The organism is Massilia sp. UYP34 (assembly GCF_056279385.1).
The window spans coordinates 1-111,387 of record NZ_JBWBRF010000004.1 but is presented as its reverse complement, the minus strand read 5'-3'; the positions used below and the strand labels follow the sequence as shown (position 1 = coordinate 111,387).

Here is a 111,387-nt window from a genome sequence, read left to right as displayed (position 1 = left end):
GGCGCACCCAGTCGGCGTCTTCGACCTTGCGGGTGGTGAAGGCCGGCACCACGTCCAGCCTGACCGCCTGCGCGGCCTCGGTGACGATCGCCAGCTGGTCGGCGTCGGACTCCAGCAGGGCCACGACGCGGCTGTGGTCCCATGCGGCCTGGGTCGGTTCCATGCCCGGCTCCCCGAACAGGGGTTTTTCGTCTTCGGTGCCTTCGTCGGCGTCCTCGACGGACACCGACAGCGCGCCCGCCTCCATCAGGGCGTCGGACAGCGCTTCCGCGTGGTCGCGGGCGATCTCGATGACGACTTCAGTCCAGCTCATTCTTTGACCTTGGCTTCCGATTTGGCGCCGAGCGCCGTTTCCTTCGGCAGATCGGGCTTGGCGGCCAGTTTCTGCTCCAGGTAGTGGATATTGGTGCCGCCTTCGATGAAACGGGCGTCGACCATCAGTTCGCGATGCAGCGGAATATTGGTGAGGATACCTTCGACCACCATTTCGGAGAGCGCGATTTGCATGCGGCGGATCGCTTGCTCCCGGGTCGCACCGTATGAAATTACCTTGCCGATCATCGAGTCGTAGTGAGGTGGCACATAGTATCCGGCATATGAGTGCGAATCGACACGGATGCCAGGACCGCCCGGCGGGTGCCAGCCGGTGATGCGGCCTGGCGACGGGGTGAACTTGAACGGATCCTCGGCATTGATGCGGCACTCGATCGAGTGACCCGACAGCATGATGTCGCGCTGGCGGAAGCGCAGCTTCTCGCCGCAGGCGATGCGGATCTGCTCCTGCACGATGTCGATCCCGGTGATCATCTCGGTGACCGGGTGCTCGACCTGGACGCGGGTGTTCATCTCGATGAAGTAGAACTCGCCGTTCTCGTACAGGAATTCGAAGGTGCCGGCGCCGCGGTAGCCGATCTTGCGGCAGGCTTCGGCGCAGCGGTCGCCGATCTTCTCGATGAGTTTACGCGGGATGCCCGGCGCCGGTGCTTCCTCGATCACCTTCTGGTGGCGGCGCTGCATCGAGCAGTCGCGTTCGCCCAGCCAGACGGCGTTCCGGTGTTCGTCGGCCAGGATCTGGATCTCCACGTGACGCGGATTCTCCAGAAACTTCTCCATATAGACTTCCGGATTGCCGAAGGCAGTGCCGGCTTCGGTCTTGGTCATCTGCACCGCATTGAGCAGCGCCGCTTCGGTATGCACCACGCGCATGCCGCGGCCGCCGCCGCCGCCGGCGGCCTTGATGATGACCGGGTAGCCGACGCGGCGCGCGGTCTGGACGATCTCTTTCGGATCGTCCGGCAGGGCGCCGTCCGATCCCGGCACGCACGGCACGCCGGCCTTGATCATCGCCTGCTTGGCCGACACCTTGTCGCCCATCAGGCGGATCGAGTCGGAACGCGGGCCGATGAAGACGAAGCCGGACTTTTCGACGCGCTCGGCGAAATCGGCGTTCTCGGACAGGAAGCCGTAGCCCGGGTGGATCGCCTCGGCGTCAGTCACTTCGGCGGCGCTGATGATCGCGGGCATGTTCAGATAGCTGAGGGTCGATTGCGCCGGTCCGATGCAGACCGATTCGTCCGCCAGTTTCACGTACTTGGCGTCCTTGTCGGCCTCGGAGTGGACGACGACCGTCTTGATGCCCAGCTCGCGGCAGGCGCGCTGGATACGCAGCGCGATTTCACCACGGTTGGCGATGAGGATTTTTTCAAACATGGTAGGTCCGGTATTCAGTGAAAACCGGCGCGGCTGAAAGGACAGGCGGCGCCGGACACGTCATGGGTGAGCCGGCGGCGCGCGTCGTACGCGCTGGCCGGCTTGGAGAAGCAGATCAGCCGATCACGAACAGCGGCTGGCCGAATTCGACCGGCTGGCCGTTTTCGACGAGAATCTTGGTGACGGTGCCGGAGACGTCGGCATCGATTTCGTTCAGGAGCTTCATCGCTTCGATGATGCACAGGGTGTCGCCTTCCTTGATGCTCTGGCCGACTTCGACGAAGGCGGCGGCGCCAGGCGCGGACGAGCGGTAGAAGGTGCCGACCATCGGCGACTTGACCACGTGGCCGGTCGGTTCGGCGGCGACCGCAGGCGCGGCCGCCGGCGCCGCAGGGGCAGCGGCAGGCGCCGAGTATTGCTGCACGCCCTGATGCGGCAGCATGACCATCTGGTTCTGCGGGATTGCGGACGACTTGACGATGCGAACCTTGCTTTCGCCTTCGGTCACTTCCAGCTCGGCGATGTCCGATTCAGCGACCAGGTCGATCAAGGTCTTGAGTTTTCGTAGATCCATGTGAAACCCCTTGGAATTATTCGTTTTAGAGAGCAGGCCGCTGCGTAGGAATAGGTCGCGCGGCCGCTGTTACATGAAGTTGACGTAGATTAACGCTATTTAAGTGCGAAGTCGATGGCAAACCGATATCCGTCCGCCCCCAGTCCGCAGATCACGCCGCGCGCGATTCCAGACAGATAGGAGTGGTGCCGGAAGGATTCGCGTTGGTGGATATTTGAAATATGCACCTCCACGAAGGGAATGGCCACCGAGGCGAACGCATCGCGCAGGGCTACGCTGGTATGGGTCAGGCCGCCAGGGTTGATGACGATCCAATCCACGCCCTCGGCACGCGCGGCATGGATGCGGTCGATCAACGCTCCTTCATGGTTGCTCTGGAAATATTCCAGCGCCGCGCCGGCCTGGCTGGCCTGGGCGACTGCAGCTTGTTCGATGTCGGCAAGGGTGGTCGTGCCGTACACCGCCGGTTCCCGCGTCCCCAATAAATTGAGGTTGGGGCCGTTCAGCAGCAGTAGCTTTTTCGCCATAGTGAGAGTCTGGTTGCCCGAAAGTCAGGCATTGTGCCGCCTAGCTCAGCTATTGGCAAGCAGTAAAATTGCCGGGCGATAGGCGGAGTTAGCAGCAGTGTCAATCGTACGGTCGTTCGTAATTTGTCGGCTCAGGATTCCAGTTTGGCGAGGTCGGCGCGCAATTCATCGAACTTCAGTTCGCCCAGATAGGTCTTGATCACCTGTCCATCGGCGCCGATCAGCACGGTATATGGCAAGCCGCCATTCGTATTGCCGAACCCGCGCGACAGCTCGGTGCCGCCCATGCCGCCCACGTACAGCGGATAGGTGACATTCATCTTGGCGGCGAATTCACTCATATTGGTAGGCGAATCGATGCCGATGCCGATCACGTTGAAGCGCTTGCCGCCATCCTCGCTGGCCAGGTGCGACAGCTCGGGCATTTCGCGCACGCAGGGGCCGCACCAGGTGGCCCAGAAATTGACGAGCAAGGGCTTGCCCTTCCACTGGGCCAGCGGTTGCGACTTGCCTTCGAGGTCGTTCAGCGACTGTGCATACAGGTTGGTGACCGGGTTGGTGACCTGGCCGTCGCGGGCGACGGTGGCCGGGGCAGGCAGCACGCTTTGCGCCGGCTTCTTGTACACCGCCACCAGGGCGCCCATCACGCCGAACAGCGCGGCGACTGCCGCATACGCGGTCAGATGTTTCTTGTTCATTCGTCAGTTTCCACTCAGTTGGCATTCCTGTCGTCCGCCGCGATCAGCGCGCGCAGGCCGCTCATGTCGATGCGCTGCGCACGGCCGTCGGCGCGCGGCTTGAGGGCGCCGCGCAGGTCCTGGTATTCATACAGTTCGGCATGCACCGTCTCCTTCATCCACGGGAAGGTCACGGTCTCGACCGGCGCATGGCGGCCCCCCTTGAAATGCGGGGTTTCCGAAATATCGATATTAACATTACGGTTGAGCAGGTAGATCTGCACCTCCTTGGCGCTGTCGGCGAACAATTGAAGGTGGATGTCGTCGTGCTCGCCGGCGGTGCCGTTGAGGACCGCGCCGGTGAGATAGGGGTGGAAGTCGGCCAGGGCTTCCATCACCTGCAGCGCGGTCGCGCGCAGGTGCGCCAGGCGCTCGGCATGAAAGGCGCCGCCGAACAGGGCCAGGTACTTGCGCACCTCGTCCTCGACTTGCGCGTCGTCGGGCAGCATGTTCGGTCTCAAAGGGGTGACGCCCAGCACCTGGCGGACGGCCTTGCGGCGAGCGGTATCGAGATCGGCGCCGTCTTGCGCGATCATGCGCGCAGCGGCCAGCGCGATCTCGTTACGCAACTGGAGGAGATCGGTGTTCAGATTCGGCATCATGCCTGGGATCATACTCTTGAACGGAAAATGATAGCGGCTCGGGTAGAATCGCGTATTCGTCCATTCATTCCTGGTTAGACATTCTCTCCATGCACATTCATATCCTCGGCATCTGCGGCACTTTCATGGGCGGCCTGGCCGTCCTGGCCAAGGAAGCGGGCCACCGCGTGACCGGTTGCGACGCCAACGTCTATCCTCCCATGAGCACCCAGCTGGAAGCCCAGGGGATCGAGCTGATCCAGGGCTATGGTCCGGAACAGGTGGCGCTGCAGCCCGACCTGTATGTGATCGGTAATGTCATGACGCGCGGCAATCCGCTGATCGAAGAGATCCTGAACCGCAGCCTGCCCTACGTCTCGGGCCCGCAGTGGATCGGCGAACACATCTTGCGCGAAAAATGGGTGCTGGCCGTGGCCGGCACGCACGGCAAGACCACGACCACCTCGATGCTGGCCTGGATCCTGGAAGACGCGGGCTATGCGCCGGGCTTCCTGATCGGCGGCGTGCCGATGAATTTCGGCGTCTCGGCGCGCCTGCATGGCGACCAGCCGAGCGACTTCTTCGTGATCGAAGCCGACGAATACGACACCGCCTTCTTCGACAAGCGCAGCAAGTTCGTGCACTACCACGCCAAGACCGCGGTGCTCAACAACCTGGAATACGACCACGCCGACATCTTCCCCGATATCGGCGCCATCGAGACCCAGTTCCACCACCTGGTGCGCACCGTGCCGGGCGTGGGCCGGCTGGTCGTGAATGGCGATGAAGCGTCGATCGGCCGCGTGCTCAAGCGCGGCTGCTGGAGCGACAAGGAAAGCTTCGGGTCGGCCGACGGCGTCGACTGGACCATGGTCGAGCATCCGGGCGGCGCCAGTTTCGACGTCCTGTTCAAGGGCGACCTTCAGGGCACCGTGCACTGGGACCTGACGGGCAAGCATAACCGCTCGAACGCGCTGGCCGCGATCGCCGCCGCCCGCCATGTCGGCGTGCCCGTGGCCCAGGCGATCGACTCGCTGGCGCGTTTCCAGAACGTCAAGCGGCGCATGGAAGTGCGCGGCGTGGTCAATAACATCACCGTGGTCGACGACTTCGCCCACCATCCGACGGCGATCGCTGCCACGGTCGGCGGCCTGCGTCAAAGGATTGGACCAAGCGTTGGCACGGGCGGGCGCATCCTGGCCGTGCTCGAGCCGCGTTCGAACACGATGAAGCTGGGCGCCATGAAGGATGCGCTGCCGGGCAGCCTGAAGGATGCCGACCTGGTGTTCGGCTTCGGCAGCCAGCAGGCGCTGGGCTGGTCGCTGGCCGACGCCTTGACACCGCTGGGCAAGATCGCGCACAGCTTCGACCAGATCGACTATATGGTGCAGGCCATCGTGCAGCAAGCGCAGCCGGGCGACTACATCCTCGTGATGAGTAATGGCGGCTTTGGCGGCGTGCACCAGAAACTGCTGGACGCGCTGGCGCCATGAGCCAGGCGCCTTACCTGCTGTACCTGCATGGCTTTCGCTCCTCGCCGCGCTCGTTCAAGGCGCGCGTGGTGCAGGAGCGGCTCGCGCAGGCCGGCATGGGAGAACGCCTGATCTGCCCGCAGCTGCCGGCGTCGCCGAAGGCGGCGATGGAGCTCGCGCTGGCGCTGGCCGAACGCCATGCGCCCAATCAGTTAGCCATCGTCGGCTCGTCGCTGGGCGGCTTTTATGCATGCTGGCTGGCCGAGCGCCTGGGCGTGCGCGCGGTCGTCGTCAATCCCGCGGTCGACCCGACCCGCAACCTGGAACAACATGTCGGCTTGACCACCGCCTGGCATTCCGACGAACCGTTCGAGTTCCGCCAGGAGTACGTCGGCGAGCTGCAGGCGCTGCGCGTGGCGCGGATCACCCGCCCGGAGCGGTACTTCCTGCTGGCCGCGACCGGCGACGAAGTGCTGGACTACCGCGACATGGTGGCCCACTATGCGGGAGCGCGCCAGCACGTGATCGAGGGCAGCGACCATGCGATCCCGGAATTCGCGCAGTATGTGGACGAGGTGCTGGCGTTTTGCGGTCTGAAACCGGTGGACGCGGCGCAGTGAAGGGCCGCAGTGAAGGGCGCGCAGTGAAGGACGCGCGGTGAAGCGTAAATCGTTGCGCCTGGCTGCGTGGCAGCCGCATGCGCGCGCGCTGCGCGCGCCGCAGCGCATGCGCGACTGGCTGGTCACGCCCGGTTCGCTGACGGCGCGCCTGGTGTCCAGCAGCGCCGCGTTCCGGGTGCGCCGCCTGCACCAGCGCAGCGCGCCATGCCTGATGGATGAAGCCGCGGCGATCGGCCTTGCGCGCGCGCAGCGGGTCTGGGAACGCGAAGTGCTGCTCGAGTGCGACGGCGCGCCGGTGGTATTCGCCCACACGGTGGTGCCGATGGAGTGCGATGCCGCCGATTGGCCGCTGTTCTCGGCGCTGGGTGAGCGCTCGCTGGGCAGCACGCTGTTCTACGATCCGCTGGTGCGGCGTGGGCCACTGGAATTTGCGCGTCTGTCTGCCGACCATCCGCTGGTGCGCCGTGCGCACGCCGCGCTCGGCAAGCAAGGCGACGCTGACAAGCACATTTATTACGCGCGGCGCTGCGTCTATCGCCGCCGTCAAGGCCTGCTCCTGGTCACCGAGGTATTCTTGCCCGCGGTGCTGGAACTGGGAGCGGCTGCAACCATGAAGAACACTACTTAACTATGAACGTATTTTTCGAGGAATCGGGCGACTTCAAGGTCGGCGCCATCCTGTCGCAAGCGGGCGAGGCCTACCAGGTGGAGATGCCGAGCGGCAAACGCACCAAGGTCAAGACGCGCGACGTGCTGCTGCAGTTCGACAAGCCCGAGCCGCAAGCGTTGCTGGACGCGGCCAAGGCAATCGTTCAGGAGGTTGATCTTGATTTCCTGTGGGAAGTCGCTGGCGAAGAAGAATTCGGTTTCGCCGAGCTGGGCCTCGAGTATTTCGGCCACGCGCCGCTGCCGCACGAAGCCGCCGGCCTGGTGCTGGCCCTGCATGGCGCCCCCATCTATTTTCACAAGAAAGGCCGTGGCCGCTACAAGGCGGCGCCTGAACAGTCGCTGAAGGCGGCGCTGGCCGGCATCGAAAAGAAGAAGCAGCAGGCCATCGTGCAGGCCGGCTATGTGGATGAACTGAAGGCGGGCAAGCTGCCGCAGCCGATGCAGCAGATCGTGCACCAGCTGCTGTTCAAGCCCGACAAGAACACCATCGAATACAAGGCCTTCGAGACGGCGGCCAGCGAACTGCAGACCAGCCCGCCGCGCCTGATGCTCGACGTCGGCGGCCTGGAGTCGCCGAAAGAGCTGCACATGGGCCGCTTCCTGTTCGAGCACTTCCCGCGCGGCGCCGGTTTCGCGCCCGTGGAGGTCCCGAAGGCACCGGGCGGCCTGCCGCTGGCCGCCGTCGCCGCCTTCTCGATCGACGACGTCACCACCACCGAGATCGACGACGCGTTTTCGGTCGTGCGCCTGGATGACGGCAGCGTGCAGGTCGGCATCCACATCGCCGCGCCGGGCCTGGGCATCCGCCCGGACGACGCGATCGACAAGATCGCGCGCGCGCGCATGTCCACCGTGTATATGCCGGGCGACAAGATCACCATGCTGCCGGACGAGGTAGTCAATGCGTTTACGCTCGCCGAAGGCAGCGATTGCCCGGCCTTGTCGCTGTACGCCGTGCTCGACCCTGCCGACTGGAGCGTCAAGTCGACCACGACCCGCGCCGAGCGCGTGCCGATCAAGAACAATCTGCGCCACAACGACCTCGATCACGTGGTCAACGAAGAGACGTTGGAGAGCGGCGAGGGCGACTATCCGCACAAGGACGAACTGGGCCTGCTGTGGAAGTGGGCGCTGCAGCTGGAAGCGGGCCGCATGAAGAAGCGCGAAGCCTTCGGCCTCAAGCCCGAACAGGCGAACCGGGTCGACTTCAATTTCTACGTCGAGGACGACGTGGTCTCGATCGTGCGCCGCAAGCGCGGCGCGCCGCTGGACAAGATCGTGGCCGAGCTGATGATCTTCGCCAACAGCACCTGGGGCAAGCTGCTGCACGATTCGGGCGTGCCGGGCATCTATCGCTCGCAGACGCCGGGCGCCGGCGGCTGGGCCGCCAAGATGCAGGTGCGCATGGTCACGCACGCGGCGCCGCACCAGGGCCTGGGCGTGGACCAGTACGCCTGGAGCACCTCGCCGCTGCGCCGGTATACCGACCTGGTCAACCAGTGGCAGATCCTGGCCGCCGCCGAGCACGGCGTGACGGCGCCGCTGGTGGCCCCGTTCAAGCACCGCGACGCGACCCTGTTCTCCATCGTCTCGGGATTCGATGCCGCCTATGCGGCGTACAACGACTTCCAGCAGAACATGGAGCGCTACTGGTGCCTGCGCTGGCTGGGGCAAGAGAAGGTGAAGCAGGCCGACGCCGTCGTGCTCAAGGATGAGCTGGTGCGCCTGGTCGACGTGCCGCTGGTGGTGCGCCTGACCGGCATGCCGCAAGTGGCGCGCGGCGCGCAAGTCAAGCTCGACATCGTGCGCTGGGACGAGGTCGACCTGCAGCTCGAAGCGCGCCTGCTCGAAGTGGCGGCCGCCGAGCCGGACGCTGCGCTCGACGACGAGGAAGAAGCGGACACCGGCGAAGCGGCCGTGGCCGAGGTGGTCGAGGCCGAAGGCGCGGTGGCGGCGGTTGATACCGGGGACGCGCCGGCGCCGGCGCCGGCGTCGGCGTCGTAGGGGCGGCCTCGGCGGCCCGCGGTTCGCCGCCGACGCGGTGATGGTGATCGGCACCGATTTCGAATCGGATGATCTCGCCGCTAACCGTCACTAGACAGCAACGACATCCAGCTCGCGTCCGAGCGCGGCCATCGCGTTCGCGACGGTATCGATCTTCGTATTATGGCCCAGGTCGATAATGCGATTCACTTCCTGAGGCTTAATTCCCATGAGACGGGCCAACTGGGAAGGACCGACCTGGCGCTCGATCATCGCGTTCAGAAGCAGCACCTTGGCCGACACGCTTAATGGTAACGCGACCAGGCGTTCGCCTCTGCGTGCTTTCGAAGGCGCGGGCACGGGCCGGCTATCCTCAAAGTAGAAGTCCATCGCGCTAACGAGCGCATCTTGCGCCTCCCTGAGCGATTCCTCCTCATCGTCGCCTTGGGTAATCGCCTCAGGGATATCTCGAAACGTGATAACGAATCCGCCTTCTTCGGCCGGGCTAAAGGTTGCAGGATATTTCATACACACTCCATGGCTTGCATTTAATTTACTGAGTTACGGTGCTCCGTGACAAAGACTTGAGCGGGCAATTTAATCGGGCTATTACTTCAGCTTTAACTGCTTCTTTACGCCCTCGACAAGGCCTGTCTTGAGCTCCTTGCTCGGGTGCCTCGGCAGGATGGTCTGCTGTCCGTTGAGGTAGACCTTCAAGTGGTTGGTGCCATCCTTGAACGTCGCGCCCTGAAGCTTCAGCCACCTGACGAACTCGCTCTGTTTCACCGCGTGTCCCCAGTGTGCTTCGACATGCCAAAATTAGACGGATTTGCTTAAGAGTGCAAGCAAAAATTTAAACATATTTGTTTAAAATACCGGTCCCAAAAGTGTCGGTCAGCGGCTATGCTTGCCTGACTTGCAGCGTTGATGTGTCTGGAGTTTGAACAGAACGCGCATCAATTTCGCCAATAAGCGTTGTCGAACCAACCACGTTCCGCATCCCCCAGATTGTTCGCCCCCCTCATCCGTTCGCGTCGAGGTAGAATGGATCAATTCTCTGATTCAATTGCCCCACCAGGCCACCCGTAGCGCGTGAAGTCCTTTCTCCAACATCGTCCCCTGATGATCGCCCTGGCCGTATCGGTGGCAGCCCACGCAGGGCTGCTGGCGCTGCGCTTCGCCGCGCCGGAGGCGTTCCGCCACCAGCCGGCCGATCCCGGACTGGAAGTGGTGCTGGTCAATGCCAAGCATGACAAGGCGCCAGCCAAGGCCGACGCGCTGGCCCAGGCCAACCTGGACGGCGGCGGCACGGCCGAGCTTGGTCGCGCCAAGTCGCCGCTGCCCGACCTGCGCAAGGTCGAGGACGGCGACAGCATCAAGGCCCTGCAGCGCCGCATCGCCGAACTCGAGCGCTTGCAACAGAACGTGCTGACGCGCGCGCGCAGCGGCGGCAATTTCACCGCGCCGCCGGTCACCGAGCGCGAACAGCCCGATCCGACCCGCACGGGCAACGACAACCTCGACACCGCACGCGCCATTTCGCGCACCAGCGCCGAGATCTTCGAGCGCATCGAGGAAGAAAACCGCCGCCCCAAGCGCACGCAGATCACGCCCAGTACGCGCCAGGTCGGCTACGCGCTGTACTACAAGGCGATGCAAAAGCGCATCGAGGAAGTCGGCACGCTGAATTTCCCGCAGCAGGCGGGGCGCAAGCTGTATGGCGACCTGGTGGTCTACATCCCCGTGTTCCAGGACGGCACCCTGTACCTGGGCGATGGCGGCCCACGCGTCGAACGCAGCTCGGGCAACCCGGCCCTCGACAAGGCCGCGCTCGAGATCGTGCGCCGCTCGGCCCCGTTCGGCGCCTTCCCGGCCAATATGCGCACCCAGGGCAAGGACGACCTGTGGGAAGTGTTCACCCGTTTCCGTTTCACCCGTGAGGACAAGATGCAGGCAACCCTTGGCGAGGCCAGGCAATGAGCGGCCCTGTGACCGATAGATATTGCGTCATCGGCAATCCGATCGCCCACAGCAAATCCCCGCAGATCCACGCCGCCTTTGCGCTGCAGACCGGCCAGGACCTGACCTATGAGCGCTGCCTGGCGCCGCTGGACGGCTTCGAGGCCACCGTGCGGCGCCTGATCGCCGAAGGCTGGCGCGGCGCCAACGTCACGCTGCCGTTCAAGCTCGAGGCGGCGCGGCTGGCGACCCGGCTGGCGCCGCGCGCCCGCGCCGCCGGCGCCGTGAACACCCTGGTTTTCGACCAGGGCGAGATCGTCGGCGACAACACCGACGGTCCCGGCCTGGTGGCCGACATCGTGCGCAATGCCGGCGTGCCGCTGGCCGACAAACGCATCCTGTTGCTGGGCGCCGGCGGCGCCGCGCGCGGCGCGCTGCTGCCGCTCCTGGCGGAAAACCCGCGCCAGATCGTCATCGCCAACCGCACGCTGGCGACCGCGCAGCATCTGGCGGCCGATTTCGCGGCGCACGCGGACCGGCTGGCGGTGAGCGGCTTCGCCGACGTGCAGGGCCACTTCGACGTGGTCATCAACGCCACCTCCGCCAGCCTGGCGGCCGACGTGCCGCCCGTGCCGCCGGCGGTATTCGGCCCCGGCGTGCTGGCGCTGGACATGATGTACGGGAAGGAGCCGACCGTGTTCATGGCATTCGCCGCGCGCCAGGGCGCCGATGTGCGCGACGGCCTGGGCATGCTGGTCGAGCAGGCGGCCGAAGCCTTCCTGCTGTGGCGCGGCGTGCGGCCGGAGACGAATGCCGTGCTGGCCGCGATGCGCCAGGCAGGCTGACCATGGCCAGGTCACGCAAGGCCGCGCCGACGCGGCGCCGCTGGATCAAGTGGATTTTTTTGGCCCCGCTACTGCTGGTGCTGCTGGTCCAGTTGTATTTCTTTGCGATGGTGTGCTGGTATTCGCAGTTCAATCCCGGCTCGACCAGCTTCATGCGCGAGCAGCTGTCCCAGCTGCGCGAAAAGAATCCGAACGCGACCCTCAAGCACCAGTGGGTGCCTTATGACCGCATCTCGCGCAACCTGAAGCGCGCGGTGGTGGCCTCGGAAGACGCCAACTTCAGCGTCCACGGCGGCGTGGACTGGGAAGCGATCGAGCGCGCCTATGAGCGCAACAACCGGCGCAGCAAGGTGGTCGGCGGCGGCTCGACCATCACCCAGCAGCTGGCCAAGAACCTGTTCCTGTCCGGCTCGCGCAGCTATGTGCGCAAGGGCCAGGAAATGGTGATCGCCTTCATGCTCGAGACGGTGATGAGCAAGGAGCGCATCCTCGAGCTCTACCTGAACGTGGTCGAATTCGGCCGCGGCGTATTCGGCGCCGAGGCGGCGGCGCGTTACTACTACAAGACGTCGGCGGCCAACCTGAGCCAGGCCCAGGCCGCCCGGCTGGCGGTGATGCTGCCCAATCCGCGCTATTACGACAAGCACCGCTCAACCAATTACCTGCAGCGGCGCACCAACGCGATCCTGCGCCAGATGCGGTTCGCCGAGGTGCCTTGATCCGGGCTGCCGGGCGAACGACCGTCCGCTAATTTGTGTTTCAGGCGAAATTGTCGGTACGGGGTTGGCCCCATGCGGGACGAACGGTTACACTTGCGCTACTTTCCGACCCGGAAAGAAATAGCAAGCGAGATCCGAGCGCATGATCAACGTATTTGTCCTACAGAATGGCCGCCTGAATCAGGCAACGATCGCTTCCCGGGAAGACCTGGAGAACGTCGCGCCGGTGTGGGTCGACCTGACCGACCCGAGCGAGGAAGAGCGCACCTGGGTCAAGGCCAGATACGGCGTGATCCTGCCGGGCGAGGACGAAGTGCAGGACATCGAAGCCTCGGCGCGCTACTACGAGGCCGAAAACGGCGACCTGCACCTGCGCACCGACTTCCTGCTCGAAGAAGAGGACGGCCCGTCGCGGGTGATCACGGTGGCCTTCATCCTGTCCGGCAAAATCCTGTTCTCGGTCCATAACGACGACTTGCCCGTGTTCCGTCTGGTGCGCATGCGCGCTCGCTCGCGGCCCGGCTCGATCGAAGACTATATGGACGTGCTGCTCGACCTGTACGCGACCGACGCCGAATATTCGGCCGACGCGCTGGAAGGCATCTATGAGAGCCTCGAAGAAGTGTCGACCCGCGTGCTGCAGAAGGAATTCACCGACAATGACGCGGCCGCAGCGCTGAACGCCATCGCGCACGAGGAAGACTTGAACGGCCGCATCCGCCGCAACATGATGGACACCCGGCGCGCGGTCAGCTTCCTGATGCGCGGCCGGCTGCTCAACTCGGACCAGTTCGAGGAAGCGCGCCAGATCCTGCGCGACATCGAGTCGCTCGACGGCCACACGTCGTTCCTGTTCGACAAGGTGAACTTCCTGATGGACGCCACCGTCGGCTTCATCAACATCAACCAGAACAAGATCATCAAGATCTTCTCGGTGGCCTCGGTCGCCTTCCTGCCGCCGACCCTGATCGCCAGCCTGTACGGCATGAACTTCGCTCTGATGCCGGAACTGAACTGGCGCTTCGGCTATCCGTTCGCGATCGCCCTGATGGCGGCCAGCGCGGTGGCGCCGCTGCTGTATTTCCGCCGGCGCGGCTGGCTGAAGTGAAGCGGCAATGACACGGCGCACCTCGGTGCGCCGTGTCGTTTCGCCTTGAAGCGTGCTTACCCGATGCGCTTGAACACGCGGCGCGCCGCTTCGATCGTGGCGTCGATGACGGCGTCGTCGTGCTGGATCGACACGAAGCCGGCTTCGAACATGGCCGGCGCGAAGTACACGCCTTCGTCCAGCATGCCGTGGAAGAAGCGGTTGAAGCGCTCCTTGTCGCCGGCCATCATTTCGCTATAGCTGCCCGGCACGTTCTTCGAGAAGTAGAAGCCGAACATGCCGCCCACCGAATCGCCGCAGAAATCGATGCCGGCTTCCCTGGCCGCCGCCGTCAGGCCCGTCACCAGGCGCTCGGCCGTCGCCGTCAGCTTGTCATAGAAGCCGTCTTCCTGGATCAGCTTCAGCGTGGTCATGCCGGCCGCCACCGCCACCGGGTTGCCCGACAGCGTGCCGGCCTGGTACACAGGGCCGATCGGGGCCATCTTCTGCATCAGGTCCGCGCGCCCGCCGAAGGCCGCCACCGGCATGCCGCCGCCGATCACCTTGCCCAGCGCGGTCAGGTCGGGCGTGATGCCGTACATGCCCTGGGCGCCGTCGAGGCCCACGCGGAAGCCGCACATCACCTCATCGAAGATCAGCACCGCGCCATGTTCGGTGCACAGTTCGCGCATGCGCTCCAGGAACTCCGGGGTGGCGCGGATCAGGTTCATGTTGCCGGCCACCGGCTCCACGATCACGCAGGCGATGGTGTCGCCCATCGAGGCGAAGGCGTCTTCCAGCTGGGCGACGTTGTTGTAGTCGAGCACCAGGGTGTGTTTGACGAAGTCTTCCGGCACGCCGGCCGACGTCGGGTTGCCGAAGGTGAGCAGGCCGCTGCCGGCCTTCACCAGCAGCGAATCGGCGTGGCCGTGGTAGCAGCCTTCGAACTTGACGATCTTGTCGCGGCCGGTGGCGCCGCGCGCCAGGCGCAGCGCGCTCATCGTCGCCTCGGTGCCGGACGAGACCAGGCGCACCTGTTCGATCGACGGCAGCAGGCGGCAGATTTCCTCGGCGATCTCGATCTCGCCTTCGGTCGGGGCGCCGAACGACAGGCCATTGGCAGCGGCGGCCTGCACCGCCTTGACCACTTCGGGCCGGGCGTGGCCGAGGATGGCTGGGCCCCAGGAACCGATGTAGTCGATGTAGCGCTTGCCGTCGGCGTCCCAGAAATACGGGCCCTGGGCGCGCTCGATGAAGCGCGGGGTGCCGCCCACCGAGCGGAAGGCGCGCACCGGCGAGTTGACGCCGCCGGGCGTCGATTGCTGGGCGCGGGCGAACAGGGTGTCGTTGCGCGAGGTGGTGTGTTCAGTGGTCATGATCGGTGCTTCGTGATTGAAAGAACCCGTCCGGCGTGCGACTAGGGACGGAAGAATTTACTGGGAATGAACTTGCCCATGCCGTAGCGCTGCGCATGCTCGAGCGCGCCGGTGGTGTACTCCTGGGCCAGCGCCAGCGCCTGCGGCGCGTCCATGCCGCGCGCCAGGCAGGCGGTGAAGGCCGCCGAATAGGTGTTGCCGGCGCCCAGGAAGGGGCCGGGCAGGTGCTGCCATTCGACCCGCGCGACTTCGCCGCTGGCGTCGTACAGGCGGTTCGAGCAGGCGCCGTGGTCGTCGCGGCTGCCGGTCACCAGCACGTACTGCAGGCCGCTCGACGTGAGCTCGACCAGGTCTTCTTCCAGGTCGCCTTCCTTGCGCTCGGCGCCATCGCGCCACAGTTCGGCCATGCGGCCCAGTTCGGACTCGGACAGGATCAGGGCGGTGGCCTGCGGGGCCAGGATCGAGCGCAGCGCGGACAGCATTTCCTCGTCGCCCAGGCCGGCGTCGGGCAGGGCCGACAGGAACGGGTCGAGGACTAGCGGCGCGTCCGGGTAGTCGGACACGATCTCGGCGATCGCGGCCAGGTGCAGGGCCGAGCCGACGGCGCCGACCTTGAAGGCGGCGATCGGCATGTCTTCCAGCAAGGTACGCGCCTGCTCGGCCATCCAGTCGCTGTCGAGCTCGTACATATTTTCGATGCGTGCGCTGTCCGAGACCAGCAGGCCGGCGATGGCCGACAGTCCATGGCACCCGAGGGCGGAGAACGCGGCGCAGTCCGCCTGCACGCCGACGGCGCCGACGGGATCGCAGACGCCGAAGCTCAGGATGAGGGGGAACGTTTGGTTTTGCACGTCGGGTAGATTAAGATGCCGGATTCCGATTCCACATTTTACTAGATACAAGGATCAATACTGTGAGTACCGAATCCACCGCGACTTTCCAGACCTGGATGTGCCTGATTTGTGGCTGGGTCTATGACGAGGCCGTCGGTGCGCCCGACGATGGCATCGCTCCTGGCACGCGCTGGGCCGACGTTCCGATGAACTGGACGTGTCCGGAATGCGGCGCACGCAAGGACGACTTCGAAATGACGGCAATCTGACGGCAGTCGTGCAATAAAGATCACAACGTGATCAGCTTGATAATGGCATCTCGTCCACGCGCGAGGTGCCACGTTACTCAGTAGTTGACTCTCTGCAACAGTTTGCGCACAAGAAAGATGTGCTGTGCTATCGTGACACTTCAAGCCGAAGTGAAACGAAAATGACGACATCGCCGCAATCCACGGCCCTGACCATCATGGTGATCGACGACAGCAGCACGATCCGCCGCTCTGCCGAGATTTTCCTGAACCAGGCCGGTTACCAGGTGGTGTTGGCCGACGACGGCTTTGACGCCCTGGCCAAGATCAACGACCATCATCCGGCCCTGGTGTTTTGCGACATCCTGATGCCGCGTCTGGACGGTTACCAGACCTGCGCCCTGATCAAGAAGAGCGCGCGCTTTCGCGCGACGCCGGTCCTGATGCTGTCGTCCAAGGATGGGCTGTTCGACCGCGCGCGCGGCGCGATGGTCGGCGCCAGCGCCTACCTGACCAAGCCGTTTACCAAAGACAGCCTGCTGGCGGCCGTGCGCGAGCACGCCATGCCCCAGGACTGACCTACCTCGGAGCCGTAAGTGGCCATCAACAAGATCCTCATCGTCGACGATTCCCCGACCGAACGACTGTACCTGACCGACATCCTGGTGAAGCACGGCTTCGCCGTCAGCACCGCCGTGAGCGGCGACGAAGCGATCGAGCGCATCCGCGCCGAACGCCCCGAACTGATCCTCATGGACGTGGTCATGCCGGGCGCCAACGGCTTCCAGGTGACGCGCGCCCTCGCGCGCGACCCGGAGCTGGCGGCGCTGCCGGTCATCATCTGCAGCAGCAAGAACCAGGAAACCGACCGCATCTGGGGCCTGCGCCAGGGCGCGAAGGACTACCTGGTCAAGCCGGTCGATCCCGAGCGCCTGCTGGCCAGCATCGCGGCCGTGGCGACCGCCGGCGGCGTGAGCGCATGACCACCGTGGCGCAGGCGCACGACGCGGACCGGGAGAGTGACGGGGGCGGCCGGCGCGATCCGGCGGCGCGCCGCACCCGCCTGCGCCTTTACCAGGAGCAGTTGCTGGAAAAGATGCAGGCGGCCAGGACCGGCGCCGGCGCCCGCGCCGGCCAGCTGGGCCTGGCGATCGGCGCCACCCGCTACCTGGTCGACCTGGTCGAGGTCGGCGAGATCGTCGCGCCCGCGCCCCTTACCGCCGTCCCGCTGACCCAGCCCTGGTATCTGGGCCTGGCCAATGTGCGCGGCAGCCTGCTGGGCGTGATCGACCTGGCGCGCTACCTGGGCGAGGAAGCAGCGCCCGATGGCTCCGCGACGCCGCGCCTGGTGGTGTTCGCACCGCACCTCGGCTTCAACTGCGCCTTGCTGGCCTCGAACGTCCACGGACTGCGCCAGGCCAGCGCGATGGAACGCGTGGGCGAAGCCCTGCGCGACGCCGACGGCGGCACATGGACGCCGCTGTCGCTCGCGGCGCTGGTGCGGGAAGAGCGTTTCCTGCGGGTCGCAGGCTAACTTGCACGCTAACAACAACCACACTCACAGCAGGAAACAGGGAGCAGCAATGGGATTCGCTTCGAAACTGACCACGAACTTGTTCGCGAAGAGCGATGCCGCCCTGGAGCCGGCGCCGGCCGGCGAGTCCCCTTCGGCGCCGCACCGGGATGCGGGAGGTTCGGCCACCGCCGCCGCGCGCCGGCTCGGGGGCTTTCGCAGCCGCAGCGCGACCGAGGCGCTGGCCGCGGAAAGCGGCGGCGATCTGCGCGCCGTCGCGATCGGCGGGCAGTTCCAGCCCAGCCGCCTGAACCTGCTGCTCGGCGCTTTTGTGGGCGGAGTGCTGCTGACCATGCTGGCGGCCTGGCAGAGTTCGGCGTTGGACGCCCGCCTGGCCGGCCAGAGCCAGGTGACCGGCGACGCCGTGATGCACTCCCAGCGTTTCGCCAAGGCGGCGCCGATCGCGCTGCGGGGCGACGCCGCCGCCTTCGACCAGCTCGAAGACAGCCGCACCCAGCTGGGCCGCGAACTGGACCTGCTGGCGCGCGGCGGCCAGTCGCCGAGCGGGCGCATCCCGGCCGCCAGCGGCGCGCGCGCGACAGAACTGCAACAGGCGATCGTGCTGTGGAACGCCTCGTCCAAGGCGGCCGCCAGCATCATCGCCAACAAGCGCAACCTGCTGGCCTTCGGCGTCAGCCTGCGCCAGTATGAAGAGGTGGGGCCAGAGTTGACCGCGATCGCCGAGCGCCTGCAAAAGGACGGCTCGAGCGACGCCCGGCGCCAGGTGGCGGCGCTGAGCATGCAGTCGCTGGCCCAGCGCCTGTCGGCCGGCACCCAGACCTTCACCACCCCGGGCTCGGCCCAGAACGCGGTGACCTACATCATGGGCGACATCGCCTCGCTGAGCGCGATCATCGACGGACTGCTCGATGGCGGCGGCAAGCTGGGCCTGGCGCCGCTGACCGACCTCGAACAGCGCATGCGCCTGGCGCGCACCCGCGACAGCTTCGATGAATACGTCAAGACCATCACCCCGCTGCTGGGCAATCTCACCAACTACGCCAGCGCACGCGCCGCCGAGCGCGTGATCTCGCGCGACAGCGAACAGCTGCGCGTCATGCTGGCCAGGCTCCACGCGGACTACCAGCGCGACCAGGCCGGCGCCAGCGGCTGGTTCTGGCTGACGGTCGGCGCCGCCCTGTTCACCCTGGTCGCGGCATTGGGCATCTCGCGCACCATGCTGCAGGACGCCGCCGCCCGTGCGCGCGCCGCCGAGGAACGCCGCCGCGAAGCCGAAGCGATGCGCCAGCTGGCCCAGGCCAAGGAAGAAGAAGCCAAGGCCACCAACGACCAGAACCAGGCCGCGATCCTGCGCCTGATGAACGAGCTGCAAGAAGTGGCGGACGGCGACCTGACGGTGCAGGCCACGGTGTCGGAAGACATCACCGGCGCGATCGCCGACTCGGTCAACTACACGGTCGAGGAATTGCGCGAGCTGGTGGTGCGCGTCATCAGGACCTCGGAACAGGTGGCGCGCGCCTCGAACGGCGCGCAGCAGGTCTCGACCGAGCTGCTGGGCGCGGCCGAGCGGCAGTCGCGCGAGATCCAGGATGCGTCCAGCACCACCATGCGCCTGGCCGGCCTGATCACCGACGTGTCGCGCTCGGCCCTGGAATCGGCCGACGTGGCGCGCCAGTCGGTGGCGGCGGCGGAGCAGGGCGCGACCGCGGTGCAGAATGCGATTCGCGGCATGCAGGAGATCCGCGAGCAGATCCAGGAAACCTCGAAGCGCATCAAGCGCCTGGGCGAATCCTCGCAGGAGATCGGCGAGATCACCGAGCTGATCTCGGACATCACCGAGCAGACCAACGTGCTGGCGCTGAACGCCGCGATCCAGGCCGCATCGGCGGGCGAAGCCGGGCGCGGCTTCTCGGTGGTGGCGGAAGAGGTGCAGCGCCTGGCGGAACGCTCGGGCGAGGCGGCCAAGCAGATCGGCGCGCTGGTGCGCACCATCCAGACCGACACCCACGACGCGGTGGCGGCCATGGAAAAATCGACCCAGGGCGTGGTCGAGGGCGCGCGCCTGTCGGATGCCGCGGGCGCCGCGCTGTCGGACATCTCGCGCGTGTCGAACCGCCTCGGTGACCTGATCGGGGACATGTCGAACGCCACCGACCGCCAGGCCAGCCAGGCCACCGGCGTGGCCGACAAGATGCAGCAGATCCTGTCGGTGACCGAACATACCCAGCAAGGCACGCGCCAGACCGCACAGTCGATTCATGAACTGGCTACCCTGGCCCAGGAGCTCAAGGATTCGGTGTCGCGCTTCCGCGTGGTATCCTGAGCGGCCCATGGTTACCCCGACCCCGACCTTGCCCCTGAGCCGCACCAGCTTCGACACCGGCCCCCTGTCCTGGGTCATCGGCGAAATCCGCGACGCCCTGGCGCGCGCGTCCACCGCCTTGCGCGAGGCCGCCGGGCGTTCGCCCGAGGCCCAGCCGACCCTGCTGCTGCACGCCAAGACCCACCTGCACCAGGCGCACGGCGCGCTGCAACTGGTCGACGTCGAAGGCGTCGGCACGTACACCGGCGCCGCCGAGGCGGTGCTGGAAGGGTTCAAGGATGGACGCTTGCTATGCACGCCGGATAGCGTGCAGGTGGTGCTGGACGCCTTCGGGGCGCTCGGCGAATACCTCGACGAACTGCTGGCCGGCATGCCGCAGCAGCCGGCGCGCCTGTTCCCGTATTACCGCGACATGGTCGAGCGCCAGGGCGAGCGCAAGGTGCACCCATCCGACCTGATGCCGCTCGACCTGTCGACCCTGCCGCAGTTGCCACCCTTGGCCGCGCCGGAGGGCGAAGGCGGGCTGGACGTCGCGGCCTGCCGCAGCCGTTTCGAGAAGGCGCTGCTGCCCTACCTGAAGGCCGCGGACGACGCCGGGCGAAAGAATCACGCCGCCGACCTGGTGGCCGCCATCGCGCCGATCGCAGCCACCCAGGACCCGCCGCGCGCGCGCCTGTTCTGGCAGGCGATGCATGCCTTCGCCACCGTGGTGGCCGACGGCCAGGTCGAGAGCGATCTCTACATCAAGCAGCTGTTTGGCCAGATCAACCTGCAATTGCGGCGCCTGGCCAAAGGCGAGACGGGCGCGCCCGAGGCGATGCTGCGCGACGCGCTGTTCTTCATCGCCGCCGCGCGCGAACCGGGACCCGCGGCGCGCGCGCTGCGCCAGGCCCTGGGCCTGGATGGCGCCGTGCCGCCCGACTATGCCGAGCGCCGCTACGGCAAGCTCGACCCGCAAGCCCTGCAGGAGGCGCGCGAAGCGCTGGCGCGCACCAAGTCGGACTGGGACCGCATCGCCGGCGAGGGCGCGCCGGACGCCGAGGTCGAGAGCGACTTCAACGATGCGCTGGCGCGCCTGGCCGGCGCCAGCGAAAAGCTGGGCGCCCCGGCGCTGGCCCAGCTGCTGCGCGAACTGGGCCGCGCCGCCAGCGACTCGGTGCAGTCGGGCCGCGACGACCAGTTCGGGCTCGAGATGGCGGCCGCCATGCTGTTCGTCGAGCATGGCCTGGACCAGCTGCGCCAGCTGCCCGAAGATTTCTCGGAGAATGCCGAAGCCGTCGGCGCGCGCCTGCTGGCGCTGGCCGCCGGCGAAACGCCGCCCGACGCCCCGCACTGGCAGGGCGAGCTGGCGCGCCAGATCCAGCAGGGCCAGACCGTGGCCGTGCTGGCCGCCGAAGTCAAGACGGGGCTGCGCCAGATCGAGAAGCTGCTCGACGACTACTACGACGACCAGGCCAGGCACCAGGTGCTCGAGCAGGCGGCGCCGGTCCTGCACCAGCTGCAGGGGGCGTTTGCCATCCTCGACCAGGACCAGGCGGTGCTGGCCGTGCGCCATGTCCAGGAGGCGGTGCAGCGGCTTTCCGCCAGCGCTGCGGACCTGACCGACCAGCACGCGTCGCTGCACAACATCGCCCAGAACATCGGCGCGCTCGGCTTCTTCGCCGACCTGCTGGCCCAGGACAGCGAGGCCGCGCGCGGCCGCTTCACGTTCGACCTCGATAAGCTTCTGTTGCGCGAGCTGCCGTTCGAGTTCGTCGCGGCGCCGCTTGAACCCGCGCCGGTGGATACGCCGGCGGACGGGCCGGCGCCGGCGCCCGAGGCCGCGGACGGCGTCGACGCCGAACTGCTCGGCATCTTCATCGCCGAAGCGCAGGAAGTGCTGGCCTTCGTGGTCGAGACCCTGCCGCGCGCGGCCGACGAGCCGTCCAGCCAGGAAATCCTGACCCAGCTGCGCCGCGGGTTCCATACGCTCAAGGGCAGCAGCCGCATGGTGGACCTGGAGGCCTTCGCCGCCACCGCCGCCGCCATCGAACGCGTGATGAACGTGTGGCTGGCCGACGGCCGTTCGGCCACCGCCGACCTGCTGGCCCTGCTGGCCCATGCCTATGCCGAACTCGATGCCTGGGTGGCCGAGCTGGCCGCCGGCCTCCTGCCGGCCCGCGATGGGGCGGTGCTGATCGTGGCGGCGGCGCGGGTGCAGGAGGGCGGACCGTTCGAGCCGCTGGCCGATGAAGTACAGGCCGACCAGGTGCAGGCTGACCAGGTGCAGGCCAATGCGCCGCTGGTGCTGGACGACATCATCGAAGCGTCGGCGCTCGACGACATTCCGCTGCTCGACGAGCCGCTGGCCATGCATGGCGACGATGGCGTCAGGCGCGTCGGCGACCTGGCCATCCCGCAGACCCTGCACGACGTCTACCTGGACGAAACCGAGGCGCTGTGCGGCGCCCTCGAACAAAGCCTCGGCGCGCTGCGCCGCGCACTGGACAAGGACGTGGTGCAGGACGCGGTGACGGCGGCGCATACCTTGTCGGGCACCTCGGCCACGGTCGGCTACGGCGCCCTGCGCGACCTCGCGCACGAGCTCGAGACGACGCTCGAGAAGCTGGCGGCGCCCGGCGTGAAGCTCGAGGACGGCCAGTTCGAGCTGTTCGATGCGACCCTGTCGCGCATGCGCACCATGCTGCAGGTATTCACCCTGGGCGAGCTGGCCCCGAGCCAGCCCGACCTGGTGGAACAGCTGGCGGCGCTGCGCGAGCGCCTGTCCAGCCAGCAGGCGGCGGCCCTGTATGGCGAGGCCGACCCGGCGCTGGCCAGCCAGCTCGACGCGCTGTTCGCGGCCGCCTACGAGCAGTTGCTGGGCGCGCCGCAGGCGCTCGACACGCCGCAGGCCCCGCCGGCACCGGCCGTGAGCGACGACGTCGAGGACCTGTCCGATTCCTTCCTCGATGACGCCTTCGCCGCGCCGCAGCTCGATCAGGCCGGCCCGCCGGGGCAGGAAGCCGGCTTCGTGGCCGTGACCCCGGACGAAGCGGTGCTGGCCGACGCGCCGGCGCAACCGCTGCCGGAAGCCGAGCCCGAACTCGAGCCCGAACCCGAGCCCGACCTGATCGGCGCCAGCCATGCCGACGAGATCGACCCGGACCTGCTGCCGGTGTTCCTGGAAGAGGCGGCGGACCTGTTGCCGCGCATCGGCCACGACTTGCGCCAGTGGCAGCAAGAGCCGGGCAATACCGCGATCGCGCAAGGCATGCAGCGCGACCTGCACACGGTCAAGGGCAGCGCGCGCATGGCCGGCGCGATGCGCCTGGGCCAGCACGCCCACGAGCTGGAAACCCAGATCGAGAACATGGTCCACGCCGGCACGTCCGCCTTGCCGGCCAGCGCCTTCGACGAACTGCTGGCCAACTACGACGCGGCGATGCTGCTGTTCGAGCTCTTGCAGCAACCGGCCCGCACCGATGCGGCGCAGGCCCAGGAGCAGGCGCAGGTGCCGCCGGCTCCGGAACCGGCCCGTGCGCCGCTGGTGCGGGTGCGCGCCGACATCCTCGACCGCGTGGTGAACCAGGCCGGCGAGGTGTCGATCACGCGCTCGCGCCTGGAAAACCAGATGGGCGCGCTCAAGGGTTCGCTGGGCGACTTCTCGGACAACGTGGCGCGCCTGCGGCGCCAGCTGCGCGAGATCGAGATGCAAGCCGAATCGCAGATCGCCTCGAAGCTGTCGATCTCGGGCGAACGCGAATTCGATCCGCTCGAATTCGACCGCTTCACGCGCCTGCAGGAACTCACGCGCATGCTGGCCGAGAGCGTCGACGACGTCGCCTCGTTCCAGGAGAGCCTGGCGCGCACGGTCGACGGCGCCAACGAGGAACTGGCCAGCCAGGCGCGCATGACGCGCGACCTGCAGCGCGACCTGATGCGGGTGCGGATGGTGCCGTTCGCCAGCCTGTCGGAACGCCTGTTCCGCGTCGCGCGCCAGACGGCCAAGGAAACCGACAAGCGCGTCAATCTCGACATCCGCGGCGGCGCCGTGGAAATCGACCGCGGCGTGCTGGAACAGATGGCCGCGCCCTTCGAGCACCTGCTGAGGAATGCGATCGTGCACGGCATCGAGCCGCGCGCGGCGCGCCGGGAGGCGGGCAAGACGGAGACGGGCGAATTGCTGGTGCAGGTCAGCCAGCACGGCAACGAAGTCATGATCGTGTTCGGCGACGACGGCGCAGGCCTGGACCTGGAGCGCATCCGCGCCAAGGCGCTGGCAAGCGGCCTGCTGGCCGCGCAGGACGCCGCTTCCGACCAGGACGTGATGGAACTGATCTTCGAGCCGGGCTTCTCGACGGCGGACACGCTGACCGAGCTGGCCGGCCGCGGCGTCGGCATGGACGTGGTGCGCTCCGAAGCCCAGGCGCTGGGGGGACGGGTGGCGGTGGTGTCCGAACCGGGGCGGGGCGCGCGCTTCACCATCACCCTGCCGCTCACCCTGGCCGTGGCGCAAGTGGTGCTGGTGACCGCCGGCGGGCGCACGCATGCGGTGCCGTCGACGCTGGTCGAGCGGGTGGAGCAGGTGCGCGAGCAGGACCTGGCGGCGGCGCGCGAGGCCGGCCATATTGCGCTGGCCGGCGCGACGCTGGCGCTATATGCGCTGCCGGCTCTGCTGGCTGAAGACGAAGATGAGGACGAGGACGAGCGGACGGCGGGCCGGCGTTCGACGCCGGTGCTGGTGCTCAACGGCGGCGCCAGCCGCATCGCGCTGCGCGTGGACGAGGTGCTGGGCAACCGTGAAGTGGTGGTCAAGAACATTGGGCCGCAGCTGTCGCGGGTGCCGGGCATCGCCGGCGCGACGGTGCTGGGCTCGGGCGAGGTGGTGCTGATCCTCGATCCGCTGGCATTGGCGCAGCAGCCGCAGGCCGCCGCCCAGGTGAAGCAGGAAGCCGCGCGCCAGGTGCGGCGTCCCACCGTGATGGTGGTCGACGATTCGCTCACGGTGCGCCGCGTGACCCAGCGCCTGCTGGAGCGCGAAGGCTATCGCGTGCAGCTGGCCAAGGACGGCGTCGAGGCGCTCGAACTCATTGGGCAGGGCGCGCCCGACCTGATGCTGGTCGACATCGAGATGCCGCGCATGGACGGCTTCGACCTGACGCGCAACGTGCGCGGCAATGATGCCACCAAGGACATCCCGATCATCATGATCACCTCGCGCACCGCGGACAAGCACCGCAACGTGGCGCTGGGGCTGGGCGTGAACGCCTATTACGGCAAGCCCTACCAGGAGCCGGTGCTGCTGGCGGCGATCGCCGGCTTGCTCGCGCGCGACGGTGGCGATCGCCGCGTGGACGGCGCGGCCGTCCTCCCTACGCGTTGACGGCTTTTTTCACCACCGCAAACCGTTCCAGCGTGCGCCTGCGCGCCGCGTCGTGGTCCACGACCGGCGCCGGATAATCCTGGCCCAGCACCACGCCGCGCTCGGCCAGCACGTCGGGTTTGACCTGCCATGGCGCGTGGATCTGCTTCGCATCGAGCTTGCCCAATTGCGGCAGGTGGCGCCGGATGAATTCGCCGTGCGGATCGAACCGCGTCGACTGCGTCACCGGATTGAAGATCCGGAACCAGGGCTGGGCATCGCAGCCGGTCGACGCCGCCCACTGCCAGCCGCCGTTGTTCGAGGCCAGCTCGTAGTCGTTCAGCATCAGGGCGAAATAGCGCTCGCCGCGGCGCCAGTCGATGCCGAGGTCCTTGGTGAGAAAACTGGCCGTGACCATGCGCAGCCGGTTGTGCATGAAGCCCGTCGTGTTCAGCTGCACCATGGCGGCGTCGACCAGCGGATAGCCGGTGCGGCCCTCGCACCAGGCCGCGAACAGGGCGTCGGCGTCCGGACCGGTATCCCACTGCAGCGCGTCGAAGCCCGGCTTGAACGCGCGTTCGACCACGTGCGGGTTCTGGGCCAGCACCATCGCATAGAAGTCGCGCCAGATGAGTTCGGACAACCAGACCGAGGCGCCGTCGCCGCCCGCGCCCGACAGTATCAATTGCTGCGCCGTGCGCACCAGGTGGCGGATCGAGGTGGTGCCGAAACGCAGGTGCGCCGACAGGCGCGAGGTGCCGTCCTCGGCCGGGAAATCGCGCGCGCGGCCGTAGTCCGCGATGTCTTCCACGAACGCCTCGAACAGCGCTTCGGCGCCCGCCATGCCGGCCTCCAGCGGCGGTTCGCCGGAAGTGAAACCGATGTCTTCGAGCGCAGGCAGGGCCGGGGCCGGCGCAGGGTCCAGGGTGGGCGGCGCGAACGCATGCGCGTAGGCATCCACCGGATACGCCGCCAGCGTCTCGGGGTGCGCCGCCAGCCGCTTGAGCCAGGCATTCTTGTAGGGCGTAAACACCGAGAACGGCTGTCCCGCCAGGGTCAGCACTTCGCCCTTCTCGAAGATGACCTGGTCCTTGTACGCGTGAAAGGTGCGGCCCTGCGCCGCCAGTCGCTGCGCCACGTCGCTGTCGCGCGCGATCGCGAGAGGTTCATAGTCGGTGCAGGCATGCACTGCGTCAACATCGAGTGCGTTCGCCAGCGCAATAACCTCATCCCGGGCGCTGCCGTGGCGCACGATGAGGTAGCCTCCAAGACGACGCAATTCCTCATCCAGGCTGGCCAGACTGGCGTGAATGAAGCGCAAGCGGCGATCGTCGCGCGGCAAGCCGTCGAGAATCTCGGTGTCGTACACGAAAACGCAGAATACCTGTTGCGAACCGCGCAAGGCGTGGTGCAGGGCGGCGTGGTCGAATGCGCGCAGGTCGCGCCGAAACCAGACTAAAGACTTGCTCAAATTCATTGCTGTGTGCGGGGTCAAGGTGGGAGCAGATTTTACTGTCTAGGATCGGACCGTGGTGTGCGCGTCGTGATGCTTCCGAGGGTGCTCCGGCCAAATGGGTGTAAACTAGGGAAAAGCGTAACGTTGTGCTGCAGTACCTTGGCAGTCGATCATGTTTTAACGTAAGAGTGCGCCTTTTGAGAGTATCCGTATGAAAAAAACCAAAGTTGGCAAAACTCTACCGATGCCGGGCATGCCCCGGGAGCAGGACGATCCACTCGCCAAGGCGGGCCCGCCAACATCCGGGCTCAATCTGGCGAACCACTTCCTGATCGCCATGCCATCGATCCAGGACCCGATCTTCGGTGGCACCGTCGTCTATGTCTGCGAGCACAACGACAAGGGTGTGCTGGGCGTGGTCATCAACAAGCCGACCGACATGACGATGGAAACCCTGTTCGACCGCGTCGAGCTGAAACTGGCCGAAGGCCTGCGCGCGACCGTGGTGGACGAGCCGATCATGTTCGGCGGACCGGTCCAGGACGACCGCGGTTTCGTGCTGCATTCGCCGGGCGGGCGCTATTCCTCGTCCCTCAACGTCACCGACGACGTCGCTTTCACGACCTCGATCGACGTGCTCGAAGCCGTCGCCAGCGGCGGCGGCCCGGCGCGCATGCTGGTCTCGATCGGCTACGCCGGCTGGAGCCCGGGCCAGCTCGAAGAAGAAATCTCGCGCAACGGCTGGCTGACGGTGGGCGCCGATGCGCGCGTGCTGTTCGACCTGCCGATCGAGGAACGCTACAACGCCGCCATCAAACTGCTGGGGATCGATCCCTTCATGCTCGCCACCGAAGCCGGTCATGCCTGACCAGATGTACCCGTATGGTTGCGCATGATGGTTGATATCGTTCTCGGCTTCGACTTCGGCGTCAAGCGGATCGGCATCGCCATGGGCAATACCCTGACCGGGCAGGCGCAGCCGCTGCGCGTGATTGCCGCCATCGACAACGCCACCCGCTTCAGGATCATCGGCGAGCTGATCGAGCAGTGGCGCCCCGCGCGCCTGGTGGTGGGCGAGCCGCGCCATCCCGACGGCGCCGAACACGACATGACCCTGCGCAGCCGCCGCTTCGCCAACCAGCTGCATGGCCGCTTCAACCTGCCGGTCGAGCTGGTCGACGAGCGCTATTCGTCGGCCGTGATCGCGGCCAGGCGCGGCGACGTCATCGACGACAAGGCGGCCGCCATCATTTTGCAGCAATACTTCGACGCCTCTCCTTAGCCGCATCTTTTCAACCTTATGCCAACAACCAACCTCAACTTCGACGCCGAGGCGCTCTACCGCGAGCTGCTGGCCCAGGTCCGCGCGGGCCTGGGCGGCGTGCCGGACGTCGCCATCGTCGGCATCCATTCGGGCGGCGCCTGGCTGGCCGAACGCCTGGCGCGCGACCTCGACCTCACCGCCCGCCTGGGCTCGATCGACGTGTCGTTCTACCGCGACGACTATGCGCGCAAGGGCCTGCACCCGGACGTGAAGCCGACCCACATCCGCTTCCCGGTCGACGGCGCCACGGTCGTGCTGGTCGACGACGTGCTGCAGACCGGCCGCACCACGCGCGCCGCGATCAACGTGCTGTTCGACTACGGTCGGCCAAGCTGCATCAAACTGGCCGCGCTGGCCGACCGCGGCGGGCGCGAGCTGCCGGTGGCGGCCGATTTCGTCGGCACCCACGTGTCGCTCGCGGCCAACCAGTCGCTGTGCCTGCAGCGCGACGACACAGGCCAACTCTCGCTGACCATCGAACAAGACAATGCCGACCCTGCACAATAATCCGCAACTGAACAAGAACGGCGAGCTGCAACACCTGCTCACCATCGAAGGACTCAAGAAGTCGCACATCGACCACATCCTCGACACCGCATCGAGCTTCGTCGGCATCTCCGACCGCGAAGTCAAGAAAGTCCCGCTCATGCGCGGCAAGAGCGTGTTCAACCTGTTCTTCGAAAACTCGACGCGCACCCGCACCACCTTCGAGATCGCCTCGAAGCGCCTGTCGGCCGACGTCATCAACCTGAACATCCAGGCCTCGTCGACCACCAAGGGCGAGTCGCTGCTCGACACCATCGACAACCTGGCCGCGATGCACGCCGACATGTTCGTGGTGCGCCACGCGCAGTCGGGCGCGCCCTACATGATCGCCCAGCACCTGAACCGCACCCGTTCCGACGTGCACGTGGTGAACGCCGGCGACGGCCGCCACGCCCACCCGACCCAGGGTCTGCTGGACATGTACACGATCCGGCACTACAAGAAGGATTTCACCAACCTGCGCGTGGCCATCGTCGGCGACATCCTGCACAGCCGCGTGGCGCGCTCGGACATCCATGCCCTGACCACGCTGGGCGTGCCCGAAGTGCGCGCCATCGGCCCGCACACCCTGCTGCCGGGCGGCCTGGAGCAGATGGGCGTGCGCACCTTCACGAACATGGAAGAAGGCCTGAAGGACGTCGACGTCATCATCATGCTGCGCCTGCAGAACGAGCGCATGAGCGGCGCGCTGCTGCCCTCGGCCCAGGAATACTTCAAGAGCTATGGCCTGACGCCGGAGCGCCTGGCGTTGGCGAAACCGGACGCGATCGTGATGCACCCGGGCCCGATGAACCGCGGCGTCGAGATCGACTCGGCGGTGGCGGACGGCGCCCAGGCGGTGATCCTGCCGCAGGTGACTTTCGGGATCGCGGTACGGATGGCGGTGATGAGCATTTTGGCAGGAACCCACGCATGAAACTTCATATCAAGAACGGGCGAGTGATCGACCCGGCGAACGGCATCGACGCCACGCAAGACCTGTTCATCGCCGACGGCAGGATCGCCGCGCTCGGCGCCGCGCCCGCGGGCTTCACCGCCGACCAGACCATTGACGCCGCCGGCCTGGTGGTCGCCCCCGGCCTGGTCGACCTGTCGGCGCGCCTGCGCGAGCCGGGCTACGAATACAAGGCCACGCTCGAGTCCGAACTGCAGGCCGCGATGCAGGGCGGCGTGACCACGCTGGTGTGCCCGCCCGACACCGATCCGGTGCTCGACGAGCCGGGCCTGGTCGAGATGCTCAAGCACCGCGCGCGCATGCTCGACCAGGCCAATGTGCACCCGCTGGGCGCGCTGACCGTGGGCCTGAAGGGCCAGGCGCTGACCGAGATGGCCGAACTCACCGAAGCCGGCTGCATCGGCTTCGCCCAGGCCGAGGAACCGATCCTGGACACCACCGTGCTGCTGCGCGCCATGCAGTATGCGAAGACCTTCGGCTATACCGTGTGGCTGCGTCCGCAAGACGCCCACGTCGGCCGCGGCGGCGTGGCCCACAGCGGCCCGCTGGCCTCGCGCCTGGGCCTGTCGGGCGTGCCGGTGATGTCCGAAACCATCGCGCTGCACACGATCTTCGAGCTGATGCGCGCCACCGGCGCGCGCGTGCACCTGTGCCGCATCTCGTCCGCCGCCGGCCTGGACCTGATTCGCGCCGCCAAGCGCGAAGGCCTGGACCTGAGCGCCGACGTCGGCGTGCACCACCTGCACATGACCGACGCCGACATCGGCTTCTTCGATTCCAACGCGCGCCTGACCCCGCCGCTGCGCTCGCAGCGCGACCGCGACGCGATCCGTGCGGCCGTGCTGGACGGCACCGTGGACGCGGTCTGCTCCGACCATACCCCGGTCGACGACGACGAGAAGCTGCTGCCGTTCGGCGAAGCCTCGCCCGGCGCCACGGGCCTGGAGCTGCTGCTCAGCCTCATGCTCAAGTGGGCCGAGGACCAGCAACATGGTGCGGATGGCGACAAGGCCCTGGCCCTGGCGCTCAGCCGCGTCACGCGTGAACCGGCCCGCATCGCCGGCCTGCCGGGCGGCACCCTGGGCGTCGGCGCGGCGGCCGATGTCGTGCTGTTCGACCCGACCGCGCGCTGGAAGGTGGAGGGCAAGACCCTGGCCAGCCAGGGCAAGCACACGCCTTTCCTCGGCTACGAGCTGGCCGGACAGGTCAAGGCCACCATCGTGCGCGGCCGCGTGGCGTACCAGCGCTGATCCACCCGGGACGGCGCGCTCGTCATGATGCCGCCGTCCTCACCGTTCTCACTATTTTGAAGATCCGCCTTGCCTGGCGCCTCGCGCGCGTCGTCGTCCACTTGTGCGAGGGTCTGGCGACCTGTGCGCTGGTGTTTCCCTTCTCTTCGTCCAGTCGCCGTGCGCGCCTGACGCGCGGCTGGTCGCGCCGGCTGCTGCGCCTGTGCCGGGTCGAGGTCGAGCACGCGGGCGGCGTGCCGGCCCTCGAACACGCGCTGGTGGTGGCCAACCACGTGTCCTGGCTCGACATCTTCGTCATCAATGCCCTCGATCCCTGCCGCTTCGTGGCCAAGGCCGAGATCCGTTCCTGGCCGGTGATGGGCTGGCTGGCGGCCGGCGCCGGCACCGTGTTCATCGCGCGCGGCAACCGGCGCGAGCTGCGCCACGTGTTCAAGGGATTGGTCGAGGTGCTGCAACAAGGGGAACGAGTCGCCTTGTTCCCGGAAGGGACGACCGGCCTGCAGGGCGGGGTGCTGCCCTTCCACGCCAACCTGTTCGAGGCCGCGATCGACGCCGGCGTGCCGGTGCAGCCGTATGCGCTGGCCTATGTGGATGCCGATGGCGGCCTGCACCCGTCGATCGAGTACGTGGGCGACACGACCTTCGTCGACAGCCTGCTGCGCATCCTGCAGGGCCCGCCCGTGAAGGCGCGCCTGGCCTGCCTGGCGCCGCTGGACAGCCATGGCGCGCACCGGCGCGAACTGGCGCAGGCGGCGCAGGAAGCGGTGGCGGCGGCGGTCATGCGGCCGGGATAGGCTCCAGGCAAGCTATCGCCGCGTGGACGGCAAGCCGGTTACCTACCGCTTCTTGCCGCCGTGTTCGCGGTACTCGGGACAATCCACCTGCAACAGCGTGCGGTCGTCCAGGCAGACCGCCGTCAGCTTGCCGCCCCACACGCAGCCGCTATCGAGGCCGATCAGGTTCGGCCGCTGCACCAGGCCCAGCGCCGACCAGTGGCCGAACACCACCGTCACGTCCTGGGTGCCGCGCTGCGGCAGGTCGAACCAGGGCAACAGGCCGCTGCCGGCCGGGCCGGCGTCGCTTTCCTTGTGCTTGAAGTCCATCGTGCCGTCCGGCGCGCACAGGCGCATGCGGGTGAGGGCGTTGACGATGCAGCGCAGGCGCTCGATGCCCACCAGACCATCGTCCCAGCGGTCCGGCAGGTTGCCGTACATCGCGCCCAGGAAATCGATCCAGCCGTCGCCGCGCAGTGCGGCCTCCACCTCGCCGGCCAGCGCCATGGTCTGGCGCGCGTCCCATTGCGGCGCCACGCCGGCGTGCACCAGCAGGTGGGCGTCGACGAACATCGCCAGCGGCCGCTGGCGCAGCCAGGCGATCAATGCGTCGCGGTCGGGCGCGGCCAGGATCTCGTCGAGGGTGTCGGAGCGGCTCAGGCGCCGCACGCCGGCCGCCACCGCGATCAGGTGCAGGTCGTGGTTGCCGAGCAGGGCTTCCACGCGCCCGCCGCTCGATTCCGATAACGCCTTCATGCGCCGCAGCGCGGTGAGCGAATCGGGACCGCGATTGATCAGGTCTCCCACGAACAGGATGCGCGCATCCGGGCCTGCCGTCGCGAAGATCTGGTCGAGGAGCAGTTGCGCTTCGTGCGCGCAACCCTGGAGGTCGCCAATGGCGTAGGTTTTCATATTTGAGATTTGGCCTGTGAAGCTGCTGTTGCCTTTGCGGATACTAAATGATTTTACCCGCCGGCGCTGTCGCCGGCCCCGCGCGCGTGGATCCACGCGCCTGACTCGTGTCCGAAATGCGTGCGCATCGACACTTTTTGACTCGCTTCCAACACGACGGGCGTGTTAAATCCGTGCGCCCGGAAATGGCGTTCCATTCCGGTACAATGAATACAGCTTCCTTCGCGGCTTCCTTCGCGGCTTTTCCTCCCGTGAATAGCGTGCACTGGCCGTTCCATTTGCCAACCGCCGCTGCCGTAGCTCCACATACAGGCATCGAAAGAAAACAATAATGTTCTCGTTTTTCGTGAGCTTCCTTTCCTGCGCATTGTTGACGCTGCTGGTTATCAAGACCGCGCGAAAACATGGGATGGGGCTGGATGGCGATTTCGGCGGCGTGCAGAAAGTGCACTCGCACGCGGTCGCGCGTATCGGCGGCATTCCGATTTTTCTCGCGGTGGTGGTGGCGTCCGGGATATCGATCCTGCGCGAGCCGCAAATGATGGCATGGCTCGCCACCCTGATCGCCTGCGCCACGATCGCGCTCGCCGGCGGCATCGCCGAAGATTGCACCGGCCGCGTTTCTCCGCTGCGCCGGCTGGTGCTGACGATGATCGCGGCGGCGCTCGGCTACTGGCTGCTCGATGCGCGCGTCGGCCGGGTCGACCTGCCGTGGGCCGTGCTGCCGGTCGAGATGCTGTGGATCGCGCTGCCGCTGACGATGCTGGCGGTGGCGGGCATCGCCAATGCCATCAACATCATCGATGGCTTCAATGGCCTGGCCGGCGTGATCAGCATCTTCATGCTGCTGTCGCTGTCCTATGTGGCGCTGCAGGTGGGCGATATGTTCGTGCTGGTGGCGGCCCTGATCGTGGCCGGCGCCACCGCCGGCTTCCTGATCTGGAACTATCCGGTGGGGCTGATCTTCCTGGGCGACGGCGGCGCCTATTTCATCGGCTTCCTGCTGGGCGAGCTGGCGCTGCTGCTGGTGATGCGCAATCCCGGCGTGTCGACCTGGTATGCGGCGCTGTTACTGATATATCCGGCTTTCGAAACGATATTCTCCGCTTATCGCCGCATGTTTGTGCGCGGTAAGTCGCCGGCGATGCCGGATGGTATTCACCTGCACAGTTTGATATTCCGCCGTATCGTGCAATGGACGGTGGGGCCGCGTGAAGCACGCGCATTGATGAAGCGCAATGCGCGCACCTCTCCTTATTTATGGCTGTTTTCATTGCTGGCGGTGATACCGGCAACGGTGTTCTGGAAAAACACGACGGCCCTGATGTTCTTCTGTTTGTTGTTTATAATCAGTTACCTCTGGTTGTATGGTCGTATTGTTCGATTCAGGTCCCCACGCTGGCTTTTTTTAAGCAAGAAAGACTAGCCCTGGTTTATTGATGTATTATATTGCGAGAATTGGTGAGAATTCACTAGATTCGCTAATTGCTGAATCTGCATTTAATCTTTAACGAATGAGGAACGATGATGGATCTGTCGAATATGTCGCTGGGCGATTTGCGCAACCTGCAGGAACAAATCAAGCAGGAGATGAAGAAGCGCGAAGTCCAGGAAGTGCAAAAAGCACGCGAGCAAATCCTGGCCATTGCCCAAAGCGTCGGCATGCCGCTGAAAGACCTGATGGCCGCCACCGGCCGCGGTTCGAAAGGCGCCACCGTCGCCGTGCGCTATCGCCATCCGGACGATTCCAGCCTGCAGTGGACCGGCCGCGGCCGCCAGCCGAAGTGGGTCAAGGAATGGGTCGAAGGCGGCAAGTCGATCGACGACCTGCGCGTCTGATCGCATTTCCCCTGCGCTGCGGAACGTCGCTTTCCGCCGCGCGGGCGGTGGCGGCAGTCCGCCAGGCGCCGGGCGCTTTCCAGGCCGCCCGTTTTCCGCCACTCCTCCGCGCGCCGGTCCCACGGCGCCAGCGCTTGCCGGTACAATAGCAAGCGATTTTTTATCATTCCTCCAACATCCGGCGATGACCACGGTCGATCAAGCGACCGGTGCATGCCTCTCAAGAATTCCAAGGAAGAACATGGTTGCTCTCTCGAAAACGATTTTCAAGGCCTATGACATTCGCGGCATCATCGGCAAGACCCTGGATGCGGGCATCGCGCGTCACATCGGCCATGCCTTCGGCGCCGCCGCGCTGGCCAAGGGAGAGCGCAAGGTCGTGATCGGCCGCGACGGCCGCCTGTCGGGCCCGGAACTGTGCGCCGCCCTCTCCGAGGGCTTGCGCGACGCCGGCGTCGACGTGATCGACCTGGGCATGGTCGCCACCCCGATGGTGTATTTCGGAACGAACGTCCTGGAAACCCGCTCGGGCATCATGGTCACCGGCAGCCACAACCCGCCCGACTACAACGGCTTCAAGATGGTGATGGCGGGCGAGGCGATCTATGGCGAGGCGATCACCGGCCTGCACGACAGCATCGCGGCGCGGATCGGTAGCGATGATGGCAAGATCGCCGCGCAGCGCGGCGGCTACAGCACCCACGACATCCGCGCCGCCTACATCGAGCGCATCGTCGGCGACGTCAAGCTGGCGCGGCCGATCAAGATCGTGGTCGACTGCGGCAACGGCGTCGCCGGCGCCTTCGCGCCCGAGCTGTTTACCCGCATGGGCGCCGAGGTGGTCGAGCTGTTCTGCGACGTCGACGGCACCTTCCCGAACCATCACCCGGACCCGGCCCACCCGGAAAACCTGCAGGACGTGATTCGCGCGCTGCAAGAGACCGACGCCGAGATCGGTCTGGCCTTCGACGGCGACGGCGACCGCCTGGGCCTGGTCACCAAGGATGGGCAGATCATCTTCCCGGACCGCCAGATGATGCTGTTCGCGGCCGACGTCCTGTCGCGCAACCCGGGCGCCGAGATCCTGTACGACGTCAAGTGCACGCGCCACCTCGCGCCCTACATCGAGAAGAATGGCGGCAAGCCGCTGATGTGGAAGACCGGCCACTCGCTGGTCAAGGCCAAGCTGAAGGAAACCGGCGCCCCGCTGGGCGGCGAGATGAGCGGCCACATCTTCTTCAAGGACCGCTGGTACGGCTTCGACGACGGCCTGTATGCCGGCGCGCGCATGCTCGAGATCCTGACCAAGGGCCAGAACCCGTCGGCACTGCTCAACGGCCTGCCGCTCGCCAGCAGCACCCCGGAGCTGCACCTGCAGCTGCAGGAAGGCGAGAACTTCGCCCTGATCGACCAGCTGCGCCGCGACGCCGTCTTCCCGACCTCGCAGATGATCAACGACATCGACGGCCTGCGCGTCGAGTACGCGGACGGCTTTGGCCTGGCGCGCTCGTCGAACACGACCCCGGTCGTGGTGCTGCGCTTCGAGGGCGAGAATCCGGAGGCGCTCGCGCGCATCCAGTCCGAGTTCAAGAGCGTGATCCTGGCTGCCAGGCCGGACGCCGAACTGCCGTTCTAAGCGCCGTTGCAAGGATAATCGCTTGAAGATCCTACTGGTGCGGGTGTCGTCGCTGGGCGACGTGCTGCACAACCTGCCGATGGTGGCCGACCTGCAGCGCCGCCATCCGGGCGCCACGGTCGACTGGGTGGTCGAAGAAGGCTACGTCAGCCTGGTGCGCCTGAATCCGCACGTGCGCAAGGTGATCCCCTGGGCCCTGCGGCGCTGGCGCAAGAGCCTGGGCAAGAGGCAGACGCGGGCCGAGATCCGCGCTTTCTTTCGCACCCTGCGCGAGGAAGAGTACGACTATGTGTTCGACACCCAGGGCCTGCTCAAGACCGGCATCGTCATGGGCGCGGCGCGCGTGCGCAAGGGCGGCAAGAAGGTCGGCCTGGCCAACGGCAGCGAAGGCTCGGGCTATGAAGGCGTCTCGCGCATCTTTCACACCGACAGCATTCCCCTGAGTCCGCGCACCCACGCGGTGGCGCGCGGACGGCTGGTGGCGGCAGCGGCGCTCGACTATCCGGTCGATACGGCGCCCGACTTCGGCCTGCCGGCGCCGGATGCGGCGACGCGTCCGGCCTTTTTGCCGCGGGAAGACTACGCCGTGTTCTTCCACGGCACGGCGCGCGCGGCCAAGAAGTGGGCGCACGCCAACTGGGTCGCGCTCGGCAAGGCGCTGGCGCCGATGCCGGTGCTGCTGCCCTGGGGTTCGGAAGCCGAGCGCCTCGACGCCGAGGCGCTGGCCGCCGCCATCCCGAACGCGCGCGTGCTGCCCAGGCTGTCGATGATGGACGCGGTGGCCCTGGCCCAGCACGCGCGGCTCGCGGTCGGCGTCGACACCGGCCTGACCCACATCGCGGCCGCTTTCGTGCGGCCGACGATCGAGATCTACTGCGATTCGCCGAAGTGGAAGACCGAAGGCAACTGGTCCGAGCGCATCGTCAACCTGGGCGACCTGGGCGCGCCGCCATCCGTCGACGAGGTGGCGGCGGCCGCGCGCCGCCTGCTGGCAGCGGCATGAACCGCAGGCTGTATTCAGGCCTGTGGTGGCTGGCGCTGCCGGTGGTGCTGGGCCGCCTGTGGTGGCGCGGGCGCAAGGAGCCGGGCTACCGCGCGCACTGGGGCGAGCGCCTTGCCCTTGGCGGCCCGGCGCCGGGAGAGCGGCCCACGATCATGGTGCACGCCGTGTCGGTCGGCGAGACGCGCGCGGCCGAGCCGCTGGTCGATGCGCTCCTGGCCGCCTATCCCGACTATCGCATCCTGTTGACCCATATGACGCCGACCGGACGCGCCACCGGCCAATCCCTGTTCGCCCACCACGGCGAGCGCGTGGTCCAGAGCTACCTGCCGTACGACACGGCCGGCATGACGCGGCGCTTCCTGCGCCGCCACCGCCCGCGCGCCTGCATCCTGATGGAAACCGAGGTCTGGCCCAACCTGATCCGCGCCTGCCGGCTGCAGGGCGTGCCGACCGTGCTGGCCAATGCCCGCCTGTCCGAAAAGTCCCTCGCGCGCGGCCGCAAGGCGGGCGCCGTGATGCTGGAAGCGGCGCGCGGCTTCACGCTGGTCGCGGCCCAGACCGAGGTTGACGCCGAACGTATCCGCTCGCTCGGCGCGCCGAACGTGGTGGTCACCGGCAGCGTCAAGTTCGACGTGACGCCGCCGCCGGCGGCGCTGGAAAAGGGCGACTGGTTGCGCAGCCGTATCCGTTCCGGTGGCCCGGAACGGCCCGTATTCCTGTGCGCCAGCACGCGCGAGGGCGAGGAAGCGCTGATTCTCGACGCCTGGCGGCGCATGCCCGGCAAGCCGGCCGGCGCGCTCCTGGCGATCGTGCCGCGCCATCCGCAGCGCTTCGACGAGGTCGCTTCCCTGGTCGCGGCGCGCGGATTCACGCTGGCGCGGCGCTCGCAGCTCGACCAGGACCACGGCGTGGACGGCGCCGAGGTGCTGCTGGGCGACTCGATGGGCGAGATGTTCGCCTATTACGCGGCCTGCGATTGCGCCTATATCGGCGGCAGCCTGCTGCCGCTTGGCGGCCAGAACCTGATCGAGGCCTGCGCGCTGGGTAAACCGGTGCTGGTGGGCGAGCATACGTTCAACTTCCTCGACGCCACGGCCGAAGCGGTGGACGATGGCGCCGCGCTGCGGGCGCCCAACGCCGACGCCCTGGTGGCGCAGGCCGTGCGCCTGCTGGGCGACGGCGCGGCGCGGATGGCGATGGGGGAGAGGGCGCTGGCCTTCGCGCGCCGCCACCGCGGGGCGACCCTGCGCACTGTTGAACTCGTGCAACGGTATATCCGGTAGGTTTTGTTACCATTCCAAACTGCACGGTACAAAACAAAAGGGGACGCGCCATGTTGTCGTTCAATCACCCGAGGCCGGCCGAACGTGCCAGGCCCGCGGTTTTCCCAACGTCGGTTTTGGTCCAGGAACAGGCGACAGAGGCGCTGGAGACGATCATGACCGCAGTACCGACCGAAGTCTCGACATCGCCACACGGCGGCAGCACGCTCCCGCTGGACGCGCTGCATTTTTTCGTGCGCTATTCGCTGGGCGAATACACCAGTTTCATGTGGCAGCATGGCGGCTTCCTGATCCGCCGCCGGCGCGTGCGCTGGCCGGCCAGTCTGCTCCTGCGCCTGAGAAGCACCTTCAGCGCGGCCCTGAACTTCGTCCTGCTCGGACGCGGGCGGCGCACCTATGAATTCACCATCGACGAACACGGCATCGTGCGCGCCAGCGGCGGCGTGACCCTGATCGACTGGGAAGACGTGGCCGCCGTGCGCACCTACTCGCGCGGCTTCATGCTGGTGCTCAAGCGCGGCACCTTGCCGATTCCATTCCGTTGCCTGTCCGAGGGGCAGCTGGCCGCCATGCGCGAGCTGGCGGCGGCGCGGCACAAGCTGGCCTTGCGCTGAAATCTACCTGTCCCGCCGATGTGGTTTGAACGCGTCGGCAGGAGACCTGCCGACCCTACGCATGATCTGGTCCGCCGGACCCAATCACTCCTCGAACAACACCGGCATCTCGTGCGAGCGCTTGCGCAATGCCAGGCGCGCGCCGTCGTAATCCGGATACACCTCGCCCACCGTGGCCCAGAACGCCGGGCTGTGGTTCATCTCGCGCAGGTGGGCCAGTTCGTGCGCCACCACGTAGTCGATCAATGACAATGGATAGTGGATCAGGCGCCAGTTCAGGCGAATGCTGCCGCCCACCGTGCACGAACCCCAGCGCGAGCCGGCCGACGACAGCGTGAGGCTGCTGTAGGACACGCCCAGCCGCGGCGCATAGTGGTCCAGGCGCTCGCGGAACAGGCGCTTGGCCTCGGCCTGGAACCAGAGTTTCACCCTTTCCTTGAGCTGCCATTCGGACAGTCCCGGCACCACCCCGATCCACAATTCATTGCTGGCGGCGTCGAACCGGCAGTGGCTGCGCGCCGCTTGTTCGAGCCGCAGCACGATGTCGCCGCCCAGATAGGGCAGGCGCGCGCCATCCTTCCATTCGACCGGCGAGCGCCCCTGGCGCTGGTCGCGCCGTTCGCCCCGTTCGAGCAGCTTGGCGACGATCCAGCGCTGCTTGGCGCGCAGGGCGTTGTCGATTTCCTCGAGCGTCACGCGGCGCGGCGCCGTCACGCGCAGGCCATCGTCGTCGATGGTGAAGCCGATCGAACGCCGCGTTGATCGGCGCAGCGCGTATTCGATCGTGTGGTGGCCGAGAATAATGCGTTTCAGGGGAGGGTCTTGCGGGCCAACGGGCGGCGAGGGAAGCTTGGTGCGGGGCGGCGCCGGCGGCGCCTTGAACAGCGGCTGCGCGGGCGGCGCAGGCCTGTCGGAGGGCTTGAGCGCCGCGAAGAACTCTTGCGCGAACAACTCCAGCTGATGCCCGTCGACCTTCGTCGAGGCCATGGTCTGGGGCCTCGACTCACGAATCTGGGCGCTAACGTCGCTCAACCACCTTTGTAGGCGTGGGGCGAAATGACGCGCATTTCGGATTCTATCCAATTTTCTACCTCTTGCATCAGACTGTCGGGGGTATGGCCTTCGGGCGAGATCGGCTTGCCGATCGAAACCGTGATCAATCCGGGCCGTTTGATGAACGAATTCTTGGGCCAGCACTCGCCCGAATTATGCGCGATCGGCACCACGACCGCTTGGGTTTCCACAGCCAGGCGTGTGCCGCCGCTCTTGTACTTGCCTTTCTGGCCGACCGGGATGCGGGTGCCTTCGGGGAACATGATGATCCACTGGCCGTCGGCCAGGCGGCGCTTCCCGTGACGCACGACGGCGCCGAACGCATTCTTGCCCTGCTTGCGGTCGATCGGGATCATGCGCAGCAAGCCCATGGCCCAGCCGAAGAAGGGGATGTACAGGATTTCCTTCTTGAAGACGTAGACCAGCGGCCGCGTGAGATTGGGCAGCAGGAAGATCGTTTCCCATGCCGACTGGTGTTTCGAGAGCACGATGGCCGGCGCGTCGGGCAGGTTGTCGTAGCCCTTGAATTCGTAGCGGATGCCGCAGATGACGCGCGCGCACCAGATGATGAAGACGTTCCAGCGCGAGGTGAACCAGAAGCGCTTGTTGTACGACAGCGGCGCCGCCAGGAAGCAGAGGCAGGCCCAGATGACGGTGGCGACGATCATGACGATCGTGAACAGCAGGGAACGCAGGAACAAACTGAAGTTACGCAAAGGGGCTCCGGACAAATCGATCTGGTTCTGGACTGGACTGCGGATTTTTTTATTGATTATGCAGGCTGCGCGCCGGTTGTGCCAGAGGGGGCGCTCGATGGCAATCCCGGCTTGAGGAAGGCCGTCACCATCGCCGCCAGGTCAGGGAACACCTGGGTGCCGGGCGGCAGGCCGCCGGTGGCCTGGGTCTTCTCGCCTTTGCCGGTCAGCACCAGGTAGGGCGCGCAGCCGCGGTTGAAGCCCGCCTGCAGGTCGCGCAGCGAGTCGCCCACGGTGGGCACGCCCTTGAGATTGACCTTGAAGCGCTTGCCGATCTCTTCGAACATGCCCGACTTGGGCTTGCGGCAATCGCAGCCGTCGATCGCCGCGTGCGGGCAGAAGAAGATGGCGTCGATGTCGGCGCCCACCAGCTGGGCCGCGGCATGCATCTTGGCGTGGATGGCGTTCAGGGTCGTGATGTCGAACAGGCCGCGCGCGATGCCCGACTGGTTGGTCGCGACCACGACCCGGTAGCCCGCCTGGTTCAGGCGGGCGATCGCTTCGAGCGAGCCGGGGATCGGGATCCATTCGGCCGGCGACTTGATGAAGTCCGGCGAATCCTGGTTGATCACCCCGTCGCGGTCGAGGATGATGAGCTTCATCACCCGCTCTTCCTTGGCGCGCTCGCTGCCCATCTTACGCCGCCAGCTTCGAGATGTCGGCCACGCGGTTCATCATGCCATGCAGCGATGCCAGCAGGGCCAGGCGGTTGTTGCGCAGCGTGACGTCGTCGGCCATCACCATCACGTCGTTGAAGAAGGCGTCGACCTGGTCGCGCAGCTGGGCCAGGGTCTTGAGCGTGCCGCTGAAGTCGCCCGCGGCGAAGGCCGCGTCGACTTCCGGCTGCACGCGGGTGACGGCGGCCGCCAGATCCTTCTCGGCCTGGTCCTGCAGCAGGGCAGGGTCGACCACGGCGTCCTTCGGCATCGCTTCCTCGTTCTTCTTGAGGATGTTGGTGATGCGCTTGTTGGCGGCGGCCAGCGAGGCCGCCTCGGGCAGCGCCGCGAAGGCCTGCACCGCTTCCAGGCGCTGCACCACGTCGTCGACGCGGTCCGGGTTCTGGGCCAGCACCGCCTCGACCTCGTTCGGCGAGAAGCCGCGCTCGCGCAGCATGCCGCGCAGGCGGTCGAGCATGAAGGCCGTCACCTCAGGGCGCGGATCCTTGAACGCAGGCTGGTCGGCGAAGGTGGTCACCGCGTCGGCCAGCATGTCGGCGATCGACAGCGGCAGGCGCTTCTCGACCAGCATGCGCATGATGCCCAGCGCGTGGCGGCGCAGCGCGAACGGATCCTTCTCGCCGGTCGGCTGCAGGCCGATGGCCCAGATGCCGACCAGGGTTTCCAGCTTGTCGGCCAGGGCGACCGCGAGACCCGTATTGGTGGCGGGAAGGGCGTCGCCGGCGAAGCGCGGCTGGTAGTGCTCGGACGCCGCGCGCGCGACTTCATCATGCTCGCCATCGTGGCGCGCGTAATACGTGCCCATGATGCCTTGCAGCTCGGGGAACTCGCCGACCATGTCGGTCAGGAGGTCGGCCTTGGACAGGCGCGCGCCGCGCTCGGCCAGCGCCGCGTCGAAGCCCAGGCGGGTGGCGATATAGGTCGCCAGCTTGGTGATGCGCTCGCTGCGCTCGGCCTGCGAGCCCAGCTTGTTGTGGTAGACCACGTTCGCGAGCTGCGGCAGGCGCGACTCGAGGGTTTTCTTCTTGTCCTGCTCGAAGAAGAACTTGGCGTCGGACAGGCGCGGGCGCACCACGCGTTCGTTGCCGCCGACGATGGCGGTCGGGTCGTCGGTCGCGATATTGGACACGATCAGGAAGCGCGAACGCAGCTTGCCTTCGGCGTCGGTCAGCGCGAAGTATTTCTGGTTGGTCTGCATGGTGAGGATCAGGCATTCCTGCGGCACGGCCAGGAATTCTTCCTCGAAGCGGCATTCATAGACCACCGGCCACTCGACCAGGGCCGCCACTTCGTCCAGCAGCGATTCGGGCATCAGGACCTGGTCGCTGCCCGCTTTGTCGAGCAACTGGGCGCGGATGCCTTCCTTGCGCGCGTCAAGCGAGGACAACACCTTGCCTTCGGCTTCCAGCACTTGCGCGTAGTGGTCGGCATGGTCGATCGTGATCGGACCGCCGTGCGACAGGAAACGGTGGCCCATGGTGGTGCGGCCGGCGGTCAAGCCAAGCAGGGACAGCGGCAGCACCTGTTCGCCATGCAGCGCGGTCAAGAGGTGCACCGGACGCACGAACTGCACGGTGTCGCCGCTCGGGCGCTGGTAGCTCATGACCTTCGGGATCGGCAGCTTGGCCACCGTCTCGGCCAGCACGTCCTGCAGGGCGTCGGCAAGGGGGCTGCCGGCGGCGGTATGGGTGTAGAAGAAGCTTTCGGCCTTGCCGTCCTGGGCGCGCTCGAGCTGGTCGACGGTGAGGTCGGGAAAGCCCAGCGCGGCCAGCTTCTTGGCCAGCGGCGCGCTCGGATTGCCTTCCTTGTCGAGGGCCACGGAGACAGGCAGCACCTTCTCGCGGATCGATTTATCGGGCGAAGTGCCGCGCACATCGGTGATCGTGACCGCCAGGCGGCGCGGGGTGGCGTGGGTGGTGACGCTGCTGCCGGCTTCCAGGAAATCGCGGGCCTTCAGGCCGTTCGCGATGCCGGCGGCGAAGGCCGCGCCCAGCTTGACGAGCGCCTTCGGCGGCAGTTCTTCGGTCTGCAGTTCGACGAGGAGTGTTTGGTTCATGGTCTGTTCTGTTCTTTTCAGGCTGCTTTTTCTTGATCAGTTAGGGCCTCGCCGGCCGCCACCATGGGGAAGCCCAGCTTCTCGCGCGAATCGTAATAGGCTTGCGCCACCAGGCGCGACAAGGTGCGCACGCGGCCGATGTAGGCGGCGCGCTCGGTCACCGAGATCGCGCCGCGCGCGTCCAGCAGGTTGAAGCTGTGCGAGGCCTTCATGATCTGCTCGTAGGCCGGCAGGGTCAGCTGCAGCTCGATCAGGCGCTTGGCTTCGGATTCGTGGTTGTTGAACGCCTGGAACAGGATCTCGGTGTTCGAATGCTCGAAGTTGTAGGTCGACTGCTCGACCTCGTTCTGGTGGAAGACGTCGCCGTAGGAGAGCTTTTTCTTCACTCCGTTCTCTTCCCACTCGGTCCATACCAGGTCGTAGACGTTCTCGACGCCCTGCAGGTACATGGCCAGGCGCTCGATGCCATACGTGATCTCGCCCAGCACCGGCTTGCAATCGAGGCCGCCGACCTGCTGGAAATAGGTGAACTGGGTCACTTCCATGCCGTTCAGCCAGACTTCCCAACCCAGGCCCCAGGCGCCCAGGGTCGGGCTTTCCCAGTCGTCTTCGACGAAGCGCACGTCATTCTTCTTGAGGTCCAGTCCAAGGGCTTCGAGCGAGCCGAGATACAGATCGAGGATGTTCTCGGGCGCCGGCTTCAGCGCCACCTGGTACTGGTAGTAGTGCTGCAGGCGGTTCGGATTCTCGCCATAGCGGCCATCCTTCGGGCGGCGTGACGGCTGCACATAGGCGGCGCGCCACGGCTCCGGGCCGATCGCACGCAGGAAGGTGCCGGTGTGGAAGGTGCCCGCGCCGACTTCCATGTCGTAGGGCTGGAGCAGTGCGCAGCCCTGCTTGTCCCAGTAGGACTGCAGGGTAAGGATGATTTGTTGGAATGTGAGCATCTCGAAGGGGCCGGGGCTGGTGGGCCGCGAACACGGTATGTTTGCCAAATGACTAATTCTACTGAATTTTTGCGCCCCTCTGGGGGGTGATTTCAACTCAGCTATTCGATTTAAGACGGTAGCGGCGGCCTGCAAACCACGCGCCGAGCAGCATCACGCCGCCCAGCATCAGGAACGCCGCATTGCCGAGGCGGATGAACGGCGTCATGCCGGTCGCGCCGCGCACGGTCGCGCTCAGGACGCCGTCGGTATAGAACGGCAGCACCTGCGTGATGTTGCCGCGGTGGTCGATCACGGCGGTGGCGCCGTCATTGGTCGAGCGCAGCATCGGGCGGCCCGTTTCCAGCGTGCGCATGCGCGAGATCTGCAGGTGCTGCGGGATGGCCACCGACTGGCCGTACCACGACAGGTTCGACACGTTCAGCAGCAGGGTCGCCGGGTGCTGCGCATTGCGCAGCTGGTAGGCGATTTCTTCGCCGAACACGTCTTCGTAGCAGATATTCGGCAGCACCCACTGGTCTTTCACCGCGAACGGCGCCTGCAGCGCGGCGCCGCGGGTGGCGTCGTTCAGCGGGATGTTCATCATGTCGGTGAACCAGCGAAAGCCCGGCGGGATGAATTCGCCGAACGGCACCAGGTGCGCCTTGTCGTAGCGATACGGACTGGGGGCGGGGCTCATCGCGATCACGCTGTTGCCGTACTTTTCCGGGCCGTCGAACAGCGGCATGCCGATCGCCAGCGTGCTGCCGGTGGCGGTGGCATAGCGCTGCAGGCCGTCCAGGTAGCCTTCAGGCAAGTTGTGCGGGAAGACGGGCAGGGCGGTTTCCGGCGTCGCGATCAGGTCGGCCGGGGCCGCCGTGATCATGGTCTGGTAGCGTGTCACGATGCTGGTCAGGAATTCCATATCGAATTTCCTGTCTTGCGGGATATTGCCCTGAAGCAGGCGCACGCTGATCGGCTGGCCGGTTTCCTGGGTCCATTCGACCGTGCGCAGGCCCTCGCCGGCCAGCATCAAGGTCATCAGTAATCCAATGGCCGGCCAGCGCGCGCGCTGGGTGAGCATCGCGATGCAGCCGGCGCCGACGCCGGCCAGGATCCCGATGCCGTACACGCCGATCAGCGGCGCGAAGCCGGCCAGCGGCGCCAGGTCGTGGGCATAGCCCGACGAGGCCCACGGAAAGCCCGTGAACACCCAGCCGCGCAGCCATTCGGACACGCCCCACAACGTGGGCAGCACCAGCAGCAGGAAAGCGGCCACCGGCAGCGACCAGCGCTTGCGCAGCCAGCTCGCCACGCCGGCAGTCAGGGCGCCGAACAGGCCCATATACAGGCACAACAGGACCAGGCCCGCCACCGCCAGCGCGGCCGGCAGATGGGCGAAGCGGGTTCCGAACACGTACAGCCAGTGCACGCCGGCCAGCGTCCAGCCGAAGCCGAAGGCCCAGCCGATCAGGGTCGCGCGCTTGACCGAACTGCCCATGCCGACCTGGTAGAAGAACCAGGCCAGCGGCAGCAATTGCAGCGGCCACCAGCCATAAGGCTGGAACGAGAGGATGGAGGAGGCGCCGGCCAGGACGGCGAAGAACAGCAGCAGCGCGGAGGGCTTGCCGCCGCGCTGCGCCGCGCGTTCGGCCAATTCGGCCTTTGACGCGGGCGCCGACGCGGTCTTGGTCCAGCGGCGCAGCATCAGTCGCGTTCGTCTTCGATGGATGGCAACTGTTCGACCAGCAGGACGTGGATCTGGCGTGCGTCGGCGCGCAGCACCTCGAAGCGCAGGCCGTGCAGGTCGACCACTTCGCCCTTGTGCGGCATGTGACCCAGGTGGCTGGCGATCAGGCCGCCGATGGTGTCGACATCGGTGTCCGGCAGCTCGGTCCCGAGCTCCTCGTTGAACTGCTCGATCTCGGTCAGCGCCTTGACGCGCCAGCGCGGGCCGTGCTGGCCTTCGCGGATCGAGATGATGTTGTCTTCTTCTTCGTCGAAATCGTATTCGTCCTCGATGTCGCCGACGATCTGCTCGAGCACGTCCTCGATCGTGATCAGGCCGGCCACGCCGGAATACTCGTCGACCACGATCGCCATGTGGTTGTGGTTGGCGCGAAAATCGCGCAGCAGCACGTTCAGGCGTTTCGATTCGGGAATGAAGACCGCCGGGCGCAATTTGGTGCGCACGTCGAAAGATTCTTCTGCGTAATAACGCAACAAATCCTTGGCCAGCAGGATGCCGACCACCTTGTCGCGCTCGCCTTCGATGGCGGGAAAGCGCGAGTGGGCGGTTTCGAGCACGTAGGGCATCCATTCCTCGATCGGTTTCGTGATGTCGATCACGTCCATCTGGGAACGGGGAACCATGATATCGCGCGCCGACAGGTCGGACACCTGGAACACGCCCTCGATCATTGACAGCGCATCGGCGTCGAGGAGGTTGCGTTCATGGGCATCGTGCAGCACTTCGAGGAGCTCTGCGCGATTTTCGGGCTCGGGGGAGATGAAGGCGGTCAGCCGCTCCAGCAGTGACCTGTGGGGTTTGGCGTCCGGGCGGACGTCACTGGGATACTCGGGCATAGTTGGCGGGAAGCCGTTGTTACAATGGGGTGTAGGATACACCAAAAGGAATGCACCCGATATTCACGCGGGTGCGTGCTGCTGTTGCGCCGGATTGGCGGCACTGCCGCCAATCCTACTCGCCATAGGGATCGGGAAAGCCCAGCACCTCCATGATGTCGCGCTCGAACTGCTCCATTTCTTCGGCGTCGTCGTCGTTTTCATGGTCCCAGCCCTGGGCGTGCAGCACGCCGTGCACGACCAGATGGGCCGTGTGTTCCTCGACCGTCTTGCCCTGCTCGTCGGCCTCGCGCTGCAGCACGTCGGTGCACAGCACGATGTCGGCGCGGGTCGGGTCGTCCTCGCCCAGCTCCTCTTCTTCGTTGTAGGCGAAGGTGAGGACGTTGGTGGCGTAGTCCTTGCCGCGGTAGGCCTTGTTCAGGGCCCGGCCTTCATCGAGATCGACGAAGCGGATGGTCAGCTCGGCCGGGCCGAGCAGGGCCTCTTCGACCCAGCGCCGCAGCTTGGCTTCGGTGATCTCGCTTTCCAGGCGGGGGTCGGCGAACTGGAATTCCAGCTCAAGTGGATATTTTTTTTCTTGCATGTTTCACCGGGATCGGTTTGGGGAGGGCGCCCAATTCCTGGACGGACATATCCTTGTCATACGCGTCGATGATGCGCGCCACCAGCGGGTGGCGCACCACGTCGGCGCTCGAGAACTGGGTGAAGGCGATGCCGCGCACGTCCTTCAGCACGTGCATGGCGTCGACCAGGCCGCTGCGCTGGGTCTTGTGCAGGTCGACCTGCGTCACGTCGCCGGTGACGACGGCCTTGCTGCCGAAGCCGATCCGGGTCAGGAACATCTTCATTTGCTCGACGGTCGTGTTCTGGGCTTCGTCCAGGATCACGAAAGCGTGGTTCAGGGTGCGGCCGCGCATATAGGCCAGCGGCGCGATCTCGATCACCTGCTTTTCGAACAGCTTCTGGGTGCGGTCAAAGCCCAGCAGGTCGTACAGCGCGTCGTACAGGGGACGCAGGTAGGGATCGACCTTCTGCGCCAGGTCGCCCGGCAGGAAGCCCAGGCGCTCGCCGGCCTCGACGGCGGGACGGGTCAGGATGATGCGCTTGACGGCGTCGCGCTCGAGGGCGTCGACGGCGCAGGCCACGGCCAGATAGGTCTTGCCGGTGCCGGCCGGACCGATGCCGAAGCTGATGTCGTGGTTCAGCACCGCGTTCAGGTACTGGATCTGGTGCGGCGTGCGGCCGCGCAGGTCGCTGCGGCGCGTCTTGAGGAGCGGGCTTTCGAGGCTCTCGGGCACGTCGCCGGCGTCGGCGTCTTGCGGCGCGTCGGCCCTGGCGTCCGGGGCGGCATCGGGGTCGGCGGCGCGCGGCTTCAGGCCCGCGCGCTGCTCGACCAGGGCCAGTTGCACCTCTTCGATCGGCACGACCTTGTTGGCAACCGCATAGAAGCGTTCCAGCAATTCGACGGCGCGTCCGGCATTGGCGCCGCTGACGATGAATTTCTCGCCGCGGCGGAAAATCGTGACGTCGAGCGCGGCCGAGATCTGGCGCAGGTTTTCATCGAGCGGACCGCACAGGTGGGCCAGCCGCGTATTGTCGAGCGGCTCGGGAATGAAGTACGAGGGCAGGGTTGGCTGTGTTTTCAACTGGCTTTGGCTAACGTATCGAGGTTGGCGACGAGTTCGCCGCGCAAATAGTAATCGTGGCTGGCGACGATGCGCAGGTCGGCCAGCTGGCCGATCAGCGCGACGTTCGTCGAGTCCAGCGGATTCATCGGGAATAGGACCACGCGGTTGTTCTCGGCGCGGCCCTGCAACTGGGTGGCGTCCTTCTTGGCGACGCCTTCGACCAGCACCCGCTGCACGGTGCCGACCATGGCGGCGCTGTGCTTGCGGGTGTTGGTGTCGATCAGGGCTTGCAGGCGCTGCAGGCGCGCCAGCTTGACCTCGTGCGGCGTGTCGTCTTCCAGGTTCGCGGCCGGCGTGCCGGGACGCTTGCTGAAGATGAAACTGAAGCTGTTGTCGAAGTCCACGTCCGCGACCAGCTTCATCATGGCCTCGAAGTCGGCCTCGGTCTCGCCCGGGAAACCGACGATGAAGTCGGACGAGAAGGTCATGTCGGGCCGCACCGCGCGCAGGCGGCGGATGATCGACTTGTATTCGAGGCCGGTATAGCCGCGCTTCATGGCGCCCAGCACGCGGTCGGAGCCGTGCTGCACCGGCAGGTACAGGTGGCTGACCAGTTGCGGGATCCTGGCATAGGCGTCGATCAGGCGCTGGCTGAATTCCTTTGGATGGCTGGTGACGAAGCGCAGGCGTTCGATGCCGGGAATCTCGGCAATGTATTCCAGCAGCAGGGCGAAGTCGGCGGTGTCACCGCTCTCCATGGCGCCGCGGAAGGCGTTCACGTTCTGGCCCAGCAACATGATCTCCTTGACACCCTGGGCGGCGAGGCCGGCGACTTCGGTCAGCACGTCCTCGAAGCGGCGCGAGACTTCCTCGCCGCGCGTATAGGGCACCACGCAGTAGCTGCAATACTTGCTGCAGCCTTCCATGATCGAGACGTAGGCGACCGGTCCTTCGACCTTGGCTGGTGGCAAGAAGTCGAATTTTTCGATCTCGGGGAAGCTGATGTCGACCTGGGCCTTGCCCGACTGGCGCCGGTCCCGGATCAGCTGGGGCAGGCGGTGCAGGGTTTGCGGGCCGAACACTACGTCGACATAGGGTGCGCGCTTGACGATGGCGTCGCCTTCCTGCGACGCGACGCAGCCGCCGACGCCGATGACCAGCTCGGGCTTCAGGCGCTTGAGTTCCTTGATGCGCCCCAAGTCGGAGAACACTTTTTCTTGCGATTTTTCGCGGATCGAGCAGGTATTAAACAGGATCACATCCGCGTCTTCCGGCGTGTCGGTGCGCACCAGTCCGTCCGAGGCGCCGAGCACATCGACCATCTTGTCCGAGTCGTACTCGTTCATCTGGCAGCCGAAGGTTTTGATGAATACTTTTTTTTGCATGGAATTGCTAGTTGGGGGCGAGCGCTGCATCGACAAGGCGCGGCGGGATCGGGCTAGTTTACCGTAATTCGGCACGGACCCTATCGGCCACCGGTGTGGCCACTTTAATGCCGCGCGGAATGGGTAATTTCTTTACCTAAAGTAATTGTGTTTATGCTTAGATTGTTAAATATCCGCTGGCGAACATACTTTATTGTTCACGACATATAGCCTTGCTGTCATGAAGTGTTTCCTTATGTAAATCAATGACTTCTGGCTGGATTCCGATTTACAAAATTTATCCAAGAAATCTCTTGCGTGCGCCACAATTGAGCCCCATGTGCTGAAATGCAAACGTGACAAGCTTTCCACACGATAGCTTGATTTCCGACAAGGAGTCACATGCGCCCGTTCGTCATCGTACCTGCGTATGCGACAGATAATTTGTTTGAAAGACAAGTGCGCATGTGGAAAGAAACATGGAGCACTATGGGCCGGAATTCTTAAGGGAACGTTCAGATTAGGGCTGTTTAATCCCTTGAACAAGTTCCGGGAACTTATGTTGACGATAGGTAGTCTTTAACAAAAGTTCGTAAAGGAACTATTTTAACCAAACTCGTGAGGTAATTATCATGGCACAACAACATCACGCTCTATCTTCGCAGGAAAGTTACAACCCGAACCACCTGTTGGACATCCTGCTCGGCAAAATGCAACTGAAAAACGACGCCGCCCTGTCGCGCATGCTGGAAGTGGCGCCGCCCGTCATCAGCAAGATCCGCCACCATCGTCTGCCGGTCGGCGCCTCGCTGCTGATCCGCATGCACGAAGTGACGGGCATGAGCATCCGCGACCTGCGCGACCTGATGGGCGATCGCCGCACCAAATACCGCCTGTCGGATGCCCAGGGCCGTCCGAAGCCAGAAGAGAAAGCGGCGCAGGCCGCAGCCGCTGCCGCCCAGCAGCAAGCCCAGCCGGCGCAAGGCCAGGGCGCGCAGAACAGCGAAGCGTCGAACAAGACCTCCGGCAATTATGCGCACTGATGCCGTGGGCATGACAGCCGCATCTGTCATGCCTTCGGTATCGGCGGGGTGCGGCGCCGCCACGCTGCAATTGCAGCAGCGGCGCCGCACCGGATCGGTCCACCGGATCCGAGCCTACTGATTCATCGTGCACCGTCCTGCGGCCTAGGCCAACAGGATGGCTGTCATTTCCTCGAACTGCAGTTCCGTCTCGCGGAACACGTGCAGCCATGTTTCCTCAGGCAGACCGAGCGCCGTCCAGGCCACGCTGGATACGGCGGGCACCAGCTCGTCCGCGTCGCCGGCCAGGTCAAGCGCATGGGCGACCGCATTGGCCACGTGGACGATGGTGGCCAGGAAGCCGGCTCCCGGCGTTTCCGGCGCATGATAAAAGGCGATCGCCTGCTGCATCGTGCCCGAGAACTGCCAGTGCTCGGCCAGCGCCGCGCCGGCCAGCAGGTGGTCAACGCCCAGCATGGCCCGTTCGGTGTCGAGCAGGTCGCCATCGAGGCGGTTGCGTTCGCGCAGGACGGCATCGTACTGCTCGGGATAGCGCGTCACCAGCACCAGGCGGCCGATGCCGTGCAGCAGTCCGGCCGTGAACGCGACATCCTGGTTGAAGCGCATATGGCGCGCCAGCACCCGCGCGCAGGCGGCGGTGGCGATCGACAGGCGCCAGAAAGCCTTGTCGTCGAAGCTGGGGCAGCGTCCGCTCGGGAAGCATCCCGTCATCGCCGCCGCCATGATCAGGTTGCGCGTGGCCTGAAAGCCCAGGAACGTCATGGCCTGCTGGATCGTCGTGGCCTTGACCTGCAGCCCGAAGGCCGACGAGTTGGCCAGGCGCAACGTCTTCGCCGTCAGCGCCTGGTCGGCCGACACTTTTTTGGCCAGCACCGAGATGTCCATGTCTTCCTGATCGATGCTGCCGAGCAGTTCCATGACGACGGCGGGCAGCGAGGGAAGGTCATCCAGGCCCTGGACCAGCTGTTCAAGGGTGATCGCCAAGGTCGTCGTCATGGCGCCACCTGCCGTTCCAGGCGGTAGTCCTCGACGTAGCGGCGCAGCAGCTTGCCGGCCCAGTCGTCGTCACCCTCAAGATCGTGCTTGCGGAACAGGTGGTCGAGCCGGGCAACGACCGCTGCCTCGTCCGGCGCGCGGTGCGCCTCGACGCGCGCCACCGGCACCGCCTCGATATGGTGACGCTGCAGCGAGGCGATGGTCGCCTCGCCGAGGATCGCGCCCTTGGCCAGCAGGACCTGGCCATGATTGTCCAGCAGCTCGTCCGAGAGCACCATGCCCGGCGTTACTTGGGTCACGGGAACCATCGTGTGGTCATCGCTCATAATACCTCCATTCAATTCTGCGCCGATGTTATCACCGGCGCCGATGAATATCTGTAAGCATCGGCGATCGTTTGTCTGTCCCGTCCGCCAACCGCGTCAAGACGCGCGCACCGATAGTCCGCGCCACGTTACCATGCCCGCATGACCAGCCAACGCTACATTGCCTTGTTGCGCGGCGTAAATGTGGGCAGCGCCAAACGGATCGCCATGGCCGACCTGCGCAAGCTGGTCGAAAGCCTCGGCTACACCGGCGTGCGCAGCCTGCTCAACAGCGGCAATGTGATCTTCGATGCCGCCGTGCCATCCAGCCAGGCCGCGGAGGCGATCGAGGAAGCGATGGTGCTGCGTCTTGGCGTGGGGGCGCGCGTGTTCGTGCTCGAGCACCAGGAGCTGGCCGACATCATCGACGACAATCCCTTGCTCGACCTGGCCGACGACCATGCGCGCCTGTTCGTCTTCCTGCTGGTGGGCGAGCCGCAGCGCGAGGTAGCGGCCTGCCTGTGCGGCCAGGACTGGCAGCCCGAGGCCCTGGCGATGGGCCGCCGCGCCGCCTATGTGTGGTGCCCGGAAGGCGTGCTCGACAGCGCCGCCGCAGCCGCCCTGGGCAAGGGGCTGGGCGATGGCACCACCTCGCGCAACTGGCGCACGATCACCAGGCTGCACGGCCTGTGCCACCATCCGGCCGGGTGCTGACGGCCGCGGCGCGGCATGCCCGGCGCCGTCGGGCGCCTACCTGAACTTGTCGCTGCTGTCCCGGCGGGCGCGGTAGCCGATCAGGATCAGGCCGACCAGCATCATCGCGAACACTTCCGGCTCGGGCAGTTCGGACAGGTGAGATGGTGGGGTGACGATATGCGTGTGGCCCGTGACCGCCAGGTCGTGCACCCGTTGCGGAGTCGGAGTGGCTTGGAGGCCATTGTCGGGCGCAACATCGATTACAGCGGCTTGGGCCGGATTGCCGAGGAAGACCGCCAGCGCCGCCGTCAATACATATCTTTTCATAGCCGTTCCTCTTTACAAGCTAAATGCCACCAAGCTTTGGATGCGTTGAAACCTCATCCGCGGTCGCCATCTACCCGATCAGCATAGCAAATCCGCAGGCCTCACCGCGCGCAGTTGCGTTGGTGGGTTGTTGAACGAAATCATATATTTGCTGAAAGATGCGTGCATGTTGCGCTCACTCAAGGCAAAAGTTGACTGTGGTAAATAAACAGCGCTTAGTACTTCATATAATGCAGAAGTGGGTGGATTGATAATGCGAATTTCGCAATCAAACGATGTTTGATTAGCACATTCATCATTATTGCTGTCACTCGGATAATCAAAACCGTTATCAGCTTTTTCATTATCCTCAAATTCCACACTTTTTTATCCGCAAGGTATTCACTGCGGTTTTTTTTGAAGGTATAGTCTCCTTATCCCCTTGCCTTCGGGCATCACAGCAACGTCCCAACCAACACGTCTGAACCCCGGCCCTGGCCGGCACCGCATTCGCTGCCTTTCGCGATGCGGCAACAGCAGTTCCACTTTTGCACGACGCACTTTTCGACGAGTAAACAGATGCCCAACTTTGCCCGACTTCAGATAGCCTTCAAGAACGTCTACGTCCGCATCCTGTCCGCCATCGTGCTGGGCACGCTGGTGGCGCTGGCGATCTTCAAGTCCGATGTGCCGCAAGACCCGAGCCCGGTAATCCACTCGCAGAACATCGCCGAGATCACCTCGCTGGCCGGGCAGAAAGCGCGCCTGGATTACCTCTTGATCGCGCATCCGCTGTCGGAGGCGCCGCGCTACATTTACAAGTTCAAGGACGCGGCGAGCCTGCACGTGGTGAAGGTGCCGAGCACCTCGCACCTGTCGCTCGAGCGCGAAGTGCTGCTCAAGAACGCGATCCCGTATTCGATCGCCAAGGACGATTACCTGGACAGCCACAAGGCGGTGATGGACGAGGGCGTGAGCATGCTCGACCAGACCGTCGACTTCCTCAAGCGCAATGCCTTCCCGATCATCCTGGTGCTGCTGGTGCTGTACGTGATGAAGTTCGGCGTCCCGGGCATGGGCACGAGCGCATCGATGATCACCCCGGACAAGCTCAAGGGCAGCCTGGACGACCTGATCGGCATGGACGACATCAAGCAGGAAGTGCTGCACCTGGAAGACATGATCCGCAACCGCGAGGTCTACCAGTCGCACAATATCGACAAGCCGTTCAACGTGATGCTGACCGGGCCTGCCGGCACCGGCAAGACCAAGCTGGTGGGCTACCTGGCCAAGCGCCTCGACATGCCGATGATCTCGGCTTCGGGTTCGGCGCTGGAGTCGGGCTACGTCGGCGGCGGCTCGAAGGCCCTGAACGCCCTGTACCGCAAGGCTTGCGCCAAGGGCAAGTGCATCATTTTCCTGGATGAAGCGCAAAGCCTGTTCATGCCGCGTGGCCGCAGCGAAAAGAAATGGGAAGACGACACCGCCAACACCATGCTGGGCCTGCTTGACGGCGTGAAGAGCGACAAGGGGCAAGGCGTGATCTGGATCGTTGCCTCGAACTTCGACGACAACACGACCGAGATGGACGAAGCGATGCTGCGCCGCTTTTCGGTGAAGATCAATTTCCGCCTGCCGAACAAGGCCGAGCGCCGCGAACTGCTGCGCAGCTTCCTGGCGCGTAAAAAAGATGGCCTGGTCGACTGGGAAGACCTGAACCTGGACCAGGTGGCCGAGATCACCCAGAACCTGAGCCCGGCGCTGCTGGAAACCGTGGTCGAGCGCGCCAGCATGCTGTCGATCCAGGAAAAGACGATCATCAACACCAACCTGATGTTCCGCGCCTATGAGCGCGCCACCATTGGCCTCACCGACCGCGCGACGACGCTTGACAAGCACAAGCAGCGCGAGCGCATCGCCCTGCACGAGCTGGGGCACTTCTTCATGCAGATCGATCCGTATCTGCGCGCCGGGCTCAGCCTGGCCGAAGTGAAGGAGAAGTCGCACCTGCTCAAGATCAGCACCGAAGCGGTGTCGAAGATCGGCGCGCTGGGTTACGTGCTGCAGTCGGGCGAAGACATGTCGCTGCGCACCCTCGAAGAACTGGAGCGTGACGTGGTCGGCCTGTATGGCGGCGTGGCGGCCGAAGAGATGTTCTATGGCGCGCGCGGCATTTCGGTCGGCAGCCAGAACGACATCGAGAAGATCACCAAGATGCTGAACCTGATGGTGAGCCGCCTGTCGATGTATTCGCGCTCGAAGATCGATTACAGCCAGCTGCAGCAGGAAGCCAGCGGCGAGCACACCGTGCGCCTGGTGGAAGAAAAGGCGGATGCGCTGTACAGCTACACCCTCGATGCGATCCGCGACTACAAGCTGGTGATGGAGTCGCTCAAGGATACGCTGCTGGAGCAGTATGTGCTGTCCAAAGACGAGGTGTTTGCGCTGCTGGAAGAGCGCAGCGAACTCCTGATGCCGCAGCTGCATGGGCATCGGACGGCCAAGCTGACCTTGTGCGAGGAAGAAGTCGCCGCCTGATCGACAAGTCCGTTTTGATGAAACCCGTCCCGCGCAAGCGGGACGGGTTTTTTTGTTTGCAGGGTCGCTGGAACGTGTGGGGGGCGGATCATGCTCATGCAGCTCCCCGTGGAGTCAATGCTCGTGTGGAGCACGCTGTCGCTCGCGCAGCGTCTCCAGCACATGCCGCGTCATGCTGCTGGCCAGCTCTTGTTCCCCCACGAACACCCGTCCACCCGTTTCCGCCCGCAGCAATTCTGCTTCGTTGTCGTTGTGCGTGTGCACCACGCAGCGGATCGACGGATTGAGCGCCTTCGCAATCTCCACCATCTTGCGCACGTCGAAGGTGTCCGGCGTCGCGATCACCAGCATCGCCGCCTTGTGGATATGGGCCTGGATCAGCACCGCCGGTTCCGCCGCATTGCCCACCACTGCCGGAATCCCGCGCTCGCGCGCCTGCTCGACCAGCTCGCGGTGCTGCTCGGCGAGCACGAAGTGAATGCCGCGCGCCGTCAGGTCTTCGGCAATGCGGTGCCCGACCCGGCCGAAGCCCACCAGCACCACCTGGTTGCTGAGCTTTTCGCGCGAGGTCGTCATCGGCAGCTCCGCCAGCGGATCGGCGGGCCGCTCGAGCTTGCGCGCCAGGTGCATCAGGTGATGTTGCTTGCCCAGCCAGCGCTGGGCCGGCTCGATCGTCGAGAACACCAGCGGATTGAAGGCGATCGAGATGATGGCGCCGGCGAGGATCAGGTTCTGCCCGAGTTCCGGCAGCAGCCCGAGCTGCATGCCCAGCGCCGCCAGGATGAAAGAGAACTCGCCGATCTGCGCCAGGCTGGCCGACACCGTCAGCGCGGTATTGAGCGGGTAGCGCAGCGCCAGCACCAGGATGAAGGCGGCGAGCGACTTGCCCACCACGATCACCAGCACCACGCCGAGCACGTACAGCGGATTGTCGATCAACACCATCGGATCGAACAGCATCCCGACCGAGACGAAGAACAGGACTGAAAACGCATCGCGCAGCGGCAGCGATTCCTCGGCCGCGCGGTGGCTCAGTTCCGATTCGCGCAGCACCATGCCGGCAAAGAAGGCGCCCAGCGCGAACGACACGCCGAACAGGCTGGACGAGGCATAGGCGATGCCGACCGCCGCCGCGATCACCGACAGCGTGAACAGCTCGCGCGAGGCGGTCCTGGCCACGCGCCACAGGAACCACGGAAAGACCTTGCGCCCGACGATCAGCATGAAGGCGATGAAGCCGCCCACCTGCAGCAGGGTCATGCCCAGCGCCGGCCACAGATCGAGCCCGGCATCGCCCTTGCCGCCGAGCGGCCCGGCGAGCGCCGGCAGCATCACCAGCACCAGCACCATCACGAGGTCCTCGACCACCAGCCAGCCCACCGCGATGCGGCCGTTCATCGAGTCGAGCACGCCGCGCGCCTCCAGCGCGCGCAGCAGCACCACGGTGCTCGCCACCGACAGCGCCAGGCCAAACACGATGCCGGCGCCCAGGCTCCAGCCCCACCACCACGCCAGCGCCATCCCCATCCCGGTGGCCACGCCGATCTGCAGCAGGGCGCCGGGCAGGGCGATGCGGCGCACGTCGAGCAAGTCCTTCAGCGAGAAATGCAAGCCCACCCCGAACATCAGCAGCATGACGCCGATCTCCGCCAGTTGCGAAGCCAGGCCGATGTCCGCCACGAAGCCCGGCGTGGCGGGGCCGATGAAGACGCCGGCGGCCAGGTAGCCGACCAGCGCCGGCAGCTTGAGGCGCACGGCCAGCATGCCGAACATCAGGCCGAAGCCGAGTGCGGCGGCAATCGTGGTGATGAGGGTTAATTCGTGGTGCATGCAGGGGCGGTTCTGGATCGGGTTGGAAGGTGTTCAGTATAAGTCAGCAGTATGTGCGGGCTGTAAAAACATCAGGAGCCGCCAACGGCGCGATGTTGGCGCCGCCGGCGCGTCGTCCGCGCGCGAAGTGCGATAGCATCGGCATATTGCTACTACCGAGCCAGCGTTGCATGGAAAAACAGGATGAACTGCGCCGTTCCAAACGGATCGCCCTCGGCTTCTTCGTGGGCGCGGCCGTGCTGTTCGTGCTCAGCCTGCTGCTGCCGTACACCTGGTGGACCGGCCTGCTGCGCGCCTTTTCCGAAGCGGCCATGGTCGGCGCGCTGGCCGACTGGTTCGCGGTGGTGGCCTTGTTCCGGCGCGTGCCGATCCCGATCGTGTCGCGGCATACCGCCATCATCCCCAACAACAAGGACAAGATCGCCGACAACCTGGCCCTGTTCGTGCGCGAGAAATTCCTCGATACCGATTCCATCGTTGGCCTGATCCGGCGCCACGATCCGGTGCAGAAGGTGGCCGAGTGGCTGGTCAAGCCGGCCAATACCGAGTTGATGGGCGCCCACCTGGTGCGCGCCGCCACCTTCATGCTCGACTTCATCGAGGACGCGGCGGTGCAGAACTTCATCCGCCGCGGCGTGCACACGATGGTCAAGAGCGTCGACCTGTCGAAGTCGAGCGGCGCCATCCTCGAGAGCCTGACCCGCGGCCGGCGCCACCAGGAACTGCTCGACGAAGGCATCCGGCAACTGGCGCGGCTGCTGGACAACACGGATACGCAAGACTACATCGTCCAGGGCATCGTCGATTGGCTCAAGGAGGATTACGCCTTCATCGAAAAGATGCTGCCCTCGGACCTCATCGGCCGCAAGGGCGCCGACATCGCCGTGCGCCTGGCCGCCGGTGTGCTGGGCAAGGTGGCGGCCGATCCCGAGCACCCGCTGCGCCACCGCTTCGACGACTACGTGGCCGGCTTCATCGAGCGCCTGAAAACCGATCCCGCTTTCCTGGCCAAAGCCGACGACGTCAAGCGCTACCTGCTCGAGGACGAGACCCTCAACGCCTATCTCGGTTCGCTGTGGGCCGAGCTGAAGGCCTGGCTCAAGCGCGACCTGGAAAGCGCCGATTCCAACCTGCGCCGGCGCATCGTCGCCATGGGCGCCTGGATCGGCAAGGTGCTCAGCGAAGACCCGGCCTTGCGCCAGTCGCTGCGCGAGAACCTGGAAGCGGCCGCGCGCGGCGTGGCCCCCGAGTTCGCGGGCTTCCTGACGCGCCACATCGCCGACACCGTCAAGCAATGGGACGACCGCGAGATGTCGGCCCAGATCGAACTCAATATCGGCAAGGATTTGCAGTACATCCGCATCAACGGCACCATCGTGGGCGGCATGATCGGCGTGACCTTGTACCTGCTGTCCCACCTGCCCGCGCTCCTGAACTGAAGGCCTTTACCATGCACACGCTCGCACTGAACGACTGGCTCGCCGCCCACCCAGAGGTAGAGCGCATCCCCGAGCGCGACCTGTACGTGCTGGCGCGCTACATGATCCCGCTGGACGCCAACCTGGCCCAGGGCTGCCTCGAGGCGTCGGGCATCCCCGCCATGCTGGCCGATGCGCATTTGATGCAGACCGACCTGCTGCTGGCGCCGGCCCTGGGCGGCGTGCGCCTGCTGGTCGATGCCGTGCACGTGCAGCAGGCGTATTCGGTGCTCGAAGCGCTGGCGCGCGGCGACTATGCGCTCGACGAACACGCGCCGGACGGCGAGTGGCATAAGGCTGAGTAGACCGCGCGCGAGCGTGGGGTAGCGCACGAATCGCAGCGCGCCGGCGGCGTACGCTGGGCGCTCTTGTGTCGAAAGGAGAACATCATGCCCCAGGGTGACAAGTCGTCGTACACCGACAAGCAGAAGCGCCAGGTCAAGCACATCGAGGAAGGCTATGAGAAGAAGGGTGTCGGCAAGAAGGAAGCCGAGCGCCGCGCCTGGGCCACCGAGAACAAGATCTCGGGCGGCGGCAAGAAGCACTGAATCTTGGCGTGGAAACAACAACGGCCCGGTTCGCGAGAACCGGGCCGTTGTGCGTAGCGTGGTGGTGATAGGTGGACTTGAACCACCGACCCCAGCATTATGAGTGCTGTGCTCTAACCAGCTGAGCTATATCACCGAAACTGACAAAAGCAGGCAAAAGCAAAAATGGCTTGACTCGTTGAAGAGCCAAGCCATTCGCCTGGAATTCTTGGTGGTGATAGGTGGACTTGAACCACCGACCCCAGCATTATGAGTGCTGTGCTCTAACCAGCTGAGCTATATCACCGCAACGACCAATATTATCGGGCGCGACCGGTTGCCTGTCAAGATCGTGGCGTGTTCTGCGCGCAAAAATGTCGCGCCGATGTCATTTATCCAATGCTTCGAGGTGGTCGAGCATCGCCTGCGCCGGATCGGGCCCCAGGCAATCGATCACGATCCGGTCCGGCATCGCGCGCAGCCAGGTGATCTGGCGCTTGGCCAGCTGGCGGGTGGCGATGATGCCCAGCTCACGCAGTTCGGCGCGACTGATATTGCCGTCCAGGTAGTCCCAGGCCTGGCGATAGCCGACGCAGCGGATCGACGGCAGCGCCGGCGACAGGTCGCCACGCGCGCGCAGGCGCGCGACTTCGGCCACCAGGCCCTGTTCGTCGCCCTCGCCCAGCATCTGGTCGAAGCGCAGCGCGATGCGCCGGTGCAGCACGGCGCGGTCGTCGGTCTCGAGGCCAAACGACACCAGATCGAACGGCAGCGCGGGCTTGGCACGCTTTGCCAGCAGGGCCGACATCGGCTGGCCGGACAGGGCATGGATTTCCAGCGCGCGGTTGATGCGCTGGGCGTCGTTCGGCGCCAGGCGCGCGGCGGTCGCCGGATCGACCGCGCGCAGCTTGTCGTGCATGCCGGGCCAGCCGATGCGCGCGGCCTCGGCGTCGAGCGCGGCGCGCACCTGCGGATCGGCCGTCGGCAGGTCGTCCAGGCCGTCGACCAGTCCCTTGAAATACATCATCGTGCCGCCCACCAGCAGCGGCAGCCTGCCGCGCGCCGTGATCTCACCCACCAGGCGGATGGTGTCGTCGCGGAACTGCGCCACCGAATACGCCTCGAGCGGGTCGAGGATGTCGATCAGGTGATGCGGCACGGCGGCCAGCTCGCAAGGCTGGGGCTTGGCGGTGCCGATGTCCATCCCGCGATACACCAGGGCCGAATCGACCGAGATGATCTCGACGGGGCGGGTCTGCGCGATGCGCAGGGCGCACGCGGTCTTGCCGGACGCGGTCGGGCCCATGATGGCCACGGCCATCGGCTTTTTCGTCTCGTTCATCATTGGCCGCGCAAGAACAGTTTATCGAGCGCGGCGATCTCGAGCTGGACCCAGGTGGGGCGGCCGTGGTTGCACTGGTCGGCGCGTTCGGTGCTTTCCATCTGGCGCAGCAGCGCGTTCATTTCGGGCACGGCCAGGATGCGGTTGGCGCGCACCGCCGTGTGGCAGGCGAGGGTGCCGAGCAGCTCGTTGCGGCGCTCGATCAGCACGCGCGAGCCGCCGTATTCGCGCACGTCGCGCAGCACGTCGCGCGCCAGCGTCTGGGCGTCGGCGTTCTTGAGCAGGGTCGGCACGCTGCGCACGGCGAGGGTGGTCGGCGACAGCGCGGCGATGTCGAAGCCGAGCGTCTTCAGGGTGTCCTGGTGCTCGGTCGCGGTCGCGACTTCGACCGCGTCGGCGTAGAAGGTCACCGGGATCAGCATCGACTGCACTTGCATTTCCTGGCCCTGGGCCTGGGCGTCGAGCGCGTTCTTGATCTGCTCGTAGAGAATGCGCTCATGGGCAGCATGCATGTCGACCAGCACCAGGCCGCGCGTGTTCTGGGCCAGGATGTAGATGCCGTGCAGCTGGGCCAGCGCGAAGCCGAGCGGGAAGTCGTCGTTCGACAGCGGGCGGTCCGACGCCGAGAGCGGCACCTCCAGCGGGGCGCCTGTCGGCGCGGACGTCGTCGCCGCATCCGACCTGAACAGCGCGCCATACGCCTCGGTGCGCTGCGCCACGCCGCCGCTGGTCGATGGATCGTCCCAGCGGCTGCCGGCCGGATACGGCGACGGCGAGAAGGTGGACAACTGCGTAGACAACTGCGACCCGAACGAGGTCTGCTCGTGCGGCCGCATCTGCGGCCGCGACGGCGACTCGGACAGTTGCCACAATGGCGTGCCGCTGGGCCGCACCTCGGCCGCCGTGACCGGCGCCGGCACGCTGCCGTGCGCCGTGGCCGAGGTCTGGGCCAGCGTGCGCTGCACCGCGTGGAACACGAACTGGTGCACCGCGCGGCTGTCGCGGAAGCGCACCTCGATCTTCGATGGGTGGACGTTGACGTCGACCAGCGCCGGATCGAGGTCCAGCGACAGCACGTACGAGGGGAAGCGGTCGCCGTGCAGCACGTCCTGGTAGGCGGCGCGCACCGCATGCACCAGCACCTTGTCCCGCACGAAGCGCCCGTTCACGTAGAAGAACTGGCCGTCGGCGCGCGCCTTGGAGGCGGTCGGCAGGCCGACGTAGCCGTGCAGGTGCAGCGGACCGGCCGATTCGTCCAGCGCCAGGCGCGCCTCGGCGAAATCGCTGCCGAGGATGTGGGCGCTGCGCTTGGCCGCTTCGCTCACGTTCCAGTGGTCGATCGTGCGGCCGTTGTGCGACAGGCTGAACGACACGTCGGGACGCGCCAGCGCGATGCGGCGCACGACTTCGGCGCAGTGGCCGTATTCGGTCTGTTCGGATTTCAGGAACTTGCGGCGCGCCGGCGTATTGAAATACAGGTCCTGCACGTCGATCGTGGTGCCGCAGGCCCCCGAGGAAGGAGCGACCGTGCCTTCGTGCGAGCCGACGATTTCCCAGGCGTGGGCCGCGTCCGGCGTACGCGAGGTGATGCGCACCGCGGCCACCGAGGCGATCGAGGCCAGCGCCTCGCCGCGAAAGCCCAGGGTGCCCACGTTCTCGAGGTCGTGCAGCGAAGCGATCTTGGAGGTCGCGTGGCGCGCCAGCGCCAGCGGCAGTTGCTCCGGCGCGATGCCGCGGCCGTTGTCGGTGATCGCGATGCGCTTGACCCCGCCTTCTTCGAGGCGCACGGTGATCTGGGTCGCGCCGGCGTCGAGTGCGTTTTCCAGCAGTTCCTTGACGACGGCCGATGGCCGCTCGACCACTTCGCCGGCGGCGATCTGCGAGATGAGCTGGTCGGGGAGCTGCTGGATGGGGCGGTGGGTCGGGGCTGGGGCGTTCATGCCCCGATTATATCGCGCGTTCACGGTCCGGAATCGCCGCCCCGGATCGGCCTATTGCCGTTCGCGCACGGGAATCGGCACATTGCACAGGTCGATGGCGCCGGCCGCGACCTTGGTCCACGGGCCGCCGCGGTTGCGCTGGGCCTCGATCACGGCCTGGAAGGCGGCGCTTTCGGTGCGCATCACCTCGAGCCGGCTGCGCTCATGCGGCGTGACATCGGCCGCCAGGCGTACGCTGGCGATCGGCGTGCGTTGCTCGGCCTTGTCATAAAAGCCGGCGGCGCCGGTCCCGCGCGGCATCACCGTGAGCAGCGGCATGCCGGACACGACGCGGCCGACCACGGTGATGTTGCGGTCCAGGTGGCGCGGCGCGTGGCCGATCACGGCGTACAGCTGCGAACCGTTGCCCGTATTGGACGCCTCGTCGCGCGCCACGCCGACCATCGCGTAGCAGTGCGGCAGCCAGGCCTGGCCGGCCTTCGGGTCGCGCGCCGCCGGAAAGCCGTTCACGTGGCCCACCTGCGGCGCATAGACGTCGCGCTCCTTCAGCAGCGTGAACCGGCCGGTGCCCCTGGCGGGCACGGTGAATTCGGCGTCCACCGTCCTGGCGGCCTTGAACGGGCGCGGCGTGTCTTCGTCGGGGTCGCCCCATTGCACCACGAAGCCATCTTGCGCGCGCATGATCCACAAGCCGTCGAAATAGCGTTCGCGCACCAGCGCGCGGATGTTCGCGGCCGCCTTCGGCGCGAAGTTCGGGGCCAGTTCCATGACCACGCGGCCGGCCGGCAGTTCCATGTACAGCGTGTTTTCCGGATCGAGTGGGCGCCAGTCGGCTGGCGTGGAGGCCTTGACCACGTCCGCCACCGAGGGCTTGGGCGGCAATTCCTTGCCGGACCTGGCCGGCGCCGCGGCGGCGCCGCTGGCGGGCAGGGAAAACAGCGCAAGGAGTGCGGTGGCGGCGAGTGTCTGGATCGTGGTCATTGCCTGCATGTCTACTCCGCTTCTTATTGATGTCCGGACAATTGTAGTCCAGGGCGATGCGCGGCCGTTCGAAAGGCAAGAACCTCTTGGCGGAGAGGAGAGGGCGATGATGTCAGTCATCCGGGAACACCTGACCGGGATCGTGCCGCTAGGCGTGAGCGCGGCCGCTGGCGATCGGCGGTCTGTACAAGCGTGCCGACGCCTGCTGCAGCGTAGTTGACAATTGATGTAAATATGGTGGCAAAAGGCGCTAATGCAGCGCCTTTTGTTGTTGCAGCGCACTCAAGTTAGCTGCGCCGGGTCCGATAAGGATAGGGTAAGCCCACTATCTGGACACCCATGCGTAACCTGATCGCACTATTCGCGCTGAGCCTGAGCCTGATCGCGGCCATGGCGCAGGCGAACGATGCCGCCCCGACCAAGCCCGCGGCGATCGCCTCGATCAAGCCGAACCTGCGGCCGGCCGGGGTCGCCCCGGCGGCTGCCGCAAAAACCGAAGCCGATGCGGAAGTCGACCTGTCGGTCCGCATCGCCGAAAAACTGGCCGAGTTGCGCGCCAGGCAAGCCCTGCGCGCCGAGGACGCCGCACGCGCCCGCCGCGCGCTTGACGCCCGCCGCAAGAAGGAAGCCGCCGCCGCCGCCGCCATCCAAGCCGCGAAGCCCAGGACCGGCACCCACTGGACCTATGAGGGCGAGTTCGGACCGGAGAACTGGTCGAAGATCAATACCGGCTGGGCGGCCTGCAATGCCGGCAACCGCCAGTCGCCGATCGACCTGCGCGACGGCATCAAGGTCGATCTGGAGCAGATCACGTTCGACTACCACCCGAGCTCGTTCAACGAGATCGACAATGGCCATACGATCCAGGTGAACGTCGCCGGCGGGAACTTCCTGAGCGTGGGCGGGACTACCTACGAGCTGCAGCAATTCCACTTCCATCGCCCGGGCGAAGAGCGCATCAACGGCAAGGGCACCGAAATGGTCGTGCATCTCGTGCACAAGAGCTATGACAACAAGATCGCCATCCTGGCGGTGCTGCTCGAGCGCGGCGATGCCAATCCGCTGATCCAGACCGTGTGGAACAACCTGCCGCTGGAAAAGCACATGATGGTGACGCCGTCGATCGTGCTCGACGTAAGCGAGATCCTGCCGGCGCGGCGCGACTACTTCACGTACATGGGTTCGCTAAGCGAGCCGCCATGCACCGAGAACGTGCTGTGGCTGGTGATGAAGCAGCCGATGACGGCGTCACCCCAGCAGATGGCCTTGTTCTCGCGCCTGTATCCGTTCAATTCGCGGCCTGTGCAGCCGGGCAATGGGCGGATGGTCAAGGAATCGATGTAAACAACGAACGCGCCGGGGCGTAACGTCGTTAAGTGAAGGCGAAAGTCTTCTTGAGTTAGCGTAAAAACGTCGTCCCCACGCAGGTGGGGACCCAATCTTGCAAGCGTTTCGACGACGTTTGCAGAACTTGGGTCCCCGCCTGCGCGGGGACGACGTAGTTGACGGCTAGCTCAGCAACTTAACTTGACGGCATTACGCGCCGAGGCGCGTTTTTCATGATCCGGGCGGGAACGTCAGGAAATGCGGTAACGGCCTTCCCACAGCGCGTCCGGCGCCAGCTCGACCGGGCTCAAGTGCGCCGGCTCGATGCACACGAAGCGCTGGTACTCGTCGTCTTGCATGTCGGCCAGCGCGGCCGTGTCCGCGGCGCCCGGATTCCATACCACGGCGTCCCGGAAGCCTTCCTGTTCCAGCGTCAGGACGCGCGCCCAGGTGCCCAGGGTGATGTTGCCGGCAACATTTTCATAGACCACGTCGAGCTTGTCCGCGATGGACAGCGTGCCCGCCTCGAGCCCTTCGATGCGCACGTCCGCCAGGTGCGGCACCAGGTGATAGGTATGCAGCGCCGCCGCGAACGGGAAGGGCGCGGTGCCCGTGTTGCGCACGCTGAACGCCATCTCCAGCGCGTTGGCGCGCACGCTTACGCGCAGCGTCAGCGCGAAGCGATGCGGCCAGGCCGCGGCCGTTGCCGGCGCCAGGTCGGTCTCGTTCAGGCCGAACTCCGCCCACGCCGCATCCCCCTCGACGCCGTGCCGTTCCAGGCGCCAGGTGCTGACCCGCGCGAAGCCATGGCGCATGCCGTCGCCGCGTTCGGCGAACTGGGGAAAGATGACGGGCACGCCGCCACGGATCGCGCGGCTGCCGTCCAGCGCCGAGCGGCTGCTGAGGAACATGCGCTCGCCGCCATCGGCGCCGTGCCACGACACCAGGTGGCCGCCATACAGGGTGACGACGGCGCAGGCGCCGTCCGGCGCCGTGATGCGAATCGCGGGCAGTTGCCCGAAGGTGATGTTTTCCATGATGGTGTCTGGCTCAGGTCTGGCGGCTCTTGGCCATGGGCGGATTATCGGCGAAATAGCGGCGGATGCCGTTCGTGATCGCATTGGCCAGCTGGTTCTGGTAGCCGTCGTCGTTCAGGCGCGCTTCTTCCTGCGGGTTCGAGATGAAGGCGGTCTCGACCAGGATGGACGGGATGTCCGGCGCCTTCAGCACGGCAAAGCCCGCCTGCTCGACCGAGGCCTTGTGCAGGCGGTTGATGCCGCCGATTTCCTTCAGCACGGCCTTGCCGAGCTTGAGGCTGTCATTGATCTGGGCCGTGGTCGACAGGTCGAACAGCACGCTCGCCAGGTGTTTGTCGCTGGTGCCGGTCAGGTTGGCGCCGCCGATCAGGTCGGCCTTGTTCTGGTCGTTCGCCAGCCAGCGCGCCGCGCTCGAGCTTGCGCCTTTTTCGGACAGCACGAACACCGACGAGCCGCGCGCAGTCGGCGAGATCCAGGCGTCGGCGTGGATCGACACGAACAGGTCGGCCTGCACCTTGCGCGCCTTTTGCACGCGCGTGCCCAGCGGCACGAAGTAGTCGCCGTCGCGGGTCAGCATCACGCGGGTATTCGGCATCTGCTCCAGCTTGGCCTTCAGACGCTTGGCCACCGCCAGCACGATGTCCTTTTCGCGGCTGCCCCTGGCGCCGATCGCGCCCGGGTCTTCGCCGCCATGGCCCGGATCGAGGGCGATGGTGATCATGCGCGCCACCTTCTGGGCCGGGGCGGCGGCCGGGCTGCGCGTCGGCGGCGGCTGCACCGCCACGGCCGGGGCCGTGCCCTTCAGTCCCGACATCTCGGCTTCCAGCTTGGCGATCGCGTCCGGACCGGCATTCGGCTGGGTGCGCGGGACGGCGGGCGGCGGCATGGGAATCTGCACCGGCGGCGTGCCGGCGACGGGATTGGGCGAGGCCGGCGCGCCGGCCACCGGCGTACCGGCGACGGGGTCGCCCAGGGCCGGCTGGTCGGCCGCCAGGGTCGTGGTCGGGCCCGGACTCCAGTCGCCCTGTTCGATCAAAGCGGCGATCGGGTCGACCGGGGCGGCCGGGTACAGGTCGAACACCAGGCGGTGCTGGTAGCCGGCCACCGGCGCCAGGGTAAATACCTGCGGCTTGATCTCGGCCTTCAGGTCGAACACCAGGCGCACCACGTTCGGGCGGTTCTGGCCCACCCGCACCTGCTTGATGTAAGGATCGTTCGCTTCGATCTTGGCCACCAGGCTCTTGAGTGTGGGGCTCAGGGCAAGGCCGTCGATATCGACCACCAGGCGCGGCGGATCGGGGATCAGGAAGTGTTCGGCCTTGAGGTCGGTGTCGTTTTCGAGCGTGACCCGGGTATAGTCGGGAGCGGGCCAGACGCGCACGGCCAGGATCTCATTGGCGCTGGCGCGCAGCGGGATGACGGACAGCAGCAGCGTGCCGCCGGCCTTGAGCAGGACACGGCGGCGCGAGGACGAAGGCGTCACGCTGGCGGCTGGGGCGGCAGAAGGGGGGCGAGACGGTCGAGGCATAGCAGGCCTAATTCGGACAACGCCTGCAATTCTACATCACGGCCGGGCCCGCTTACGTTGAGCAAGACACGCAAGTCGGGCAGCGGCAACACCGGGTCGCCTTTTTCGGGCCACTCGACGATACACACGTTGCGCCCGTCGAAGTCCTCGCGAAAGCCCGCGTCCAGGAATTCTTCCGGGCTCGCCATGCGGTACAGGTCGTAATGGATGACGTTCAGGGGCTTGCCATCGAGCATCACGCGATACGGTTCCGACAAGGTGTAGGTCGGGCTCTTCACGGTGCCGGTGTGGCCCGCCGCCTGCAGCAGCGCGCGGGTGAGGGCGGTCTTGCCGGCGCCGAGGTCGCCGTGTAGATGGATCACCAGGCCCGGCTGCAAGGCGCGCGCCAGGGCGGCGCCGAGGGCGGCAGTGGCGGACTCGTCCGGCAGATAGCGCTGCAAGCGCGATGTAGAAGGCTGCATCGAATAAAATAGCGTGCTGTTTTTCAGGTTTCTTTTGCGTGATTTCTTGCGGTATGCCCATTTGCCCCGACCCTGCCCCCGACCTGCCCCAGCTTGCGCGCGCCATCAAGGCGTGGGGCAAGGAGCTCGGCTTTGCCGACGTGCGCATCGCCGACGTCGACCTGGGCCACCTGGAGGCCGGCCTGCAAGCCTGGCTGGACGCGGGTTACCACGGCGAGATGGATTATATGGCAAGCCACGGCATGAAGCGTGCCCGTCCCGCCGAACTGGTGCCGGGCACGGTGCGCGCCATCGTGGCGCGCATGGATTACCTGCCCGCCGCGGGCGACGACGACTGGCGCGCCCGGGAGCGCCTGCGCCAGCAGGCGCCGGATGCCGCGGTGGTGTCGGTGTATGCGCGTGGCCGCGACTACCACAAGGTGCTGCGCAACCGCCTGCAGTCGCTGGCCGGCCGCATCCAGGACGCGATCGGGCCGTTCGGCTTTCGCGTGTTCACCGACTCGGCGCCGGTGATGGAGTTGCCCTTGGCCGAGAAGGCCGGCCTGGGCTGGCGCGGCAAGCACACCCTGCTGCTGTCGCGCGCGGCCGGCTCGACCTTCTTCATCGGCGAAATCCTGGTCGACCTGCCGCTGCCCGTCGATCCGCCCACCGGCGCGCATTGCGGGCAATGCCGGTCGTGCATCGACCTGTGCCCGACCGGGGCGATCCTGGGGCCGGGCAAGCTCGACGCGCGGCGCTGCATCTCTTACCTGACGATCGAGCTGAAAAGCAGTATTCCGGAAGAACTGCGACCGTTGATCGGCAACCGCATCTATGGCTGTGACGATTGCCAGGTGGCCTGCCCATGGAACAAGTTTGCGCAGCCTGCTGCGGTGCCGGATTTCGACGAACGCAACGGCTTGGGCGATGGCGACCTGCTCGCGCTGTTCGCCTGGGACGAAGAGGAATTCAACCGCCGCATGGAAGGCAGTCCGATCCGCCGGATCGGTCACGAGCGCTGGCTGCGCAACCTGGCGGTGGGATTGGGAAATGCCGCAGAGAAGAAGCGCGGGGATGCTGCCATCGTGGCTGCCCTGCAATCCCGGCGTGATCATCCATCCGGCCTGGTGCGCGAGCATGTCGCCTGGGCCCTGGCGCGCCACGCCGCCTGAGCCAGCGTCGGGTCAGGCCTTCAGGGCTCGATGCGCTTCAGGCGCAGGGCCGACCAGTCGCCGTCGATCGAGATCATGGCCACGCCGGTGATGCCGTTTTCCTTGGCATAGGCATTGATCGAATCGCGGTTGATGTCGGTGGCCTTGGAGGCGGTCTGCTTGAGGTAGGCGATCCACAGCGACCCCTTCTCGCCGAGCTTGCGCTTGGCGATGTCGAAATAGTGCTCGAGATCCTTGCGGTGCATGCAGAACATCAGGATCGCGTCGAACGGGCCGTCGCCCTCCTTGACGATCTCGGCCGGCATCTGGGCCGTCACGTTCGGATTGGCCTGGCCATTGAGCACCAGCATCGATTTCGCCGTTCGCAAAAACATCTTGTCTGCAACTGTCTTTTCGTTCATTGGAGTTTCCTAAAAGAGAGTGCATCGCGGCGCCCGGGGCCGCGGCGCGTTCAAGACTATTTTACAAGGCTTCCCATGAGGCGTTGGAACGCTTGACGCGCGACAAGGTCGGCAAAAAGCGAGGGGCTGCGCGAACGCGCGGCCGGCGTTATTTCAACAGTCCAGCCAGCTCGACGGCCGTCTTGACCTGCATTTTGTCGAAGATATGGGCCCGGTGCACTTCGACCGTGCGCATGCTGATGCCCAGTTTATCGGCCACCACCTTGTTCATCATGCCGGCCAGGATCAGGTCGAGCACTTCGCGTTCGCGCGCCGACAGGGTGGCCAGGCGAGCCTGCACGCCGGCCGAGGCGGCCGCCTTGCGCGAGGCGGCGAGGGCTTCCTCGACCCGGTCCATCAGCTGGTTGTCGTTGAATGGCTTCTCGAAGAAATCGAACGCGCCGCGCTTGAGCGAGTCGACCGCCATCGGCACGTCGCCATGTCCGGTAAGAAAGATCACGGGCAGGCGCGGCAGCAGGCCGCGCTTGATCAGGTCGTCGAACACGGCGATGCCGTTCATGCCGGGCATGCGCACGTCGAGCAGCACGCAGTCGCCGCTGACGTCCAGGTCTTGCAGGGCGTCGAGGAATTCCTGGCCACTCGCGTAGCCGCGCGCGGGAAGGCCGCGCGATTGCGCCAGCCAGGCGAGCGAATCGCGAATGACTTCTTCGTCGTCGACGATGTGCAGCATGCAGGTCTCCGTAGTGGCGGGGTGGAGTTCCCGCCTTTGTTGCTTTTCTCGTAAAGATGGCGCATCCGGTGAACCGGCGCGCCGCAGACCGAATTCTAGCCCAGCGCCCGGCTCGCCGCTTGGGCCGGCAGCGAAAACGTGAACACGGTGCCGCCGGCCGGATGCGGCGCATGGTTCAGGGTGCCGCCATGGAATTCGATCGCGGTGCGGCAGATCGACAGGCCCATGCCCATGCCCTCGGCCCGGGTCGAGTAAAACGGAGAAAACAGCCGCTCGGCCACTTCGGGGGCGATGCCGTGGCCGCGGTCGACCACCGACACCGCCACTTGCCCGTCGGTATGGACCGCCTCGATGCGCAGCACGCGCTGGTCGGGCGCCGTGTCCTGCATGGCCTGGATCGCATTGCGGGTAAGGTTGAGCAATACCTGCTCCAGCATCACGCGGTCGGCCAGCACTGGCGGCAAGCTGGGCGGCAATTGCACGCGCAGCGCCACCCCAGCCTGGCGCGCCTGCAGCTCGATCAGGGCATGCACATTGGAAATAATGCTGCGGATCGTCACCTCCTGGCGCAGCGGTTCGCGCTTCTTGACGAACTCGTGCACGCTGCGGATGATCTGGCCGGCGCGCTGGGCCTGCTGGCGCGCCTGCTCCAGCGCATGGCGCAGCATGCCCGGCTTGAGGTCGTCGCCGGTGCCTGCGGCGCGCTCGAGCATGTTCAGGGCTCCCACCGTGTAGCTGGAAATCGCCGCCAGCGGCTGGTTCAGCTCGTGCGCCAGCATCGACGACAACTCGCCCATGGTGGCCAGGCGTGCGCTGGTCTGCAGCTTTTCTTCCTGCTGGCGGTTGAGCTCTTCCACCCGCTTGCGGTCGGTGATGTCGAGCACCGAACTCATCCAGCCGGTATGGCGGCCGTCGACGTCGACCAGCGGCGCCTCGAACACCAGCACCGGCACCCGGACGCCGTCCGGCCGCTGGAACACGGTCTCGAATTGCGGCGTGACCTTGCCCGACAGAATGCCCTGGAAGCGTTCCTCGTATTCGGAGGTCGCTTCCGGCGCCCAATAGGCCATCGGCGGCTTCTTGCCGATCAATTCTTCCGGCGGATGGCCGACGATCTGGCAGAAGGCGCGGTTGACGTAGGTGACGCGGCCTTCCAGGTCGCGCGCGCGCAGGCCGGTGAGCAGGGAATTTTCCATCGCCGTGCGAAACGCCATCTGCTGGCGCAGCGCGCTTTCCGCCGCCAGCGTGCGCGAGATGTGGCGCCACAGCGCGGCCAGGCTGGTCAGGAGGCCCAGGGCCAGCACGATCACCGACCCCACCAGCAGGTTCGGCAGCAGCTGCGGCGCGCGCTTGACGCTGTTGGTCGACAGCACCAGCTGGGCGCCCGGCAGGTCGAGCGCGCGCTGGTGGGTGTACACGCCGCGTCCCGGGCCGCCGGAGGCGCGCCGCGCCACCGCCTGTTCGTCGCGGTCGATCAGGGCCAGCGCATTGTCCTGGGCAAACCACCAGGGCACGGTCTCGTCGAGCAGCACCTGCAGGCTGTAGGTCGCGACCAGGCTGCCCACGAACTGGCCGTTGCGAAACAGCGGCAGGTAGAAATCGATCAGGCCATGGGTGGACGGCGTGGCGCCATACGGCTCGCTGTAGCGGCCGCGCCGGATCGAGCGCGCCATTTCTCCGGCCAGGGCCGTGGTCGCGGGCTGTCCGGCGGCGGGCAGGTCGGCGCCATGGCTGGCCAGCACCGTGCCGGCGGCGTCGCTCCACACCACGCGCACCAGTTCCGGGCCGTTGACGAACATCTGGCGGAACCTCGCCAGCAACTTCTCCGGCGGCAGCGGCGCGACCACCAGGTCGGCGCCGAGGGCGCCGAGCGCATCCTCGCTGCGCGCCAGCTCGAAGCGCAAGGTCTGCTCGACCCACAGCGTGTCTGCAATCAATTGCTCTTGGCGATCGGTGCTTTCCATCTGGCGCGCCTGCCACGGCAGCCAGATCAGCACCGCGAGGAACAGCAGCACCAGCAGCATCGGCACCAGCCAGCGCCAGAAGCGCCAGGCGCGGATGCGCGCGCGCGGTTCCGACATGGGCTGGGCGAACGGAAGTTTCATGCAAGAGTCCTGTATTGGTTACACTGTCCAGCGATGGTGGAAGTCCACGATGGCGGTCGACGTTGGCGCGGCACAGATTTGCGTGCGGCAGTGTTTCCGCCAGTGTAAGGGAAGCGCTTCGGTGCTTTCCAAGGTTTTATTAGAAAGAATTGAACCGTTATGCAGATCAAGACCCTGGCCGCCACCGCGCTGTTCGCGCTGGCGGCGGCCGCGAGTGTCGACGCCCTGGCGCAGGGGCCGATCGTCATCAAGTTCAGCCACGTGGTGGCGCCCGACACGCCCAAGGGACGGGCCGCCGAGCGTTTCAAGGAGTTGGCCGAGCAAATGACGGGCGGCCAAGTCAGGGTGGAAGTGTATCCCAATAGCCAGCTGTACAAGGACCGCGAGGAACTCGAGGCCCTGCAACTGGGCGCGGTGCAGATGCTGGCGCCATCGCTGGCCAAATTCTCGCCGCTGGGCGTGCGCGATTTCGAGGCATTCGACCTGCCGTATATTTTTCCGGACCGGGCGGCGCTGAACAAGGTGACCGAAGGCCGCATTGGTCGCAACCTGTTGCAAAAGCTCGAACCCAAGGGCATCACTGGCCTGGCATTCTGGCATAACGGCTTCAAGATCATGTCGGCCAACCGACCCTTGACCTCGCCCAAGGATTTCGAGGGATTGCGGATGCGTATTCAGGCGTCCAAGGTGCTGGATGCGCAGATGCGCGCGCTGGGCGCCCAGCCGATGACGCTGGCTTTCTCCGAAGCCGCACCCGCCTTGCGCGATGGCGTGGTGGAGGGTACCGAGAATACGCCGTCGAACATGTACACCCAGCGCATGCACGAGACGCAAAGCCACCTGACGGTGTCCAACCACGGCTACCTGGGTTATGCAGTGATCGTCAACAAAAAATTCTGGGATGGGCTGCCGGCCGCCACCCGCAACACCCTGGCGCGCGCCATGCGTGAAGCCACGGTGTATGAGAAACAGATCGCCCAGCGCGCCAATGACGACGCCATGGAAGCCATTCGCCAGGCCGGCACCACGGTGATCCATACGCTCACACCGGCCCAGCAGGCCGAATGGCGGCGCGCCATGCAGCCGGTGTATGGACAGATGGAAAGCCGAATCGGCAAGGACACCGTGCGCGCCATCTTGCGCGAAGTCGAGCGCTGACGCAGGGCAGGGAGCAGGGATGGTGGTGTGGCGCGCCGTCATGCGCCTACAGCATGTCGGCAATGACGTTTTGTTTATAAGTAAAATAATTTTCCAAATTTGTGGCCGAAAAGATACATTTTCTATAAGCACTTGCGATATCATGGGGCTCATGCGCACTGGGATGGTGCGCGGCGGTGCCAAGAACAAGCAATCGAAGCGGCATGCGAAGGTTTTGGGGGAGCATTGATAAAAGCACGGTAATTCATACCGGAGACATTCGAGGAGACACCACGTTTGACAGAAGTCGCTGGCAAGACCCGGCGGCCGGAAACGTGACCCGAATTGGAGCGCACCCGAGGGTGCGCTTTTTTTTCGTCTCGACGATCCAATCGCTGGCTCCGTTCCCGCCGCCCGGTTAAGATGCCTGGGCAACACATTGCTCCGTCGTCCCCACCATGAAAACCGATCCTGCCAGCCAGATTTTCAATGCCATCGTGCCCGCTCCCTTCGGCGCGCTGGGCATCCGCATCGCCGCCGACAAGCTGCGCGAAGTGGTCTACCTGCCGCCTTCTTTTGAGGAAAAGGCCGCCGACAGCGCCGTCGCCGAGCAGAGCGCGCAGCAGCTCGCGCGCTACCTGGCCGACCCGGATTTCAGCTTCGACCTGCCGCTGGTCGACGCCGGCACCGAGTTCCAGCGCAAGGTGTGGCAAGAAATCAGCGCCATCCCGCGCGGCGCCGTGCGCACCTATGGCCACCTGGCCAAGGTGATCGGTTCGCATCCGCGCGCCGTGGGCCAGGCCTGCGGCGCCAATCCGTTCCCATTGATCCAGCCATGCCACCGGGTCACGGCATCCGGCGGCCTGGGCGGCTTCTCGAACCAGAACGACGAGAACGGTTTCCATCTTTCGGTCAAGCGCTGGCTGCTGCGGCACGAAGGCGCCACCGCCGCTCCATGGCAGCAACAGTCGATCTGGCCCTGATCGACGAGTTCTGCGACACGCTCTGGCTGGAACAGGGCCTGGCGAAGAACTCGCTCGACGCCTACCGGCGCGACCTGCGCCTGTTCGCCGGCTGGCTGGACGTCAAGCGCCCCGGCCGCGGCCTGCTGGCCGTGGGGCCGGAAGACCTGGCCGCCTATTTCGCCGACCGCCATCCGGAATCGCGGCCGAGCACGGCCAACCGCCGGCTGTCGGTGTTCAAGCGCTTCTACGGCCTGCTGCTGCGCCGCGGACAGATCGCAACCGATCCCTGCCTCAAGATGCCGTCGGCGCGCCAGCCGACCCGCTTCGTGCATACCTTGAGCGAAGACCAGGTCGAGGCCTTGCTGGCCGCCCCCGATATCTCGACGCCGTTGGGTTTGCGCGAGCGCACGATGCTGGAGCTGATGTATGCCAGCGGCTTGCGGGTGTCGGAACTGGTGGCCCTGAAACTGGTCGAAGTGAGCCTGAACGATGGCGTGCTGCGCGTGACCGGCAAGGGCAGCAAGACGCGCCTGGTGCCGTTCGGCGAAGAGGCGCGGCGCTGGCTCGAACGCTACCTGAAGGATGCGCGCGGCATCATCCTCAACGGCCAGGTCGACGACGCCTTGTTCGTCACGGGCCGCGGCGGCCCGATGACGCGCCAGATGTTCTGGATCCTGGTCAAGAAACATGCGTCGAAGGCCGGCGTCACCGGTCCGCTGTCGCCGCACACGCTGCGCCACGCCTTCGCCACCCATTTGCTGAACCACGGGGCCGACCTGCGCGTGGTGCAATTATTGCTGGGCCACGCCGACATTTCGACGACCCAGATCTACACCCACGTGGCGCGCGAGCGGCTGAAGCGGCTGCACGCACAGCATCATCCACGTGGATAGCGTAAGTCGTGAACCGCGCAGTAGTCCATAATGGCTGTGCGGATGCAGCATTTTCTTTGAATCCAACACATCGAGGTGACTATGGCACGGAACAATTTTTCGTACGAAAAGCGGCAACGGGAACTCGAAAAGAAGCGCAAGGCGGAAGAAAAAGCCAAGCGCAAGCTGGAAGCGAAGAGCGCGCCGGCTGACGGCGCCACGGCCGTGCAGCCCGATGGCGATGCGGACGACGACGACGAAGACGCCGCGCCGGGCGACGAACGCACCCCGGCCGCGGCGCCCCCGAGCCTGGCCTGAGCGGCCGGCCCGCCAAGAGGTTTGCGCCTGTGCTCCGTCGACATCGATGGAGCCCCTGGCGCATGATGGAACTATAAGCATCCACAACGGTCTGAGCCATCTGAATGCGACAAGCTGTCAGTTGGCCGGTGTGAATGGCGGTATGGCGCGACGAAGCGCTTGCCGCCCGCCGTTTGCGAGCTCGCAAACGCCAAGGCCCGCCGCGGTATAACAATGTCGGTGTTGTCTATCTGATTATTGTCGTTTCCATAGCGAAAGGCCATTGCTGTGAGCGAACCACCGCCGAAGCCCGCGGCGCACCCGTCCGCGCCGTCGGCCGCGCCTTCTTCCGACGCTCCGCATATCGGGGATGCGCCGGCCATTGCCGCGGGCGAGCTGTTGGGGCGCGCCGAGGGCGGGCCCGAGGCCTTCGGCTGGCTCCACCATTTCGTCACGGCGCTCGAGCTGGCGCCGGCGGTCGCCGTGCACTCGATAGACCAGGCCGGCATTATCCGCTTCTGGAACCGCGCCAGCGAAGAGCTGTACGGCATCCCATCCAGCGAGGCGGTCGGGAAACCCTTCCGCGAACTGGTGTTCCACCCCGACCACGAGGCCGAGTTCGAGGAAGCGATCGCCGCGATCTGGCGCAGCGGCCGCGCGCCGCCCGCGCGCGACTGGCAGGTGCAATCGCGCGCCGGCCGGCGCCATTGGGTCTATTCCTGCCCCTACCCGGTCAGGCACGACAGCGTGATGCAAGAAGTCTTTTGCATGGAAGTCGACATCACGGCGCGTAAAGAGGCCGAGAGCAACCTGGCGCAGGCGGCCCAGGTGTTCCAGAACGCGCGCGACGCCATCATCATGATGGACGCCGACTACCGCGTGCGCGCCGTCAACGGCGCCTTCACCAGCATCACCGGCCATGTCCCCGAGCACATCCTCGGCCAGTCGCTGGCCAGCCTGGGCTGGGACGCCGCCGACGGCTTCTACGAGCGCATCTGGTCCGAACTCGACGGCCAGGACCACTGGGAAGGCGAACTGGCCAGCGTGCGCAGCAATGGCGAGCGCTATCCGGTGCGGGTGGCACTGACGGCGATCCGCGACGCCCACGGCGACGTGTCCAGCTATATGGCGATGCTGTCCGACATCAGCGAGCGCAAGCGGCTCGAGGAGCAGGTGCGGCACCAGGCCGAGCACGACGCCCTGACCGGCCTGCCCAACCGCATCCTGTTCCTCGACCGCCTGCACCAGGCGCTGGCCACCTGGCGCCGCCAGCGCGACCGCTGCGCCGTGATGTTCCTCGACCTCGATAAATTCAAGGCGATCAACGATACCCATGGCCACCAGGCCGGCGACGCCGTGCTGCGCGAGGTCGCCGCGCGCCTGCGCGCCTGCGTGCGCAGGGTCGACACCATCAGCCGCCTGGGCGGCGACGAATTCGTGGTGCTGCTGGCCGACATCAAGGGTGCCGACCAGGCCGCGCATGTGGCCGGCGCCGTCACCCAGGCGGTGGCGCGTCCCATCGACATCAAAGGGCAGCAGGTGGCGCTGTCGGTCTCGATCGGCATCGCGTTGTGCCCCGACGACGGCGGCGAGGTGGAGGCGCTGCTGCATCATGCCGACGTCGCGATGTACCACGCCAAGCAGGATGGGCGCGACACCTACCGCTTCTTCAGTCCGGCCATGAACGCCCATGTGATCGAGCGGGTCGAGCTCGAGAACCGGCTGCGCCAGGCGATCGACAGCCATGAGTTCGTGCTCGAATACCAGCCCGAGATCGAGGTGGCGAGCGGCCGCGTCGGCACGGTCGAGGCCTTGCTGCGCTGGCGTCATCCGGAGCACGGCCTGCTGCTGCCGCACCGCTTCCTGCCGGTGGCCGAGGAATCCGGCCTGATCGTTCCGATCGGCGAGTGGGTACTGAAAGAGGCCTGCCGCCAGGCGCGCGCCTGGAGCGATGCGGGGTTTCCGGTCACGGTCGCGGTCAACCTGTCCGCCGCCCAGCTCGCGCATGTGGGACTGCGGGCGGCGGTCGACGCCGCCTTGCTGGGCGCGGGCCTGGCGCCGGGAGCGCTCGAGCTCGAGATCGCCGAGGATGCGCTGGTGCGCGGCGAGCCGGCGTTCGAGACGGTGCTGGCGCTGCGCGCACGCGGCGTGCAGCTGAGCATCGACCGCTTCGGCACTGGCGTGTCGAGCCTGGAGGCGCTGCGCCGCTTTCCGCTTACCAAGCTCAAGATCGACCGCAGCTACGTGGGCGACGTCGGGCACGACCCGGTCGATGCCGCCATGGTGCCGGCCATCATTTCGGTGGCGCGCAGCCTGGGCTTGCGGGTGGTGGCGGAGGGCGTGGAGACGGCCGAGCAGCTGGAGTTTTTGCGCCGCCATGGCTGCGACGATTACCAGGGTTTCTATGCCAGCGCGGCCAGTGCGCGGCCGGATCTGTCGCCGCGCCCCGCCTGATACGGTTGCCGACCCGACGGTTGCCAACCCTGCCGTTGCCGGTGACGTCAACTCACGTCAACTCAGGTCAGGTCAGGTCAGGTCACGCTGCGCAAATAACCGTATCCTGGCCAGCACCTGCCCATGATCCGAGGACTCCGGCAGCGCCAGGTTCAGGTGATCGTTCAGGTACACCACGTCCACCACCTCGCCGATCGCCCCCGGCAGCGCCGGATTGAATTCGGGCGACACCAGGATGTGGTCGATGGTCGAGTGGCGCGTGTCGTGCAGAATCGAGAAGCCGACGTGGCGCTGGTGGTCGAGCCGGCGCTGCACCTGGCTGGCGTCGAACATGCGCTCGGCCACCGGCGTGCCTTCGCCCAGCACGATCTCGGTGGTCACCGAATCGGCCACGTCGTTGAAGTCGCCCAGCACGATGCGCGGCCGGCGGTTGGCGTGCGCCATGTCGGTCAGCAGCACGCGCAGCGCCGTGGCCTCGGTGCCGCGCCGGATCAGCGAACGCAGGCAGGCCAGCGCATACAGGTGCGGGTCGGCGCCGCTGTCGCCCGAACGGTAGTCGGGCCGGCGCGACTTGAGATGGACCACGATCACGTCGATCACCACCCCCGGCGCCGCGATCACGCCCGCATGCAGCGGCGCGCGGGTGAACCGGTCCGGGTCGCGGCTGCCGGGCGGCATCGTGACGTTGTGCGGGAACAGGGGCAGCTGCGATGCGGGCTCGGCCAGCGGCAGGCGCGAGACCAGGGCCACGCTCGGGGTCAGGCGCGGAGCATGCGGGTCGGGGTCGAAGCCGATGTGGTGGGCGTCGCGATAGCGCCGGCTGCGCCGCAGCGCTTCTTTCAGAACGCTCTGCGAAAAGATTTCCTGGAAGCCGATCACGTCGGCATTGATCAGGTCGAGCTGATGCGCAGTCCAGTCGAGCTTGGCCTCGTATTGCGCGGCCGTGAAGGGCGCGAGATTGTCGTACAGGCGGGCGCCGGGCGGGGCCAGGTTGAAAGCATTGAAGGTGGCAAACCGAAGTTCTTCCTGCATAATAGAAACCCCTATTGTTCCTCTTTAGCGTAACACGCATGGCCAAGAAAGAGCACGTCTCCGAGACACCCGCCACCCAATTCCTGCGCAAGCATGCCGTCGCATTTTCCGAGCATCCTTATGAGTACGAAGAACATGGCGGCACCAGGAGCTCGTCCAGCGCGCTCGGCGTGCCCGAACACGACGTGGTCAAGACCCTGGTCATGCAGGACGAGGCGGCCAAGCCGCTCATCGTGCTGATGCATGGCGACTGCAAGGTATCGACCAAGAACCTGGCGCGCGCCATCCCCTGCAAATCGGTCGAGCCATGCAAGCCGGACGTCGCCCAGCGCCACTCGGGGTATCTGGTCGGCGGCACCTCGCCGTTCGGTATCCGCAAGGCGATGCCGGTCTATGTCGAGGAAAGCATCCTGGCGCTCGACAAGATCTACATCAATGGCGGACGCCGCGGCTTCCTGGTCGGCATCGATCCGAAGGTGCTGGTCGACGTGCTGAAGGCGCGCCCCGTGCAGTGCGCGCTGGCGGAGTGACGCGCGGCGTCACTTCCGCCATCGCGATCCGATGGTGTATATTCACGACCGCTTTCCGGTAATGACACCGGCCGGAGCCCACCGAGAGACCAGATGACCACCCTGATTGCCACCATTGCCGCCTATTTGCTCGGCTCGATTTCCTTCGCGGTCGTGATGAGCCGCGCCTTCGGCCTGTCCGACCCGCGCACCTATGGCTCCAAGAACCCCGGCGCCACCAATGTGCTGCGCAGCGGCAGCAAGAAGGCCGCGATCGCCACCCTGGTCGGCGACGCCGCCAAGGGCTGGCTGGCGGTCTGGCTGGCGGTGCGCTTCGGCCCCGACGTCGGCCTGGACGACACCGGCATCGCCCTGGTCGCGATCGCCGTCTTCATCGGCCACCTGTGGCCGGTATTCTTCCGCTTCGTGGGCGGCAAGGGCGTGGCCACCGCGCTGGGCGTCCTGCTCGGCATCAATCCATGGCTCGGCCTGGCGACGCTGGCGACCTGGCTGATCGTCGCCTACGCCTTCCGCTATTCGTCGCTGGCGGCCCTGGTCGCCTCGATCTTCGCGCCGTTCTACTATGGCCTGCTGTTCGGCGTCGATCCGATCCTGTTCGCCGTGTTCGCGATGAGCGCGCTGCTGCTGTGGCGTCACAGCAGCAATATCGGCAACCTGATCGCCGGCAAGGAATCGAAGATCGGCAGCAAGTCGGCCGCGGCGAAAAAAGCGAAATAAGCCGGATTTTTCTCCAGGCGTTACCATTCGTCTCGAACAGCGGCGCATCCGCGCCGCGCCGGACAGAAAGGTGGTAAGCCGTGAGCAAGCAACTCAGGATCGATTTTGTGTCGGACGTCTCGTGCCCATGGTGCGCGATCGGCCTGAAATCGCTGGAACAGGCCCTGTTGAAGGTCGGCGACGACGTGCGCGTCGACCTGCATTTCCAGCCCTTCGAACTGAACCCCGACATGGGTCCGGACGGCCAGGACATCGTCGAGCACGTGACGCAGAAATATGGCGCCACGGCCGAGCAGCAAGCCGCCACCCGCGAGACGATCCGCGCACGCGGCGCCGCCGTCGGGTTTACCTTCGACATGGAGCGGCGCGGCCGCATCTACAACACCTTCGACGCGCACCGCCTGCTGGCCTGGGCCGAGGACGAAGGCAAGCAGCGCCAGCTCAAGACCGCGCTGCTGGAAGCCTATTTCACCCGCTGCGAAGACCCGAGCAACCACGACGTGCTGTTGCGCACGGTCGACAGCGTCGGCCTGGACCATGACACGGCCGAGCGCATCCTCAAGTCCGACGAGTACGCCGACGACGTGCGCACGCGCGAGCAATTCTTCCAGCGCGCCGGCGTCAAGTCGGTGCCGGCGATCATCATCAACCAGCGCCACTTGATTTCCGGCGGCCAGCCGCCGGAAGTGTTCGAGCGGGCGCTGCGCGAGATCCCGGGGCTTGAACTCTACGCCTCCGCGTAGGGTTGGCGGCTATGCCGCCGACGCGGTGATGGTTGGCGGCGGAATCATCCGGCGCGAAAACGGCGCCGATAACAATCACCGCGTCGGCGGCGAAGCCGGCTGCGCGCCCCGGCCAACCCTACGGTGCCCATCGTTCAGCTGAGGTCCAGCACCACCGGCTGATGATCCGACGCCGCCGTCTCCGACTGCACGTCGAGCCCGGTCAGCCGCGGCGCCAGGTCGTCGGTGACGAAGAAATAGTCGTAGCACTCAGGCCGCTCGGGCCACGGGAAACCGTGCAGCCCGGTGGTCGGTGCGCGCGCCATGTCGCCGTGCACCACGCGCCAGGCGTCCACCAGCGGCAGCGCGCCGGCTTCCGGCGCGCCCAGCAGCGCCTGGTAATCCGGCGCATCCGGCGCGAAATTGAAATCGCCGCACAGGATCGCCGAACCGGGACGGAAGCCCAGCTGGAACGGCGCATCGAGGTTCGGATCGGGCTGGAACAGGCGCGAGCGGGCGCAGGCTTCGGCATGCAGTTCGCGGATGCGCGCCACCTGCGCCATGCGCTGCGGCGGCGAATAGTATTCGAGATGGGTGGTCAACAGGCGCAGCTTGCCGGTCGGGGCATCGACCACGGTTTCGAGCAGGCCGCGCGGCATGCCGGCGGGGTGCTCCGGATCGGCCGGCCACGGCAACAGGTGGCGGTGCACCTGCGAGATACGGTATTTCGAGAGGATCAGGTTGCCGAACAGGCGCGGAACGTTGTTCTTGTAGATTTCACTCGGGGCGTGCTCCATCGCGTGGTAGCCGCCGAATGCGCCGCTGAGCTGCTTGAACTGGTTGGCGCTGGCGCTGCCCTCGAGCTCGGGGTGGTTGGCGGCCACCTCCTGCAGGCAGATCACATCGGGGTTCAGCCGGCGCAGCACGTCGATGACCGCATGGATGCGAATTCGCCCGTCCTTGCCACAACCCCAACGAATATTCCAGCTTACTACGCGCATCGTTCACCTCCGTAAATCTTGAGCGACGGATATTGCCACCGTTTGGCGACAGACGGTCACACGGTAGGATCGATGTCAGGCTGGCAAGTTCAATGGCGAATTCAGGCGCCTGGAGCTCGCAAGAGCCCTCCTTGCGCGTAGGGTGGACGGCTTCGCCGTCCACCCTACGCAGCTTCCAGCTCGTCCAGCGGCCAGCGCGGACGCACCGTGAACGCATAATCGCGCTGGGCCAGCGCCGGGTTGCGCTCGAGGCGCATGGCGCCGGCGAAGGCGATCATGGCGCCGTTATCGGTGCAGAATTCCAGCTCCGGGTAGTACACCTTGAACTTGCGTCTGGCGGCGGCCGCATTGAGCGATTCGCGCAATTGCTTGTTGGCGCCGACGCCGCCCGCGATCACGAGGCGCGTCAAGCCCGTGTGCTTCATCGCATTCACGCATTTCGCGGTGAGCACGTCGACGATCGCATCGACGAAGCCGCGCGCGATGTTGGCCTTGTCCTGCTCGCAGATATTGGCGACGACTTTTTCTTCGTGATTCTTGACCACCGTGAGCACGGCGGTCTTGAGGCCCGAGAAGCTGAAATTGAAATCCTTGCTGTGGAGCATAGGGCGCGGCAAGGTATAGGCGTTCGGATCGCCGAATTCGGCCAGGCGAGAAATTGCCGGCCCGCCGGGGTAACCGAGGCCCAGCAGCTTGGCCGATTTGTCGAAGGCTTCGCCGGCCGCGTCGTCCAGGGTCTCGCCCAGCAGCGTATAGCTGCCGACGCCGTCCACCCGCATCAGCTGGGTATGCCCGCCCGATACCAGCAGGGCAAGAAAGGGGAATTCCGGGCGCTCCGACGCCAGCAGCGGCGACAGCAGGTGGCCTTCGAGATGGTGCACGCCGAGCACGGGTTTATCGAGCGCCAGCGCCAGGCTGCAGGCGACCGAGGAGCCGACCAGCAGCGCGCCGGCCAGGCCCGGGCCCTGCGTGTAGGCGATGGCGTCGATGTCCGACGCCGGCAGGTTCGCGCGGGTCAGGACTTCGTCCAGCAGCGGCAGTGCACGCCGGATGTGGTCGCGCGAAGCGAGTTCCGGCACCACGCCGCCATACTCCTCGTGCATGGCGACCTGCGAGTGCAGGGCGTGGGACAGCAGGCCGCGCTCGGTGTCATACAGAGCAAAGCCGGTTTCATCGCAGGAGGATTCAACGCCAAGAACGATCATGGGAGGAGCAGTTTGAATAAGGCAGAACCGTCGATTTTACCGTACGGTTCGTTCTCATTCACGGACGCTGCAATAACTCCTTGTGCGCTTGACGCAACATGCTCTCGGTTTCTTCCCAGCCGATGCAGCCATCGGTCACCGAGCAGCCATAGGTCAGCTGCGACAGGTCGCTGGGGATCGCCTGGCTGCCGCTGACGATATTCGACTCGATCATCACGCCCACCAGCGATTTGTTGCCATGACGGATCTGCTGGATCACGTCCGACATGACGAGTGGCTGCAGTTCGGGCTTCTTGTAGCTGTTCGCATGCGAGCAGTCGACCACCAGGTTGGCCGGCAGCTTGGCCTTGGTCAGCGCCTGTTCGGCAATCGCCACCGACACCGAATCGTAGTTGGGCCGCCCGCCGCCGCCGCGCAGCACCACGTGGCCGTAGGCATTGCCGCTGGTGCGCACGATCGCGACTTTCCCCTCGCCATTGATGCCCAGGAAGGCGTGCGGATTGGCCGAGGACAGTACCGCATTGATCGCGATGCTGACGTCGCCGTCGGTGCCGTTCTTGAAGCCCACCGGGGTGGACAGGCCGGACGACATCTCGCGGTGGGTCTGCGATTCGGTGGTGCGCGCGCCGATCGCGGTCCAGGCGATCAGGTCGCCCAGGTATTGCGGAGAAATCGGATCCAGCGCCTCGGTTGCGGTCGGCAAGCCCAGCTCGCACACGTCGAGCAGGAAGCGGCGCGCGCGTTCCATGCCGACGTCGACGCGGAACGAGTCGTCCATGAACGGATCGTTGATATAGCCCTTCCAGCCGGTAGTGGTGCGCGGCTTCTCGAAATACACGCGCATCACCAGCACCATGGTGTCGCTCACCTCGTCCTGCAGCGCCTTCAGGCGACGCGCATAGTCGAGGCCGGCTTCCGGATCGTGGATCGAGCACGGGCCGACCACGACGAACAGGCGCTTGTCCTGGCGGTCGAGGATATTGCGCAGCGTCTCGCGGCCCCCCATGACGGTCGCATAGGCGCGCTCGCTCAGCGGCAGGGCCGCATGCAGTTCGACCGGCGTGGGCATGCGGGAAAACGAGCTGACGTTGGTGTTTTCGATTTGTGGCGTACTGGTCATTGTGCAGTCTGGAATTCTTCAAGTGGATCGGCCAGTGTAGACGGAAATTGCTGCACGTGCATACGCGATCTCGCAAAAACCACGTGGGCGCCGCTCCCTGCGCCACCCTGTGCTGCAAGCTTGCCCCGTTCCCATGTATCCTCTTGCCATGACTACCGACACGAATCACATCGAGCGCTTTATCGCGGCGCCCTTCATCAAGGAAATCGGCCGCGGCGTCAAGGGCGCGCGCAGCATGACGCGCGCGGATGCGCGCGCGCTCTACGCCGCCATGCTGGAAGGCCGGGTCTCGGACCTGGAACTGGGCGCCATCCTGCTCGCCATGCGCATCAAGGGCGAGTCCGTGGACGAGCTGGCCGGCTTCATGGACGCGGCCGAGGCGTCGTTCGCGCCATTGCCCACGCCACGCGGCGAGTTCGCCCCGGTCGCGATCCCGACCTATAACGGCGCGCGCAAGCTGGCTAATCTGACGCCGCTGCTGGCCCTGCTGCTGGCGCGCGAGGGCGTGCCGACCCTGGTGCACGGCGTGCGCACCGACCCGGGGCGCGTGACCACGGCCGAGATCCTGCACGCGCTGGGCATGCCCGAGGCGACGACCGCCGCCGAGGTGCAGAACGAGTTCGCCCACCTGCGTCCGGCCTTCATGCCGATCGAGCACCTGGCCCCACGGCTGGCCCATATGTTGTCGCTGCGGCGGGTGCTGGGAGTGCGCAATTCGACCCACACCCTGGTCAAGATCCTGCAGCCCTTCGACGGCCCGGCGCTGCGCCTGGTGTCGTACACCCATCCCGAATACCTGGAAACCCTGGGCGGTTTCTTCACGGGCGTGGACAGCGAAAAGGAGAGCGACATGCGGGGCGACGCCTTCCTGATGCGCGGCACCGAGGGAGAGACCGTGGCCCACCCGCACCGCGCCCAGCGCATCGACTGGTTCCATGCCGGCCAGCGCGCGCTGCTGGTCGAGCGCGACGCGCCGACCGACGAATTGTCCGAGGTACCCGATGGCCGTGACGTGGCCACCACCGCGGCCTGGATCGGCGCCGCGCTGCGCGGCGACGTGCCGGTGCCGGCCTCGATCACGACCCAGGTGGCGTATTGCGTGGAAGTGTCGCGCAAGATCCGCGCGCGCAGCCAGTCGCTGGCTTGAGTTTGCCGACCGGGTCGGCCGACCGGGCGGCTGGCTCGGACCCGCCGCTGGCATTACAATGGCGGGTTCGGTAAAGCGCGGGAAGCGGCAGGCATGGCAAAACAATACGATGTGGCAGTGATCGGCGCGGGCGCGGCCGGGATGATGTGCGCGGCCGTGGCGGCGCAGCAGGGCAGGCGCGTGGTGCTGATCGACCACGCCGTCAAACTGGCCGAGAAGATCCGCATCTCGGGAGGCGGCCGCTGCAATTTCACCAATATCAATGCCGGCCCGCAAAATTACCTGTCGCAGAATCCGCATTTCTGCAAGAGCGCGCTGTCGCGCTACACCGCCCACGACTTCCTGGCGCTGGTGAAAAAATACCGCATCGCCCACCACGAAAAGCACAAGGGCCAGTTGTTCTGCAACGATTCGGCCGAGCAGATCATCGCCATGCTGCGCGCCGAGTGCGAGCTGGGCGGCGTGCACTGGCGCATGCCGTGCAAGGTGGCCGGCGTGCACAAGCTGGAAACCGGGTTTTCGCTCGACACCGACGGCGGCGAATTGCTGGTCGACAACGTGGTCATTGCCACCGGCGGCCTGTCGATCCCGAAGATCGGCGCGACCGACCTGGGCTACCGAATCGCGAAACAGTTCGACCTGAACCTGGTGGAGACCCGTCCCGGCCTGGTGCCGCTGACCTTCGACGGCCCCGGCTGGGAGCCGTTCGCGCCGCTGGCCGGCATCGCGCTCGAAGTCGAGGTGAGCACGGGCAGCGCGAAAGGGAAGGGCGCTCTGCGCGGTCACTTCCGCGAAGACTTGCTGTTCACGCACCGCGGCCTGTCCGGCCCGGCGATCCTGCAGATTTCCAGCTACTGGCAGCCGGGCACGCCGATCGTGCTCGACCTGCTGCCCGGGATGGACGTGGCGGACACCCTGATCGGCCTGAAGAAGACCGAGAAAAAGCAGCTGGGCAATGTGCTGGGCCAGTGGCTGCCGGCCCGCCTGGCCGACGGCTTGCTGACAGCCAATGGCTTCGACCCGGCCGCACGCCTGCCCGACATGGCCGATGCGAAACTGCGCAAGCTGGGTGACGCGATCAATCGCTGGTCCATCGTGCCGACCGGCTCGGAAGGGTATCGCAAGGCCGAGGTGACCCTGGGCGGCGTCGACACCAGGGAATTGTCGCAGCAGACCATGATGGCCAATAAAATGCCGGGCTTGTACTTCATCGGCGAGACGGTCGACGTCACCGGCTGGCTGGGCGGCTACAACTTCCAGTGGGCCTGGGCATCGGGCGTCGCGGCAGGCCTGGCGCTTGCCAATTCCTGACGTGTCAATTGCGGCACACCGCAGTTGACGGCGCGATAAACGCTTCCATTGATCGAAAATCGATGCTAGAATTTCGTTCTTATCTAAATCCAACGGTTTGATTTTTACATGACCACTATCCGCCTTAAAGAAAACGAGCCGTTCGAAGTCGCAATGCGTCGCTTCAAACGCACTATCGAAAAAACTGGTCTGCTGACGGAACTGCGCGCACGCGAGTTCTACGAAAAGCCAACCGCAGAGCGCAAGCGCAAGCTGGCCGCCGCCGTGAAGCGCCACTACAAGCGTATCCGCAGCCAGCAACTGCCGAAGAAACTGTACTAATTACAGCGCAGCCGGCCAAGACCCGGTGACGGCCCTGCCTGTCCCGGCGAGTCGCTGATGTCCGCAAACCCGCTTCGGTTTCGCCGCAGCGGGTTTTGTCGTTCTGCCGCGCCACAGGCAGTCTCGTCAGTGGCCAGACCCAGACATATTACCGAATACGGAGATTCCATGAGCTTGAAAGAACAACTGACCGAAGACATGAAAGCGGCAATGCGCGCCAAGGAAACCGGCCGCCTGGCCGCCGTGCGCCTGATCATCGCCGAAGTCAAGCGCAAGGAACTCGACGAGCAGACCGAACTGAACGACACCCAGGTGCAGGCCGTGATCGAAAAGATGATCAAGCAGCGCAAGGATTCGATCACCCAGTTCGAAGCCGGCGGCCGCGCCGACCTGGCCGACATCGAGAAGGCCGAGATGGCCATCCTGTCGACCTATATGCCTGCCGGCCTGTCTGACGAAGAAATCGCCGCCGAAGTCGCCGCCGCCGTGGCCGCCACCGGCGCCAGCGGTCCGCAAGACATGGGCAAGCTGATGGGCGTGCTCAAGCCGAAGCTGGCGGGCCGTGCCGACATGACCGTCGTATCGGGCCTGGTCAAGAAGGCCCTGGCCGGCGCGTGATCGACAAGCCACACGATGTCCCGGCGCGCTACCGTGCGGGGGCATCATCTTGTTGCATATCAATTTGCAGCAAGCGCTGCGGTATAGTCTGACCCTAGACAAACACTGTGTAACGCCAAGTGATTCCGCAAACTTTCATCACCGATTTACTTAACCGTGTCGACATCGTCGACATCGTTGGCCGCTACGTCCAGCTGAAAAAGGGCGGGGCCAACTTCATGGGCCTGTGCCCGTTCCACAACGAAAAATCTCCCAGCTTCACGGTCAGCCCGACCAAGCAGTTCTATCACTGCTTCGGCTGCGGCGCCCACGGCACCGCGATCGGTTTCCTGATCGAGTACTCGGGCATGGGCTTCGTCGACGCCGTCAAGGACCTGGCACAGAACGTGGGCATGATCGTGCCCGACGCCGACGACCGGATCCCGCCGGCCCAGCGCGCCGCCCAGCAGGCGCAGGCACTGGCGCTGACCGATGCGCTGACCCAGGCCTCCAACTTTTATCGCGCCCAGCTGCGCGAGGCGCCGAACGCCATCGCCTACCTCAAGAACCGGGGCCTGACCGGCGAAGTGGCCGCGCGCTTCGGCATGGGCTACGCGCCATCCGGCTGGGACAGCCTGCGCGCAATCTTTCCCGACTACGATGCGCAGGTGCTGGTCGAATCCGGCCTGGTGATCGACAAGGTCGACGAGCAGGGCAATCACCAGCGCCGCTATGACCGCTTCCGCGAGCGCGTGATGTTCCCGATCCGAAATATCAAGGGCCAGGTGATCGGCTTCGGCGGCCGGGTGCTCGACGGAGGCGAACCGAAATACCTGAACTCGCCCGAGACGCCGCTGTTCCAGAAAGGCCTGGAACTGTACGGCCTGTTCGAGGCGCGCCAGGCGATCCGCGATGCCGGCTACGTGCTGGTGACCGAAGGCTATATGGACGTCGTCGCGCTGGCCCAGCTGGGCTTCCCGCAGGCGGTCGCCACGCTCGGCACCGCCTGCACCACGACCCACGTGCAAAAACTGCTGCGCCAGACCGACGACGTGATCTTCAGCTTCGACGGCGACCGCGCCGGGCGCAAGGCGGCGCGGCGCGCGCTGGAAGCCTGCCTGCCCCAGGTGACCGACGACAAGACGATCAAGTTCCTGTTCTTGCCGCAGGAGCACGACCCGGACAGCTTCGTGCGCGAGCGCGGGGCCGAAGCCTTCGAGCAAGAGATCACCGACGCGATGCCGCTGTCGCAATTCCTGCTGCGCGAAGTGACGCAGGAACATGACCTCGACACGCCGGAAGGGCGCGCCCATGCCCAGTTCGAGGCCAAGCCGCTGCTGCAGGCGATGGCGCCGTCGAGCCTGCGCCTGCAGATCGTGCGCGGCCTGGCCGGCATGACCCAATCGACGCCGGCGGAGATCGAAAGCCTGTTCGAGTTGTCCAAGCCGGTGGCGACCGCGCGTCGCGCGTCGCCGCGCCAGGGGCGGCCCGAGCCGGTGGGGCTCGAGCGCAAGATGCTGCGCATCCTGGTCGCGCACCCCCACCTGGCCCTGCTGCTCGACGAGCAGGCGCTGCAAGCCTTCGATTATTTTGGAGAGGAAAGTTCTGACCGCCTGCGCCACCTGATCGAGACCACCCAGGCGCTGGGCGAGCACGGCACTTTCGCGGCCCTGTCCCAGCAGCTCAGGGAAGTGACGAACGAATACGACGCGATGATCGCCGAAATCGCGGCGGAACCAGAAAATGACGTCGATGGCGACCGCATTGTTTTATTGAGTTCTGTGCGGCAGATCAAGATGGATTCGTTAAAACAAGAGCTTAACCAGTTGTTTTCTTCGGGGTTGACCCCAGATCAGGTTAGTGCTCGCTATCGCGAGATTGTTGCTCAGCAGGACCTGCTGGCCCGCGAGGCCGCTGCCGAGATGGCACCCCGATGATCACCCGGCTCCGCCCTGGACGCCCAGGCGGTCGCGACTGGAAAAAGGTGGGGTGCGTGCTATAATAAAACGCTAACTATTGCAACTGTTGAAACGATTTTCGGTTCAATCGGGCGCGGGGTGTTTCAGTTAGCGAGGCCCATGGATTTGTGCCTGCAGGATGATGTAAGGTAACAAAACTTTATTTTTAACCATCGTAAAGTTAGTCGTTGTGACATCGAAAGCGCCTGTGCCAACCAAGAAACCCGAAACCAGAGTGGCTGCGAAAACCACGAGAGCGTCTGCCGCCAAGGCGGACAATTCGCAAGACAAGGCCGAGGTTCGTACGGCGAACTCAGCGCCTGTCAGCCAGACGACCGATGCGGCTACCCTGGCCGCGATCGACACGTCGGGCTATGTCCTGCCTTCCGTCAAGGTGCCGGGACGCCGTGGCCGCAAGCCGAAGGAATTCACCCCCGAGAACGACGAAATCGCCGCGCTGAACGCGGTCGAGCGCGCCGAACTGAAGGCGGCGGACAAGGCCAAGGCCAAGGACCGCAAAGCCAAAGAAAAAGCGCTGCTGAAAGACGCGTTCTCGTCCGATACCGAGGCCAGCGAGGAAGAACTCGAGCTGCGCCGCAACAAGCTCAAGGCCCTGATCAAGTCGGGCAAGGAGCGCGGCTTCCTCACGTATTCCGAGATCAACGACCACCTGCCCGAGAACATCGTCGATCCGGAAGCGATCGAAGGCATCATCGGCACCTTCAACGACATGGGCATCGCCGTGTACGAGCACGCGCCCGATGCCGAGACGCTGCTGCTGTCCGATAATGTTCCTAACGTCACGAGCGACGACGAAGCCGAGGCTGCCGCCGAGGCCGCGCTGTCGACGGTCGACTCCGACTTCGGCCGCACCACCGACCCGGTCCGCATGTACATGCGCGAGATGGGCTCGGTCGAGCTGCTGACGCGCGAAGGCGAGATCGAGATCGCGAAACGCATCGAGGACGGCCTGAAGGACATGATCCAGGCGATCTCCGCCTGCCCGGTGACCATCGCCGAGATCATCGACGCCGCCAACAAGATCGAGCGCGACGAGATCAAGATCGACGAGATCGTCGACGGCATGGTTGACCCGCAAGCAGGCGAAGACACCTCGCCGAGCGCGGTCGCCCCGACCTCGACCGATTCGGACGACGACGAGGAAGACGAAGAGGACGCCGAAGCAGAGGAAGAGGAAGAAGAAGCCTCGACCGGCGGCGGCGCCGCCGCGGGCTACTCGGCCGAGCAGCTCGAAGCGCTCAAGCAGGCCGCCCTCGGCAAGTTCGACGAGATCGGCCAGCAGTTCGACAAGATGCGCAAGGCCTTCGAGAAGGACGGCTACAACTCGAAAGCCTACGTCAAGGCGCAAGAAGCGATCTCGAACGAGCTGCTGGGCATCCGCTTCACGGCCAAGGTGGTCGAGAAGCTGTGCGACACCTTGCGCGGCCAGGTCGACGAAGTGCGCCACATCGAGAAGCAGATCCTCGACGTCGCGGTGAACCGCTGCGGCATGCCCCGCGCCCACTTCATCAAGGTCTTCCCGGGCAATGAAACGAACCTGGAATGGGTCGATGGCGAAGTCAACGCCGGCCACGCCTATAGCGCCATCCTGGGCCGTAATATCCCGACGATCAAGGAACTGCAGCAACGCCTGATCGACCTGCAGGCGCGCGTCGTGCTGCCATTGCCAGACCTGCGCAACATCAACCGTCAAATGGCGGCCGGTGAAATGAAGGCCCGCAAGGCCAAGCGCGAAATGACCGAGGCGAACTTGCGTCTGGTGATTTCGATCGCCAAGAAATACACCAATCGCGGCCTGCAATTCCTCGACCTGATCCAGGAAGGCAATATCGGCCTGATGAAGGCGGTGGACAAGTTCGAATACCGTCGCGGCTATAAATTCTCGACGTATGCGACGTGGTGGATCCGCCAGGCGATCACCCGCTCGATCGCGGACCAGGCGCGCACGATCCGTATTCCGGTGCACATGATCGAAACGATCAACAAGATGAACCGGATCTCGCGCCAGATCCTGCAGGAGACCGGCGCCGAGCCAGACCCGGCGACGCTCGCGATCAAGATGGAAATGCCAGAAGATAAGATTCGCAAGATCATGAAGATTGCGAAGGAGCCGATCTCCATGGAAACGCCGATCGGTGACGACGACGATTCGCATCTGGGCGATTTTATCGAGGACAACAACACCCTGGCGCCGTCGGATGCGGCCCTGCATGCCTCAATGCGCGGCGTGGTGAAGGACGTGCTCGATTCGTTGACCCCGCGCGAAGCCAAGGTGCTGCGCATGCGCTTCGGTATCGAGATGTCGACCGACCACACGCTGGAAGAAGTGGGCAAGCAGTTCGACGTGACGCGCGAGCGGATTCGCCAGATCGAAGCGAAGGCGCTGCGCAAACTCCGTCACCCGTCGCGTTCGGACAAGCTGAAGAGCTTCCTGGAGGGCAGCAGCTGATTCGTCGCGCAGGGTTGATCTGCCAACACCAGAAGTAATCTCATCTCGCCACTTCGCTCATCCGGTGCAATGCCGGAAGCTGGTGGCGAGTTCTATTGTTGCCATGCGTTTTTGCATTCCATGTCCCACCTATGAGATCTGCATGAAATGGTCTGGATCGGTGCATTCCTGCCGTTTCCCGTTCGTACAAGCCGAGCTATGAGCTATAGTCGGCATGACCAGACTACAGACTCTCTCATTCGGCATGAAAAATCTTCGCCTTGTCACGCGCTTCAAATCACCGAACGGAGTAATTGCATCCCTGGCGTTCGCCCTGCTTTCCGCATGCGGTGGTTCGAGCGACGCACCGCCGGCGCTGAATTCGCCCGTAGGTGAACAGCCTCCGCCACCGAAGCCGGAAACACCGATCGCGCCGCGGTTGCTGCTTGTCGCTGGAAATACGGGCGGACCGGGCGCGATCGACGGGCCCGCGCTCTCCGCCCGATTCAGCCTGCCGTCCGGGGTGACGGTTGCCGCTGACGGAACGGTCTATATCGCGGATAGGGCAAACGACACCATCCGAAAAATGTCGGCAGGCGTCGTGACGACGTTGGCCGGCGTCGTCAACGCAGACGGCCACGCCGATGGTCCCGGCAAGACCGCAAAGTTCTCAAATCCCAGTGCAATCGCCGTCGACGCGGCTCAGAATGTGTTCGTGGCGGATATGTTCAATTACGTCATCCGCAAGATCGGTGCGACCGGAGATGTGACGACGCTTGCGGGAACCGTCGGCGTCGCTGGCGATGCCAATGGGCAGGGGGCGGCCGCGCAATTCGGACAGCTGACGGGATTGGTCAGCGATAACGCGGGTAACTTGCACGCGGTAGACAAGCAATTTTCTCGTGAAGGATCGCGCATCAGATTGCGCAAGATTACTCCGGGCGGTGCCGTCACGACGAATTTCACGAATGACACTACCTTTGCCGTACTGGGCGAAGGAATCGCACTGGATGGATCTGGAAATCTCTACGTGGTTGGTGCGGTCGGCAGCGAAACGACGGAAATTGACATCACTCCGGGGCCTCTTCCGACAACCATCACGGTCCGCACGCCAAAACTGTTGCGGATATCGCCCGCCGGAGAGGTGACGACGTTGGGAAGGGTATATCCCGAAGGGACCTATACAGGAATGGCGGTCGATACGGCTGGGAACGTTTATTTTTCGAACGGCACCTATCACACCCTCTATACGTACTCTGCAGCCACGAGGCAAATCAGCGTGTTCGCGGGCTCGCCTGGTCGGGTTGTCTATGACAGCCATGGGTTACCGAGCGTATCGAGCCCAGGCAGCGCCGATGGCGTAGGCCGGGCGGCGCAGTTCAATGGCCCCGCAGGGCTGGCTCTCGACGGTGCGGGCAACCTGTATATCGCCGATGCGGCGAACTACACGATTCGCAAATCGTCTCCGCAGGCCGAAGTCACCACCATCGCCGGCGCCGCCCGCAACCAGGGCGCTGCGGACGGAACGGCGCTGCAAGCGACATTCGGGGCGTACATGAGAGGGAGTACAGTCGACAGCGCCGGCAATATTTATGTCAGCGATAATTACCTGCATACCATTCGGAAAATTACCTCCGGCGGCATGGTCACGACGCTGGCGGGCGCGCCGTCGCAAAGTGGAAGCATGGACGGTGTCGGCGCCGCCGCACGATTCTGGTCCCCGGCAGGCATTGTGGCAGATCCTGCAGGCAATATCTTCGTTGCGGATACCAGTAATAAAGTCATTCGGAAAATAGCTCCGTCAGGTGAGGTGATGACCATCGCGGGTACTGTCGGTGCGATGGGGATCGTCGACGGACCAGGCAGTGTTGCTCAGTTCGAAATACCTGTGGGAATAGCCAGGGATAGCGCGGGTAATCTGTTCGTGACCGATAACGCGGCAATTCGCAAGATCACGCCGGCCGGCGTGGTGTCGACCATTGCAGGTGGGCTGAGACGCGAAGGAATTGATCTACCGGACATCGACGGCGTTGGCGCAGCCGCAACGTTCAGCCAGCCGGTTGCCATTGCCGCCGATGGCGCCGGTAATCTCTATATCGCCGATATTTCCAGCCATACGATCCGCAAGGTTTCACCGGCAGGGCAGGTGGTCACGATCGCGGGAAAGCAGACCGAGGCGGGATATGTCGACGGACCGGGTTCATCGGCACGCTTTACCTATCCCAGCGGTATTGCTGTCGACTCGAAGGGCAATCTGTACGTCAGCGATAGCGGCAACAACGCTGTTCGCAAGATCGCGCCTGACGGAGCCGTTTCCACCGTCATCGTTGTGCCGGGGGTAGTCAGCAGTCTCGCATCCCAGAGCCTGCAGAGCCTTACGCTCGCCGGGGACGACACCTTGTATCTGACCCGGGCCGGCAGTGTGTTCAAAGTCGACCTCGGCGCACGATGATGGAATGCGCGAAACAAGGCCGATCGAGACCGTGTTCATCCCCTTCGAACGGTTGGAGGAACTGTTCGAACCCGACAGGATGGCTGATTGTCCATGAACGCTTGACGTACTCGTAGAAAAAGCAATATGCTCTCGCCACTTCACTCATGCAATGTCGGTGAGCAGGTGGCGAGTTCATTTCCCACCGTTCCAGTTTCTGGGCCTCTAGCTCATGCTTGGTTAGAGCAGCGGACTCATAATCCATTGTCCTAAAGCTAAAAACCGCTGTAAGTGATTGATTTTAAAGAATAAGTAGACTGTAGCAAAAAGACTGAAAAATATTTTGCTACACATAGGCTACAGTACGCTTGTGTTGTAAAAGCGTATTCGTGTTCATGGCCCCTTAGCTCATGCCTGGTTAGAGCAGTCGACTCATAATCGATTGGTGCCCAGTTCGACTCTGGGAGGGGCCACCAAAGACCCTGCAAAGAGCCTGTAGCGCCTTCCAAAGTGTAGGTCGTGGGATTCCGAGTAGGTAGCAGGAAAACGCCCTAGAAGTCCTTAAAATGGCTACTGCCAGGTGACAGAAAAAGCCCTCCATGTGAGGGCTTTTTTGTATGTTCAGTGCGCTAGAATGTTGATAGTAGAGATGGCTACCTAACAACTTCGTACTCTCAACTCTAAACCATACACATGATTTCTTCAAACTACGAAATCCGTCAGCTTCTCGTTAAGTTCATGGCGACAACCATTGAAGCCCGAATTAAAGATGCATCCGTAACAGCCGTATGGAATGATTTGCTGGCTGAAGCAGCTAACACTGTATTAAAGATAGACGAAGAAAATATCTACGATTCAGACTACGAATATGCAACTAGCTTAGATGAGTTAGAGCTAGATTTATTCAAAAAGATTGAAGGCTTCGATGAGAATTTGGAACTTGTAAAACTAATGGCAGCTAAGAGGTGGAGCGCCAAAATGTCAGGCATGGATTTTCTCATTTATAACAACTTCTATGCAGTTACCAACTTTGCAGAAGAGCTTCTTCCACAATTGAGTAGCGCCAATCTTAAGCAGATTCACCACGAACTTCCAGGCTACGTGGAAGGTGATGATGTACTTCGTGATAAATGGAGAGAGTTCTTCCACAATCATCCTGATCTAGCGCCTGAATGGTCGTTTTAAGGTAATTATTTGAAATTTCGTTTGCACGCTGCATACCAACTGATCAGGAATCTGCATGGCAATAAATTAGCCCCACTAATGGGATTTTTTGCGTCTGCAAGTTAGTCAGAATTTACACAACACGACAGCACGTACCGTAAACCGTACGCTCAGCTTGGTTAGACGAGAATCATCTATTTGGATGATGCAGAGATGCAAACTCTGCGTAATACTCAAAGACAACTGCCGTCACCAGGCGAGCAGACCATCTTGACGCACCTAGACCAGGATTGATATGAAAAGAATCACTGTAATGCTTCTCGTCATGGGCGCTCTTAGCGCGTGTTCCGGTCAGCCTTCGGATAGCGAGATGAAGGAAGCGTTGCAAAAAACGGCTGACCAGACTATGGAAGCTATCGTCGGCAAGAACGCAAACCAATCTTCCCGAATTGTGTATAACTCAGTGAAAAGCGCCGGCTGCAAAAGTGATGGTGAGAAGGCTTACCGTTGCGATGTAGAGGTGGAAACTGATTCGATGTTGGGAAAGCAAAAAACAGTCATGCCAGTGCGCTTTGTTAAAACCGGGGACGGATGGATGCCAAGCCAATAATTCAAGTGTATTAGTTTAATGGCACTCGCAATAATTCCAACTAACTCAACTATTCAATCTAAATCAAAAATAATGAAAAATCCACATAAGCTCGTAGTGGCTCTCTCCACAGTTGCTATTCTTTCAGCATGTTCAAACCCGAATTCGACTCCAGAAGGCACGGTAAAAGACTTCTATGCTGCCGCTGAAAGCGCGGACTTGGAAAAATTCACCTCACATCTCGGTGGGAGCTTGAAAGAACAAGTTCTTGCCAAAAAAAACGACGTTGAAAAAAGTTTGCAAGAGGGTAAGCTTAAAATTAGTAAATGTGGTGGTATCAAAACCCTTACATCGAGCTATCCCGTTGTAGAAGGTGCGACCACAACAGAAGGTAATACGCTCGTTGAATACAAGGGCGAATGCCCCAAGGAGAAGCAATATCTTAAGCTCGCAAAGCATGAAAAAGCGTGGCTCATAAGTGAAGCTGGTCCGAGTGTAAAAGTTAGCCGGTAAATTGGTATAAGTGACGGTTACATATAATAAAAGCCCCTTCAAGGGGCTTTCGAAAGCTTGCAGCATAGCTAAAAGCTGGGAGCATAATTAAATTGAATTTGCCAACCTGTGGGACTCATTCATTTTCGCGTTAATCTCTTTGATTATAGCTTCTGAGAGAGTTTGAGGGATAAAGCGCGTGATATTAACTTCCGTGCCGGCACTTGATGCATACACATTGGTCGATAAGTGAAAGCCATTCTTTCCGGAAGAGCTATGGCTGGCTACGCCAAGTTGGTCAATATCGGCGTACGCAAGCTGCCCAGTCCAAGAGCCGTAGCTTGAACGTGGGAAAATTATCCCGTCACGAGTAAGAATTATTCTAAACCTGCGACCGAAAAGCAAAGTCTTCAGTACGAATAGCGTTGACGCTACGCCGACAACCATAGCTACAGTACCGCCAAGCCTTCCAAGGATTGGTTCCAAGAAGCTCGTCAGTCCTACGGTCCAATAAATTCCACCTACTAGGATTGCTACACCGGCCATGCCAGAACCAGCGACTTGATGCGCATTAAGGCGTTTGCCTTTATATTCAAGAGTCACCGACCCATCCGGCCCAATTTTTCTATCATACGTTCGTTTGATGCTGCTCTTCATTTTATCTCCTAGTGTAAATGGCGTTTTGCATTGTTGAAAATTTAGCTTGATAAGGGAAGAGTGAGAAGCAGCCTCACCAAATCTTGTTGTCGTGTCGTACCACTTTTATGTAGAACCGCTCGTAGTTGCGTTCTTACAGTTGCCACGCTAACCGTATAAGTTTTTGCAAACTCTTCTACATTGCCACCGTTAACGAGGTCACGCGCAAGCCTTGCCTCTGCTGCTGTGAATCCAAACCATTGCATGAGCTGTCTAGCTGTGTGAATGCGTTGCTGTTGACCACCACATAGCACTAGTACTTTGGTGTCTAATCCAACATGTATGTCGGGTTGTTCTTCCCCCTTTGAAGCAGATCTGAATGGGAGAGCTGTGACATAGACGGTCCGATTGCTATGCTTTATCGCGCAGCTTTCTGGTTTTCCGCTCAACCCTACCGCTTGAAAGACGCGTTGCAATTGTGAGCCCTCTACAAGGCGCGAACTAACGAACTGATTTGGCAACGAGAAAAGCATGTCTTCTGCAACTTTGTTGGCAAACGAAACTTTTCCTGCCTGGGTCAGGCCGAGGATTCCATGCTGATAACGATGAAGGTATTCCTCTTTGGCTTTGAGCGCGTCGCTTATAGGTGACGCCGCGAACATCCCCCGAATAACTCGTTGGATATGACCGATGAAACGCGCAAAATGCTTTTTTTCGTCGTCAGTAAAATCTTCTCGGCCCAATTTATGATTGAAAGAAATATAGACAGACTGATGTGGATCTTTGAATAGACAGGACCCCAACACGTATCTGAGGCCGTGAGGCAGATAGTAATCTTGATAAAATTCACTTCGATCTACGAATGAACTGCTGCAAATTTCGCTGCATCTATAGATTCCGCCAGGAGGTGCTTTATCTAAATGACTGCGGCGAGGATCGATATGCCCATAGTGGTGCGCATAGGCAGCTACGGTTGGTTCGTACTCTGCGTGCGTGATCATTCGGAACGTCTCTTGGCCCGAATGCCCAACCCCGAAGAGGTGGCACAGGTCAGAATCCAACAGGCAATTCGCGGTTCTCACTACATGCGCAAGATCGTCCGGTCGTAAAATACTTTCGTACAGGGACCCTATAAGGTCGTCCCACTCGTCAATGTCAATTCGCATGCTGGAGTCTCCGTGCCATAAACAATTGTAATTGAGACACTAAGTCAACGGTAATTTTTGTTGGCGATATCGCACGAAATCGTATGATCTAGCGGCAACGTCAAGGGCGCATCATCCAAATTGATGATTTAGCTCCCTCAATGCTGGAAATGGCTAGCGCAAGCGGGTGACAGTGTGTGCTGATCCATAGTCAGGACTGCTCCATGACTCCCCGACTGCAAGAGCATTGATCGCAGCAATGTCCTCCTTGCTATAGCACCTCTCTTCGCTGAAGAAGTATTGAACAACCTTCTTGGTACCGGATTCGTAGAAGTCATTGCCCCAATATGCTGAGTAGATCTTCATCTCGCTGGCAAGATCCCAACACCAGTAGCCGGCGCCGATAGCATAAACTTTTACATTGCGGCCACGGACCTTGATAGTCATTGGCTCATACACGTCATCTTCACCGTCCATATTGAAGATAAAAGCATCCTTCTCCTTGTCGTAACGGCCTTTCATTTCCTTGGCAACCTTCTTGGCTTCCTTGAAAGTGAAGTAAGGCATCGCCCAACCATTCCAATGCTGATTCTGGTGATAGCAAGGATAAGCATACTCATCCCACTCGCCACAAACGAAGCCAGCAATAAATTTTTGGTCGTTCATGATTACATGCTCACTTTGTTATGGTTGTTGATGAGAATCGCATCTTCTTTATTGATACCGTACTGCTCAGGCTCCACCTCAAAACGGCCGCACGACGAAAACAAAGGGTTGACGATATTCATGTCATTGCTGTCAATGAAGATCAGAATTTCAGCGGCTTCTTCATCTTCAACCGAAGCCTCAACCTTGCTCATGGTGCTAAAGCTCACTGAATCATATTTTGCTTTGAGATAGGCAACAACTTCTTCGGTCGTAGTCGGTGCCTCAACATAGAAGAGGTTCTTCTTAGCGACATCCCATGAATCATTGAAGAGCTTCATGAACGGCTCATCAAAATCCGTTTCGTCGTCTTCGGCCAAAACACCAAGATTAACCATTGCGGCATGCATTACCATGTTTGAATCGCAGTAGTCACCAGTGTGGCAAATCGTCGGGTCAGTTTCTTTCTTGGTGAGTTCAACAACCACAGCCATCTCTTCAACAGACAGCCAAGTTTTGAGAACATTGGAGAATTCTTTTGCTACTTGTTCGGTCGTGAAGTTCAGGTTGCGCATGATATTTAGTGGTTATGTTGTGTTGTTAGACTCTATTATATAGTTACCATATTTAGCGTCTACTAATATAAACGTATCGATAGAATATATTAATAGTGATGACGTATCAAAAAGAAGATTTTAGATAAAAGAATTTCGCTCTTAAAAAACAAACTTCACACACACTCTGCCAAACCGTCTTTCGGGGTTGCTTTTGACCTTACATCTCATGAACAGGAATATTGATAACCAAGTCAATTGCTGTGTAAGCCCATGTGCCTATTACTTGTGTATAGATATTAGGAACACTATCAGGAGCGAAAGCAAACCAGGAAGACATGACAACGACTGCTGCCATGAGCATGAGGTCAGCATTGCGCTCAACAGATTCTTGAAGCGTGATTAAAGCTTCAGGTAGCGTTTTATGTGACTCAAGCGTCGTGTGCATGAGAAGTAGAAGCTTCAATTTGCAGAGACGCCATGCTAGGTAGCACAAGCATATCGATGCTATGGGTGGTATTAATGATAAATACTTAAGTTGAAATACTGTTCTCATGTCCTTTCCTTTATTGTTCTTTTAATAGTTAACGGGGCGTGCATTGTGAACTTGACTTTGACTCAGCTCGGTCCACAACCCTGAATTTACGACTTAGATTTTGCGCTTTACTGCTTTCGCTGGAGGTTTGGTCGGTACTACACGATGCAATTTCTCAAACAACTCCTGCCTTCTGAAATATTCTCTTGGGTCAAGTGATCCAATCTTCTCTTTCAAACCATCAGAAAAACAATCAACTGCTGCAAAATTCGGTGTATAGCTGAACGCTGATGCTCGGCCTGTTGGATATAGCTCCATCATTTTAAGTAGAAATTCTCCATTTTCCTGAAGCCTGTCAGACACGTAATACAAATTGGTCAAATCATGTTCAACCATTTCTTTGGCAAAATCCACATCATCACGTAATCGCACAGATGCACATGCAAACGCATTATTGTCGTTTAGTAGGGCATTCCTAATTAAGTCTTTATCATCAAGTAAATCTGCTGATGCGAACCTTAAGGCTCTATACCCAAACAATCTTGATGCCACCATCATGACTTCTCTGTCACTTCCTTCTGCTGGATATTTTTCAAAGTACTCTTCTGGCGATGCATAAAGTAAGTTTAGCTTTTCATCTCCTGGACTCAATTCTTCTTGTGGTGTGTAGGACATATCTCTCTCCTGTCATATATATCTATGATAAGAAATCAAAAAGCAAAGTCAACGACATTGGATATCTACTCATTGTAAAAACTTGACTTTTCATGCCGATTTAGCAAGATAAGGAGATATATAGGAGAGAAAAATAATGAGCTACCCAAAGAAAGGAAAATTCTATAAGAGTGATGAAGAAAAGCGAGATCACAGACAAGAATTGGTTGATACCGTTATAGAGAAAATGAAGGAGGCTGTTAAGTATGAAAAGCCTTGGTTTGTTTGTGATGAGCTTCCATACAACAGGATGACAGGTGAGCCTTATCGGGGTTCAAACTTTGTAGCCCTAACTGTCCAGGGCCGTTCAGATCCGAGATGGCTTACATTCAAACAGATTCAAGAATTGGCTGAGAAAGATGGGATTGAGTACAGCGTGAAGGGTCAGAAGGGAACGATGATTCAGCGTTGGATTCCTGCCTATGACAAGGAAAGTAACGAGAAGGTAGAGAAGGGAAGTGGTGAAGAGCCTGAGGATGGAAAAACTTTTGCTCGGGGTGGTTGGAAGTTTTACGCAGTATTTAACGGTGAACAAATCGCAAACTTTCCCCCTTTTCAAAAGAGAGACAAGGAATTTGAGAACTACCAACCAGCCGAGATGCTAATTGAAAGCATGAAAGAAGCGGGATTGAAGTTTGAGCATCATGGCGAAGGGAAGGCTTACTATATACCTTCCAAAGATGAGGTTTGGCTTCCTCACAAAGATCGCTTCAAGACTGAGGGACTCTATTATCGGACTGCTCTTCATGAGATTGGACACTCAACCGGCCATCCTACCAGGTTAGATCGTGATCAAACCGGCTCTATGAGAAGTCCTAACCAGGAGTCTCTTCATAAGTATGCGAAAGAAGAATTGGTGGCTGAGCTATCGTCCTATTTTGTAGGTGCTGAACTTGGTATTCCTTATGACTCATCAGCACATGAGAACCATGCGGCTTATTTGAAGAGTTGGATAAGCGCTTTGGAAGATCCAGAAAAGGGAAAGCAGTTCTTTGCTGAAGCCGTCAAGGACGGAGGCAAGTCCGCTGACTTCCAAATCAAGCTTGTTCATGCAAAGGTATTATCTCTTGAGAACAACCAAGCTATTGAACATGATCAGACTTTGAGCCAGTCCGCTAAGTCAGTTCAACTACCTACGATAGAAAAAATTCAAGAGCCTGTGCCTGTGAAAAGGCAAAAAGAAAAAGAAGGGGCTTTGGCTAGGTAAAACTCTATGCGTTGACTTTGCGCAACATTGTGCTAAATTGGTTTCATAATAACAAAAAGGAGAAATATGAAACTAATCAGCATTAAGAAAAAGAATGGCTTCTCAATATTGGCGATCATCCTAGTGATAGTCGCCGTTATTGTTGCAATCGGTGTATGGGCATTGTCAGGTGAGTCTAATTCCGGTAGCTCTCAAAGCACGACATCAGACGTTCAGGCGTCCTCAATCTTGAACGATACAGGTTCTATCATGTCGCAGTTTGACAGGTTGATCATCAGTGGGTATACCGCTGAAAGAATAATTTTCAAGCCTAACGAAAACAACCCTTACAACTTGCTTGATCCTAATAGCGGGATCGCTGCCATGAGACCTCCTTCAGGTGTTATCCGTGGTGAAGCTGCTATACCAGAAGGAATGTATGTCTACACCAAGACAATCAAGGGAAATCAGATAGGCACTGAGAAAAATGACTACGGAATTATCGTAGCTGGTGTGAAGGCTTCAACATGTAGGCGTTTGAACTACAGTCTTTATGGAAGTGAGACAATTCCGAAAGTTAGTGCAGTCGCTAATTCGGCTGCATTCGTGAGCGGTGCAACTGCTGCTGATCCAACTTCTACTACATTGATTGATTTATCTACCAATGACGCTCTTATCGGTTGGGCGAAAGGTTGCGTAGCAAGTACATCTTCCGATAGTGATGAGAACGTATTCTTCCGAATCATGAAGCCCAACTAATTTGGCATTAACAAAAAGAGACTCGCAAGGGTCTTTTTTTATTGGTCTGGATATCTTGATGTTGACTTTGGTACTTGCTTTCTCCTTGGAATTTAGTATAACTTGTATATAACCATCGGGAAAAGCAATGAGTCAAGAAAACCAAGAGAGAATAATCACGGATATTAATGCCGATCTAGTTCTCAACCTAGATCCAAAGCGAAAGCAGTTTTATGAAACACTAGAAGGGAAGAGAAAAGACTACTTCCTTCACATGTCCAGGGCAGACCAGGAAGCGTTGTTGAAGGGTGGTTTAGATCCTGCCGAAGAAGAGTTGATGTGGAAATATGCGTCAACCCTTTCGTTAAGAATTATAAACAAGGGCTTTGGGCTGTCTGATCGTGCAAAGCGAATCGGGAAAATTGGCCGTATCTCATTAGTGCTTGCCCTTGTCGCGGGCCTATCTGGAATTTTTACTTCCACTTACTTGAAGAATCAGAAGATTCAATCACTAATTCCAGCTAGTGCAATAGCAGTCAGTGAATCCAAGCTAGAAATCAACGCAGTTCAAAATGAGCTAATCAAGCCTGACCAACTAAAGACTCCAGCAGACTTCCTATTGTCTGTAAAGGATTGCTCACCAATGGGCGACATCAGCGATAGCTTCTACCAGGCGAACGGAAAAGCATTCTGTAAGCAAGACGGCTTAAAGGTTTGGTTAGCTGGATATGTGCATGTACAAAACGATTACGGCAACCAAGCTCAAGCCGTTTTACTAAAGGTAGAGGGCGGTCAGGTTGTCAACGTGGAGTTTGCACCAGGTGCACGCAATCCGTTCAACGGCGTCACGTCAGTATCGTTAGGTAGTGTAGAAAAAGAGTTGTTGGCAGCATTTAAAAAAAATAACAAAGGAGAAGGGCATGAGTAAGATGACAGATATTTTTGACATTTGGAATTTCCTAACCACGCACATAGTAACCGGATTGATTCCGTTCATTTCTATTGTGTTGTTAGTGTTGTACGCACTAGGTCACAGTAGGCATAAAGAGGTTGTTCGCCGTGGAGAAGAAGAGAAGTTCACTATCAAGGCGTTCGCCTTCAGTCCAGCATTGAGCGTCTTCAATTGGGTCAACGGGGTTTTAGATTTCGCAGTCGGTGGAATTCTCAAGGCTGTTCATAAGTTCGCATGGGTGCCTTGCATGAATATTCTAGACAAGGTGCTTCCTGACTCTGCGATTGAGAAGGCAGTCCAGGCGACAGTAAGCCAGGACGATATAGCAAGCTTGTCATTCAAGAGCCGTTTCAAAATGGCAGAGGACGAATTTGACAAAGGAGCAAACGCTTTCTGGTGGAATAAAGAGCGTGCTCCTGACTTTCGCAATATCTCCCCTGTGATTTCTGGCCGCTGGTTCAACGGTAAGCCTGTTGAGAATTACATGCACATGTTTGCGGCGCCTCGCAACTTCTACCAGGTGGTGAAGGCCGGTGTGTTGGTGTTCATTGCTGCTGCGGTGGTCTCTTTTGCTCTTTATCGTCCTGATGCTACTTTTGGCTTCACTCCTGATCGTGTCCTTGCTGAGCAGATAGTTGCGGTAACAAAGAACGAAGCTGTGTTCGGTAGCAACCAGGTGACAGAAGATGAGAGGTTTGATAGTGCCTATAGCATGGTTATAGGTGCGGACTACACCATCTTCCCTCGTATCTTGTTCGCCTTGTTCTTCGCCGTAGGTGTAGCTGGTGTGTTCATTGAGCGCCGTTATGTTGCCTTATACAAGAAGCATGGTGTTCCTTTCGTCAAAGACAACTATGAAGAATTCGCTTTTCAAAATAGAGCCGAAGAGATCCAGACTTACAAGAGAAATCTAAGTGCTGGCAATACTCGTGCAACGGGCTTTGATCGTGTAGCTCCATTAATCGTAGCTTTTGAGTCAACTGGTGCGTTTGAGGAAAGAGGTATGGTGAATTCTCGTCGTAAAGGTGATCCGGTTGTGCAGTCACTAACTGACTTGGCACAGAATACACAGGTGTACGGTGGTACTGGTGCAGGTAAGAGTGAGTTGATTTTGAAGCCAATGGCGAGAGCTTTTTGCGAACTTAAAAATCAATACATAGGTGTAGAAGAAGCATACTCTCAAATGTTTGACCTTAGAACTGACAGGCTTACTCAAGTTGCAATTGATGCAGGGTGTCTTAAACACTATCGCAAGTTAGCTGAGCCGAAAATTTCAGTTGCTATGGCAATCATGGATATTAAGTCTGTACTTTGGAAAGATTTGATGCCAATCGTTGAGAAGAATCACTTACAAGACAAATTTCAAATCATAGGGGCTGACGCTGAGGCGGGTGAGCTTGCGGTTGATTTGTTGAGCAACTGTGATCCAGAGAAGTTCGTGGCGTTCATCAATTCTCTTGAGTCACAAATGGGTGGCGAAATGAGTAACGACTTCTGGAAGAAGTCAGGGTTGAAGATTACAAAACATATTTCTGATATTGCCTACTTATTTGCTAGGACAACGGGCGGTCGCATGTACATGAGAAATAATAACACCAAGGTGTGGTCTCCTGCATTCATTCAAAATCTTGCTGTGTACGATAGCACTGCTGAATTGTTGCATTCCTGTGTAAAAGCGATTCAGTACGACTTAGAGCACTATCCTGAGCGCTTAGCTGATGTATTCACTCTAGAGAGAGTGCGTTCTGTAGAGTTCATGCTTACCGAATGGGAAACTATGCCATCTGAAACTAAGGGCGGTATCCAGGCAACATTAAGCGTCATCATGGCTGGTTTTGAAAACGCCAAACTTTCTGTATTCATGACTGGTGTGGGCGACAATATTGTAGAAGTTGGAGAACTTTGGAATAAGCTAACTGCTTTCAATTTAGACACTGATCGATACAGTAACGCAGGTAAATTCGTATTATTGTTCATCAAGACACTTATGTTTGAAGAAGCTGCAAAAAGACAAATGCGTTACTCAACGAAATTGATTCAGATTGCAAACCGTTTCAAGTCCGAGTTCCCAAGCACTTTCAAGACTACTCCTGCAATTGAGGTAATTCCTGTGTCTTGGCTTGGAAGTAATGCACAAGAGTTGGTCGGCAAGTATCAAGAGCTATGCGACATCATCCAGGGTGTTGATGGTGAATGGGTGGTTGGAACCTATAGCAGCAAATTGAAAGAGTTTGCCAAGATTGATCTGGAGGATAAAAACCCAGAGTCTGTGCATCAAATGGCTCGTGACGCTTTATCAATAGCTGCAAGAATTTATGAGTTAGAGCCTCGTCATGCTACAGAGTGCGTTTCTATGGGTGCCTTCGATCCTAGTGTCTTGAATGCTGTTCCTAGCGATACAAAAGAAGAAGCGAAGCGTAAGGAAGAGCTTATGCACTTGTACTACCAATACGAAGACGCTACTACTCGTGTCAGAAGAGAGCACATGCTTTTCATGGGTGACGAATATCAGCAATTAATTACTGTTGATAAAACTGGTGGATGCTATAACGACAGTAATTTCCCTAACATTTCTCGCTCAACTTCCTTCAAGTATTTCGTGGCAACACAGACCTACGCTGCATATGTTGAAAAAGTAGGCAAAGAAGTGGCAGACAACTTCTTAAACCAGATGCGTAGCCAATATTATCTTGCTACTGAAGATAAAAGTACTGGCGAAATGGTAGAAGGCTTATCAGGTAAAGCTGACTTGTTTGACAATCCATTCAAAGGAATTGAATTGAAGGCATCTGGCAAGTTAACAGGTGTGAAGGGCTACAACAATTTCAATGCTTTCGTGTCTCGGGCAGTTAGTGAGAATAGACAAAATGCAGAGTTTAACAAGAGCTACAAGTATGATCATGACATTTTTACAGTCGCTGAGCCTCTTGAAGTATCAGCAAACGATATTGAGTTTGACGGAATTGTGAGTTCAATTTTCAACGGCATGCCTAAGCTTGAGCTTGCAAGTATGAAAAATCACTTTTTGGATGAGTCTAAGATACCAGCATATAGAAGGACAGGTTCAGCTTCTCAGGGCTACCAGGACAACAAGGATGCTATTCAGTCAGCTTGGGCTGAGTCGCGCGACAAGATGAACACATCTCATCAACAGTTCTTGACTCAAAATATCAAGAAGGATGTATCAGTCTATAGTGCCACTGAATTTGTTGCTCAAGGTAACATTCATGCTTTTGTGATTGTTCAGCGTGCGGGTGTGACTATCAAAGACCAAGTGATTGTTGCACCAGAGAGTTACTACAAAACTTGATATCTTCAATACGCAATAAAAGGGTGGCTTCGGCCACCTTTTTATTTTTCTGCTATTGACTCTCGCCAATATTTTAGTATAACTAATATATCACTTATATATATACCAGAATGAAAATCATTTACGACGAAGAATATTTTGAAGAGCCAGATGAAGAGATTGGAGCAATGGTAATTCCTCCTTTAGTGGGTGTCGTAACTGCGGCGAAAACCGAAACGGCTCACTTAATACTTTTGCAGCTAGAGAAAGATATACAACGCCAGGCTGAGGTGAACGTTACAAAAGCACCGATTGACAAGAATCTGATCAATCACTTCAAGACGATTCAAACCAAAGCCATTGAGATACAACGAGAAAAAGAGAAGGAGGAGAGGAAATGACACACAAAGTTTTAGTTCAGCTTGAAAGCGACATTGAAGCCCAAGCACAAAAAAATCTGGCTGAAGCCGATGCGAAGGGCAAGCCTTTACTCGATGCTAGTGCCGTAATGGCGTGGAATCTTTGCTTGGACAAGATTTTCAGTCAGGGGCAAGATCTAACACCAGAGCAAATGTTAGAAATCGAAAATGCAAGAACATCAAACATGAAGAAGGACTAATGATATGGCACAAAATAATCACATAGCCACTTGGCGAGACATGATGGAAAACGAAGCGATTTCATGGGCGGCGATTGGCGACTTCCTTTATCCACCAGATTGGATGAAGTCATTAGGTAGGGCGGTAATTACCACTTGCGACATGTTTGGTCACGGCTTCATTTTGAAGATGCTTGCGACACTAGCGAAGATCATCATGTTCTTCATCTTCTTATTTGTCATGTGGGTTCCTTACTGCGTGTTTTTTGAAGGCGCTAGGTTCTTCATTGCAAGCTGGATCAGGTTGGTCAACGGGTTGGGGCAACGAGAGTCCTTATTTAAGAATTTATGGTTTTGTGGCGGTTACACCTTTGCACTAGCTTTTGTCTACGTGCCTTGGTTGCTTCCAATGTTTTACAGAGCGGTTTCATGGCAGGAAATTTTAGAGTATGCACACATAATATAACGGAGATGATATGGAAGAAAATTTAAACGAAAACAAGAAGAGCTTAACCAAGAAACAAATCGTTGTTGGTGTCACTGTAGCTGTGTTATCAATCGGGGCAGTCTATCAGTACAACAAGTTCAGCGTGAAGGACGAAGCGAAGAGCGCATTGAAGGCCGGGGCTGAATCATTGAAAAATCGTGTTCACGAGAAAGCTGGTGTCCTTAAAGACAAAATGCGTGAACGTGATGAGAAGTTTAATACTGCTACTGTAGGTGTAGATACTCGCAACATGGGTGAAAATCGCTTCATTCCAATCAAGGAAACTAACGGTCAAATTGAGATCAACAAGCTTTCAATCTCAGCGAAGAATGCAGACATGTTGTTATTGGCTGCGGTTCAGGCTGGTGACTTGGATAACGTGAAATCATATGTGGAGCAGGGTATCAATTTGAACTTCACAAACAACAAGCTTTGCGTTCAGCGTTACGACACAAACGAAGTCGCTGATGTGCCTACAAATATCGATCAGTTGAAGCAAGCCGTTCGCTACCAGGGCAGTAAGCCAGGCTACACATTGATGACTGATTGCAGCAAGCTTTTCATTTTAGAGTCAGTAAAGGGTATGCGTGCTCCTACAGGCAACGAAGAAGTCTATGCAATCAGCAATTATGGCTTCACTGAAGAACAGATACGCCTACCAGACAGCAACACTTACAAGCAACAGTATTTGAGAGCGAAGCAAGCGGACTTGGAAGCTATCAAGCTTCAGCAGTCAAAAGAAGATGTGTTCAACTACCTTGTTGACCATACTGACTTCTTCCGCAATAGCAACCATGAGCAATTACCTTGGGTGTTCCGCAATACAGAGCTTCCTTTCAGTGTTCGCATGAAAGCTCTTCGCTCTTATATGGAAGTGTTAGCTAATCCGTCCAAGATGAACCGTGTTGCCAACGTGGATGCATACAATAAACTAGCAAACGAGTTGATTGATAGTGTCGCTCAAGGAGCGCAGGCAGGGAGCTTCAATGCTCAGATTTCTTCTGAAGTGAAAAACGAAGTGGAGAATTCAGCGAAAGCAAATTCCAAGATGGATGCTGACTTCAAGTTGTTCGTCAATGAATATATTGCAACAGCCGGGAAGTACAACGCTGTGCTTAAAGACTTGAACACAAACGGCTCATCTCACGACGAGTTGAAGCGTGTCGGTATTAGCTATCAGTCTGAACTTGAGTTGTCGTTGTCTGCATTCAAAGAAAACGGCATGAGCTACCAGAAAAGTAAGCAGAACATGCTTTTCTACGGAAACAAGGGTTACGGTAATGGCTTCCACTTGGCTGAGAAAACAAATTATCTTATCAAGTCTTTGAACATGATGTTAGACAGTCAGTTAGTGAACTTGAATCGCCAATACTATGACGGCTCTACAATCCTTCACTATTTGTCTGACTATCCTAATGTTGCGGGTGTGGGTGAAAATGAAGGGCAAACAATCGGTATCCTAAACAGATACTTGTTGAACAAGGGTGCAAATCCTAACTTGTTGAACAAGAAAGGTCAGACTGCACTTGAAGTTGCGATGACTAATAATCAAAGTGCCGGTGGTCTTCAGACTTACAAGCCACTTCTTGCCTCTTACCAGAACATCAACTACCAGAAATGATGAAGAAGCATTTCATCATTATCAGTGCACTCTACTTGCTTCTTGAGGTTGTCTACAATCTCGGACTCGTAGAGTTCTTAACCAGCAAGAACACAGAAATTTCAGCTTATGACATGCTTGAAAGCTTCGGTAAATTTCTGTCTTCTGTTGGGCTATCCCTACTTGCCATCAAGCTCATCCAGGACAACAAGAAAAAGCTTGTGGCTGCATGCCTGTTGATCCCATGTTTGTTCGTTGTGGAGACAGCAGTCTTCAATAGTATTGTTGACAACCTTCCGCAGGAAATGAAGGTCAATGCTTACTATGCGGGTGTGTATCGCAACGGTGTCTTGAATGGCTCTATTGAGGACAAGGCGCTGTCTGATCTGACTCCTTACAACCGTGTCGTCTTGGCGAACATTGGCAGCTACGCCGCCGGGACTCGTGTGAGATTAGCCGTTGACGGTCTGTTGTCCGGTCCTGCGAGCCAGCTTGACGTCGACGGCCTCTATGAGAACTACGCGAAGCTAAGCGACTCACTCAACCCTCTGTACGAGGTCTATGCGCTAGAGTCAAAAAAGGTGGCCGAGTTCAAGGGCATGCTAGGGGAAGAAGCGCTTCACAGGTTCAAGCGTCGTTCTAACGGGATCGCACCAGGTCTAACCAGGGCCCAGTTCTTCCAAGCTCTCGCTGGTCACTCGCCTTCAGTCGCACGCTTCAACGAGACAGTTTTCATCAAGCCAAACGAGAAGCTAGGCGTACCAGGCTTGAAGGGTGCGGATCTGCCTCTAGGAATGGACAAAACGGCCTTCAGGGCGTTTATCAAGGATCAGGTTGCACTTGCTGCGTCTAAGTCCAAAATCAGCGTAGCGACGGTGGACAACCTTCCTTATACACGAGAGCTTGTGGCAAGCGTGGTCATTCCTCCTATAGCCTTGGCTTTGTCCTTCGTGTCGATCGTTCTCAACGCTTCAGCCTTGCTCTACGCATTCAGGAAGTGGCTTGTGGTTCTACCAGGTGCGGTGGTGGTGGTTTTCGCATGCACTGCCGGCGCCAATCCTCATGGCTTCGTTCAGACGATACACAGGGCGGTGAGTCTCGAGGCTGGTCTATACGGTGCGCTGTCGCCAGTAGCGAATGTCATACATGTAGCCTTCATCAATGACGAGTCTCCCAACGTTGCGGAGGTGATCGTGGTCAAGCGGCCTGTCAGCAGCGGTTGTAAACTGATACAGGCAGCGATTGAAAACTGATACACCATTTTGAGAAGATGGCCGCTTTGCGGAGCGGCCTTGAAACCCA

Annotated in this window: 107 protein-coding genes and 3 tRNA genes (1 of these 110 only partly in view); 62 read left to right on the top strand and 48 right to left on the bottom strand. The window is 62.4% G+C overall.

What is annotated here, in order from left to right:
• The 6 genes from prmA to ACZ9AQ_RS09310 all read right to left on the bottom strand — a co-directional run.
• Positions 1-313, bottom strand: the 5' portion of a protein-coding gene (gene prmA / locus ACZ9AQ_RS09335; RefSeq protein ID WP_429203481.1) for a 50S ribosomal protein L11 methyltransferase. 638 nt of this gene lie to the left of the window's left edge; only the first 313 of its 951 coding nucleotides appear in the window; its start codon is at positions 311-313; its stop codon lies beyond the left edge, outside the window.
• Positions 310-1,710, bottom strand: a complete 1,401-nt coding sequence (accC, locus tag ACZ9AQ_RS09330) for an acetyl-CoA carboxylase biotin carboxylase subunit (protein WP_429203480.1) — start codon at positions 1,708-1,710, stop codon at positions 310-312. Before accC ends, prmA begins: the two co-directional genes overlap by 4 nt.
• 115 nt (positions 1,711-1,825) lie before the next feature.
• Entirely contained in the window at positions 1,826-2,284 is a 459-nt protein-coding gene (gene accB / locus ACZ9AQ_RS09325; protein ID WP_429203479.1) for an acetyl-CoA carboxylase biotin carboxyl carrier protein, read from the bottom strand.
• A gap of 95 nt (positions 2,285-2,379) precedes the next feature.
• Positions 2,380-2,811: a type II 3-dehydroquinate dehydratase gene (aroQ, locus tag ACZ9AQ_RS09320; protein WP_429203478.1), complete on the bottom strand. Its 432-nt coding sequence runs from the start codon at positions 2,809-2,811 to the stop codon at positions 2,380-2,382.
• Between the two features lie 131 nt (positions 2,812-2,942).
• On the bottom strand, positions 2,943-3,509 hold the full coding sequence (locus ACZ9AQ_RS09315) for a TlpA family protein disulfide reductase (RefSeq protein WP_429203477.1): 567 nt from the start codon (positions 3,507-3,509) through the stop codon (positions 2,943-2,945).
• Between the two features lie 14 nt (positions 3,510-3,523).
• Positions 3,524-4,150 carry a hypothetical protein gene (locus ACZ9AQ_RS09310; protein WP_429203476.1) on the bottom strand — a complete coding sequence of 209 codons (627 nt, stop codon included), beginning with the start codon at positions 4,148-4,150 and terminating at the stop codon, positions 3,524-3,526.
• A gap of 89 nt (positions 4,151-4,239) precedes the next feature.
• On the opposite strand from ACZ9AQ_RS09310, the gene mpl reads away from it, so the two are divergent.
• From mpl to ACZ9AQ_RS09290, 4 genes are read left to right on the top strand one after another with little or no spacing between them, the layout of a single operon-like run.
• Positions 4,240-5,622 carry a UDP-N-acetylmuramate:L-alanyl-gamma-D-glutamyl-meso-diaminopimelate ligase gene (gene mpl, locus ACZ9AQ_RS09305; protein ID WP_429203475.1) on the top strand — a complete coding sequence of 461 codons (1,383 nt, stop codon included), beginning with the start codon at positions 4,240-4,242 and terminating at the stop codon, positions 5,620-5,622.
• Complete coding sequence (locus ACZ9AQ_RS09300) at positions 5,619-6,221, top strand: YqiA/YcfP family alpha/beta fold hydrolase (protein ID WP_429203474.1); 603 nt, start codon at positions 5,619-5,621, stop codon at positions 6,219-6,221. Before mpl ends, ACZ9AQ_RS09300 begins: the two co-directional genes overlap by 4 nt.
• 37 nt (positions 6,222-6,258) lie before the next feature.
• Positions 6,259-6,849 carry a chorismate--pyruvate lyase family protein gene (locus tag ACZ9AQ_RS09295; protein ID WP_429203473.1) on the top strand — a complete coding sequence of 197 codons (591 nt, stop codon included), beginning with the start codon at positions 6,259-6,261 and terminating at the stop codon, positions 6,847-6,849.
• Between the two features lie 2 nt (positions 6,850-6,851).
• Complete coding sequence (locus tag ACZ9AQ_RS09290; RefSeq protein WP_429203472.1) at positions 6,852-8,894, top strand: ribonuclease catalytic domain-containing protein; 2,043 nt, start codon at positions 6,852-6,854, stop codon at positions 8,892-8,894.
• A gap of 90 nt (positions 8,895-8,984) precedes the next feature.
• On the opposite strand, the gene ACZ9AQ_RS09285 is transcribed toward ACZ9AQ_RS09290, so the two are convergent.
• Both ACZ9AQ_RS09285 and ACZ9AQ_RS09280 read right to left on the bottom strand, forming a co-directional pair.
• On the bottom strand, positions 8,985-9,401 hold the full coding sequence (locus ACZ9AQ_RS09285; protein ID WP_429203471.1) for a type II toxin-antitoxin system HicB family antitoxin: 417 nt from the start codon (positions 9,399-9,401) through the stop codon (positions 8,985-8,987).
• An 81-nt stretch (positions 9,402-9,482) separates the two neighbouring features.
• Positions 9,483-9,659 (bottom strand): type II toxin-antitoxin system HicA family toxin, encoded by a 177-nt coding sequence (locus tag ACZ9AQ_RS09280; RefSeq protein WP_147933330.1) that lies wholly within the window; start codon positions 9,657-9,659, stop codon positions 9,483-9,485.
• A 336-nt stretch (positions 9,660-9,995) separates the two neighbouring features.
• Here ACZ9AQ_RS09280 and ACZ9AQ_RS09275 point away from each other — a divergent pair, with 336 nt between their 5' ends.
• The 4 genes from ACZ9AQ_RS09275 (at position 9,996) to corA (ending at position 13,504) form a co-directional block, all read left to right on the top strand.
• Positions 9,996-10,853, top strand: coding sequence for a TonB C-terminal domain-containing protein (locus ACZ9AQ_RS09275; protein ID WP_429203703.1), 858 nt, complete (start codon positions 9,996-9,998; stop codon positions 10,851-10,853).
• Positions 10,850-11,677 carry a shikimate dehydrogenase gene (gene aroE, locus ACZ9AQ_RS09270; RefSeq protein WP_429203470.1) on the top strand — a complete coding sequence of 276 codons (828 nt, stop codon included), beginning with the start codon at positions 10,850-10,852 and terminating at the stop codon, positions 11,675-11,677. Before ACZ9AQ_RS09275 ends, aroE begins: the two co-directional genes overlap by 4 nt.
• A gap of 2 nt (positions 11,678-11,679) precedes the next feature.
• Positions 11,680-12,396 carry a monofunctional biosynthetic peptidoglycan transglycosylase gene (gene mtgA, locus ACZ9AQ_RS09265; protein ID WP_429203469.1) on the top strand — a complete coding sequence of 239 codons (717 nt, stop codon included), beginning with the start codon at positions 11,680-11,682 and terminating at the stop codon, positions 12,394-12,396.
• A 142-nt stretch (positions 12,397-12,538) separates the two neighbouring features.
• Positions 12,539-13,504, top strand: coding sequence for a magnesium/cobalt transporter CorA (gene corA / locus ACZ9AQ_RS09260; protein WP_429203468.1), 966 nt, complete (start codon positions 12,539-12,541; stop codon positions 13,502-13,504).
• 56 nt (positions 13,505-13,560) lie between these two features.
• Here the strand turns inward: corA and hemL are convergent, their stop codons facing one another.
• Together hemL and thiD are read right to left on the bottom strand one after the other, a co-directional pair.
• Positions 13,561-14,859, bottom strand: a complete 1,299-nt coding sequence (gene hemL / locus ACZ9AQ_RS09255) for a glutamate-1-semialdehyde 2,1-aminomutase (RefSeq protein WP_429203467.1) — start codon at positions 14,857-14,859, stop codon at positions 13,561-13,563.
• A gap of 41 nt (positions 14,860-14,900) precedes the next feature.
• Complete coding sequence (thiD, locus tag ACZ9AQ_RS09250; protein ID WP_429203466.1) at positions 14,901-15,710, bottom strand: bifunctional hydroxymethylpyrimidine kinase/phosphomethylpyrimidine kinase; 810 nt, start codon at positions 15,708-15,710, stop codon at positions 14,901-14,903.
• A 98-nt stretch (positions 15,711-15,808) separates the two neighbouring features.
• Here thiD and ACZ9AQ_RS09245 point away from each other — a divergent pair, with 98 nt between their 5' ends.
• The 6 genes from ACZ9AQ_RS09245 to ACZ9AQ_RS09220 all read left to right on the top strand — a co-directional run bounded on the left by ACZ9AQ_RS09245 (position 15,809) and on the right by ACZ9AQ_RS09220 (position 25,159).
• Positions 15,809-15,961, top strand: coding sequence for a rubredoxin (locus ACZ9AQ_RS09245; RefSeq protein ID WP_040775196.1), 153 nt, complete (start codon positions 15,809-15,811; stop codon positions 15,959-15,961).
• 161 nt (positions 15,962-16,122) lie between these two features.
• Positions 16,123-16,518, top strand: a complete 396-nt coding sequence (locus ACZ9AQ_RS09240) for a response regulator (protein ID WP_005665305.1) — start codon at positions 16,123-16,125, stop codon at positions 16,516-16,518.
• A gap of 18 nt (positions 16,519-16,536) precedes the next feature.
• Entirely contained in the window at positions 16,537-16,923 is a 387-nt protein-coding gene (locus ACZ9AQ_RS09235) for a response regulator (RefSeq protein ID WP_429203465.1), read from the top strand.
• The gene (locus ACZ9AQ_RS09230) at positions 16,920-17,474 is read left to right on the top strand and encodes a chemotaxis protein CheW (RefSeq protein ID WP_429203464.1); all 555 of its coding nucleotides are present in this window, start codon (positions 16,920-16,922) and stop codon (positions 17,472-17,474) included. Before ACZ9AQ_RS09235 ends, ACZ9AQ_RS09230 begins: the two co-directional genes overlap by 4 nt.
• 49 nt (positions 17,475-17,523) lie before the next feature.
• On the top strand, positions 17,524-19,797 hold the full coding sequence (locus ACZ9AQ_RS09225) for a methyl-accepting chemotaxis protein (RefSeq protein WP_429203463.1): 2,274 nt from the start codon (positions 17,524-17,526) through the stop codon (positions 19,795-19,797).
• Between the two features lie 7 nt (positions 19,798-19,804).
• A complete protein-coding gene (locus ACZ9AQ_RS09220) occupies positions 19,805-25,159 on the top strand; it encodes an Hpt domain-containing protein (RefSeq protein WP_429203462.1) in 5,355 nt (1,784 codons plus the stop codon).
• Here ACZ9AQ_RS09220 and ACZ9AQ_RS09215 read toward each other — a convergent pair.
• Complete coding sequence (locus ACZ9AQ_RS09215; protein ID WP_429203461.1) at positions 25,149-26,615, bottom strand: cryptochrome/photolyase family protein; 1,467 nt, start codon at positions 26,613-26,615, stop codon at positions 25,149-25,151. The two genes, ACZ9AQ_RS09220 and ACZ9AQ_RS09215, sit on opposite strands and share 11 nt — an antisense overlap.
• 232 nt (positions 26,616-26,847) lie before the next feature.
• Between ACZ9AQ_RS09215 and ACZ9AQ_RS09210 the strand changes: the two genes are divergently transcribed.
• Genes ACZ9AQ_RS09210 through ACZ9AQ_RS09185 form a run of 6 tightly spaced genes read left to right on the top strand, consistent with a single transcriptional unit; the run spans position 26,848 to position 31,463 of the window.
• The gene (locus ACZ9AQ_RS09210; protein ID WP_429203702.1) at positions 26,848-27,462 is read left to right on the top strand and encodes a YqgE/AlgH family protein; all 615 of its coding nucleotides are present in this window, start codon (positions 26,848-26,850) and stop codon (positions 27,460-27,462) included.
• Between the two features lie 27 nt (positions 27,463-27,489).
• Positions 27,490-27,876: a Holliday junction resolvase RuvX gene (ruvX, locus tag ACZ9AQ_RS09205; protein ID WP_429203701.1), complete on the top strand. Its 387-nt coding sequence runs from the start codon at positions 27,490-27,492 to the stop codon at positions 27,874-27,876.
• 18 nt (positions 27,877-27,894) lie between these two features.
• Entirely contained in the window at positions 27,895-28,425 is a 531-nt protein-coding gene (pyrR, locus tag ACZ9AQ_RS09200) for a bifunctional pyr operon transcriptional regulator/uracil phosphoribosyltransferase PyrR (protein ID WP_429203460.1), read from the top strand.
• Positions 28,406-29,380, top strand: a complete 975-nt coding sequence (locus ACZ9AQ_RS09195) for an aspartate carbamoyltransferase catalytic subunit (RefSeq protein ID WP_429203459.1) — start codon at positions 28,406-28,408, stop codon at positions 29,378-29,380. Before pyrR ends, ACZ9AQ_RS09195 begins: the two co-directional genes overlap by 20 nt.
• Positions 29,377-30,669 carry a dihydroorotase gene (locus ACZ9AQ_RS09190; protein ID WP_429203458.1) on the top strand — a complete coding sequence of 431 codons (1,293 nt, stop codon included), beginning with the start codon at positions 29,377-29,379 and terminating at the stop codon, positions 30,667-30,669. The genes ACZ9AQ_RS09195 and ACZ9AQ_RS09190 overlap by 4 nt, the downstream gene beginning before the upstream one ends.
• Before the next feature lie 56 nt (positions 30,670-30,725).
• Positions 30,726-31,463, top strand: a complete 738-nt coding sequence (locus ACZ9AQ_RS09185) for a lysophospholipid acyltransferase family protein (RefSeq protein WP_429203457.1) — start codon at positions 30,726-30,728, stop codon at positions 31,461-31,463.
• Between the two features lie 42 nt (positions 31,464-31,505).
• Here the strand turns inward: ACZ9AQ_RS09185 and ACZ9AQ_RS09180 are convergent, their stop codons facing one another.
• Positions 31,506-32,354, bottom strand: a complete 849-nt coding sequence (locus tag ACZ9AQ_RS09180; protein ID WP_429203456.1) for a symmetrical bis(5'-nucleosyl)-tetraphosphatase — start codon at positions 32,352-32,354, stop codon at positions 31,506-31,508.
• A gap of 331 nt (positions 32,355-32,685) precedes the next feature.
• Here ACZ9AQ_RS09180 and ACZ9AQ_RS09175 point away from each other — a divergent pair, with 331 nt between their 5' ends.
• The 6 genes from ACZ9AQ_RS09175 to ACZ9AQ_RS09150 all read left to right on the top strand — a co-directional run bounded on the left by ACZ9AQ_RS09175 (position 32,686) and on the right by ACZ9AQ_RS09150 (position 38,729).
• A complete protein-coding gene (locus ACZ9AQ_RS09175) occupies positions 32,686-33,780 on the top strand; it encodes an MraY family glycosyltransferase (RefSeq protein WP_429203455.1) in 1,095 nt (364 codons plus the stop codon).
• Positions 33,781-33,881: 101 nt separating this feature from the next.
• Positions 33,882-34,193, top strand: a complete 312-nt coding sequence (locus tag ACZ9AQ_RS09170) for an H-NS histone family protein (protein ID WP_429203700.1) — start codon at positions 33,882-33,884, stop codon at positions 34,191-34,193.
• 241 nt (positions 34,194-34,434) lie between these two features.
• Positions 34,435-35,829: a phosphomannomutase/phosphoglucomutase gene (locus ACZ9AQ_RS09165; RefSeq protein ID WP_429203454.1), complete on the top strand. Its 1,395-nt coding sequence runs from the start codon at positions 34,435-34,437 to the stop codon at positions 35,827-35,829.
• A gap of 22 nt (positions 35,830-35,851) precedes the next feature.
• Entirely contained in the window at positions 35,852-36,832 is a 981-nt protein-coding gene (waaC, locus tag ACZ9AQ_RS09160) for a lipopolysaccharide heptosyltransferase I (RefSeq protein WP_429203453.1), read from the top strand.
• On the top strand, positions 36,829-38,115 hold the full coding sequence (gene waaA, locus ACZ9AQ_RS09155; RefSeq protein ID WP_429203452.1) for a lipid IV(A) 3-deoxy-D-manno-octulosonic acid transferase: 1,287 nt from the start codon (positions 36,829-36,831) through the stop codon (positions 38,113-38,115). The genes waaC and waaA overlap by 4 nt, the downstream gene beginning before the upstream one ends.
• A gap of 155 nt (positions 38,116-38,270) precedes the next feature.
• Positions 38,271-38,729, top strand: a complete 459-nt coding sequence (locus tag ACZ9AQ_RS09150) for a YcxB family protein (RefSeq protein ID WP_429203451.1) — start codon at positions 38,271-38,273, stop codon at positions 38,727-38,729.
• 84 nt (positions 38,730-38,813) lie between these two features.
• Here the strand turns inward: ACZ9AQ_RS09150 and ACZ9AQ_RS09145 are convergent, their stop codons facing one another.
• The 10 genes from ACZ9AQ_RS09145 to miaB all read right to left on the bottom strand — a co-directional run bounded on the left by ACZ9AQ_RS09145 (position 38,814) and on the right by miaB (position 49,795).
• On the bottom strand, positions 38,814-39,716 hold the full coding sequence (locus ACZ9AQ_RS09145) for a M48 family metallopeptidase (protein WP_429203450.1): 903 nt from the start codon (positions 39,714-39,716) through the stop codon (positions 38,814-38,816).
• Positions 39,717-39,757: 41 nt separating this feature from the next.
• Positions 39,758-40,498, bottom strand: coding sequence for a lysophospholipid acyltransferase family protein (locus ACZ9AQ_RS09140; protein WP_109346343.1), 741 nt, complete (start codon positions 40,496-40,498; stop codon positions 39,758-39,760).
• A 56-nt stretch (positions 40,499-40,554) separates the two neighbouring features.
• On the bottom strand, positions 40,555-41,139 hold the full coding sequence (gmhB, locus tag ACZ9AQ_RS09135) for a D-glycero-beta-D-manno-heptose 1,7-bisphosphate 7-phosphatase (protein ID WP_429203449.1): 585 nt from the start codon (positions 41,137-41,139) through the stop codon (positions 40,555-40,557).
• 34 nt (positions 41,140-41,173) lie between these two features.
• The gene (glyS, locus tag ACZ9AQ_RS09130; protein ID WP_429203448.1) at positions 41,174-43,270 is read right to left on the bottom strand and encodes a glycine--tRNA ligase subunit beta; all 2,097 of its coding nucleotides are present in this window, start codon (positions 43,268-43,270) and stop codon (positions 41,174-41,176) included.
• Positions 43,271-43,287: 17 nt separating this feature from the next.
• On the bottom strand, positions 43,288-44,217 hold the full coding sequence (gene glyQ, locus ACZ9AQ_RS09125; protein WP_429203447.1) for a glycine--tRNA ligase subunit alpha: 930 nt from the start codon (positions 44,215-44,217) through the stop codon (positions 43,288-43,290).
• Between the two features lie 97 nt (positions 44,218-44,314).
• Positions 44,315-45,904, bottom strand: a complete 1,590-nt coding sequence (gene lnt / locus ACZ9AQ_RS09120) for an apolipoprotein N-acyltransferase (RefSeq protein ID WP_429203446.1) — start codon at positions 45,902-45,904, stop codon at positions 44,315-44,317.
• Positions 45,904-46,782 carry an HlyC/CorC family transporter gene (locus tag ACZ9AQ_RS09115; protein ID WP_429203445.1) on the bottom strand — a complete coding sequence of 293 codons (879 nt, stop codon included), beginning with the start codon at positions 46,780-46,782 and terminating at the stop codon, positions 45,904-45,906. Before ACZ9AQ_RS09115 ends, lnt begins: the two co-directional genes overlap by 1 nt.
• Before the next feature lie 115 nt (positions 46,783-46,897).
• Positions 46,898-47,365: an rRNA maturation RNase YbeY gene (gene ybeY, locus ACZ9AQ_RS09110; RefSeq protein WP_429203444.1), complete on the bottom strand. Its 468-nt coding sequence runs from the start codon at positions 47,363-47,365 to the stop codon at positions 46,898-46,900.
• Entirely contained in the window at positions 47,340-48,428 is a 1,089-nt protein-coding gene (locus ACZ9AQ_RS09105; protein ID WP_429203443.1) for a PhoH family protein, read from the bottom strand. Before ACZ9AQ_RS09105 ends, ybeY begins: the two co-directional genes overlap by 26 nt.
• Entirely contained in the window at positions 48,425-49,795 is a 1,371-nt protein-coding gene (gene miaB, locus ACZ9AQ_RS09100) for a tRNA (N6-isopentenyl adenosine(37)-C2)-methylthiotransferase MiaB (RefSeq protein ID WP_429203442.1), read from the bottom strand. The genes ACZ9AQ_RS09105 and miaB overlap by 4 nt, the downstream gene beginning before the upstream one ends.
• A 611-nt stretch (positions 49,796-50,406) precedes the next feature.
• Between miaB and ACZ9AQ_RS09095 the strand changes: the two genes are divergently transcribed.
• Entirely contained in the window at positions 50,407-50,817 is a 411-nt protein-coding gene (locus tag ACZ9AQ_RS09095; RefSeq protein WP_429203441.1) for a hypothetical protein, read from the top strand.
• Between the two features lie 144 nt (positions 50,818-50,961).
• On the opposite strand, the gene ACZ9AQ_RS09090 is transcribed toward ACZ9AQ_RS09095, so the two are convergent.
• Both ACZ9AQ_RS09090 and ACZ9AQ_RS09085 read right to left on the bottom strand, forming a co-directional pair.
• Positions 50,962-51,813, bottom strand: coding sequence for an HDOD domain-containing protein (locus ACZ9AQ_RS09090; protein WP_429203440.1), 852 nt, complete (start codon positions 51,811-51,813; stop codon positions 50,962-50,964).
• Entirely contained in the window at positions 51,810-52,139 is a 330-nt protein-coding gene (locus tag ACZ9AQ_RS09085; RefSeq protein WP_429203439.1) for a hypothetical protein, read from the bottom strand. Before ACZ9AQ_RS09085 ends, ACZ9AQ_RS09090 begins: the two co-directional genes overlap by 4 nt.
• Positions 52,140-52,280: 141 nt before the next feature.
• On the opposite strand from ACZ9AQ_RS09085, the gene ACZ9AQ_RS09080 reads away from it, so the two are divergent.
• A complete protein-coding gene (locus ACZ9AQ_RS09080; protein ID WP_429203438.1) occupies positions 52,281-52,832 on the top strand; it encodes a DUF1697 domain-containing protein in 552 nt (183 codons plus the stop codon).
• Between the two features lie 36 nt (positions 52,833-52,868).
• On the opposite strand, the gene ACZ9AQ_RS09075 is transcribed toward ACZ9AQ_RS09080, so the two are convergent.
• Entirely contained in the window at positions 52,869-53,141 is a 273-nt protein-coding gene (locus ACZ9AQ_RS09075; protein ID WP_429203437.1) for a hypothetical protein, read from the bottom strand.
• Between the two features lie 78 nt (positions 53,142-53,219).
• Positions 53,220-53,501: a hypothetical protein gene (locus ACZ9AQ_RS09070; RefSeq protein WP_429203436.1), complete on the bottom strand. Its 282-nt coding sequence runs from the start codon at positions 53,499-53,501 to the stop codon at positions 53,220-53,222.
• A gap of 198 nt (positions 53,502-53,699) precedes the next feature.
• Between ACZ9AQ_RS09070 and ACZ9AQ_RS09065 the strand changes: the two genes are divergently transcribed.
• Positions 53,700-55,658 (top strand): AAA family ATPase, encoded by a 1,959-nt coding sequence (locus ACZ9AQ_RS09065; RefSeq protein ID WP_429203435.1) that lies wholly within the window; start codon positions 53,700-53,702, stop codon positions 55,656-55,658.
• A gap of 114 nt (positions 55,659-55,772) precedes the next feature.
• Here ACZ9AQ_RS09065 and ACZ9AQ_RS09060 read toward each other — a convergent pair whose 3' ends face one another.
• Positions 55,773-57,488 carry a cation:proton antiporter domain-containing protein gene (locus ACZ9AQ_RS09060; RefSeq protein WP_429203434.1) on the bottom strand — a complete coding sequence of 572 codons (1,716 nt, stop codon included), beginning with the start codon at positions 57,486-57,488 and terminating at the stop codon, positions 55,773-55,775.
• A 170-nt stretch (positions 57,489-57,658) separates the two neighbouring features.
• Between ACZ9AQ_RS09060 and ACZ9AQ_RS09055 the strand changes: the two genes are divergently transcribed.
• From ACZ9AQ_RS09055 to ACZ9AQ_RS09045, 3 genes are all read left to right on the top strand, one after another.
• Positions 57,659-58,927, top strand: coding sequence for a DUF445 domain-containing protein (locus tag ACZ9AQ_RS09055; protein ID WP_429203433.1), 1,269 nt, complete (start codon positions 57,659-57,661; stop codon positions 58,925-58,927).
• An 11-nt stretch (positions 58,928-58,938) separates the two neighbouring features.
• Complete coding sequence (locus ACZ9AQ_RS09050; protein WP_429203432.1) at positions 58,939-59,271, top strand: putative signal transducing protein; 333 nt, start codon at positions 58,939-58,941, stop codon at positions 59,269-59,271.
• An 84-nt stretch (positions 59,272-59,355) separates the two neighbouring features.
• Positions 59,356-59,514, top strand: coding sequence for a hypothetical protein (locus ACZ9AQ_RS09045; protein WP_036215215.1), 159 nt, complete (start codon positions 59,356-59,358; stop codon positions 59,512-59,514).
• A 59-nt stretch (positions 59,515-59,573) separates the two neighbouring features.
• On the opposite strand, the gene ACZ9AQ_RS09040 is transcribed toward ACZ9AQ_RS09045, so the two are convergent.
• The 5 genes from ACZ9AQ_RS09040 to ACZ9AQ_RS09020 form a co-directional block, all read right to left on the bottom strand.
• A tRNA-Met gene (locus tag ACZ9AQ_RS09040) sits at positions 59,574-59,650 on the bottom strand.
• Between the two features lie 73 nt (positions 59,651-59,723).
• Positions 59,724-59,800, bottom strand: a tRNA-Met gene (locus ACZ9AQ_RS09035).
• Between the two features lie 81 nt (positions 59,801-59,881).
• Positions 59,882-60,838, bottom strand: coding sequence for a tRNA (adenosine(37)-N6)-dimethylallyltransferase MiaA (gene miaA, locus ACZ9AQ_RS09030; RefSeq protein ID WP_429203431.1), 957 nt, complete (start codon positions 60,836-60,838; stop codon positions 59,882-59,884).
• The gene (mutL, locus tag ACZ9AQ_RS09025) at positions 60,835-62,775 is read right to left on the bottom strand and encodes a DNA mismatch repair endonuclease MutL (RefSeq protein WP_429203430.1); all 1,941 of its coding nucleotides are present in this window, start codon (positions 62,773-62,775) and stop codon (positions 60,835-60,837) included. The genes miaA and mutL overlap by 4 nt, the downstream gene beginning before the upstream one ends.
• Positions 62,776-62,826: 51 nt before the next feature.
• A complete protein-coding gene (locus tag ACZ9AQ_RS09020) occupies positions 62,827-63,765 on the bottom strand; it encodes a peptidylprolyl isomerase (protein ID WP_429203429.1) in 939 nt (312 codons plus the stop codon).
• A 330-nt stretch (positions 63,766-64,095) separates the two neighbouring features.
• Here ACZ9AQ_RS09020 and ACZ9AQ_RS09015 point away from each other — a divergent pair, with 330 nt between their 5' ends.
• Complete coding sequence (locus tag ACZ9AQ_RS09015; RefSeq protein WP_429203428.1) at positions 64,096-65,100, top strand: carbonic anhydrase; 1,005 nt, start codon at positions 64,096-64,098, stop codon at positions 65,098-65,100.
• A gap of 233 nt (positions 65,101-65,333) precedes the next feature.
• On the opposite strand, the gene ACZ9AQ_RS09010 is transcribed toward ACZ9AQ_RS09015, so the two are convergent.
• Genes ACZ9AQ_RS09010 through tsaE form a run of 3 tightly spaced genes read right to left on the bottom strand, consistent with a single transcriptional unit; the run spans position 65,334 to position 68,108 of the window.
• Positions 65,334-66,119, bottom strand: coding sequence for a D-hexose-6-phosphate mutarotase (locus tag ACZ9AQ_RS09010; protein ID WP_429203427.1), 786 nt, complete (start codon positions 66,117-66,119; stop codon positions 65,334-65,336).
• Positions 66,120-66,132: 13 nt separating this feature from the next.
• Entirely contained in the window at positions 66,133-67,647 is a 1,515-nt protein-coding gene (locus ACZ9AQ_RS09005; RefSeq protein ID WP_429203426.1) for an N-acetylmuramoyl-L-alanine amidase, read from the bottom strand.
• Entirely contained in the window at positions 67,599-68,108 is a 510-nt protein-coding gene (tsaE, locus tag ACZ9AQ_RS09000) for a tRNA (adenosine(37)-N6)-threonylcarbamoyltransferase complex ATPase subunit type 1 TsaE (RefSeq protein WP_429203425.1), read from the bottom strand. Before tsaE ends, ACZ9AQ_RS09005 begins: the two co-directional genes overlap by 49 nt.
• 53 nt (positions 68,109-68,161) lie before the next feature.
• On the opposite strand from tsaE, the gene queG reads away from it, so the two are divergent.
• On the top strand, positions 68,162-69,259 hold the full coding sequence (gene queG / locus ACZ9AQ_RS08995; protein WP_429203424.1) for a tRNA epoxyqueuosine(34) reductase QueG: 1,098 nt from the start codon (positions 68,162-68,164) through the stop codon (positions 69,257-69,259).
• Positions 69,260-69,279: 20 nt separating this feature from the next.
• On the opposite strand, the gene ACZ9AQ_RS08990 is transcribed toward queG, so the two are convergent.
• From ACZ9AQ_RS08990 to ACZ9AQ_RS08980, 3 genes are all read right to left on the bottom strand, one after another.
• Positions 69,280-69,660, bottom strand: coding sequence for a DUF3052 family protein (locus ACZ9AQ_RS08990; RefSeq protein WP_429203423.1), 381 nt, complete (start codon positions 69,658-69,660; stop codon positions 69,280-69,282).
• A 148-nt stretch (positions 69,661-69,808) separates the two neighbouring features.
• Entirely contained in the window at positions 69,809-70,390 is a 582-nt protein-coding gene (locus ACZ9AQ_RS08985) for a response regulator transcription factor (protein ID WP_429203422.1), read from the bottom strand.
• Positions 70,391-70,485: 95 nt separating this feature from the next.
• Positions 70,486-72,495 carry a two-component system sensor histidine kinase NtrB gene (locus ACZ9AQ_RS08980; protein ID WP_429203421.1) on the bottom strand — a complete coding sequence of 670 codons (2,010 nt, stop codon included), beginning with the start codon at positions 72,493-72,495 and terminating at the stop codon, positions 70,486-70,488.
• Positions 72,496-72,654: 159 nt separating this feature from the next.
• On the opposite strand from ACZ9AQ_RS08980, the gene ACZ9AQ_RS08975 reads away from it, so the two are divergent.
• The 5 genes from ACZ9AQ_RS08975 (at position 72,655) to ACZ9AQ_RS08955 (ending at position 78,220) form a co-directional block, all read left to right on the top strand.
• Positions 72,655-73,653 (top strand): TRAP transporter substrate-binding protein, encoded by a 999-nt coding sequence (locus ACZ9AQ_RS08975; RefSeq protein ID WP_429203420.1) that lies wholly within the window; start codon positions 72,655-72,657, stop codon positions 73,651-73,653.
• A 437-nt stretch (positions 73,654-74,090) separates the two neighbouring features.
• Positions 74,091-74,615: a methylated-DNA--[protein]-cysteine S-methyltransferase gene (locus ACZ9AQ_RS08970; RefSeq protein ID WP_429203419.1), complete on the top strand. Its 525-nt coding sequence runs from the start codon at positions 74,091-74,093 to the stop codon at positions 74,613-74,615.
• The gene (gene xerD / locus ACZ9AQ_RS08965; RefSeq protein ID WP_429203418.1) at positions 74,588-75,490 is read left to right on the top strand and encodes a site-specific tyrosine recombinase XerD; all 903 of its coding nucleotides are present in this window, start codon (positions 74,588-74,590) and stop codon (positions 75,488-75,490) included. Before ACZ9AQ_RS08970 ends, xerD begins: the two co-directional genes overlap by 28 nt.
• A gap of 81 nt (positions 75,491-75,571) precedes the next feature.
• Complete coding sequence (locus ACZ9AQ_RS08960) at positions 75,572-75,787, top strand: hypothetical protein (RefSeq protein ID WP_429203417.1); 216 nt, start codon at positions 75,572-75,574, stop codon at positions 75,785-75,787.
• 267 nt (positions 75,788-76,054) lie between these two features.
• A complete protein-coding gene (locus ACZ9AQ_RS08955; protein ID WP_429203416.1) occupies positions 76,055-78,220 on the top strand; it encodes a putative bifunctional diguanylate cyclase/phosphodiesterase in 2,166 nt (721 codons plus the stop codon).
• Between the two features lie 72 nt (positions 78,221-78,292).
• On the opposite strand, the gene ACZ9AQ_RS08950 is transcribed toward ACZ9AQ_RS08955, so the two are convergent.
• Positions 78,293-79,252 carry an endonuclease/exonuclease/phosphatase family protein gene (locus tag ACZ9AQ_RS08950; RefSeq protein ID WP_429203415.1) on the bottom strand — a complete coding sequence of 320 codons (960 nt, stop codon included), beginning with the start codon at positions 79,250-79,252 and terminating at the stop codon, positions 78,293-78,295.
• A gap of 38 nt (positions 79,253-79,290) precedes the next feature.
• On the opposite strand from ACZ9AQ_RS08950, the gene ybaK reads away from it, so the two are divergent.
• From ybaK to ACZ9AQ_RS08935, 3 genes are all read left to right on the top strand, one after another.
• Positions 79,291-79,782, top strand: coding sequence for a Cys-tRNA(Pro) deacylase (gene ybaK, locus ACZ9AQ_RS08945; protein WP_429203414.1), 492 nt, complete (start codon positions 79,291-79,293; stop codon positions 79,780-79,782).
• Between the two features lie 93 nt (positions 79,783-79,875).
• Complete coding sequence (gene plsY, locus ACZ9AQ_RS08940; protein WP_429203413.1) at positions 79,876-80,499, top strand: glycerol-3-phosphate 1-O-acyltransferase PlsY; 624 nt, start codon at positions 79,876-79,878, stop codon at positions 80,497-80,499.
• A gap of 80 nt (positions 80,500-80,579) precedes the next feature.
• Entirely contained in the window at positions 80,580-81,242 is a 663-nt protein-coding gene (locus ACZ9AQ_RS08935; RefSeq protein ID WP_429203412.1) for a DsbA family oxidoreductase, read from the top strand.
• Between the two features lie 134 nt (positions 81,243-81,376).
• Here the strand turns inward: ACZ9AQ_RS08935 and ACZ9AQ_RS08930 are convergent, their stop codons facing one another.
• The 3 genes from ACZ9AQ_RS08930 to ACZ9AQ_RS08920 form a co-directional block, all read right to left on the bottom strand.
• Complete coding sequence (locus ACZ9AQ_RS08930) at positions 81,377-82,222, bottom strand: endonuclease/exonuclease/phosphatase family protein (RefSeq protein WP_429203411.1); 846 nt, start codon at positions 82,220-82,222, stop codon at positions 81,377-81,379.
• A gap of 164 nt (positions 82,223-82,386) precedes the next feature.
• Positions 82,387-83,427 (bottom strand): tRNA (adenosine(37)-N6)-threonylcarbamoyltransferase complex transferase subunit TsaD, encoded by a 1,041-nt coding sequence (gene tsaD, locus ACZ9AQ_RS08925; RefSeq protein WP_429203410.1) that lies wholly within the window; start codon positions 83,425-83,427, stop codon positions 82,387-82,389.
• A 58-nt stretch (positions 83,428-83,485) separates the two neighbouring features.
• The gene (locus ACZ9AQ_RS08920) at positions 83,486-84,547 is read right to left on the bottom strand and encodes a 3-deoxy-7-phosphoheptulonate synthase (RefSeq protein WP_429203409.1); all 1,062 of its coding nucleotides are present in this window, start codon (positions 84,545-84,547) and stop codon (positions 83,486-83,488) included.
• A gap of 148 nt (positions 84,548-84,695) precedes the next feature.
• Between ACZ9AQ_RS08920 and ybiB the strand changes: the two genes are divergently transcribed.
• From ybiB to ACZ9AQ_RS08865, 11 genes are all read left to right on the top strand, one after another.
• Positions 84,696-85,694: a DNA-binding protein YbiB gene (gene ybiB / locus ACZ9AQ_RS08915; RefSeq protein WP_429203408.1), complete on the top strand. Its 999-nt coding sequence runs from the start codon at positions 84,696-84,698 to the stop codon at positions 85,692-85,694.
• A 93-nt stretch (positions 85,695-85,787) separates the two neighbouring features.
• Positions 85,788-87,005 (top strand): BaiN/RdsA family NAD(P)/FAD-dependent oxidoreductase, encoded by a 1,218-nt coding sequence (locus ACZ9AQ_RS08910; RefSeq protein ID WP_429203407.1) that lies wholly within the window; start codon positions 85,788-85,790, stop codon positions 87,003-87,005.
• Between the two features lie 108 nt (positions 87,006-87,113).
• Positions 87,114-87,326 carry a 30S ribosomal protein S21 gene (gene rpsU, locus ACZ9AQ_RS08905; protein ID WP_005665410.1) on the top strand — a complete coding sequence of 71 codons (213 nt, stop codon included), beginning with the start codon at positions 87,114-87,116 and terminating at the stop codon, positions 87,324-87,326.
• Positions 87,327-87,494: 168 nt separating this feature from the next.
• Positions 87,495-87,944: a GatB/YqeY domain-containing protein gene (locus ACZ9AQ_RS08900; RefSeq protein ID WP_429203406.1), complete on the top strand. Its 450-nt coding sequence runs from the start codon at positions 87,495-87,497 to the stop codon at positions 87,942-87,944.
• A 119-nt stretch (positions 87,945-88,063) separates the two neighbouring features.
• Entirely contained in the window at positions 88,064-89,860 is a 1,797-nt protein-coding gene (dnaG, locus tag ACZ9AQ_RS08895; protein WP_429203405.1) for a DNA primase, read from the top strand.
• Positions 89,861-90,116: 256 nt separating this feature from the next.
• A complete protein-coding gene (gene rpoD, locus ACZ9AQ_RS08890) occupies positions 90,117-92,351 on the top strand; it encodes an RNA polymerase sigma factor RpoD (protein WP_429203404.1) in 2,235 nt (744 codons plus the stop codon).
• Positions 92,352-92,565: 214 nt separating this feature from the next.
• On the top strand, positions 92,566-94,782 hold the full coding sequence (locus ACZ9AQ_RS08885; RefSeq protein ID WP_429203403.1) for an NHL repeat-containing protein: 2,217 nt from the start codon (positions 92,566-92,568) through the stop codon (positions 94,780-94,782).
• A gap of 376 nt (positions 94,783-95,158) precedes the next feature.
• Positions 95,159-95,237, top strand: a tRNA-Ile gene (locus tag ACZ9AQ_RS08880).
• A gap of 217 nt (positions 95,238-95,454) precedes the next feature.
• Entirely contained in the window at positions 95,455-95,946 is a 492-nt protein-coding gene (locus ACZ9AQ_RS08875) for a hypothetical protein (protein ID WP_429203402.1), read from the top strand.
• A gap of 274 nt (positions 95,947-96,220) precedes the next feature.
• The gene (locus tag ACZ9AQ_RS08870; protein WP_429203401.1) at positions 96,221-96,535 is read left to right on the top strand and encodes a hypothetical protein; all 315 of its coding nucleotides are present in this window, start codon (positions 96,221-96,223) and stop codon (positions 96,533-96,535) included.
• A 72-nt stretch (positions 96,536-96,607) separates the two neighbouring features.
• Positions 96,608-97,027 carry a hypothetical protein gene (locus ACZ9AQ_RS08865; protein WP_429203400.1) on the top strand — a complete coding sequence of 140 codons (420 nt, stop codon included), beginning with the start codon at positions 96,608-96,610 and terminating at the stop codon, positions 97,025-97,027.
• An 87-nt stretch (positions 97,028-97,114) separates the two neighbouring features.
• Here ACZ9AQ_RS08865 and ACZ9AQ_RS08860 read toward each other — a convergent pair whose 3' ends face one another.
• From ACZ9AQ_RS08860 to ACZ9AQ_RS08835, 6 genes are all read right to left on the bottom strand, one after another.
• Complete coding sequence (locus ACZ9AQ_RS08860; protein ID WP_429203399.1) at positions 97,115-97,663, bottom strand: hypothetical protein; 549 nt, start codon at positions 97,661-97,663, stop codon at positions 97,115-97,117.
• A 41-nt stretch (positions 97,664-97,704) separates the two neighbouring features.
• Positions 97,705-98,643: a helix-turn-helix transcriptional regulator gene (locus ACZ9AQ_RS08855; protein WP_429203398.1), complete on the bottom strand. Its 939-nt coding sequence runs from the start codon at positions 98,641-98,643 to the stop codon at positions 97,705-97,707.
• A gap of 318 nt (positions 98,644-98,961) precedes the next feature.
• Entirely contained in the window at positions 98,962-99,453 is a 492-nt protein-coding gene (locus ACZ9AQ_RS08850; protein ID WP_429203397.1) for a hypothetical protein, read from the bottom strand.
• Positions 99,454-99,455: 2 nt separating this feature from the next.
• Positions 99,456-100,007 (bottom strand): hypothetical protein, encoded by a 552-nt coding sequence (locus ACZ9AQ_RS08845; protein WP_429203396.1) that lies wholly within the window; start codon positions 100,005-100,007, stop codon positions 99,456-99,458.
• A gap of 199 nt (positions 100,008-100,206) precedes the next feature.
• Complete coding sequence (locus tag ACZ9AQ_RS08840; protein ID WP_476108119.1) at positions 100,207-100,542, bottom strand: hypothetical protein; 336 nt, start codon at positions 100,540-100,542, stop codon at positions 100,207-100,209.
• A gap of 93 nt (positions 100,543-100,635) precedes the next feature.
• On the bottom strand, positions 100,636-101,196 hold the full coding sequence (locus tag ACZ9AQ_RS08835) for a DUF4116 domain-containing protein (RefSeq protein WP_429203394.1): 561 nt from the start codon (positions 101,194-101,196) through the stop codon (positions 100,636-100,638).
• 136 nt (positions 101,197-101,332) lie between these two features.
• Here ACZ9AQ_RS08835 and ACZ9AQ_RS08830 point away from each other — a divergent pair, with 136 nt between their 5' ends.
• From ACZ9AQ_RS08830 to ACZ9AQ_RS08790, 9 genes are all read left to right on the top strand, one after another.
• Complete coding sequence (locus tag ACZ9AQ_RS08830; RefSeq protein ID WP_429203393.1) at positions 101,333-102,442, top strand: ArdC family protein; 1,110 nt, start codon at positions 101,333-101,335, stop codon at positions 102,440-102,442.
• Between the two features lie 66 nt (positions 102,443-102,508).
• Positions 102,509-103,180 (top strand): hypothetical protein, encoded by a 672-nt coding sequence (locus ACZ9AQ_RS08825; protein WP_429203392.1) that lies wholly within the window; start codon positions 102,509-102,511, stop codon positions 103,178-103,180.
• Positions 103,181-103,307: 127 nt separating this feature from the next.
• Positions 103,308-104,087, top strand: coding sequence for a hypothetical protein (locus ACZ9AQ_RS08820; protein WP_429203391.1), 780 nt, complete (start codon positions 103,308-103,310; stop codon positions 104,085-104,087).
• Positions 104,080-107,421 (top strand): DEAD/DEAH box helicase family protein, encoded by a 3,342-nt coding sequence (locus ACZ9AQ_RS08815; RefSeq protein ID WP_429203390.1) that lies wholly within the window; start codon positions 104,080-104,082, stop codon positions 107,419-107,421. Before ACZ9AQ_RS08820 ends, ACZ9AQ_RS08815 begins: the two co-directional genes overlap by 8 nt.
• A gap of 110 nt (positions 107,422-107,531) precedes the next feature.
• On the top strand, positions 107,532-107,801 hold the full coding sequence (locus tag ACZ9AQ_RS08810) for a hypothetical protein (protein ID WP_429203389.1): 270 nt from the start codon (positions 107,532-107,534) through the stop codon (positions 107,799-107,801).
• Positions 107,798-108,019, top strand: a complete 222-nt coding sequence (locus ACZ9AQ_RS08805; protein WP_429203388.1) for a hypothetical protein — start codon at positions 107,798-107,800, stop codon at positions 108,017-108,019. The genes ACZ9AQ_RS08810 and ACZ9AQ_RS08805 overlap by 4 nt, the downstream gene beginning before the upstream one ends.
• A gap of 4 nt (positions 108,020-108,023) precedes the next feature.
• A complete protein-coding gene (locus ACZ9AQ_RS08800) occupies positions 108,024-108,464 on the top strand; it encodes a hypothetical protein (RefSeq protein WP_429203387.1) in 441 nt (146 codons plus the stop codon).
• Between the two features lie 10 nt (positions 108,465-108,474).
• The gene (locus tag ACZ9AQ_RS08795) at positions 108,475-110,106 is read left to right on the top strand and encodes an ankyrin repeat domain-containing protein (RefSeq protein WP_429203386.1); all 1,632 of its coding nucleotides are present in this window, start codon (positions 108,475-108,477) and stop codon (positions 110,104-110,106) included.
• Positions 110,106-111,338: a hypothetical protein gene (locus tag ACZ9AQ_RS08790; protein ID WP_429203385.1), complete on the top strand. Its 1,233-nt coding sequence runs from the start codon at positions 110,106-110,108 to the stop codon at positions 111,336-111,338. The genes ACZ9AQ_RS08795 and ACZ9AQ_RS08790 overlap by 1 nt, the downstream gene beginning before the upstream one ends.
• Positions 111,339-111,387: the final 49 nt, after the last annotated feature.

Excerpts from the sequence above, each read along its gene's own strand:
- ACZ9AQ_RS09005 (WP_429203426.1), bottom strand. The coding sequence starts at position 67,647 with ATGCCTCGACCGTCTCGCCCCCCTTCTGCCGCCCCAGCCGCCAGCGTG.
- ACZ9AQ_RS09115 (WP_429203445.1), bottom strand. The coding sequence starts at position 46,782 with ATGCCCGAGTATCCCAGTGACGTCCGCCCGGACGCCAAACCCCACAGG.
- ACZ9AQ_RS08885 (WP_429203403.1), top strand. The coding sequence starts at position 92,566 with ATGACCAGACTACAGACTCTCTCATTCGGCATGAAAAATCTTCGCCTT.
- ACZ9AQ_RS08985 (WP_429203422.1), bottom strand. The coding sequence starts at position 70,390 with ATGCTGCACATCGTCGACGACGAAGAAGTCATTCGCGATTCGCTCGCC.
- ybeY (WP_429203444.1), bottom strand. The coding sequence starts at position 47,365 with ATGCAAGAAAAAAAATATCCACTTGAGCTGGAATTCCAGTTCGCCGAC.
- ACZ9AQ_RS08805 (WP_429203388.1), top strand. The coding sequence starts at position 107,798 with ATGACACACAAAGTTTTAGTTCAGCTTGAAAGCGACATTGAAGCCCAA.
- xerD (WP_429203418.1), top strand. The coding sequence starts at position 74,588 with ATGGCAGCAACAGTCGATCTGGCCCTGATCGACGAGTTCTGCGACACG.
- ACZ9AQ_RS09015 (WP_429203428.1), top strand. The coding sequence starts at position 64,096 with ATGCGTAACCTGATCGCACTATTCGCGCTGAGCCTGAGCCTGATCGCG.
- ACZ9AQ_RS09080 (WP_429203438.1), top strand. The coding sequence starts at position 52,281 with ATGACCAGCCAACGCTACATTGCCTTGTTGCGCGGCGTAAATGTGGGC.
- waaA (WP_429203452.1), top strand. The coding sequence starts at position 36,829 with ATGAACCGCAGGCTGTATTCAGGCCTGTGGTGGCTGGCGCTGCCGGTG.
- ACZ9AQ_RS09050 (WP_429203432.1), top strand. The coding sequence starts at position 58,939 with ATGCACACGCTCGCACTGAACGACTGGCTCGCCGCCCACCCAGAGGTA.
- ACZ9AQ_RS09085 (WP_429203439.1), bottom strand. The coding sequence starts at position 52,139 with ATGAGCGATGACCACACGATGGTTCCCGTGACCCAAGTAACGCCGGGC.
- ACZ9AQ_RS09300 (WP_429203474.1), top strand. The coding sequence starts at position 5,619 with ATGAGCCAGGCGCCTTACCTGCTGTACCTGCATGGCTTTCGCTCCTCG.
- ACZ9AQ_RS09170 (WP_429203700.1), top strand. The coding sequence starts at position 33,882 with ATGGATCTGTCGAATATGTCGCTGGGCGATTTGCGCAACCTGCAGGAA.
- ACZ9AQ_RS09290 (WP_429203472.1), top strand. The coding sequence starts at position 6,852 with ATGAACGTATTTTTCGAGGAATCGGGCGACTTCAAGGTCGGCGCCATC.
- ACZ9AQ_RS08820 (WP_429203391.1), top strand. The coding sequence starts at position 103,308 with ATGAGTCAAGAAAACCAAGAGAGAATAATCACGGATATTAATGCCGAT.
- corA (WP_429203468.1), top strand. The coding sequence starts at position 12,539 with ATGATCAACGTATTTGTCCTACAGAATGGCCGCCTGAATCAGGCAACG.
- ybaK (WP_429203414.1), top strand. The coding sequence starts at position 79,291 with ATGGCCAAGAAAGAGCACGTCTCCGAGACACCCGCCACCCAATTCCTG.
- tsaD (WP_429203410.1), bottom strand. The coding sequence starts at position 83,427 with ATGATCGTTCTTGGCGTTGAATCCTCCTGCGATGAAACCGGCTTTGCT.
- ACZ9AQ_RS08790 (WP_429203385.1), top strand. The coding sequence starts at position 110,106 with ATGAAGAAGCATTTCATCATTATCAGTGCACTCTACTTGCTTCTTGAG.
- gmhB (WP_429203449.1), bottom strand. The coding sequence starts at position 41,139 with ATGAAGCTCATCATCCTCGACCGCGACGGGGTGATCAACCAGGATTCG.
- lnt (WP_429203446.1), bottom strand. The coding sequence starts at position 45,904 with ATGCTGCGCCGCTGGACCAAGACCGCGTCGGCGCCCGCGTCAAAGGCC.
- miaB (WP_429203442.1), bottom strand. The coding sequence starts at position 49,795 with ATGCAAAAAAAAGTATTCATCAAAACCTTCGGCTGCCAGATGAACGAG.
- ACZ9AQ_RS08840 (WP_476108119.1), bottom strand. The coding sequence starts at position 100,542 with ATGAGAACAGTATTTCAACTTAAGTATTTATCATTAATACCACCCATA.
- ACZ9AQ_RS08860 (WP_429203399.1), bottom strand. The coding sequence starts at position 97,663 with ATGAAGAGCAGCATCAAACGAACGTATGATAGAAAAATTGGGCCGGAT.
- ACZ9AQ_RS09145 (WP_429203450.1), bottom strand. The coding sequence starts at position 39,716 with ATGGCCTCGACGAAGGTCGACGGGCATCAGCTGGAGTTGTTCGCGCAA.
- accC (WP_429203480.1), bottom strand. The coding sequence starts at position 1,710 with ATGTTTGAAAAAATCCTCATCGCCAACCGTGGTGAAATCGCGCTGCGT.
- ACZ9AQ_RS09240 (WP_005665305.1), top strand. The coding sequence starts at position 16,123 with ATGACGACATCGCCGCAATCCACGGCCCTGACCATCATGGTGATCGAC.
- pyrR (WP_429203460.1), top strand. The coding sequence starts at position 27,895 with ATGCCAACAACCAACCTCAACTTCGACGCCGAGGCGCTCTACCGCGAG.
- ACZ9AQ_RS08870 (WP_429203401.1), top strand. The coding sequence starts at position 96,221 with ATGAAAAGAATCACTGTAATGCTTCTCGTCATGGGCGCTCTTAGCGCG.
- glyS (WP_429203448.1), bottom strand. The coding sequence starts at position 43,270 with ATGAACCAAACACTCCTCGTCGAACTGCAGACCGAAGAACTGCCGCCG.
- ACZ9AQ_RS09175 (WP_429203455.1), top strand. The coding sequence starts at position 32,686 with ATGTTCTCGTTTTTCGTGAGCTTCCTTTCCTGCGCATTGTTGACGCTG.
- ACZ9AQ_RS08910 (WP_429203407.1), top strand. The coding sequence starts at position 85,788 with ATGGCAAAACAATACGATGTGGCAGTGATCGGCGCGGGCGCGGCCGGG.
- ACZ9AQ_RS08815 (WP_429203390.1), top strand. The coding sequence starts at position 104,080 with ATGAGTAAGATGACAGATATTTTTGACATTTGGAATTTCCTAACCACG.
- ACZ9AQ_RS08990 (WP_429203423.1), bottom strand. The coding sequence starts at position 69,660 with ATGAACGAAAAGACAGTTGCAGACAAGATGTTTTTGCGAACGGCGAAA.
- ACZ9AQ_RS09275 (WP_429203703.1), top strand. The coding sequence starts at position 9,996 with ATGATCGCCCTGGCCGTATCGGTGGCAGCCCACGCAGGGCTGCTGGCG.
- ACZ9AQ_RS08920 (WP_429203409.1), bottom strand. The coding sequence starts at position 84,547 with ATGACCAGTACGCCACAAATCGAAAACACCAACGTCAGCTCGTTTTCC.
- ACZ9AQ_RS09220 (WP_429203462.1), top strand. The coding sequence starts at position 19,805 with ATGGTTACCCCGACCCCGACCTTGCCCCTGAGCCGCACCAGCTTCGAC.
- ACZ9AQ_RS08810 (WP_429203389.1), top strand. The coding sequence starts at position 107,532 with ATGAAAATCATTTACGACGAAGAATATTTTGAAGAGCCAGATGAAGAG.
- miaA (WP_429203431.1), bottom strand. The coding sequence starts at position 60,838 with ATGATGAACGAGACGAAAAAGCCGATGGCCGTGGCCATCATGGGCCCG.
- ACZ9AQ_RS08960 (WP_429203417.1), top strand. The coding sequence starts at position 75,572 with ATGGCACGGAACAATTTTTCGTACGAAAAGCGGCAACGGGAACTCGAA.
- ACZ9AQ_RS08855 (WP_429203398.1), bottom strand. The coding sequence starts at position 98,643 with ATGATCACGCACGCAGAGTACGAACCAACCGTAGCTGCCTATGCGCAC.
- ACZ9AQ_RS09225 (WP_429203463.1), top strand. The coding sequence starts at position 17,524 with ATGGGATTCGCTTCGAAACTGACCACGAACTTGTTCGCGAAGAGCGAT.
- ACZ9AQ_RS09215 (WP_429203461.1), bottom strand. The coding sequence starts at position 26,615 with ATGAATTTGAGCAAGTCTTTAGTCTGGTTTCGGCGCGACCTGCGCGCA.
- ACZ9AQ_RS08975 (WP_429203420.1), top strand. The coding sequence starts at position 72,655 with ATGCAGATCAAGACCCTGGCCGCCACCGCGCTGTTCGCGCTGGCGGCG.
- tsaE (WP_429203425.1), bottom strand. The coding sequence starts at position 68,108 with ATGCAGCCTTCTACATCGCGCTTGCAGCGCTATCTGCCGGACGAGTCC.
- aroQ (WP_429203478.1), bottom strand. The coding sequence starts at position 2,811 with ATGGCGAAAAAGCTACTGCTGCTGAACGGCCCCAACCTCAATTTATTG.
- ACZ9AQ_RS09230 (WP_429203464.1), top strand. The coding sequence starts at position 16,920 with ATGACCACCGTGGCGCAGGCGCACGACGCGGACCGGGAGAGTGACGGG.
- mutL (WP_429203430.1), bottom strand. The coding sequence starts at position 62,775 with ATGAACGCCCCAGCCCCGACCCACCGCCCCATCCAGCAGCTCCCCGAC.
- ACZ9AQ_RS08875 (WP_429203402.1), top strand. The coding sequence starts at position 95,455 with ATGATTTCTTCAAACTACGAAATCCGTCAGCTTCTCGTTAAGTTCATG.
- ACZ9AQ_RS09045 (WP_036215215.1), top strand. The coding sequence starts at position 59,356 with ATGCCCCAGGGTGACAAGTCGTCGTACACCGACAAGCAGAAGCGCCAG.
- ACZ9AQ_RS08850 (WP_429203397.1), bottom strand. The coding sequence starts at position 99,453 with ATGAACGACCAAAAATTTATTGCTGGCTTCGTTTGTGGCGAGTGGGAT.
- ACZ9AQ_RS08950 (WP_429203415.1), bottom strand. The coding sequence starts at position 79,252 with ATGCAGGAAGAACTTCGGTTTGCCACCTTCAATGCTTTCAACCTGGCC.
- ACZ9AQ_RS08900 (WP_429203406.1), top strand. The coding sequence starts at position 87,495 with ATGAGCTTGAAAGAACAACTGACCGAAGACATGAAAGCGGCAATGCGC.
- ACZ9AQ_RS08825 (WP_429203392.1), top strand. The coding sequence starts at position 102,509 with ATGAAACTAATCAGCATTAAGAAAAAGAATGGCTTCTCAATATTGGCG.
- hemL (WP_429203467.1), bottom strand. The coding sequence starts at position 14,859 with ATGACCACTGAACACACCACCTCGCGCAACGACACCCTGTTCGCCCGC.
- ACZ9AQ_RS08800 (WP_429203387.1), top strand. The coding sequence starts at position 108,024 with ATGGCACAAAATAATCACATAGCCACTTGGCGAGACATGATGGAAAAC.
- ybiB (WP_429203408.1), top strand. The coding sequence starts at position 84,696 with ATGACTACCGACACGAATCACATCGAGCGCTTTATCGCGGCGCCCTTC.
- ACZ9AQ_RS09095 (WP_429203441.1), top strand. The coding sequence starts at position 50,407 with ATGGCACAACAACATCACGCTCTATCTTCGCAGGAAAGTTACAACCCG.
- ACZ9AQ_RS08845 (WP_429203396.1), bottom strand. The coding sequence starts at position 100,007 with ATGCGCAACCTGAACTTCACGACCGAACAAGTAGCAAAAGAATTCTCC.
- ACZ9AQ_RS09315 (WP_429203477.1), bottom strand. The coding sequence starts at position 3,509 with ATGAACAAGAAACATCTGACCGCGTATGCGGCAGTCGCCGCGCTGTTC.
- ACZ9AQ_RS09055 (WP_429203433.1), top strand. The coding sequence starts at position 57,659 with ATGGAAAAACAGGATGAACTGCGCCGTTCCAAACGGATCGCCCTCGGC.
- ACZ9AQ_RS09010 (WP_429203427.1), bottom strand. The coding sequence starts at position 66,119 with ATGGAAAACATCACCTTCGGGCAACTGCCCGCGATTCGCATCACGGCG.
- ACZ9AQ_RS09195 (WP_429203459.1), top strand. The coding sequence starts at position 28,406 with ATGCCGACCCTGCACAATAATCCGCAACTGAACAAGAACGGCGAGCTG.
- accB (WP_429203479.1), bottom strand. The coding sequence starts at position 2,284 with ATGGATCTACGAAAACTCAAGACCTTGATCGACCTGGTCGCTGAATCG.
- plsY (WP_429203413.1), top strand. The coding sequence starts at position 79,876 with ATGACCACCCTGATTGCCACCATTGCCGCCTATTTGCTCGGCTCGATT.
- mpl (WP_429203475.1), top strand. The coding sequence starts at position 4,240 with ATGCACATTCATATCCTCGGCATCTGCGGCACTTTCATGGGCGGCCTG.
- ACZ9AQ_RS09020 (WP_429203429.1), bottom strand. The coding sequence starts at position 63,765 with ATGCAGGCAATGACCACGATCCAGACACTCGCCGCCACCGCACTCCTT.
- ACZ9AQ_RS09075 (WP_429203437.1), bottom strand. The coding sequence starts at position 53,141 with ATGAAAAGATATGTATTGACGGCGGCGCTGGCGGTCTTCCTCGGCAAT.
- ACZ9AQ_RS08970 (WP_429203419.1), top strand. The coding sequence starts at position 74,091 with ATGAAAACCGATCCTGCCAGCCAGATTTTCAATGCCATCGTGCCCGCT.
- ACZ9AQ_RS09060 (WP_429203434.1), bottom strand. The coding sequence starts at position 57,488 with ATGCACCACGAATTAACCCTCATCACCACGATTGCCGCCGCACTCGGC.
- queG (WP_429203424.1), top strand. The coding sequence starts at position 68,162 with ATGCCCATTTGCCCCGACCCTGCCCCCGACCTGCCCCAGCTTGCGCGC.
- ruvX (WP_429203701.1), top strand. The coding sequence starts at position 27,490 with ATGGTTGATATCGTTCTCGGCTTCGACTTCGGCGTCAAGCGGATCGGC.
- ACZ9AQ_RS09190 (WP_429203458.1), top strand. The coding sequence starts at position 29,377 with ATGAAACTTCATATCAAGAACGGGCGAGTGATCGACCCGGCGAACGGC.
- ACZ9AQ_RS09245 (WP_040775196.1), top strand. The coding sequence starts at position 15,809 with ATGTGCCTGATTTGTGGCTGGGTCTATGACGAGGCCGTCGGTGCGCCC.
- ACZ9AQ_RS08830 (WP_429203393.1), top strand. The coding sequence starts at position 101,333 with ATGAGCTACCCAAAGAAAGGAAAATTCTATAAGAGTGATGAAGAAAAG.
- ACZ9AQ_RS09090 (WP_429203440.1), bottom strand. The coding sequence starts at position 51,813 with ATGACGACGACCTTGGCGATCACCCTTGAACAGCTGGTCCAGGGCCTG.
- ACZ9AQ_RS09165 (WP_429203454.1), top strand. The coding sequence starts at position 34,435 with ATGGTTGCTCTCTCGAAAACGATTTTCAAGGCCTATGACATTCGCGGC.
- ACZ9AQ_RS09065 (WP_429203435.1), top strand. The coding sequence starts at position 53,700 with ATGCCCAACTTTGCCCGACTTCAGATAGCCTTCAAGAACGTCTACGTC.
- ACZ9AQ_RS08865 (WP_429203400.1), top strand. The coding sequence starts at position 96,608 with ATGAAAAATCCACATAAGCTCGTAGTGGCTCTCTCCACAGTTGCTATT.
- ACZ9AQ_RS09310 (WP_429203476.1), bottom strand. The coding sequence starts at position 4,150 with ATGATGCCGAATCTGAACACCGATCTCCTCCAGTTGCGTAACGAGATC.
- mtgA (WP_429203469.1), top strand. The coding sequence starts at position 11,680 with ATGGCCAGGTCACGCAAGGCCGCGCCGACGCGGCGCCGCTGGATCAAG.
- aroE (WP_429203470.1), top strand. The coding sequence starts at position 10,850 with ATGAGCGGCCCTGTGACCGATAGATATTGCGTCATCGGCAATCCGATC.
- ACZ9AQ_RS08980 (WP_429203421.1), bottom strand. The coding sequence starts at position 72,495 with ATGAAACTTCCGTTCGCCCAGCCCATGTCGGAACCGCGCGCGCGCATC.
- ACZ9AQ_RS09180 (WP_429203456.1), bottom strand. The coding sequence starts at position 32,354 with ATGAAAACCTACGCCATTGGCGACCTCCAGGGTTGCGCGCACGAAGCG.
- ACZ9AQ_RS08795 (WP_429203386.1), top strand. The coding sequence starts at position 108,475 with ATGGAAGAAAATTTAAACGAAAACAAGAAGAGCTTAACCAAGAAACAA.
- rpsU (WP_005665410.1), top strand. The coding sequence starts at position 87,114 with ATGACCACTATCCGCCTTAAAGAAAACGAGCCGTTCGAAGTCGCAATG.
- ACZ9AQ_RS08930 (WP_429203411.1), bottom strand. The coding sequence starts at position 82,222 with ATGCGCGTAGTAAGCTGGAATATTCGTTGGGGTTGTGGCAAGGACGGG.
- ACZ9AQ_RS09210 (WP_429203702.1), top strand. The coding sequence starts at position 26,848 with ATGCCCCGGGAGCAGGACGATCCACTCGCCAAGGCGGGCCCGCCAACA.
- ACZ9AQ_RS09285 (WP_429203471.1), bottom strand. The coding sequence starts at position 9,401 with ATGAAATATCCTGCAACCTTTAGCCCGGCCGAAGAAGGCGGATTCGTT.
- glyQ (WP_429203447.1), bottom strand. The coding sequence starts at position 44,217 with ATGCTCACATTCCAACAAATCATCCTTACCCTGCAGTCCTACTGGGAC.
- ACZ9AQ_RS09150 (WP_429203451.1), top strand. The coding sequence starts at position 38,271 with ATGACCGCAGTACCGACCGAAGTCTCGACATCGCCACACGGCGGCAGC.
- ACZ9AQ_RS08835 (WP_429203394.1), bottom strand. The coding sequence starts at position 101,196 with ATGTCCTACACACCACAAGAAGAATTGAGTCCAGGAGATGAAAAGCTA.